This is a genomic window from Micromonospora sp. MH33, from assembly GCF_003013775.1.
Lineage (GTDB): Bacteria > Actinomycetota > Actinomycetes > Mycobacteriales > Micromonosporaceae > Micromonospora > Micromonospora fulviviridis.
Genome location: NZ_MUYZ01000001.1, coordinates 1 through 115,343, shown reverse-complemented (window position 1 = coordinate 115,343; position 115,343 = coordinate 1). Strand labels below are relative to the sequence as shown.

The following is a 115,343-nucleotide window of genomic DNA, read 5'->3' as shown; positions in this document are numbered from 1 at the left end:
AGATCGGCATCATGCTGCTTTCCGTTCACCGGGACGGGACGACTGGGCAGCCTCGGATGGAGTGGTTCGCGGCGCGGGTTGTCGCCGGTGTTCTTTCCGTGCCCGAGCGGGGGATCGAGCTGGCGCTGCCGGTGCAGGGCCAGGTGGTCTAGTGCTGCTGCAACGCCTCGTCGAACATGCGGACACCACTACGGATGTCATCCCGGCGTTCTACGCCCGCAAGCCTGTGCGATGGATGCTGGACATCGACAGCGACGGCGTGCCCCGCGGTGACCTGGTGAACACGGCCGACAAGGACGACCCGAATCGGCGGTTCGGTGCGCCCCGCCTGGTGCCGGCGGTGACCCGCACGGTCGGCATCTCACCGACCCTCGCGGTCGACAACGGCGAGTACGTCTTCGGCTGGCTGGCGGAGGACGCCAAGCCGGCCCGTGTCGCGAAGCAGCATGAGGCATTTCAGGCGCTGATCAAAGACTGGGCGGCGGCCGAGCCGGATGGCCCGGCAGGGGCGATCGACGCCTTCTACCGGAACGGGCATGCCGCAGCGCTTGCGCGTCCGGCTGACTGGGGCAGGGGAGACCTCATCGGTTTCTCCGTCCACGGCGTCTACGCCGCTGACACTCCCGAGGCGCGGAGGTTCTGGGCCGCGGTGGCGGGCGACCGGAAGGGCTCCGGCCGTACCGGGCTGTGTCTGGTCTGTGGGCAGGTGCAGCCCTTGCTGAAGACCGTCCCGCAACAAATCCCCCGGCGATGGCTGCCCGGCGCTACGCAAAACGCCTCCCTGGTCAGCATGAACGAAGCAGTGCACGGCTACGAGCTGCAGAAGTTTCTCACCAACACCCCGATCTGCACTGACTGTGGACTGAAGTTCATGACCGCCCTGACCGGTCTGCTCTCCGACCCGAAGCACAGCACTGCCCTGGCCGGACAGAACGCACGCCTTGCCTGGTGGGTTGTAGGTGGCTCGACCTTCGACCCGTGGGCGATGGTCGAGCAGTTGGACCCCACTCACCTCCAGGCTCTGGTCGCGAGCCCGGCCGCCGGTGTGCGAACGTTCGTCGAGGATGCGTCCAGGTACTGTTCGGTGACCGTCGGCGGCAACGTCGCCCGGGTGGTCGTGCGGGACTGGGTGGAGCAGCCGGTCCGTCAGGTCAAGGACAACGTGCGCGCCTGGTTCGACGACCACCGCATCGTCGACGCGTGGACTGGCGAGGTTGTCCAGATCAAGGTCTCCCAGTTGGCTCGGGCAGCCGGGCGGTTCGAAGCCGGACGCAACGGTGGCCCCGGCACGTGGACCAAGTTCGGCGCCTCCGGCGAACATCGGCCCCCGGACCTGTTCCACCGGCTACTCGGTGCCGCGCTACTCAAACGGCCCCTGCCGCCGAAGCTTCTCAACCATGTCATCAACCGCATCCGCATCGACGGTCGGCTCGATCCCGCACGTGCCGCGCTGATCCGGCTCGCGCTACGCCGCCACCCGACCCTGCCCACGCACGACCGAGAAAGGTTGACGCCGACCTTGAACGTGGACAACCCGACGCGCGCCTACGTGTCCGGCCGCATCTTCGCCGTGATGGACGACCTGCAACGGACCGTGTCCCGGGTCGCCGAGCAGAAGCTGAACACCACATTCGCCGAACGCTACTTCGGCCGGGCCATCGACAATCCCCAGGTCGTCATCGTCGCCGGTCGCCGCAACGTGCAGGCCTGGCTCAAACGCCTCCGCGGACCGCTGCGTCGACCGACGTGGTCGCAGGCGTACGAACGGCGGCTCGACGACCTGTTCGCCCAGCTCGACGCCATCCCGAGCCAGGCGGTCCTGACCGACAAGGCCTACTTCATCCTCGGCTACCACCAGCAGCGGGCCGACATGCGCGCCGAACGAATCGCGGCATCCGCGAACAAGAAGAACACTGACCTGCCCCCAGAGCCCGTCGACGTGGCATCGCCCACCAACCTGGAAGGAAACGACGCATGAGCGCCGCGCACCTGGACCCGAACCGACGCCACGACGCCGTCCTGCTGTTCGACGTCAGCGACGGCAACCCCAACGGGGACCCGGACGCCGGCAACCAACCGCGCACCGACGACGAGACGGGCCAGGGCCTCGTCACCGACGTGGCGATCAAGCGCAAGATCCGAGACACCGTGTCACTGATGCGGGGTGACGACCCGCGCTACGGCATTTTCGTCGAAGCTGGCTTCGCTCTGAACACGCGGATCGAGGAGGCCCTGAAGGCCAATCCCGGCAAAGCCGACCAGGCGCAACAGTGGATGTGTGAGCACTACTTCGACATCCGGATGTTCGGCGGCGTCCTCAGCACTGGCAAGGGAGGCGGCGCCGGCCAGGTTCGCGGCCCGCTCCAACTCACCTTCGCCCGCAGCATCGACCCGATCTTGCCCACTGACCACACCATCACCCGCGTTACCCAGACCCGCCAGGAAGACATCAACAAGGGGGAGAGCACAGAGATCGGCTCGAAGTGGACTGTCCCATACGGTCTGTACCGGGCTCACGCGTTCTACTCCGCCCCCCGCGCCGCGAAGACCGGCGTGACCAGCGACGACCTCGCCGCGCTCTGGCAGGCGATCACGGTCATGTTCGACCATGACCGGGCCGCCACGCGGGGCGAGATGAAACTGTGCGGGCTCTACGTCTTCAGCCACCCCGACGCCTTCGGCGTCGCCCCCTCCGCCGCCCTCACCCAGCGCATCACTCTCAAGCGCACGAACGACGACAAAGCGCCCCGCACCCACACCGACTACACCCGCAACATCAACGATGCGGAACTGCCGGACGGAGTCGAGTTGACCAAGCTCGTCGACCTCTGGCTGTGAATCACACCGACCTCCAGGACAGCGGTGCCACCCTCCGGGAGGTGCCGCTGTCCGCGCTCGAACACTACGACTACTGCCACCGTCAGACCGCCCTGATCCATGTGGAAGGTGTCTGGTCGGAAAGCGCCGACATCGTCCGCGGCGACCTCAGCCACCGCAACGCCGACCTACCCGGCCTGCACCGCCGAGCAGGCCGGACAATTGTGCAGGCGTTGCCCGTCGCCAGCGAGGTGCATGGACTGCGTGGCATCTGTGACGTGGTCGAGTTCATCCAGCCGCAGCCACAAGACGAAGGCCCCCGCCGGGCGACCCCGGTGGAGTACAAGGTCGGACGCTACCAACCCGGCGGCCCGGCCGAGCTGCAACTGGGTGGCCAGGCTCTCTGCTTGATCGAGGCCGGATTCGACGTGCCCGTCGGCTACATCTACTCGGTCGTCGAACGTCGTCGACACCCTGTCACCATCAGCACTGACCTGCTCGACCGAGTCGTCCAGGCAGCACACGAGATCCGGGCGCTGCTCGCCGCGCCCCGCCTTCCGGCAGCCCGCAACGATCGACGCTGCCGTAAGTGTTCACTACGTGACGACTGTCTACCCGAAATCACCGACGGACGCAGCCGCCCGAGCAACCTGTTCACTCCTCGACCTCTGGGACAGTGGCGTGACTGAGCTACTCAACACCCTCTACGTGCAGACACCTGGCACAAGCCTGCACCTCGACGGCGACACCATCCGCGTCTATCACCCCGAACAGACCGGCCGGCGGATACTACCCCTGTCCCGCCTCGACAACCTTGTCCTCTTCGGCGGTGTGACCATCACCGACGACCTGCTGCTGCGCTGCGCCGACGACCGCAGACCGGTCAGCTGGCTGACCGCCAACGGCCGGTTCCGCGCCCGCGTCACGGGCCCCACCAACGGCAATCCACTCTTACGGCGAGCACAACATCAGGCCGCGGAGACAACCACGCGACGCCACGACTTGGCCGTCACCATGGTCGCCGGAAAGATCCATAACTGCCGGCAAGTGCTCCTCCGGACCGCCCGCGACACCTCCGGACATCGGCAGACCGCACTTCGCGCCAGCGCCGAACTCATAGCACAACGCCTCGACCTACTGGCATCCACCACCACCATCGACGAGGTGCTGGGCGTCGAAGGCATCGCGGCACGTGACTACTTCGCTGCCCTGCCCTACCTCCTCAGCGGCAAGGAGTGGCAGCCCACAGGCCGGAACCGGCGCCCACCCACCGACCCCGTCAACTGCCTCCTCTCCTTCCTCTACGGCATGCTCCGAGTAGCCGTACACGGCGCCCTCGAACAGGTCGGGCTCGACCCATACATCGGATTCCTGCACGGCGTGCGCCCTGGCAAACCGGCGCTAGCACTCGATCTGATGGAGGAATTCCGGCCTCTGCTCGCCGATCGTCTCGCGTTGACTCTCCTCAACCGCAAGGAGCTGAACCGTAGCGACTTCGAAGAACTGCCCAACGGCGCCTACCGGCTGACCGACAACGGCCGCAAGGCTGTGCTCAACGCCTGGCAAACCAGCCGACGACGGGCCTGGCCCCATGCACAACTTCAACGCGAAGTACAAGCGGCAATCCTGCCGCTTGTACAGGCACGACTGCTCGCCCGACACCTGCGCGGCGACATCGAGAAATACCGCCCCTGGACGGTCAACTGAGATGGACCTGCTCATCACCTACGACGTCGAGACCGCCACACAAGCCGGCCAGCGACGCCTCCGAAAGGTCGCAAAGATCTGCGAAGCGTACGGCCACCGCGTCCAAAAATCCGTCTTCGAGGTCGTATGCCGCGACACCGACAAGATCAGACTAGTCGACGCGCTCGCCCGAGCCATCGACCCGACCCTCGACAGCGTCCGCATCTACCGACTACCCGCACAGGCACTGGACGACGTCGAACACCTCGGCCGAGCACGGCAGGTGGATCCCCGGGGCCCCTTAGTGATCTAGGAACCTCCAGTACCCGCGCTCAGCGCAGGGGATTCCGAAGCGCTGAACTCCTCAAATCATGACTAAACTGGCGCAAGATCGCTTCGGAGCTGTCGTCCGTTCCGCATTTCGGCTTTTCAAGAGCCCCTGCGCCCGCCCCCAGCGGCGGGCGAGGATCGCAACAGGAGGTAACCCAGGAGGGGCACGACCAGGAGCGGGACCCTGCGCCCGCCCCCAGCGGCGGGCGAGGATCGCAACGAGGACCACCCGGCGGTGGTCGACGCCCGGGCCCGGCTCCTGCGCCCGCCCCCAGCGGCGGGCGAGGATCGCAACACTACGGCCTGGTAGGCGTACCGGTATTCGCTGATGCGGCCTGCGCCCGCCCCCAGCGGCGGGCGAGGATCGCAACATCGACTACGTGGTCGATAACGGCCCGATGCTGATGGGCCTGCGCCCGCCCCCAGCGGCGGGCGAGGATCGCAACTACTGGACCGTCTCGGGCATGGTCTCGGACGTGGAACCTGCGCCCGCCCCCAGCGGCGGGCGAGGATCGCAACCGCGACGGCGTTCGGCATAGCGAGCAGGAGGTCATCCTCCTGCGCCCGCCCCCAGCGGCGGGCGAGGATCGCAACATCCAGTCCGCCGCCGGTCGCGCGGCGACCTTCATGGACCTGCGCCCGCCCCCAGCGGCGGGCGAGGATCGCAACCGGGTGCGGCCAGGCTCGCTGAACGCGGCGACCGATGACCTGCGCCCGCCCCCAGCGGCGGGCGAGGATCGCAACCCATCGGCCGGTGTCGGGCCGGGTGTATCCGACCGTCCACCCTGCGCCCGCCCCCAGCGGCGGGCGAGGATCGCAACCGCGGACGGCTTCCCCCACCACGCGCGCGCGAGCATCCCTGCGCCCGCCCCCAGCGGCGGGCGAGGATCGCAACCTCCGGCGCCTGCGACACGGCCTGGTCGAGCTTCGCCACCTGCGCCCGCCCCCAGCGGCGGGCGAGGATCGCAACGGCGTTGCACACCTTCGGGCATGCCCGGGTGGCGTCGGCCTGCGCCCGCCCCCAGCGGCGGGCGAGGATCGCAACAACTCCTCGTTCATCAGGGACGGTGGATGAACGGAGGCGCCTGCGCCCGCCCCCAGCGGCGGGCGAGGATCGCAACCCCCCCGCCGGAGGACTGGGCCGGCTACCTGCGACGCCTGCGCCCGCCCCCAGCGGCGGGCGAGGATCGCAACGACAGCCGCACCGTCACCTGCAGCCCTTCCGGGTGCGCCTGCGCCCGCCCCCAGCGGCGGGCGAGGATCGCAACGCAGACGCGACACCTCCGCCGCCACATGCCTGCCCGCGCCTGCGCCCGCCCCCAGCGGCGGGCGAGGATCGCAACATCTCCGCTGAGATCACCAACGACACGGGCGGGGCCAGGTCCTGCGCCCGCCCCCAGCGGCGGGCGAGGATCGCAACACCACCTGGCTGACCGACATCGCCCCGTACGGTGCCAAGCCTGCGCCCGCCCCCAGCGGCGGGCGAGGATCGCAACACCGTCTCCCACGTCGCGTACCGGCCCACCCCCGCTGCCTGCGCCCGCCCCCAGCGGCGGGCGAGGATCGCAACGCCGGCGCCGTCGGCGACACCATCACCATCCGCAAGCCTGCGCCCGCCCCCAGCGGCGGGCGAGGATCGCAACATCGCCTGGACCCGCCAGCCGTGACCCGCCCTGCATCCTGCGCCCGCCCCCAGCGGCGGGCGAGGATCGCAACTCCACCTGCACGCGGATCGTGTGCTCCACGTCCGAACCTGCGCCCGCCCCCAGCGGCGGGCGAGGATCGCAACGACCCGGGTCGGCGTACCCGACGACCGTCCTGCGCCCGCCCCCAGCGGCGGGCGAGGATCGCAACACCGCATTTCACGGGCGGCGCATGCGCGCGACGCGGGTCCTGCGCCCGCCCCCAGCGGCGGGCGAGGATCGCAACGCGCACAAGGCGTACCAACGGGAGGTCCAGCGCGCCGACCCTGCGCCCGCCCCCAGCGGCGGGCGAGGATCGCAACGGGTTAGACGACGCCGAGTGGTACCGGTGGGCAGACGTCCTGCGCCCGCCCCCAGCGGCGGGCGAGGATCGCAACCTCGAACTCGGCAACCAGGTCGCCCCGCAGGCAGATGCCTGCGCCCGCCCCCAGCGGCGGGCGAGGATCGCAACCCCGGCGCCGGCCAGTCCCTCGCCAGCCACTGGCACACCCCCTGCGCCCGCCCCCAGCGGCGGGCGAGGATCGCAACCCGAGGCAGCTGGTGCCGAACTCGCCGGGGATCTGGACCCTGCGCCCGCCCCCAGCGGCGGGCGAGGATCGCAACGCCAGCCTCGTCACCGACCTCGTCCGGGCGCTCGGCGACCTGCGCCCGCCCCCAGCGGCGGGCGAGGATCGCAACCGAGGTCAGGGCGGCCGGTCGGTGACCGGCCCGCACGGCCTGCGCCCGCCCCCAGCGGCGGGCGAGGATCGCAACAGGTGCTCGGCGATTCGACGGGCAACGACGGCGACGCCTGCGCCCGCCCCCAGCGGCGGGCGAGGATCGCAACATGCCCCCGGAGAACTACGTCACGACCAGCGTCACCTCCTGCGCCCGCCCCCAGCGGCGGGCGAGGATCGCAACCCGATCAGCGTCTCGGAGGTGGCGATGGTCTCCAGCGCCCTGCGCCCGCCCCCAGCGGCGGGCGAGGATCGCAACACCGCCGAGCGCGCCGATCAGGTCCCGCCGTGCGATCCCTGCGCCCGCCCCCAGCGGCGGGCGAGGATCGCAACCACCTGGAGGTCCAGGGCGGAGGCGAACCGGCGCACCGCCCTGCGCCCGCCCCCAGCGGCGGGCGAGGATCGCAACCTGCGCCTGTCCCGGAACGGCCGGACGCTCGCGGCGAACCTGCGCCCGCCCCCAGCGGCGGGCGAGGATCGCAACGGCGCGATCGTCAGCACGACGCCGACGACCACGCACGCCCTGCGCCCGCCCCCAGCGGCGGGCGAGGATCGCAACTTCGACCCCTGCGGGCCGGGCCGCCCGTAGACGCGCAGCCCTCCGCCCGCCCCCAGCGGCGGGCGAGGATCGCAACGGCTCCATGGTCGTCCAGTCGCTGGAAGAGCAGGTCGCCCTGCGCCCGCCCCCAGCGGCGGGCGAGGATCGCAACCTCCACAACGACACGACGCTGCACCTGCACCCCGCCAGCCTGCGCCCGCCCCCAGCGGCGGGCGAGGATCGCAACGGTCTCGGCATCCCGGGCTTCGCGATCCGCTACAACGACCTGCGCCCGCCCCCAGCGGCGGGCGAGGATCGCAACACCTACGAGATCGACGGGTCCGCTCGGCCGACGATCAAGGCCTGCGCCCGCCCCCAGCGGCGGGCGAGGATCGCAACGAGCGCAGGGCGTGCGCCTGGATGCCCTTGCGGGCGGCCCCTGCGCCCGCCCCCAGCGGCGGGCGAGGATCGCAACGGAGACCCGTTCACGCAACCCGCTGAGTGGGTTAGTCTCCCTGCGCCCGCCCCCAGCGGCGGGCGAGGATCGCAACGAGATGCGCCAGGCCGGCTGGATCGACGTGGACCTCAGCGACCTGCGCCCGCCCCCAGCGGCGGGCGAGGATCGCAACGCCGCCAGGCTCCTTGCGGAGCAGTGGCAGGCGCGGTGACCCTGCGCCCGCCCCCAGCGGCGGGCGAGGATCGCAACAAGGGCTGACAGGAGCGCCAGCACCATGACGAAGACCACCTGCGCCCGCCCCCAGCGGCGGGCGAGGATCGCAACAGGGTGTCCGGGCGGGCGGCTCGTACAACGGCCTGTCCGGCCCTGCGCCCGCCCCCAGCGGCGGGCGAGGATCGCAACAGGGTGTCCGGGCGGGCGGCTCGTACAACGGCCTGTCCGGCCCTGCGCCCGCCCCCAGCGGCGGGCGAGGATCGCAACCTGCGCCGCCAGCACCAGACGCTCAAGTACACCGACCCTGCGCCCGCCCCCAGCGGCGGGCGAGGATCGCAACTCCGGGCTGGGCTTCCTCGTCTACCTGATCGACTCGGCCTGCGCCCGCCCCCAGCGGCGGGCGAGGATCGCAACTACGGCTCAGCGGGCATCGGGGGTGCCTCCGGTGACCGCCTGCGCCCGCCCCCAGCGGCGGGCGAGGATCGCAACACCACGAGGTGCCACCGGTGACCGCGCGGAAGAAGAACCTGCGCCCGCCCCCAGCGGCGGGCGAGGATCGCAACCCCTGGTTGATGTCGGCGGCGACACTGGCCGGATGACCAACCTGCGCCCGCCCCCAGGGGCGGGCGAGGATCGCAACGCCGCGCAGCAGCTGATGGCGCTCGCCCCGGCGGCCCGGCCCCTGCGCCCGCCCCCAGCGGCGGGCGAGGATCGCAACCCGGGACGTGGACCGGGCGCTGCTCTGCGCCGTCTACGACCTGCGCCCGCCCCCAGCGGCGGGCGAGGATCGCAACTCCTGCTCGGTCAGCCCCTCGATCACCTCGCGGGCCGGCCCTGCGCCCGCCCCCAGCGGCGGGCGAGGATCGCAACGGCTACGGCGTCGGAGGACCCCTCGCGGTGCTGCCGTTCCTGCGCCCGCCCCCAGCGGCGGGCGAGGATCGCAACCGGCCGCCGCTGTCGCAGGTGGTGTTGGGGCAGATGGCCTGCGCCCGCCCCCAGCGGCGGGCGAGGATCGCAACGATGGCGCGCCGGTCCGGATGGTGAAGGTCTGCGTCTCCTGCGCCCGCCCCCAGCGGCGGGCGAGGATCGCAACTACTGCGCGGCCGAGGGCGACCACTGCTGCGAGCCGTGCCTGCGCCCGCCCCCGCCGGCGGCCGGGGCGCCTGCGCCCGCCCCCAGCGGCGGGCGAGGATCGCAACGCCGGCTGGCCCAGCCCGGTCGTCGGCACCTCGCCCCCTGCGCCCGCCCCCAGCGGCGGGCGAGGATCGCAACGCCCACCGCGGCGCGACGTGCACCCGCCAGTGGGACCCTGCGCCCGCCCCCAGCGGCGGGCGAGGATCGCAACAGTTGAATGCGGCGGCCAGGGCCGCGATCTCCGCCCCCTGCGCCCGCCCCCAGCGGCGGGCGAGGATCGCAACACGTTCCGCCCGGACTGCGAGCTCGCCGGCCGGTACGCCCTGCGCCCGCCCCCAGCGGCGGGCGAGGATCGCAACACGTACGCCACCGTCGCCGCCTCAGCAGCTCCACCCGCCTGCGCCCGCCCCCAGCGGCGGGCGAGGATCGCAACTTGACACACGAGGACGAACACCCGTTCGAAAGGCCGACCCTGCGCCCGCCCCCAGCGGCGGGCGAGGATCGCAACACCGGCTCCCAGCCGGTCACCACGCGCGTCGCGTCCGACCTGCGCCCGCCCCCAGCGGCGGGCGAGGATCGCAACATGTAGCGGGTGCCGAACTCGAGGGCCAGGCAGTACGGCCTGCGCCCGCCCCCAGCGGCGGGCGAGGATCGCAACTCGCACAGCACCACCCCCGCCCCCGGCGCGGCCGTCAGCCCTGCGCCCGCCCCCAGCGGCGGGCGAGGATCGCAACCCCGGCGGCCCGGACCGGCCGGACTCCGAGGGCCGCCCTGCGCCCGCCCCCAGCGGCGGGCGAGGATCGCAACACAGTGGTCGGCCCGCCGACCGTCATGCGCGCCGCCCCCCTGCGCCCGCCCCCAGCGGCGGGCGAGGATCGCAACGGGGTCATCGCCTGCCGCCGGCGCACGCCGAGCCACAGCCCTGCGCCCGCCCCCAGCGGCGGGCGAGGATCGCAACGCGTAGGCGACGATCGCCGTGACGCCGTTGACGGTGTCCTGCGCCCGCCCCCAGCGGCGGGCGAGGATCGCAACACAGTGGTCGGCCCGCCGACCGTCATGCGCGCCGCCCCCCTGCGCCCGCCCCCAGCGGCGGGCGAGGATCGCAACGCCGCGCTCATGCTCGCCGTGAGGATCCCGGCCACCTCCTGCGCCCGCCCCCAGCGGCGGGCGAGGATCGCAACTTCACGGCGTACTTGTAGACCTGCTCGTCCTGGGTGCGCCCTGCGCCCGCCCCCAGCGGCGGGCGAGGATCGCAACTCCCGGGAGGCGACGCCGGAGGAGCAGAAGCGCATCGACCCTGCGCCCGCCCCCAGCGGCGGGCGAGGATCGCAACACCTTGTTGGTGAGCACGGCGACGAAGTCGGTCAGCTCGGCGCCTGCGCCCGCCCCCAGCGGCGGGCGAGGATCGCAACTTGTGTCCCATGGCGCGAAACTATCCGTCAGTTGGTTCCTGCGCCCGCCCCCAGCGGCGGGCGAGGACCGCAACCGCTGGGCGTACCTGACGATGACCTCCGGGGTGTCCGCCTGCGCCCGCCCCCAGCGGCGGGCGAGGATCGCAACGCGGACGTGAGCCCGGCCGCGCCCACCTCGTGCACGACCTGCGCCCGCCCCCAGCGGCGGGCGAGGATCGCAACGGGTAGATCAGCCGCTCGGTGGTGAGCACCAGATCGTCCTGCGCCCGCCCCCAGCGGCGGGCGAGGATCGCAACTCACCAGCGAACCCGCCACCGACCCCAAGGGGAGCTGATGCCTGCGCCCGCCCCCAGCGGCGGGCGAGGATCGCAACCTGATCGCGAGCCCGGCCATTCGCTCGATCTTCCGCAAGCCTGCGCCCGCCCCCAGCGGCGGGCGAGGATCGCAACCGCGACCACACCCACATGCCCGTGTCCCCCAGGGCGCGCCTGCGCCCGCCCCCAGCGGCGGGCGAGGATCGCAACCGTACGCCTCGAGCAGGAAGGCCAGCACCGCGCGGGTGAGGCCTGCGCCCGCCCCCAGCGGCGGGCGAGGATCGCAACGCCAGCGGTGAGCAGCTGTACGCGCACACGTGCAGCAGCCCTGCGCCCGCCCCCAGCGGCGGGCGAGGATCGCAACGCCGAAGTCCACCGTTACCAGGCGATCATCGTGGAGAACCTGCGCCCGCCCCCAGCGGCGGGCGAGGATCGCAACGGGGTGCCGCAGTCCCGAGACCGGTACTACTGCGTTTTCCCTGCGCCCGCCCCCAGCGGCGGGCGAGGATCGCAACGTCGGGGTGAACATGCCGCCAGCACACGAACCCGTCGACCTGCGCCCGCCCCCAGCGGCGGGCGAGGATCGCAACAACTCGCGGAACAGGACACCGCCCGGTCCAACGATGGCCTGCGCCCGCCCCCAGCGGCGGGCGAGGATCGCAACGAGAAGTGCGTCAGGCGACCGGCGGTGTCGGTGGTGACCTGCGCCCGCCCCCAGCGGCGGGCGAGGATCGCAACGTTCGCTGCTGCACGGAGCACTGCGGCGGCCATTCCCTGCGCCCGCCCCCAGCGGCGGGCGAGGATCGCAACCTGGAGGTCGCGCACTCCATGGGCGTGTCCGCAGGCACCCCTGCGCCCGCCCCCAGCGGCGGGCGAGGATCGCAACGGGTGCGTCGCGAGGATCTCCGTGACCCGGGTGCCTGCCTGCGCCCGCCCCCAGCGGCGGGCGAGGATCGCAACAACGAGGTGTCGAGCGGTCAGTTCACCGTGCCGGCCTACCCCCTGCGCCCGCCCCCAGCGGCGGGCGAGGATCGCAACCTCCAGCGCATCGAGCAGCGCGTCGACGAGGTGGAGGCCTGCGCCCGCCCCCAGCGGCGGGCGAGGATCGCAACGACAGGTCGACGCCGGCCTCCGCCCGCTCCTGCCGGCTCCTGCGCCCGCCCCCAGCGGCGGGCGAGGATCGCAACATCAGCTGCACGCCGGTGAGCTGCCCGTCGCTCTTGGCCCCTGCGCCCGCCCCCAGCGGCGGGCGAGGATCGCAACCAGACGCCGTCGTCGGGGTTGGATGACACGGTGGTGCCCTGCGCCCGCCCCCAGCGGCGGGCGAGGATCGCAACACCCAGTCGTCGGGGAGTGTGCGGGCCAGTTCCCGGCCTGCGCCCGCCCCCAGCGGCGGGCGAGGATCGCAACTGCTGCCTGCCCGATCTGCCAGTCGCGCGGGTCGTCCGCCCTGCGCCCGCCCCCAGCGGCGGGCGAGGATCGCAACTTCGGGTCTCCGTCGTAGTGGATGCGCGGGTGCTCACCTGCGCCCGCCCCCAGCGGCGGGCGAGGATCGCAACGCGTTGATCGCAAGCGGAGAGTACGAGATCCGGTACACCCTGCGCCCGCCCCCAGCGGCGGGCGAGGATCGCAACCTCTACGTGTACCGGACGCGCCGGCACCTCGGGTGGGGCCCTGCGCCCGCCCCCAGCGGCGGGCGAGGATCGCAACGACAGGTGTACCAGGCCGGTGGTCAAGGCGACGGCGGCGCCTGCGCCCGCCCCCAGCGGCGGGCGAGGATCGCAACTGATCGTCCCCACCGCCCCCGGCCGACCGGCCGGGGGCCCTGCGCCCGCCCCCAGCGGCGGGCGAGGATCGCAACGGCGGCTGCTGGGGGACCACGTACACCGGCTGCGGTCCCTGCGCCCGCCCCCAGCGGCGGGCGAGGATCGCAACAACTTCCTCCCAGCCGGTGAAGCACCTAAGCACAGCACCCTGCGCCCGCCCCCAGCGGCGGGCGAGGATCGCAACACCGCGAGCAGCGCCGGCATCCCCACCTCCCGGGACCCCTGCGCCCGCCCCCAGCGGCGGGCGAGGATCGCAACGTGTCCGGCGACATGGCCACTCTGGGGCGGCTGGTCGCCCTGCGCCCGCCCCAGCGGCGGGCGAGGATCGCAACCGCAGACCCTCGGCGCGACGCAGGTCCGCAACCCGGGCCTGCGCCCGCCCCCAGCGGCGGGCGAGGATCGCAACGGGTCTGCTGGTGGTGCGGGTTGGTCACCAACACCCGGCCCTGCGCCCGCCCCCAGCGGCGGGCGAGGAGCGCAACCCCGTATCCCTCCGATGTGCCGCCCGTCCAGAGCCAGCCTGCGCCCGCCCCCAGCGGCGGGCGAGGATCGCAACCACAGTTCACGAGCAAGGCGCTCGCCGTCAGTCGGGGACCTGCGCCCGCCCCCAGCGGCGGGCGAGGATCGCAACAACATCTGGGGCGGTGTCGGCCTGGCCATCGCCGGCGCCTGCGCCCGCCCCCAGCGGCGGGCGAGGATCGCAACCTCGGCATCCCGATCGACGGGGAGATCAACCGCCGGAGCCTGCGCCCGCCCCCAGCGGCGGGCGAGGATCGCAACGGCGTGGTCGAGAACGCCTTCGTGCGCGTCATCGACGAGCCTGCGCCCGCCCCCAGCGGCGGGCGAGGATCGCAACGCTGAGTACGACGTCGCGGGCGGCGCGATCACCGCCGTCCTGCGCCCGCCCCCAGCGGCGGGCGAGGATCGCAACGGCATGTACGTCGTCGACGCGACCTCGCGCAGCCCGGCCCTGCGCCCGCCCCCAGCGGCGGGCGAGGATCGCAACTGCGTGCCGGACAGCCTCGACGTCGGCCGCGACGACGCCTGCGCCCGCCCCCAGCGGCGGGCGAGGATCGCAACGACGGTGACCGTCTGGTCGAGACCCACGACGACCCCGACCTGCGCCCGCCCCCAGCGGCGGGCGAGGATCGCAACATCCGCTCCTCTCCCACCTGGAAGATCAGGTCTCGGGTCCTGCGCCCGCCCCCAGCGGCGGGCGAGGATCGCAACACGGCCGTTGACCATGGGACGGAAGCCGAGCCGCGCGACCTGCGCCCGCCCCCAGCGGCGGGCGAGGATCGCAACCCCGTCGTCGGCCGGTCGGGCGTGCGGACCTGGTTCCTGCGCCCGCCCCCAGCGGCGGGCGAGGATCGCAACCCCGTCGTCGGCCGGTCGGGCGTGCGGACCTGGTTCCTGCGCCCGCCCCCAGCGGCGGGCGAGGATCGCAACCCCGTCGTCGGCCGGTCGGGCGTGCGGACCTGGTTCCTGCGCCCGCCCCCAGCGGCGGGCGAGGATCGCAACTGGTCGGTGGTGCCGCGACCCTGCAACGGGATCTGCTGCCTGCGCCCGCCCCCAGCGGCGGGCGAGGATCGCAACTGCGAGGCGAGCTGCCGCAGCCCGCGGGCGTTCAGCGCCCTGCGCCCGCCCCCAGCGGCGGGCGAGGATCGCAACCTGTCTAGGTGCCTGACTATGTGCATCGCTCTCCGGTGCCTACGCCCGCCCCCAGCGGCGGGCGAGGATCGCAACTATCCGTGCTCGGTCCGGTCATCGGCGCGCTGGTCGGCCCTGCGCCCGCCCCCAGCGGCGGGCGAGGATCGCAACGCTGGGCCGGGGTGCGGGAACCGGTCGCCGCCTTGAGCCCTGCGCCCGCCCCCAGCGGCGGGGAAGGATCGCAACGATTGCGGCACGCTCACGCTGGTCGAGGATGGCGACCTGCCTGCGCCCGCCCCCAGCGGCGGGCGAGGATCGCAACGCCGCTGGCAGAACGGGATGCGCTTCTCACGGAACTGCTCCCTGCGCCCGCCCCAGCGGCGGGCGAGGATCGCAACAAGGGGATCGCCGCCGTGATCACCACCGTGTGGAACCTGCGCCCGCCCCCAGCGGCGGACGAGGATCGCAACCAGTACGTCCCGGACCGGCTGTCCGACGCCTCCGTGGCCTGCGCCCGCCCTCAGCGGCGGGCGAGGATCGCAACTCCAGGATCGCGCCCGCGATCTCGGCCGGCGCGTACCCGAGCCTGCGCCCGCCCCCAGCGGCGGGCGAGGATCGCAACGCCGTCTCCGACGTGTCGTACCGGCCCACCCCGACCGGCCTGCGCCCGCCCCCAGCGGCGGGCGAGGATCGCAACTCCTTGGCGTCGCTGGGGGCCTTCCCGGCGGGCGCCGGGGGCTGCGCCCGCCCCAGCGGCGGGTGAGGATCGCAACTTCCGGGAGGCCGCCCCGCCGCCGCCCGACCCGGGCACGCTGCGCCCGCCCCCAGCGGCGGGCGAGGATCGCAACGTGGAGGTGGGCGTACGGGTCGGGTTCGATGGTGAACGCGCTGCGCCCGCCCCCAGCGGCGGGCGAGGATCGCAACAGCGACGGGCGGATCGAGCTGCGGGCCGCGCCGGTGGTGGCTGCGCCCGCCCCCAGCGGCGGGCGAGGATCGCAACCCCACCAGGCTCGGGGGCACTCTCTCCGATGTGCAACGGAGCTGCGCCCGCCCCCAGCGGCGGGCGAGGATCGCAACAACGGCTACCTCGCCGAGCACCGCACCCGGGGCCGCCGGGCTGCGCCCGCCCCCAGCGGCGGGCGAGGATCGCAACCACGTCGACTCGCTCTCCATCGGCGGCGGCTGGGCTGCGCCCGCACCCAGCGGCGGGCGAGGATCGCAACAGGAAGTGCGCCAGGACCGCGCGGGCGATCTGCTCGTCGCCTCGCCCGCTCCCAGCGGCGGGCGAGGATCGCAACGCCATGTCGGCGGCGTTGCCGTCCTCCACCGCCGCTGGCTGCGCCCGCCCCCGGGGAGGCGGGCGAGGATCGCAACGACGGCCACCCGATGCGCGACGAGATCTGGCTCCGCCGCTGCGCCCGCCCCCGGCGGCGGGCGAGGATCGCAACACGCGGACCGGGCCGGTCACGAGGAGGGCCGTCGAGAGGCTGCGTCCGCCCCCGGCGGCGGGCGAGGATCGCAACAGTGGCTACGGCACCCCGGCATCACCCGCCGCGCCCGCGCTGCGCCCGCCCCCCGGCGGCGGGGCGAGGATCGCAACCACGTGTACCGGCGCGAGTCCGACACCGACCGCCGGCCTCACCCAGCCCTGGAGCTCAGGCCCGGTCGAAGGCCATGTCATCCGCATCAAGACGATCAAGCGACAGATGTATGGCCGCGCGAACCTTGACCTCCTCCGCAAGCCCGATCCATGGGCTGATAGCTCTTTGCCTCGACGAACATCCGGATCGGCAGGGGGAGAACGGCGGTGTGAAAGGGAACTCGCCCAGCACGTCGGCTTGGTGGTGAGCGCCTCGTCCGCGCCCGGATGGGGTGCCTGGTGGGGCTGCGGACGTCGCGGCATGGTCGACGGTGCCCCCGTTTACCCCCCGAAAACCCCTGCCAAGGCTCGACTACCAGTGACGGGCGTTGGTGAGTCGGTGATGGCGTCTGTGCAGCTCAATGGTGCATATTGACGATCAATGACAAGTTCGGGGTCGTGACGTTCGGTAACCGTGTGTTGCAGGGTTCGAATCTCTTGAGGGTCATCGGGGCGGGTTTCCGGATTCCTGCGCCAGGCTCGCCGAACCGGTCTCGAGCCTGCGGGCGCAGTTTCTGCTGGCGTAAAAGTACCGTGGCGCTCCGACCCCCTCTGGGGCGATCGAACGAACGCGAGCTGAGATCCTGCACCTGCCCGTCTTCTACGGCTCCTGATCGGCTGGCCCCGCCATGCCAACCTGGCTGGAGTCGGCTGCCCGAGCGCGGGCGCGCGCTCGCCCTGCCGAACCGTCGTCAAGGACGCTCTCCGCTGCTGGTGTTGTTTTGGTGTGGGGCGATGGTATCGATCACCCCTCGGACACCAGTACGAACGACACAGGCTTTGGGCCGCTGACCTGGCAGAACTCAGGTTAGCGGCCTTGATCGTTTCTCGGGCTGTTTGCCGCCAGGGGATCACCACGGGATCACGGGCCCTGAACCGTGCCGTCCGCCGCAGCGGCCGGCGCGATCTTGTGTCCGGCGAGCGATCCGGTTACGGTCCCACCGTTACGCATATAGGTGCGCCGGCGGTGGATGGTTGAGCCCAAGCCGAAGACGAAGCAGGGCTACCGGGAGGTGCCGCTGACCGCCGCGGTGGCGCGGATGGTCGCTGAGCGGTGCGCGGCCGCCAGCCGCGAGCCGGGCCGGCAATTCGTGTTCGTGGCGCCGCGCGGCAACCACTGGCGGTACGAGGACTTCTACGAGGGACGGTGGGTGAAGATCCGCGACCTGGCCCGTGAGAAGGGCCTGCCGCGCCGGATGACGATGCACGGGCTGCGGCACTCGCTGCTGACGCTGCTGGCCACGGAGGGCGTGGACCTTGCGGCGCTGCGGACGATGGCCGGGCACGAGCGTGACCACGACGATGAACGTTTACGTGCACGCGACCCGCCGGCACCACGAACCGGTGCGGGAGATCGTCGGAGGCTTCCTCGGCGTCGACGAACTGACGGCCGCCGGGCGGTTAGGCCAGGGTCTGGCCGTCACAACCCGAGGCTGATCCGTCGCCTGCTGCCGGGCACGGCATGGACAGTGCCCGGCAGCGACGCTCGTTCGGCTGCTGAACTGGCGCTCAGGGCGAAAGCGGCGCGAAGGTGTCGGGATCGATTCCAGCAGCCCGTCCCTACCGAACATTGGCCCACTCGATTGGCGTATCGGCTTATATGGGTTCCATGGAGGTCACCAAGGACGGACGAAGCTGGCGGATCGGTACGGCTGGCGACGTCGCCTGGATTGCTGGTAAAACCACGGAAGGTATCTCGATCACCACGGCGATACCGCCGGTGTTCGACGCCTACGCCACCTTCTACCCACCCGACGGCGTGAGTGTCCAAGCCCATGAACGCGCTGTGATCGACGTACTCACCCAGCACACCCCTGACCAGCCCTGGTGGCTGGGCTATCTCGACACGGGCGCCCACGACATCGTCTTCCCCCTCGCTCCGAAGGTGTCCCTCTACTGGAACTGGCCCTACGTGCTGGTCGAAGCAGGACCCGAACAAGCCCTCGCCTGGCGGACCGGTCACATGCGCGGCGAAGGACCATTGCCCGATCTGTTCTTCCCTGCGGATCACTCCTGGCTCGTCTCCGCCCTCTGGGACGACTTATGGACCGACATCGGCGGCACGGCCGCCCTGATCACCGCCCTGCACCGCAATCCGCTGGTCAACGCTCGCAGGGTCGGGACCGACGAAGACGCCCTTCCGCCAGGACTCACGCGCGACTAGTCACACGCGCTCCACAGACTGGTGCAGCAGCTGTGACCTCGCTCGCTCCGGCACGCAGCAGGGGCAGCGGCGTTGGGGAGCGGTGCCTATCCTCTCGGCCATGGGAGCTCTCAAGCCGTGGCACCTGTTGGTCCTGACGCTCTTCTGTCTCTTGCCAACTGCTGCGGCGATTGTTGGCGGGGTCTGGGCAGTCCGCCGATCTCGTAACCGTCGCTGAGCCACTTCTGCCACTGACAGTCAAGGCTGCCGGGCCACCCCACGGGCCACAAGCGGGTGCCACCAGGGCCAAGTCAGGCCGTCCAGGACCAAACCGACCAGCGGCTACCCTTGCAGAACAAGGGACTACCAGCCCTCCCGGACGGGGCCAAGGTCGTTCCGGTAGGCGCTCCACCTTGTCCCCGTCGGGGGAGGCTGGACGGTCTGGCGACTGCCCGACGAGGAGATTCGCTTTACCCGGTACGGTTGTTGACCATGCAGCGGTTGGCGCTCTTCGATCTCGACAACACGCTCGTGGACCGTTCGGAGGCATTCCGGCGCTGGGCGCGGCGCCGGCTATGGGCAGCGCAGCGAGGAGCGGGTGAACTCCCGTAACGGCTATCGGGTGCGGGAGTGGGACACGCGGGCCGGGACGATCGATCTGGCGATTCCGAAGCTGAGGCAGGGTTCGTACTTCCCGGACTGGCTGCTGACCCACCGGCGGCGGGCAGAGCAGGCCCTGGTGTCGGTGGTGGCCACGTCCTATCTGCTCGGAGTGTCGACCCGGCGGGTGGAGAAGCTGGTCGAGCAGCTCGGGATCCGGCAGCTGTCCAAGTCGCTGGTCTCGGAAATGGCCGCCCACCTGGACGCCCAGGTCGAGGCGTTCCGCAACCGGCCCCTCGACGCTGGGCACTACACCTTCGTCTGGATGGACGCGCTGACGATGAAGGTCCGTGAGCACGGCCGCACTGTCAACGTCCACGCCCTGATCGCCGTCGGGGTCAACGCCGACGGCCAACGCGAGGTCCTCGGCCTCGACGTCGCCTCCGACGAAGACGGCGCCGGATGGCTGGCGTTCCTGCGGTCGCTGACCGCCCGCGGCCTGTCCGGCGTCCGCCTGGTCATCTCCGACGCCCACGCCGGCCTGGTGCAGGCCATCGGCGCTGCACTGCCAGGAGCCTCATGGCAGCGGTGCAGGACCCACTACCTGCGGAATCTGCTGACCAAGGTGCCGAAGTCGGCGCAGCCGTGGATCGCGACCCTGGTGCGGACGATCTTCGACCAGCCCGACGCTGACGCTGTTCGGGCGCAGTTCGACCGGGTCGTGACCGCGATCGAAGCCAAGTTCCCCGCCGCGGCCGAGCACCTCGACACCGCCCGCGACGACCTCCTGGCCTTCACCGGCTTCCCCCGCGAGATCTGGCACCAGATCTGGTCAAACAATCCGCAGGAACGGCTGAACAAGGAAATCCGCCGCCGCAGCGACGTCGTCGGGATCTTCCCCAACCGGCCCGCGATCATCCGCCTCGGCGGCGCCGTCCTGGCCGAACAAACCGACGAGTGGACCGAAGGCCGCCGCTACATGGGCTTGGAACTCCTCGCCAAAGCCCGCATGGTCACGATCGAGACCGGCAAACACGACACCGAGCAGCCCGACCCCACCCCGATCGCCGCATAACATCAGACCGGATCCCGCGATGGCCGTCTCCTACACCACCAGCGTCAGTGTCAGTCTTGTATCCGCCCGGCGGATTCGCTCCACCACCAGCTGCCCCGCTCCGGCGGTGGCCGCGTCCGCTTCTGCGGTCTGGCCGGGCCGACGGACCGGCCGGCGTGGCTTCATAGGAGCGTGGCCTCGCCCCAACTGACGCGTGCCCACCGACCGGTCCCGTTCACCCACTCACACCGAACGGGAGAACAGCACCGATGGTCGTCCTCGGCGTCGACGCTCACAAGCGCAATCACACCGTCGACGAACTTGGCCGCAAGCTCGGCCAGCACACCTGTGGCACCACCAGCGAAGACCATTTCAAGCTCATGCTCTGGGCCGAACAATTCGGACCAGACCGACAGTGGGCTGTCGAGGACTGCCGCCACCTGTCCCGCCGACTCGAACGCGACCTCCTGAGCGCCGGCGAACGCATCCTGCGAGTCCCACCCAAGCTCATGGCCCACGCCCGCGATGCCGCACGCAGCTACGGCAAATCGGACCCGATCGACGCCCTGGCCGTCGCCCGCGCCGCACTGCGAGAGCCGGATCTGCCCGCCGCGCAACTCGACGGCCCAGCACGCGAAGTCCGGCTGCTCACCGACCACCGCGACGATCTCGTCGCCGAACGAACCCGCACCATCAACCGGCCGCCATGGATCTCGTCACGCGCTGCCGGCTGCTCACCGAGCAGATCACCGCGCTGGAACGTGAGCTTGAGCCGCTCGTCGAGCAACTCGCGCCCGCGCTGCTCGCCATCAAAAGGCTGCGCCACCTTGACCGCGGCGAAGATCCTCGGCGAAACCGCTGACATCCGCCGTTTCCGCTCTCGCCACGCCTACGCCCGCCACAACGGCACCGCACCCCTGCCAGTCTGGTCAGCCAACCGCGAACGCCGCCGCCTGTCCCGCACCGGCAACCGGCAGCTCAATGCCGCCATCCACCGCATCGCCATCACCCAAGCCCACTACCACCCAGACGCCCGCGACTACCTCCAACGGCGCCGCACCAACGGCGACAGCACCACCGAATCCATCCGTGCCCTCAAACGCCGACTGTCAGACATCGTCTATCGAGCACTCCTCACCGACGCCAAAGACAGCAACATCAACATGGCTGCTTGACATAGGAGCAAGCGGACGTGACCAGGCGGCGGGTGGGCGAAAAGATCGGCAGGGTCTCGGTGGCCGTGGACGGCGACGAGTGGGTGGCGGTACGGCCAGAGGACTTCGCGCGCCTGGAAGCCTGCCGCCGTCAGGTCGGCGCGAGCGCTGCGCGGGCCACCCGGCTGGAGCATGAGGTGCGCCAGGCGCGGGCCCGCCTGGCGCGGATCGAGGCGATCCTCGCCCAGGCGGGCCCGGCCGACTGCGTGTGTGAACGTCTGACCGCGGCACTGCGGGTCTCAGGCGCGGCGCCCGCTGTCAGAAGTCGTCGTCGAAGCTGACGCTGCCGGTCACCCCCACCTGATAGGCCGACACCCGCCGCTCGAAGAAGTTCGACAACTCCTGCACGTCCTGCAGCTCCATGAAGGCGAACGGGTTGGCCGAGCCGTAGTGAGGGGCGATGCCGAGCTGGGCGAGCCGGCGGTCGGCCACGTGCTGCAGATACTGGCGCATGTCGGCCGGCGACAGCCCGGAGACGCCCTGTTCGAGCAGGTCCTCGGCGAACTGGACCTCACACTCGACGGCCTCGGCGAGCATCTCGATCACCTGCCGTTCCATCTCGGCGTCGAACAGCTCCGGCTCCTCACGCCGCACGGTGTCCACCACGTCGAAGGCGAACGCCATATGCATCGACTCGTCGCGGAACACCCAGTTCGTGCCGGAGGCCAGCCCGTTGAGCAGACCCCGCGAGCGTAGGAAGTAGACGTAGGCGAACGCGCCGTAGAAGAACAGCCCTTCGATGCACGCGGCGAAGCAGATGAGGTTGAGCAGGAAAGCCCGCCGGTCCTCGCGGGTCTTCAGCTCGCGTAGCTCGAAAACGGAATCGATCCAGCGGAAGCAGAACTCGGCCTTGCGCCGGATCGACGGGATGTTCTCGATGGCCGCGAACGAGGCGAACCGCTCCTTCTCGTCGGGTACGTAGGTGTCGAGCAGGTTCAGGTAGAACTGGACGTGCACGGCCTCCTCGAACAGCTGCCGGGACAGGTAGAGCCGGCCCTCCGGGGAGTTGACGTGCTGGTAGAGGTTGAGTACCAGGTTGTTGGCGACGATGGTGTCGCCGGTGGCGAAGAAGGCGACCAGTCGGGAGACCAGGTGCTGCTCGGCGGGCGAGAGCTTGGCCAGGTCGACGAGGTCCGAGTGCAGGTCGACCTCCTCCACCGTCCAGGTGTTCTTGATCGCGTCCTTGAACCGGTCGAAGAAGTGCGGGTAGCGCATCGGTCGCAGGGTCAGGTCCATGCCGGGGTCGAGCAGCATGTGCCCTTGGCTGGCGCCAGCCGTGCGGGATTCGGGGATCGTTGTCACTGGCAGGCCTCGCAGCTCTCGGGATTCTCCAGGGAACAGGCCAACGCTTCGTCGTCACTCACGGTGAGGACCGGCATGATCGCCGGCGCGACGGCGACGGTGGCCTGCTGGATACGCGTCGCGGGACGCGAGCGCAGGTAGTAGGTGGTCTTCAGCCCGGACTTCCAGGCGTAGAGGTACATTGACGACAGCTTCCCGATGGTCGGCGCGCTCAGGAACAGGTTCAGCGACTGTGACTGGTCGATGTAGGGAGCCCGGGCGGCGGCGAGGTCGATCAGTGCCCGTTGGGGCAGTTCCCACGCGGTGCGGAACAGCTCCCGCACGTCGGCGGGCAGCTCACCGATGCCCTGCACGGATCCCTCGGCGCGCTTGATCTGCTCCCGGACCGCCGGCGTCCACAGCCCGCGCGCCTTGAGCTCGCGTACGAGATAGGTGTTGATCTGCAGGAACTCGCCGGACATCGTCTCGCGCTTGAACAGGTTGGACACCTGAGGCTCGATGCACTCGTAGCACCCGGCGATCGAGGCGATGGTGGCGGTCGGAGCGATCGCGACCAGCAGCGAGTTGCGCAGCCCGTGAGCGGCGACCCGCTCCCGCAGGGCGGCCCACCGTTCGACCTGTGTGGGTTCGGCGCCCCACAGGTCGGGGTGCAGCTCGCCGCGAGCCGCCCTGGTCTCGGCGTACGCGGGATGCGGGCCGCACCGCTCGGCGAGCCCGGCCGAGGTCTCCAGGGCGGTCAGGAAGATCTCCTCCTGCACCCGGGTCGACAGCTCACGAGCCTCGGCCGAGTCGAACGGCAGGCGCAGGGTGAAGAACGCGTCCTGCAGGCCCATCAGCCCGAGCCCGACCGGCCGCCAGCGCGGGTTCGACGCCGCCGTCTGCTCGGCCGGGTAGTAGTTGATGTCGATCACCCGGTCCAGGAACACCACCGCGGTCCGTACGGTCGCCCGCAGCTTCTCCCAGTCGACCCCGTCGGCAGTGACGTGGGCGCCGAGGTTGACCGAGCCGAGGTTGCAGACGGCGGTCTCGGTGTCGCTGTTCACCTCCAGGATCTCGGTGCACAGGTTGGACAGGTGGATCGTGTTGCCCGGGGCGCCGGTCTGGTTGGACAGCCGGTTCGACGGGTCCTTGAACGTCATCCACCCGTTGCCGGTCTGCGCCAGCGTGCGCATCATCCGCCCGTACAGGTCGCGGGCCTTCACCGTCCGGACGGCCTTCTTCTCCGCGACCCGGTAGGCGGCGTCGAACTCCTCCCCGTACAGGTCCGGCAGTTCCGGCGCGTCGGAGGGGTCGATCAGCGACCAGTCACCGTCCGCCTCGACCCGGCGCATGAACTCGTCCGGGATCCAGTTGGCCAGGTTGAGGTTGTGCGTGCGGCGGGACTCCTCACCGGTGTTGTCCCGCAGCTCAAGGAACTCCTCAATGTCCGGGTGCCACGGTTCCAGGTAGACGCAGGCCGCGCCCTTGCGCCGGCCGCCCTGGTTGACCGCGGCCACGCCGGCATCGAGCGTCTTGAGGAACGGCACGATGCCGTTGGACCGGCCGTTCGTGCCGCGGATCAGCGCCCCCCGGCCACGGACCCGCGTCCAGGCGATGCCGATGCCGCCGGAAAATTTCGACAGCTTCGCGATCTGGTGGTACCGCTCGTAGATCGAGTCCAGTTCGTCCCGGGGCGAGTCGACCAGAAAGCACGACGACATCTGGGTGTGCCGGGTGCCCGAGTTGAACAGCGTCGGCGAACTCGGCAGGTACGCCAACGAGGACATCAGCCGGTAGAACGAAATCGCCTCGCCGGGCGTCCCGGACAAACCGCAGGCCACCCGCAGCAGCCAGTACTGCGGCGTCTCCACCACGAGCCGCGACTGGGGGTGGCGCAGCAGGTACCGGTCCGCGACCGTGCGCAGCCCGAAGTACTCGAACCGCAGGTCACCGTCCAGGTTCACGGCGTCGTCGAGCTTGCGGCCGTTACGAGACACGAAATCGGCCGTATCGTCACCGATCAGACCCAGGCTGTGCGCGTACCGGATGGACTGGCTGAAGCTCGCCACGCCCTGCCCGCGAACCTCCTTGTCCACGTACGCGGCGAGCAACCGGGCCGCCAGCTTCGAGTACTGCGGCTCCTCACCGATCAGCTCCGCCGCCGTCTGGATCGACAGCTTGTCCAACTCGGCGGTGCTCGCCCCGTCGTAGAGACCGCTGATCGTCTTCGTCGCGACCCGCAGCGGATCCACCTCGTCGAGGTCGGCCACCCACCGCTCCACCGCCCTGACGATCTTGTTGACGTCCACCGGCTCGGTGTCGCCGTTGCGCTTGCGGACCTGCATCGCATGCCGACGCTGCTCCGGCACCGCCTGATCGGCCGCAGCCTGCTCCTGCGTCGCCGTCATGTCCCCTCCTCACGCCTGCCGACGAGGCCGACGGACACGCAGGGGTGACGCCACTGATCGCCGGACGGCGCGCATACTGGGGCCGGCGGCGATGGCGTCGGCCGTCCCGCGCGGCCTCCGACCGCCGCACGCGGCGCGTGCGGCGCGCTGGCAGGTCTTCGGACTCGCGGGCGTGACCGTTCGGTCTCCTACTGGCCGTCGCTTCCCAGACCTTTCGGTCCAGTGCTTAATGACGGCGGTCGTTCCCACTCACCGCTGCGGGGCAGTCCCGGACTCGCACCGGGTTCCCTCTTGCCTCGACCACCCGCCAAGGCGGTCGAACCAGCTGCGTGGGCCACCATATATGGCCCTGCCGCTTCCCGGGAAACACCAGATGTCGTGTCGTCGTGTCGGTTTGATCTCAGTGGGCATGGTCGTCGATATGCCGACCCGCCGGTCGTGACGGCGCCCGGCGTTCGGACCTCGGGCGCGTCCGGTGCAGCGGGGAAAATCGACACCGGGCCGGTAGCGCTCGACGCGCTCCTCGCTCAGTTGGTGAGCGCGGCGCGCCACTGGGCACGACGGACGTCGGAGGGGGTGAGCACGCAGTCACCGCAGCTGCCGCCGCCCGGTATGCGGTAGAACAGGCAGCAGGAGCGGCGGACGAAGAACCGGCGGGGGAGTGCGGGATCGGGGCGCTCGAACCAGCCGGTGCCGTGCAACGGCGCCAGGTCGAGCACGGCCTCGGCTAGGGCCCCCGCCCGATCGCTCAGAGTGGGATCCGCCGCGGCCAACATGGTGGCGGCGCCGGCCAGGGCGGACGCGGCGTTGCCCCACAGTACCTTGAGCGACAGCCGATATCGATGCGCGAACTCGGCCAGGACCGGTGCGACGATCCCAGCGACGATCCGGTCGGCGAACATCGCCGCTGGATCGGCGGTGGGCATCGGCGGGTCGGTTGCGGAGGTTGCCATCGGCAGCGGTCCGGCGATGACAGGTCGCCACCACAGGTTCGCCACCGTCAGCGCCGGCACCGCGCCGGCGGCGACCGTGGCGGCAAATGCCGGGGACAACAGCCGGGCGAACAGGCCGAGCGACACGGTCGACGCGACGACCCGCTGGTCGAGCGCGTCGGCGGCGAGCCCGGCCCGGCTGGCCAGCATGCTCCCGGCGGTGACGATCCGATCCGCGAGCACCGCCGGGTCGCTGACGAACTCGTCCACGGGCCGCCAGCCCTCGTCGGGTCGCCACGGCTCGAGTGCGAAGAACGGACCGAACTGAGCCAGATTCACAACGCGTCTCCCCGCCGTCGATTCCGCACCTCGTCGCACCCGCTGCAGTGTCACGTGCCGCCCACCCGTTGACACACCGGGTGGGCGACCGTAGCTTCCCGGGAAGCAAATCGTGACGGTGTGCGGAAGCCGGTGCAAAGCCGGCGCGGTCGCGCCCCTGTAACCGCCACTCGCGGGAGCCAGATACGGGCGCCGTCAAACCGTCGTACAGCAGGATCGCGATGCGCGGCTCGCGACCGTTCGCCGTGGCTCCGCTGGGCGCCGCATCGGCCGGCGCCGCCAGGCCGGTCGCGGCCAGCCCCGTGCCCACTCCGCCAGCAACGGCTGCTCGCAGGATCGCGCGCCGTCCACGATCCACACTCATGACCCCGGTTCCTCCTTGAAAGGCAGTCCTCGGGTAGTCGAGCCAGCGCGCGGTCCGGTTCCCGGACAGCCGGCCTCCCGCCGGTTTGCGTGTTGGCCATGCACCGTGCCTGCGCCGACCGGCGGAGGCCGCCATCGGAGCGAGGGGCGTGGCCGTCGGATGACGACAACACTGGCACTGACCGCGCTGGTCGACGGCGGGCCCGGCTTCTGGCGCCGGATCTCCCCTGCGAGCTCTGCCTGGGTCAGGCAGGGCCCCTCAGTCTTGGATCGTTATTGCCAAAGCTTGGCAACTACGTAATGCTTGCAGCAGTGGGCGGGTGTCCCGGCTCGCGATGATCCGCACCTCGCCGGGACACCCGCCCGCTGCGCTGTCGCCCAAGAGGAAGGAGCCTGCTGGTGGGCGTCTACACGCTGCCCGACATGCCGTACGACTACGGTGCGCTGGAGCCGGCGATGTCCGGCGAGATCCTGGAGCTGCACCACAGCAAGCACCACGCGGCGTACGTGAAGGGCAGCAACGACGCCCTCGACCGGCTGGCCGAGGCGCGGGAGAAGGGTGACTTCGCGGCGCTGGTCGGGTTGGAGAAGGCCTTCGCGTTCAACCTGTCCGGGCACGTGCTGCACTCGATCTTCTGGAACAACCTGTCCCCGGACGGTGGTGACCGCCCGGACGGGGAGTTGGCCGCCGCGATCGACGAGCACTTCGGCTCGTTCGAGGGTTTCGCCGGGCAGCTGTCCGCCGCGACGACGGGCGTGCAGGGTTCCGGCTGGGGCGTGCTGGCCTGGGAGCCGCTGGGGCAGCGGCTGATCGTGGAGCAGGTGTACGACCACCACGGCAACGTCGGGCAGGGCGCCACTCCGCTGCTGGTCTTCGACGCCTGGGAGCACGCCTACTACCTGCAGTACCGCAACGTGCGTCCGGACTACGTGGATCGGCTGTGGGATCTGGTGAGCTGGGCTGACGTCACCGCCCGTTTCGACGCCGCCCGCGCGGTCACGTCCAAGCCGTGACTGGCGTGCCGCGACCGTTATCGGTCGCGGGCCTCGTTCAAGTGCCGCTTGAGTCGTGGCGGCCCGTAAACCTGACCGGTCACGTACTTGTCTCATCGGCTCGGCACGAGTGGCCGTCGCCTCGGCAACCACAGGAGCACATCAATGGGTAAGCCTCTGTCCACCCGAGTGATGGCGCTGGCCGCCGCCGTTCTGGTCGCGGCCGGCTGCTCGTCGCCGACGGCCTCGCCGGACACTGCGGGCGGTGCCGCAACGCTGGTCGTGGCGACCTCGGGTGAGCCGGACACCCTGAACCCCGTGCTGAACTATGGCGTCGACGGTGGTTCGTTGATCTTCGACGGGCTGGTGGCCCGCGACGCCCGCAACCAATTGGTGCCGGCACTGGCCCGGGAGCTGCCCACCGTGTCGGCCGACGGGAAAACGGCCACGGCGAAGCTGCGGGACGGGGTGCTGTTTCATGACGGCAGCCCGTTGACCGTCCAGGACGTCGTCTTCACCTACCGGGCGGTGCTGGACCCGAAGGTCGACTCGACGCTGCGCTCGGACCTGGACATGCTCGCCTCGGTCACCGCGCCGGACCCGTCGACCGTGGTGTTCACCCTGAAGTACGCATACGCGCCGTTCCTGCAGCGGTTGGCGCTGGGCATCGTGCCCGCGAAAGCCTTCGCCGGTAAGGACGTCAACACTGCCGAGTTCAACCACAAGCCGGTGGGAACCGGCCCGTACCGGGTGACGTCGTGGACGCCGGGGGATCGGCTCGTGCTCGTGGCCAACGAGAAGTACTGGGGCGGCAGGCCGGCCAACTCCGGTGTGGTGGTGGCGTTCGTCGCCGACGACAACGTGCGCGCGCAGCGGATGCGGGCGGGGGAGTTCGATGCGGCGGAGTTGGCGCCGAAGCTGGCTGCCGGGTTCGACAAGCAGGGTGGGTACTGGGTGCAGCGGGTGCCCACTGCCGACTATCGGAGCGTGATGCTGCCGATGGGGAACCCGGTCACGGGCGACGTGGCGGTGCGGCGGGCGCTCAACGCGGCAGTGGACCGGCAGGCGATGGTGACCGGTGTGCTCGGCGGGGCGGGGGAGCCGGCGTTCGGGCCGGTGCCGCCGTCGTCGGAGTTCGCCGAACCGTCCATTGCCGGCAAAGCAGTCGCCGACCTGGCCGCCGCGACCGCCGCTCTCGACGCTGCGGGCTGGCAGCCGGGCCCGGACGGCGTCCGGGTCAACGGCGGCCGGCAGGCCGCGTTCACGCTCATGTATCCCGCCACCGACAGCCTGCGCAAGGAGTTGGCGCTCGCGGTCACCGCCGACGCGAGAAAGGTCGGGATCAAGGTGACGCCGGAAGGGCTGACCTGGGACGCGATCACGCCGCGGATGAAGACCGACGCCCTGGTCATGGGATACGGCACCCCGTACGACCCGGACTTCGTCTCCTACAAGCTGTTCGGCTCCGCATTGGCCGGCCAGGGCTTCTTCAACCCCGGCTCCTACAAGTCCCCAGTGGTTGACCAGGCGCTGCAAGATGGCCGCGACCAGGCCGACCCCGCCGCCCGCAAGATCGCCTACGCCACGTTCCAGAAGCAGCTCGCCGCCGACGTGCCGTGGGTGTTCCTCACCTACCTGCAGCACACCTACGTCGTGAAGGACGCCGTCGCCGGGCTGATGCCGCGGGTCGAGCCGCACGAGCACGATGTCGCCAACAGCCTCTGGTGGAACATCCACACGTGGACGACGAAGCAGTGATCGCGCCGATCCCGGCCGGCGGATCGAACCCGCCGGCTTTGGCGAAGGCCCCGTCGGATACTTCGCCTGGCCGCCGACGTCGACTGGCCGGCGCCGGCACCGTGATCCGCCGCCGGGCGCTGGTCGCCGTGCCGGTCCTGGCTGCCACCAGCGTCGGCATGTTTGCCCTCGGCGCGGCCTCCCCGATCGACCCCGCCCAGCAGTATGCGGGCGCGGCCGCGTTCACGACCAGCGAGGAGAACCTGGCGCAGATCCGCGCGAACTGGGGAGTCGACGACCCGCTGCCGGTGCAGTACGCCCGCTGGGTCGGCAACCTGCTCCGCGGTGACCTGGGCTGGTCGACCAGCCGACACGAGCCGGTCACCTCGGTGCTGGCCGCCCGCGCCGGCTGGACCCTGCTGCTCGTCGCCGCCGCCCTCGCGTTGGTGCTGGTGACGAGCCTGCTGTTGGGCACTCTCGCCGCATACCGGAGGGGTGGCTGGTTCGACCGGGGCCTGCGCGCCACCGCGTACGCGGTGCAGTCGATGCCCGTGTTCTGGATCGGTCTGGCCGCGATCGCCGTGTTCGCCCTCAGCCTGGGTTGGCTGCCCGCCGGTGGACTCACCGACGTCACCGCCACCGGCACGGACGCCGCGGACGTGGCGCGGCACCTGATCCTGCCGGTGACCGTCCTGGCGATCTCCCAGGCGCCATGGTTCGTACTGTTCATCCGCGACGCGGTCGCCGACAGCCTCCGCGACGACCACGTCCTCGCCGCCCGCGCCCGGGGCCTGCCCGGCCGTACCGTCCTGTTCGGCCACGCGCTGCGCACCGCGCTGCTGCCGTTCCTCACCCTGGTCGGCACCCACCTGCCCGAACTCGTCGGCGGCGCGGTGCTGGTGGAGACGGTGTTCTCCCTGCCCGGCCTCGGCGCGATCACCGTGCAGGCCGCGCTGGGCGCCGACTTCCCGCTGCTCGCCGCGACCACGCTGGCCACCACCGTCGTGGTGCTGGCCGCGAACCTCGCCACCGACCTCGCCTACACCGCAGCCGACCCACGGGTACGCCTCGATGACTGATCTTGCCCTGCCCGCCCGGCCTCGGGGGCTGAAACCGCGTGCCGGACGTGCCGGCGTCACCGTCGCCACGGCTCTGCTCGTCGGCGCGGTCGCCGCCTGCCTGCTCGCCCCGGTCCTGTGGCCGCTCGACGAGAGCGCCGTGGACCTGGCCCGTACCCGGCTCGCGCCGTCCTGGCAGCACCTGGCCGGCACCGACGACCTGGGCCGCGACGTGGCGCTGCGCAGCCTCTACGGGCTGCGGGTCTCCCTGCTCGTCGGCGCGGTCGCCGCGCTCGTGGCCACCGTCATCGGCGGCCTCGTCGGCGCCGTCGCCGGCACCGTCGGCGGGCTGGTCGACCGGGTGCTGATGCGGATGGTCGACACCATCGCCGCGTTGCCGCACCTGCTGCTCGGCATCTTCATCGTGGCCATGCTGCGCCCCAGCCTCGGCGCGGTGATCCTGTCCATCGGGCTGACCCACTGGCTATCCACCGCCCGCATCGTCCGGTCCGAACTGCTCAGCCTGCGCACCCGACCGTTCATCGACGCCGCCGTTTCCGGCGGGGCCAGCCGTGTCCGGGTGCTCACCCGGCACCTGCTGCCGCACGTGCTGCCCCGGCTGGCGTTGGCGACCACGCTGATGGTGCCGCACGCCGTCTGGCACGAGACCGCCCTGTCCTTCCTCGGCCTCGGCCTGCCCCCGCACCTGGCGTCGATCGGCAACATGATCAACGACGGGCAGCGGTCGCTGCTCACCGGCGCCTGGTGGGCCAGCATCGTCCCCGGCCTCGTCCTCGCCGCCGTCACCCTGGCCCTGGCCACCCTCACCGGCCGGTGGCGCGACCGCCTCGACCCCCGCGTCCGAGCGGAGCTGAACCTGTGACCACCAGCGCCCCGGCCATCCCCGACACCGGCCAGCGGTCGGCTCTGCTGGAGGTCGACGGGCTGACCGTCCGTTTCCGGCTCCGCGACGTCGTGGTCCACGCCGTCACCGACCTGCGCCTGCAGGTGCACCCTGGGGAACTCCTCGCGGTCGTCGGCGAGTCCGGGTGCGGCAAGTCCGTGCTCGCCCACGCCCTGCTCGGACTGCTGCCCGGCAACGCCACTGTCACCGGCCACGCCCTCCTGCACCCACCCACCGGCGAGCCGATCGACCTGACCGGCTGCGGTGAACGGCAGCTGTCCCGGGCGGTGCGGGGACGCCAGCTCGGGCTGGTGCCGCAGAGTCCCGCCACCGCCCTCACTCCGGTCCGCACCGGACGGCGGCTGCTGGAGGAAACCTTGCGCGCCCACGGCCACACCCGACGCGACGCCACACCAGCCGCCGACCGCCTCGCCGCCGACGTCGGCCTCGACCCGGTCGACCTCGACCGCTATCCGCACGAATTGTCCGGCGGCATGGCCCAACGGCTGGCCACCGCGCTCGCCCTCGCCCCGGACCCGCCGCTGCTGCTGGCCGACGAACCCACCACCGGCCTGGACCGGCCGCTGGTCGACCACACCCTCGACCTGTTACGCCGCCGCTGCGACACCGGCGCGGCCGTCGTGCTCATCACCCACGACCTCACCGCTGCCCGCCGAGTCGCCGACACGATCGCTGTCATGTACGCCAGCCGCATCGTCGAACACCGCCGAACCGACGCCCTGTTCACCGCACCGGCCCACCCCTACACCGCCGGGCTGCTCGACGCACTACCGGAGCGGGCCTTTCGACCCGTTCCCGGCCACCCGCCCATGCTCACCGACCTGCCCATCGGCTGCGCGTTCGCTCCACGCTGCGACCGCACCACCGACGTGTGCCACGACCCGCCCGGCCCGAGCGGGGACGGCGCCGGCCGGGTCGCCTGCCACCACCCCCTGACCGACGGAGGGCGGGCATGACCGCCACCGCGCTTGCCGCGCATCAGGTCACCGTCTCCTACGGCCGACAACGGGTCCTCGACCGCGTCGACCTGCACATCTCTCCCGGGGAGACAGTCGGTCTCCGCGGCCCGTCCGGCAGTGGCAAGTCCACCCTCGCCCGGGTCCTCGCCCTCCTACACGCCCCCGACACCGGGCACGTCACCCTCGACGGCCAGCCCGTCGTCGGCGTCCGCCACCGGCTGCCCGCCGCACTGCGGACCCGGGTCGCGATCCTGTTCCAGAGCCCCCGCGCCGCCACCGACCCCCGGCTCACCCTCGCCGACATCATCGCCGAACCACTGCACGCCACCGGCACCCACAGGCAAGAGGCGGCCCGGCGCGCGGCGGAGCTTGCCGACCTCGTCGGCCTTACCCCGGACCTGCTCACCCGGCGTCCGCACGCCGTCAGCGATGGCCAACTGCAACGCGCCTGCCTGGCCCGCGCCCTCGTCCACCAGCCCGACTACCTCATCTGCGACGAAGCCACGGCCATGCTCGACGCCTCGACCCAGGCCCACCTCGCCGCCGTCATCACCGACTACCAACGCCAGCACACCGCAGGTGTCCTGCTCATCACCCACGACCCGGCCCTGATGGCCCGCTGGGCAACCCGGACCGTCGACCTACCCGTAAACCAGTAGACCCCGCCTCGGCGCCGCCCAACTGCCACGCGTGCCGGGCTGTGCCCTACCCGGCAACCAGTGGCGGCGGCTCGCGTAACGGCACATGATCGAAACCGGTGATGACCGCGGCCGCCGCCTGGCAGCGGGAGCGTAGGAGGATCCAGCGGATCAGCGGACATCGCCGAACCGAGCCAGTGGGCGTCCTCGTAACGCCACATCGGACGCCGAGAACACTCGCCGAAACCGCCTGGCCACTGCCGGCCTCGTCTCCGACCGCTGCCCCTCGCCGTAGCGGGTTGTCGTTGCGGAGACGGCCTCCGCCAGGTCAGCAAGAGCGGCGTTCCCGGCTGTCGGTGGTGTCGGCATCGACCATGGCGGTGATGAGGTCGTCGCGGGCGCGGGCGACCCTGGACCGGATCGTGCCGACGGGGCAGTCGCAGACCTCTGCGGCTTCGGCATACGAGAGGCCGAGCACTTGCGTGGCGACGAACGCTTCCCACCGCTCTGGTGGAAGGTGGTCCAGGAGCCGCCACAGGATGACCTTGTCCTCGACCGGGAAGGCGCGGGCGGCTTGCGAGTGTGTGCCGGTGTGCGAGTCTTCCAGCCGGGTCGGCTGGGGTCGGGCGGCTGCGGCGCGGTGGTGGTCGATGACGACCCGTCGGGCGATTACGAACAGCCAGGTTCGGGCGGAGGACGCGGCGGTGAACTTGGGCAGGCTGCGCAGTGCCCGCAGGTAGGTTTCCTGGGTCAGGTCGTCGGCCTCGTTAGGCCCGGCGAGGTGGGCGATGAGCCGCCATACCTGCTGCTGGGTGGCGCGGATGAACGCGGCCGCGGCGGCCTGATCGCCGTCGCCGGCCGCAAGGGCAAAGCGGGTCGTCCGTGTCTTGTCGTCCACGTCCGGTCCTCCACGCTGCGGATGTTTCGGGCTGCCGCTCCGCAGTGGGTTGGGCAGCGCGGTGTCCTGGCGGAGAAAGTTTCGTGCACCCTGCTCGTATGTTGGGTCGAGGCGGGCAGAACTTTTGCCATTTGCATAAAAAGTTGCCGATGCCTTGATTAAAGCTGCGGCCTCGCGACGATGCCCTGATGCGTCGTCTGCCTCCGGCTTTTGGACGCGCGGCCTCGTGCCTGCTCGCGTTCGTCCTCGTCTCAGCGGTCGCTGTCCTCGGGTTCTCTGCGCCCGCGGCAGCTCACGGCACCTTGGCGATGTCCACCCCCGGGGAGGGGGCCGCGGTGAACGAGCCGTTGGCGGCGGTGCAGCTCTACTTCACCGAGAGGGTCGCCGCCAACGCGTACTTCACGATCACCGCGCCGGGTGGCGGACGGGTCGACAATGGCTGGAACCACGGGTCGCCCAAGCAGTTGGACAAGCCGGTACGGGAGTACTTCCTCGACGGGGGGAAGTTCGAGCCGCGCGAGTACTCGATGGGGTTTCCGGCGGTGGTGACGCTGGCGCATCTGCCGGCGGTGGGGCAGTACTCGGTGAGCTACCTGTCGGTGGCCTCGGACGGTGAGCCGGTACGAGGCACGATGAGCTTCCGCTATACGGGGCGGGTGACGGCAGCGCCGCCGGGCTGGCGCCCGCCGACCAATCAGCCGGATCCGTCGCTGGTGGCGGCCGCCGAGCAGCACGCGACGTCCGGGCACGGATCGGGGTCTTCATCGGCTGCCCAGGCCGGGCTACCCGTGCCGTCGGGCCCGCCGGCCGCGCCACCGCTGTCAGCGTCCCCGCCCGCGGTGGCCGCTGTGTCGACGGCCCAGGATAACGATGGCGGCCTCGGGTGGGTGGCGTGGACCGGCTGGGCAGGGGCAGTCGCGGCGGCCGTGGCCGGCTTCGTGGGCTGGCGCCGCCGCCCGGCTCCCTTAGGCAAGGCGCCGGCCCCCGCTCCAGGGGCCGAACGGGCGCGGCCGGTCGCGCCGGCGCCAACCGCACGGCCGCCGCGTCGCGCTCCGGCAGCAAGGCACGACGGGCCGCCGTCCCGGCGACGCGGAAGAACGAGGCGGTTGGCACCGCCGTGACCGCGCCGTTGGCGGCCGGACAGGAGGGGACCTCGGCGAGTGACCTCGCCACGGCGCGGCCCGTGATCGCCGGCCGGGTGGTGGCTTCGGACATAGCCGACCCAGCCCTGACGCTCGGGCCCGAGTTGAGCAACACCCGTTTCGCCTTGCTCGTCGCCGGGATGGTGGTGGCCCTGCTGGCCGGGTTCGGGATCGGGCGGATCGGTACGGGCGACGCGCGGACCCCCACCGGCGAGCCGACGCTCACGGCACCCGCCGGCGGGCCACGTGCCACCCAGCGGGCGCTGGTGGCGGCGGACAGGCATCAGCATGCGCCGGGTACCGGGGCGCACTCGCATCCGGGTGACGGCAGCGCGGGCCAGACGCAGGCGACCGGGACGACGGTCAGCGCCGGTGGATTCACGCTGCAGCCGGCGCGCCGGTCCCAGCCTGCCGGTGTGAGCGTGGACTACCGGTTCCGGATCGTCGGATCTGACCGGCAGGCGGCGACGCGTTTCACGGTCGTACACGACAAGCCGTTGCACCTGGTCGTGGTGGGTCGCGACCTGAGCGGGTACCAACACCTGCATCCCACCATGGCGCCCGACGGCACTTGGAGCGTCCCGTTGAAGCTGGCCCGGGCCGGTGGATACCGCGTCTACGCCGATTTTTCCATGACCGGGGCCGACGGCGGCCCGCTGCCGCTGGTCCTGGGCGTCGACCACGACGTGCCGGGCGCGTACACCCCGGCCGCGTTGCCGCCGTCGCAGCCGCAGGCGGCGGCCGGGCCGTTCACGGTGTCGATGGACGGCACGCCGACAGTGGGGGTGGCGGCGCCGATGGTCTTCCGGGTCAGCCGCACCGGCACCCCCGGGCCGGTGCAGCTGCAGCGCTACCTGGGCGCGTATGGGCACCTGGTCGTGGTCCGCGAGGGCGACTTGGGCTATGTGCATGTCCACCCCGAGCCGGAACTGGTCGACGGGGCGGTCAAGGTCTGGCTGACCGCACCGAGCACCGGCCAGTACCGGGCGTTCTTCGACTTCCAGGTCGACGGGAAGGTGCACTCCGCGCAGTACACGATCAACCTGGCCTGAGCGGCGTGGCGCCTGCGGCAGCATGCCGTAGGCGTGTGCCAATGATCGGCGGGCAGCCGGTGCCGCTTGTCGCTCGATGTCGGTCAGTAGTGCTCGTCGTGTGAAAAGTCCTCAACCGTCGTCAATATGTCGAGGCGTTGCGGGAACCAGCGAGGGCCGGCGGACGACTCTATGACTGATCGAACCGGTGCCTGACCTTCCTCGGCGGTGCCGGTAAGGCCGATGCCGTCGCACCCTGAACGAGGAGTTCTGCCTAGACCGTGGACAGCGACACCACGATCGACCAGATATCCGACAAGCCGGTGCGGCCTGCGCGACCCCGCCACCCTGGCCGTCACCGACACCGTGCGCTTCTCCGACTACCCGTTCATGGCCAAGCTCGCCCGCTGGGGCGTCGACATCCACATGGGCGTGCTGTTCGGGCTGCCGAACCAGATCGCCCTCGCCGGCCTCGCCACGGGGCTGGTCGTCATGGTGGTCCTCGGCTACCGGATGTGGTGGCAGCGGCGTCCCACCACCGCCGCCCGGTGGCGTCCCGGCCCGGCCGTGCGGCGTGGTGGCCTGCGGGCGCTGCCGTGGCCCGGGTTGGCGGCGGTTGCCGTGGTCGCGATCAATCTTCAGGCGGTGGCGCTCCGATGTCGTGGAGCGGCCTGCCGCGACGTGGCCTCACGGGACAGGCCGGGACTCGGCTACAGCCGCTGTCTCCGGTGTTGGTCTTCGCCGGCCTGGCTGGCTGCGGTGAGGAAGGCGTTGTAGCGGGCGAGGTCGTCGTCTTCGCCGGTGGCTTCGGCGCGGTCGGCGGCGCGGTCGAGGCGGGCCTGTTCTCGCTGGTCGGCGCGGATCCACTGGCGGACGAGGAGGATCATGACGATGGCGGCGGGGATCTCGCCGAACGCCCAGGCGATGCCCGCGCCCAGCTTCTGGTCCACCAGTAGGGACGAGGCCCAGGCGGGGTGGACGGAGGTGTACCAGTCCGGGGCGATGACGGTGGTGGTCTGCATGAGCACCAGGCCGAAGAAGCCGTGCGCCATCATCGCCGCCAGGTGGATGAGCACGAGGACGGGGTGGGGGATCCTCGGCCGGCCTGGGTCGACGCCGATGAGCACCCAGAACAGCAGGTAGCCGGAGGCCACGAAGTGGACCAGCATGGCGAGGTGGCCGAGGTGGGAGCGCATCAACGCGCCGAGCAGGTCACTGAAATAGAGCCCGAAGAGGCTGCCGGCGTAGATGCCGAGCGCGACCAGCGGGTGGGTGAGCAGTTTCGTGGGCCGGCTGTGCAGGGCGAGCAGTAGCCAGTCCCGGGCGCCGCGGACCTGCGGGTCGGCCGGGCGGCGCAGGGCGCGCAGGGCGAGGGTGACCGGCGCGCCGCCGACGAGCAGGATCGGCACCAGCATGGACAGCACCATGTGCTGCGCCATGTGCGCGCTGAACAGCACGTACGCGTAGCGCGCCATACCGAGGCCGGTGGACGCGGCGAGGACCAGCAGACCGGCGAGCCAGCTGGCGGTTCGGGCGGCCGGCCAGGGGTGTCCGGCCCGGTGCAGCCGCCGCACGCCGGCCAGGTAGGCGCCGGCCCCGGCGACGGTCACGATCAGGAAGAACAGGTCCGGCAAGGGCTGGCCGAGCAGGTTGCCCGGGGTGGGGGCGGCGGGCATCGGGAAGCCGAGCAGCTCGGTCAGCGGGTCGGCGTCGGCGGGGTCGGTGGCCACCGGGGTGGGGCTGCGGGACAGCGCCACGGACAGCCCCAGGGTGGCGGCGAAGACGACCAGTTCCCCGGCAGCCAGCCGCCCGAATGCGTCAGGCTTGCCGGCGTGCAGGGCCGGCAGGGTCCGGGCCCGGTGCGCGACGCCGACAGCCCCGAGGATCACCAGCGCCATGAGCTTGCCGCCCACCAGCCATCCGTAGCGGGACTGCCAGAGCTGGTCCACTCCGCCGAGGCGCACGGCGGCGTTGATGAGACCGCTGACCGCCACGGCGGTGAAGCAGCCCAGGGCGAGGCGGCTGTACCGGCTGGCGGTGTCGGCGAGGTGCCGGCTGCGGCGGACCATCAACAGCGCGGCCAGACCGCCGATCCACAACGACGCCGCCAGCACGTGCACGACGAGGCTGCTGACCGCGATCTGGTGGTTGCCGGCCCCGGCGGCGTGTCCGGTGAACGCCGGCGGGGTCACCGCGATCAGCGCCAGCACCGCCGCCGCAGCGGATATGCGGCGCGACACGCCCACCCGGGCGAGCACCGCCACGGTCAGGGCCAGCCCGGCCTGCAGCAGCAGGGCCCGCCCTTGGGAGATCGAGGACGCGAAGCTGACCACCGCGGCGGTACTAAGCCGCTCTGGTGGGAGGCCGAGCAGGTCCGAGACCGTCAGCACGATCAGCGCCGCGGCGGCTGCCGCCCAGCCGATGGACAGCGCGCCGGCCCGCCGCAGCAGCAGCCAGCCGTGCGGTGACACGCTGGGCCCGTCGCCGGGCAGCAGGAACGCCGCCGTGACAAGCATTCCGACGGCCAGGGTGGCGAGCGCGTCCGCGAGCAGCCGGACCAGCGGCAACGACCAGGTGGTGACCGGTCCAGGATCCGGCAGACCGGGAATCGCCACCGCGAGCGCCCCGCCGGCCCGCAAGGCGAGCACGAGTGCCGCCCCCGCCGACACGACGGCTACGACCGCGACTGCGATCGAGCCCGTCCAGCCCGTGGTGCGGTTTCCGGGCACCCCCGGGGTCCGGCCGTCGCCGATGGTCGTCGTCCTCACCTGCGGCGAGCCGTCCGGGACACGGTGCGGGTGAGGTTGGCGCGAACGGGTGTCTGACACGTCGATGTCCCTGGCGGTTGCGGACGGGCGGGAACGTACGGAGCCGGTGGGCCTCGGTCAGGAGGCGGCGCGGCGTCGACGCCGCAGCACCACGACCCCGGCGACAATGGCAACGAGGGCGATCCCGCCAGCCACCAGCAGTATCGGGCCAGAGCTGTCGGCGCGGCGTAACGAGGCCGCCGGGCTGGGCGAGGCGGGGGAGTCGGCGCCGGTGTTGGCGGCAGCAGAGGCGGCCATGTCCGGGGCGGCACTGGCGGTCGAGCCGGCGGCATCGGCGGTCGGATCCGCCACCGTGAACGAGTAGGAGCCCTGCACGGGGTGCCCGTCGGAGGAGACGACCCGGTACGCGACGGTGTAGCTGCCGTTGGCCAGCGGCTCGCTGATCGTCACTGTCCCTGTGGTTCCGGTGACGGCGGGTTCGCTGGTGGGGACTTTCCGCTGGCCGGCGTCGCTGAGCACGATGGTGGTGAACGCGGGGTCCAGCTTCTGCAGGAACTTCAGGGTGATCTGCGCCGGTGACTTGGAGATACGCGCGTCCTGGGCGGGGCTTGCCGCTTGGAGGCTGTTGTGCGCGGCGGCGGGAGTGGCCGGCGCCAGCAGGACCGCCAGCGCGGCCAGCACGGCGGCGACCAGCCCGGCGGAGCTCGAGCGGCGGATTCGAATGGGCATGACTGGTTCTTTCGGTGGTTGGTGGTGGTCAGCCGAGCAGTTGCTGGCCGATCCAGACGCCCTCTGGGCAGCCGGGTGGGATCGCGAAGACGGCGGAGCCGATCGGGGTGGTCCATTCGTTGAGTAGGTCCTGTTCGGCCAGCCGTTGCTGGATGGGCAGGAACTGGCGGGTGATGTCGGCCTGGTAAGAGGTGAAGATCAGTCCGCTGTCGGCGTGGCCCTCTGGAGTGGGGGTGCCGTCGTAGTTGTAGGGGCGGCGCAGGATCCGCATCCGGTCGTCGGTGACGTGCGCGCGGGTGAGGTGGGAGAAGTCGGAAATGACGGTGAGTCCGTCGGGGCCTGCGGCGGCGAAGTCGGGCTGGTCATGTTCGGCGCTGCCGGTGAGCGGGGCGCCGGTGTCGAGGCGTCGGCCGACGGCGAGTTCCCGGTCGGCGCGACCGAGCAGGTCCCAGGTTTCCAGGTTCATGCTGATCCTGCGGACGACCAGGGTGGTGCTGTCCCGCGCCCAGGCCGGACCGTCGGGCACCCACACGGCGGTCTCCAGCGGCCCGCCCGGCTTGGGGTTGGCCGTGCCGTCCAGCTGGCCGAACAGGTTTCGCTGGGTGCGGCCGGGTTCGGTGCCTGCGGCGCGGCGGAAGCCCTGCTGCACCCAGCGGACGGTGGCGAACGGGCGGCTGTCCTTGACCAGCACCCGCTGGGCGTGGGCGACGGTGAGCGGGTCGTCGGCGCAGATCTGCAGCAGCAGATCGCCACCGGACCAGCGGGGCTGCAGCCGATCGATGCGGAACGACGGTAGGTCGGCCACCGACGGGGGCCGCCGGGCGTCGACGCCGGCGGCGGCATAGAGGCCGGGGCCGAAGCCGAAGGTGACGGTCAGCCGCGCGGGCAGCAGGCCGAGTTCAGGTTCGGTGTCGGCCAGCGCCGGGCGGCCCTGGGTGAGGCGGGCGGCGTCGTCGGACAGCAGCCGCAGCATCCGACCCAACGCCGCCCGGTCGGTGCCGGGGCGGAGAGTGAACGCGACGAACGCGGCGTGCGCCTGCGGGTCGGTGGCGACGCCGGACTGCCGTGCGCCGTGGAACGGCTCGACCGCGCTGCCGATCGCGGCGACCGGCACCGCGCCGGCGGGCCGTGCTGTCGGCTCGTCGGGGCGGGCGGCGGTGACGGCGGCGGCGCCGGCGAGCGCGCCTCCGGCTGCGAGGGCGCCGCCGGTGAGCAGGCCGCGCCTGCTCACCGGGCGGGCGACGGGGCGCTCGGTCATGCCGCCGGGCTTAGCGTCGGCTGGCCGTGGTCGGGGCCGTAACTTTCCTGTGCGCCGGTGAACGGCTTGGCCACCGCGGTGAACATCTGGGTCTTCCCGTCGGCGAAGGTGAGCGTGAAGGTCAGCTCGTCGCCGGCCTCCACCGGCTGCTTCAGGTCCATCAGCATCAGGTGCTCGCCACCGGGCTGCAGCGTCGTGCTGCTGTGCGCCTTGACCACGATGCCCTGCTTGGGCTGCATGACCATCTTCCCGTCCTTCATGGTCATCTCGTGCAGCTCCATGGGAGACACGGCGGTGGCGGCGGCGGTGACGGTCACGTCGGTATCGCTGTCGTTCACGAGGGTGCCGAAAGCGGCGGTCATGCCCTTGTCGGCGGCCTTCACCCACGGGTCCCGGATGCCGAGCACCCCGGTCGCGGCGCTCGCCGACACCGACGCTGACGGGCTCGGTTGCGCCGACGGCCGGTCCGACGAGTCGCAGCCGACGACGCCGACCGCGAGGGATGCCGCAGCGGCGGCAAGCAGGATGGCCGGGCGTCGACGCGCGCCGGCGACGGTGGTAAGGGGCATGGGCGGTCCCTTCGCTGAATCAGTCTGTCGGGTGGTTGGTCGACCGTGACAAACGGAAAGTTCCAGGACAAAGGTGATTGATCTCACCAGCCTTGGGCAGGGCCGCGGTTTCAGGCCACCCGGCGGTCGCGCGGGGTTTGTGCCGTACCCCGGTACGGCGGGACCAGCCGGAGCGGGGCCGGGGCGGGTTCTGGCGCCTCCTCGATGTTCAGGCGCCAGCCCGGACGGTCGCCCCGCCCACGCGACGACGGCCCGTCGGGCCGCAGGCGGGGCCATGACAGCGCCACCACGATCGCGTAACCAGCGAGGAGGAACCCGTGGCTGACCAGCCGGGGGGTTTCGACCCGCCCGGTCAGCAGGTCGTTGACCGACAGCAGCACCAGCGTGCCCACGAACGCGCTCAACATGGGCACCAGCCCGGTCGGCCGCGTGCGCCGCGCCGCCACGAACAGGAACCCGGCCCCGACCGCCACATTCCAGGCCGCCGACTCGTGCCATAGATGCCCGGTGGCTAGCACACCGCTGTGGTCGTGCTCGCCGGCCGGTCCCCGGCCGACCTGTGCTAGCCCGAGCACCAACTGCAATGCGCCGAGGAGTCCCAACAGGCCCCGCAGAGTGAGCACGACCCGCTCCCGCAGACCGCGGCGCGAGGGTGCGGGCGCGGGCAGCGCGGCGAGGACCGCGTCGGCCAGGTCCGGCCCCGGGGCGGTGACGGTCAGCCGGGCACGCCGCGTCACCGCCGCGGCCTGGTCCAACCAGGCGCGGCAGCCGGCGCACTCGTCAAGGTGCGCGTCGGCCCCGGCCTGCTCGGCGGCGGTCGCCTCACCGTCCAGTTGTGCCGACAGGACCTCACGCCACTGCTCACACCCCATGTACCGGTAGTCGCGGCGATCGCCGAATTGGTTCCCGCATGCTGTGCGTCCCCGGTCACGCCCGCAGCAGGGCGAGCCCGGTTCAGCCCGCGGCGTCGCCCGGTGTCCGCCGCCGCCTGACCGGCTGGGTGCTCATCGCGGCAACGAGGTCCTCACGCGCCCGGGCCACCCGGGAGCGGATCGTGCCGACCGGACAACCACACACCTCCGCCGCCTCGGCATACGACAGGCCCAGGACCTGCGTGGCCACGAACGCCTCCCGCCGGTCCGCAGGCAACGCCGCGATCAGGCGCTCCAAAACCACCTGCCGATCGAAACCACTACGCGAGGCATCGGGGATGTCGAAGGAGTCCGACATCGGCACCGTGCGGGGCCGGGCCGACGCCGTGCGGACATGGTCGACGGCGACCCGCCGCGCGATACCGAGCAGCCACGTCAACGCAGACGAGCGCGCGGCGAACGACGGCAGCGACCGCATCGCCCGCAGATACGTCTCCTGCGCCAGATCATCGGCCTCGGATGGAGAGATCATCGTGGCAAGGAAGCGACGCACAGGGTGCTGAGTCGCGCCGATGAACCGGGCCGCCGCGTCCCGGTCACCACGTCCCGCCGCGAGCGCCCACGCGGTGATATCCGCGTCGTCAGTCACCCTGAACCTCCGTGTCCGGATCGCCAGTGCCGCCCGCCTGCCAGAACGACGACCTGTAGTAGTCCCGTGCCAGAGTACGGCACCGGCAGGTATGGGCGACGCCGCCGCTGGGATCCGGCTAACGGCGGCGAGTTCTACGACCTGGCCGAGGACTGGCCGGCCGGCTGGAACCAGGGCTACTCGGACGGCCAGGCGGCCTCGGTGCCGGTCGGCGGAAGCGCGCCACGGCCCGACCTGATTTTGAATGACCCTCGACGTACTGCCGGGCGGTGCCGGTGCGCTGGAGCACCAGTACCAGGGCCTGCTTGATGCTCTCCAACACGTGCAGCAGCGGCCCAGGCTGATGGCGGATTTCGGGACACGTTGAAACGACGTGACGTGTGCGACCATGTATGAGTCGTCCAGGCGGGAGGGGCAGCTGATGGTTGATCCGTCTAGCATGCTGGCGGCGGGGCAGCGCCGGCGGCCAAAGACCGGCGGCGTCGACGCCGTGCTGGCCCTGCTCGACGGGTTGACGGCTGGCCAGGAGATCCCAGCGGATGTGTTGGACCGGTTGACTGAGGGTGGCACGGCGGCGCAGGGCGCCGAGTTGCGGCGCCGGGTCGGCGAGGTTCACGCCGCGGTCAGCCGATGGCGGCGCCGCGACCAGCAGCTGTCGGCGCTGTTCTCCAGCGCCCGGGAGCTTGCCGAGCTGCGCAGTGTCGGCCCGCTGCTGGATCGGCTGGTGCAACGCGCTCACGATCTGGTGGGCAGCGACGTGATGTACCTGTCGGAGTTCGACCAAGGAACTGGTGAGCTGCGGGTCAGCTCGACGCTGGGGGCGATCACCGACGCGTTTCGGCGGCTGCGTGTCCCGCCGGGCGCGGGCCTGGCCAGCGAGGTGGCGCAGACCCGGGCGCCGCGCTGGATCAGCGGCTACCCGACCGCTCAGGTCCGCCACGACCCGCAGATCGACGCCGCGGTGGCGGGCGAAGGACTGGTCTCGCTGCTCGGGGTGCCGCTGCTGGCCGGGAACGAGGTGCTCGGCGTGCTGTTCGCCGCCTACCGCAGCGACCACCGCTTCACCGCCGACGAGGTGGCGCTGCTGTCCGCCTTCGCCGATCACGCGGCGGTCGTGTTGCAGACCGTCGAGCTGTTGGAGATTGCCCATCGCTCGGCGCGGGAGGCCGAGAAGGCGTCGGCCGAGGCCGCGCGGCACGCGGCTGCGGTGGAGCGGGCCGCGCAGGTGCACGAGGAGCTCACCGCTGTGGTGCTCGGCGGCGGGGACGCCGGGGGCATCGCCGTAACCCTCAGCCGCGCCTTGCATCGCGCCGTGGTGATCACCGACCGTTCACTGATGGCGGTGGCCGCGACCGACGCGAACGGCAGCCCGGTCCCGCTGTCCTTCCAATCCACCACCGCGATCGCCGCAGCGCTCGACGAGAGCAGATGGTCGGGTCAGCTCGTCGAGGTGCCCTCGGCCGACGTGTACGGCGTGGCGGCGGCGGTGGCGGGGCGGTCGACGCTGGGCGCCATCATCGTCGGCTCGGGTGCGGAGCACTTCGGCGCGGTCGACAAGCGCACGGTCGAGCGTGCCGGGCTCATCCTGGCGCTGCAAACCCTGCAGCAGGACGCCGTCGTACGCGCCGAGGAGCAGGTCCGTGGTGAGCTGCTCGCCGACCTGCTGGATTCGTCACGGCCACACGATGCGCACCTGCGCCAACGGGCCCGCGCCCGCCATGTCGATCTGCAGGCCGCGCGCACGCCCATCGCCGTGTGGGTCCGCGACGACGACCGGTCGGCGGCTGTGCGGGCCCTGCAGGACCCGGCTGTCGCCCTGCTCGCCGGCGAGCAGGGCTCGCTGGTCGCCGTGTTGTCCCCCGACGAGAGCGGTGAGCGGGCCGGCGCGGCCGTGGCTCGGCGGGTGCGTACAGCGATCGGCCGGGAGGCCCTTGTCGTCGTCGGCCGTCCCGGCATGCTGAGTGATCTCGCCCACCGGTGGTCCCAGGCGGCCGACTGCGTGCGGCTGCTGGATCGTCTCGGCGTGGCGTCCGGCGTCACCAGCGTCGACGCCTACGCGCCCTACCTCGCGCTGTTCGGTGACAGCGCCGTGGATGTCAAGGCGTTCACCCGCCAACTGATCGGCCCGGTGCTCACCTGGGACGCCGAACGGCACACCGAGCTGCTGGAAACGCTGGCCCTGTACCTCGATCAGCAGGGCAGCCCGGCCCGGACCGCCCGCGCGCTTGGCGTCCACGTGAACACGGTGTTGCAGCGGCTGGATCGGGTCGACGAGCTCCTGGGCGCGGACTGGCGGACGCCGGAGCGGCGGTTCCGGGTCACCATCGCCGTGCGGCTGCACCGCTTGGTGGCCATCTGATGACCGCCTTTACATGGATGCAACATCTACCTGTAGCCGCTTGACACTGGATCTCTGATCTATGGTGGTGCAGATCACCTGCTTCTAGCGTGGGTCGGCAGGCGGAACCAGTTCGCTGTCGGCAAACCACAGGCGCGGCCTTCGCCGCGCGAGGAGGAACGATGACCACCACCTCCACCACCAGCAGGCTGGCCGGGTTGCGTGACCGTACGGTAGCGGAGCGGCGCCGGCTCATCGCAGAGAACACCGGCGTGGAACTGGCGCGTCTTGACGTGCTGGAACCCATGTCCGGGCTGCAGGTGGAACAGGCCAATCACCTCATCGAGAACGTCATCGGCGTGATGAGCCTCCCGGTCGGCGTGGCCACCAACTTCACGATCAATGGCCGTGACGTACTCGTGCCGATGGCCACCGAGGAGGCGTCGGTGGTCGCGGCGGCCAGCAACGCCGCCCGCATCGCCCGCGTGCGAGGAGGCTTCACGACCTCGAGCACTGCACCGCTGATGCAGGCCCAGGTGCAAGTGCTCGACGTCGTCGACCCTGAGGCCGCTCGCGCTCGGCTACTCGAGGCCGCAGACGAGATCCTCCGACTGGCCAACGATCAGGACCCGTTGCTGATTCGGCTCGGCGGCGGCGCGCGTGAGCTGCTCGTCCGATTGGTCCGTTCCCAGGTGCAGACCTACGTGGTCGCGCACCTCGTGGTCGATGTCCGCGACGCGATGGGAGCAAACGCGGTGAACACCATGGCGGAGGCCGTCGCCAGTCGCGTCGGTGAGATCGCCGGCGGACGGCCGCTGCTGCGCATCCTTACGAACAAGGCCGACCTCCGCGTCACACGGGCCCGTGCCGTCTTCGACGCTGAGAGCCTCGGTGGCCCCGAAATCGTCGACAACCTCGTGCACGCCGCCGCGCTCGCCGAGGCCGACCCCTACCGGGCTGCCACGCACAACAAGGGCATCATGAACGGCATCACCGCGGTCGTGCTGGCGACCGGCAACGACACACGCGCGGTGGAGGCCGGCGCGCACTCGCATGCCGTGGGCCCGGACGGCCGGTACACCTCGCTGTCGCACTACGAGAAGGACGCCGACGGCGACCTCGTCGGCGTCCTCGAACTGCCGATGCCGGTCGGTCTCGTCGGAGGCGCCACCAAAGCCCACCCGGTGGCGCAGGCCGCCCTGGCCATCCTCGGCGTCACCACCGCCCAGCAGTTGGCTGACGTCATCGTCGCCACCGGGCTGGCGCAGAACCTCGCCGCGATGCGGGCCCTCGCCACCGAGGGCATCCAGCGCGGCCACATGTCGCTGCACGCCCGCAACATCGCGGTGACCGCGGGCGCGAGCGGCGACGAGGTCGACAAGGTCGTTGCGCGGCTGATCAGCGACCGCGCCATTCGCAGCGAGCACGCCGAGAAGGTCCTCGCCGAGCTGCGCGCCGCTCAGTGACTCGACCGTCGGCTCCGCCAAGCACCGTTCCCGAAGGAGAGACATGACTCTGTACGTGGGTATCGACGTCGGCGGGACCTTCACGGACGCTGTCGCCGTCATCGACGGCCGTGCCGTGCGTGGCAAGGCCTTCTCGACCAAGGACGTCACCAGCGGTATCCTCGCTGCCCTGAGCGTTCTCCAGCAGCGCCTCGGCATGCAGGAGCGGGCCTTCTACACCTCCGTCGACCGGCTGGTGCTGGGCAACACGATCGTCACCAACGCCGTCGACGAGCAGAAGTACGCACCCGTGGGCCTGCTGACCACGCAGGGCTTCCGCGACACCCTGCGCATCGCCCGCTCGGCGCGCACTGATGAGCGCAATCCCCACGCCATGGCCCCGGCACCCGAGATCGTCGCACGTCGCCGGATCGTCGAGGTGGCCGAACGGGTCGACGCACGAGGGAACGTCCTGGTGCCGCTGGCCGAGGCGAGCATCGCCGCAGCGGTGGACAGGGTGTTCGCCGCGGGCGCTGAGTCGCTCGCCGTCTGCCTGCTGTGGTCCTTCCGCAACCCGACCCACGAGCAGGCCATCGCCCGATACCTCGATGCCCACCACCCCGGCGTGCCCTACACCCTGTCCAGCGAGCTGACACCGGTCTACCGCGAGTACGAGCGCATGGTCACCACCGCGCTGGATGCCGCGGTGAAGCCGCTGGTCGCCGAGCACTTCGACCAACTCGCCAAAGAGTTGGCCGCGCGTGGCCTGCAGCAGCGGATACAGATCATGCAGGTACACGGTGGTTTCCTGTCCGTCGAGGAGACCGGCAAGGCGCCGATCGCCATGTTCAACTCCGGGCCGGTCGGTGGTGTTACCGGCGCGCGGCTGCTCGGCCAGCGACTCGGCCGACGCAGCATTCTCACCGCCGACATGGGCGGCACCAGCCTCGACGCGGCGGCCATCATCGACGGCCAGTTGCGGGTCCTTCCCCGCGCGCAGATCGGTGGGCTGCAGACCAGCCTCACCGCCGTCGACATCGAGACCATCGGCGCCGGCGGCGGCAGCCTGGCCTGGGTCGACGGCCGCGGGGTCATGCGCGTGGGCCCGCACTCGGCAGGCAGCACACCCGGTCCCGCCTGCTACGGCAAGGGAGGCAACCGCCCGGCCGTCACCGACGCCGCGCTCGTCCTGGGCCTGATCAACGCCGGCTACTACCTCGGCGGGTCGGTGCCGCTCTACCCCGAGAAGGCCCGGGAGGCCCTGCGTGCCGAGGTTGCCGGACCGCTCGGCCTGACCGAGGAAGAGGCCGCGGCGGGCATCTACCGGCTGACCGCGTCGCAGCTGGCCAATGCACTGCGCAAGGTCACGGTCAATCGCGGTCACGACCCGCGAGAGTTCACGCTCGTCGGGTTCGGCGGCGCCTGCGGTTTGTTCGCGGCGGCCATCGCGGCCGAGACGGGCGTGAGCGAGATCGTGCTGCCGCGCAACGCGGCGGTCTTCTCCGCCTTCGGGCTGATGCACGCCGACTCGGTCTTCTCCGCCGTCCAAACCTCGCCGTGGACCTTCGACCAACCGGCCGAACTTCTCGAGGAGTCGTTCCAGACATTGGAGGAACGCACGCGATCGTGGTTTGAGTCCGAGGGCATCCCGCACGATCGGCGCGAGCTCTACCGGGAGGCGGACATGAAGTTCGCCGGTCAGATCTTCGAGGTCACCACCCGGCTGTCCGGTGACCGCTTCGGCGAGCACGACAAAGACGATCTGCGGCGCCGCTTCATCGCCGACTACGAGGCAGAGTTCGGTTCCGGCACCGCTTGGACCGAGGCGGAGATCCTCCTGGTCAACAGCCGGGTTCGCGGCATCGGCCGTACCGATTCCCAGCACATCCTGGATGACGCCGACGTCGAGGAACACCGCGTCGACCGCAGGCAGATCGTGGACCCGGCCACCGCGGAGCTGATGACCGTGGAGGTGCACCGCGGCTTCCGCACGGTCGGCAAGGCCAAGGGCCCTTGCCTGCTCGAAGAGCCCGACACGACCGTCTTCGTCCCCGCCCGAGCGACCGTCGAGGTGGTCGACGGAGGCCACTTCCTCATCCGCCTCGACAACGCCTGACCGCCCGAAGGAGAGACCGTGGCACCGATTAGCATCCCCGCCGGCTACGACCCCGTGACCCTCGAGGTCGTGCGCATGCGCCTCGACTCCATCGTCGAGGAGATGGGGATCGCCATGATCCGTTCTTCCGGATCACCAGTCATAACCGAGGCCGGGGACCTCAACACCGCCCTCTTCGACGCCCAGGGCCGGATTTGGTCCTACTCCGACTACGTCCAATTCCACATCGGGTCCGGCAGCGTGGCCGTCCAGAACCTGATCAAGGCTGTCGAGGGAGAGCCGCTGCACCCCGGCGACGCCTTCATCAGCAACGACCCGCACACCGCCGGCGCAAGCCACCCACCGGACACCAACGTCATCTCCCCGATCTTCTACGGAGAGGAATTGATCGGCTGGGCCCAATCCCAGGCCCACCTCGTCGACGTCGGCGGCATGACGCCCGGTGGATTCGCGCCCTCAGCACTGGACTGCTACGCCGAGGCGCTGCGACTGCCCCCCGGCGTGAAGATCTACGACCGGGGCCAGCCCGTGGAGTCGGTGCGCCGGCTGCTGCTCAACAACGTGCGCGTGCCGGTCCTCTACTGGAACGACGTGCGCAGCCTGGTCGCCAGCAACAACACCGGGATCAAGCGACTGCTGGCCACGGTGCAGGAGTTCGGCCTCGAGCGGTTCCGCGAGTACACCCGGCTGAGTTTCGAACTAGCCGAGCAGGTGGTGCGCGAACGCATCCGGCGGCTGCCCGACGGCGTATACACCGACGACGAATGGACCGAACACAACGGGCACGACGACGACTTGTTCCGCGTCCACTGCACGATGACGAAGCAGGACGACCACATCACCCTCGACTTCCGAGGCTCCAGCCCGCAGACCGGCGGCTTCATCAACTGCAGCTACGGCGCGCTGGTCGGCAGCATCGCCACCTCCGTCGTGCCGATCATCGCCTGGGACGTCCCCTTCAACGAAGGTGTCATGACCGCCTTCGACGTCCTGGTCGACGACAACTCCATCGTCAACCCGTCCCCGCCGGCCCCGATCAGCAACGGCCACCTCACGACCGGAGCTCGGGTCAGCCGCCTGGTGACCAAGCTGTTCAACCAGGCATGCCAGCACAGCAGCGACCCGCAGATGCGGCAGCGCAGCCAGGGCGTCTGGGCCGACAGCTGGACCGGCGGCATCTCAGCCGGCAACACCAACGCCGGCGACTTCTTCGTGCTGTTCAACATGGACGGCGGCGGCATCGGCGCCGGTGCCCAGCCAGAGCGGGACGGCCTCGACTGCGCCGGCATGATGACCCAGGTGAACAACGCCCTGCCGGACGTCGAGATGAATGAGATGCTCTACCCGGTGCTCTACCTGTGGAAGCGCCTCAACCTGGCCAGCCCCGGACACGGCGCATTCCGCGGTGGGTTGGGTCTCGACTTCGCCTGGACCTTGCACGGTGCCGAAACCGTCACCCAGACCGTCTTCTCCCCGAGCGCTCAGGTGCCACCGGACGGATTCGGTGGCGGACTGCCCGCCGGCGGCTGCGGGCACGAGATCTGGCGGGAGACCAACGTCGCCCAGCTGCTGGATCAGGCCGTCGTGCCGAGCCCGGGTGGTCTCAGGTCGAGGAGCCAGGACCTGCTGGCGATCAACCAGTCAGGCGTGACGATCCGGGCAGGAGACGTCTTCGTGCAGTGGATCGCCGGCGGCGGTGGATACGGCGATCCACTTCTGCGCGACCCCGCCCGCGTCGCCGCCGATCTCGACGACGCCTACATCACCGCCGCAGTGGCCCGAGACGTCTACGGGGTGATCATCGCCGACGGCAGGGTCGACGAGGCTCGCACCGCCGCCCGCCGGGCCGAGCTGCGAGCAGACCGGCTCGGCGGCGTTCAGCCGAGCGTGCCCGTACGCCCAGAAGCGATCGGCACCTCGGCGTCGGTGCCGCGACGGGACGCCGACGGGTGGTACTGCCCGGCCAGCGGATCACGCATCAGCGAGGCAGAGGACTGGCGTACCGACGCTGTCCAGCGGACGACCGGCGCCGCCGCGCGGCTGGGCGAGCTCGGCGTCCGGGTCCGCGATCGACGCGCCGCCCCTGCGGTCCTGATCGACGAGTACTATAGCCCCACCTGCGGAACGTTGCTCGAGGCGCGGATCCGCGTCGCCGACGAGCAGCCACTGCCGTCCACCTGACCGATCGCGTCGCGTGACCATGACCATCCTGCTCGCGCGAACCGTCGGACGGCTCCGGACACGGCAGCGGTCGGCCGCCTCCGCCGAGCCGGTCGGTGACCCTCGCACGGCCGTCAGATCCACCTCCCCGCGTACGACCAGACCGGGGCCCTGCAGAAGGAGAACTCCCATGACATCTCCGCTCGCCGGCCTGGACGGCTTGCTGGCAGGACGGAACGCGTCGGGCGCACTCGCGGGCGTGGTCGTCCTCGACATCACCCGCGTGGTCGCCGGCCCCTTCTGCTCGCAGATCCTGGCGGACCTCGGCGCGACGGTCGTCAAGATCGAACACCCCAAGGATCCGGACTACGCCCGCGGTTTCCCCCCGTTCTTCGGCGGTGACGAACACAGCGGCTTCAGCGCATTCTTCGCCCAGTTCAACCGCAACAAGCTCGGGCTTACGCTGGACCTGTCCCAGGAGCAGGGGAAGGAGGTGCTGCGCACGCTGGTCAAGCGGGCACACGTCCTGGTCGAGAACTTTCGCCCCGGCACGATGGACAAACTCGGTGTCGGCGCTGCGGAACTGCGCAAGATCAACCCGGCGCTCGTCTACACGGCGCTGTCCGGGTTCGGGCAGACAGGGCCGTACCGGCGCAGGCCGGCCTACGACAACTCCGCGCAGGCCACCGGCGGTCTGTGGTCCATGAACGGCTACCCCGATCGGCCACCGATCCGGGTCGGGACCATTATCGGAGACCTCGCCGCAACTATGTACGGCGTCATCGGTACGCTCGCGGCGCTCCGCCATGCGGAGGCGACCGGGCAAGGACAGCTCGTCGACGTCTCGCAGCAGGACTCCGTCCTGAGCCTCACCGAGAACGCAGTCGTCTCATACACGGTGGACGGCACGGTGCCGGCACCGCTGGGCAACAACCACCCGTTCGTCAAGCCCTACGAACTGTACGCGTGCAAGGACGGCTTTGTCTTCTTCGGCGGCTACACCGACAAGTTCTGGCGCCTGACCTGTGCGATGTTCGGGCGGCCGGAAATGGCCGACGATCCCGAGGCCGACACCATGGCGAAGCGGTTCAAGCCTGACGTCTACGAACGGAAGATCAAGCCCCAGCTGCTGGCCTGGTTCGCCGACCGGACGAAGGCCGAACTGGAGGCGCTCGCCGGCGACCAGGTCCCGCTCTCGGCGATCAAGACGATGGACGAGGTCGTGAACGACCCGCAGATCGCCGCCCGCGACATGATTGTTGACGTCGAGTACCCCGACTTCGGTCCGCTGCGGATGTTCGGGCAACCCATCAAGCTGGGCGTCACTCCCGCTCAGCCTCGGGGTCTGGCACCGCGTGTCGGCGAGCACACCGACGTCCTGCTCCGGGCGCTGGCCGACCTGACTGACGAATCCATCGCCGAACTTCGCGCGGCGGGAGTCGTCTGAATGACCATCACCCTCGAACGCCACGAAGCGGTCGCAGTCGTCACCATCGACCGGCCGGACAAGCTCAACTCCCTCACCCTGGCGATGTATCAGCAGCTGGGCGACGCCCTGATCGAGGTCCACGCCGACCCCGCGATCGCCGTCGCGGTGCTGACCGGGCGAGGTGGACGAGCCTTCTGCGTCGGCGCCGATTTGACCGAATCGATCCCGGCGCTGGCCGAGGGACGCTTCGACATCTCGGAGTGGGATCACGCCCACCAAAAGCATGTGCAGCAGCGCAAACCGATCATCGCCGCGATCAACGGCCTCTGCCTCGGCGGCGGGTTCGAGATCATGCTCTCGACCGACATCCGCATCGCCAGCACGACCGCCGAGTTCGGGTTGCCCGAGGTCGGCATCGGGGTCGTTCCGGCCGGCGGCACGCTGGTCCGGCTGACCCGCCAGATCCCATACGCCTGGGCGATGCAGCTGATGCTCGGCGGCGACCGCATCAGCGCGGACACGGCCCTGCGGTTCGGCCTGCTCAACGACGTCGTCCCCGCGGACGCGCTGCTCGACACGGCGATGACATGGGCGGTGCGGCTGACGCACAACAGCGGCACGGCGATGGCCATCGTCAAAGAAGCCGTCCAGTACCTAGCCGACCTGCCCAGTGATCAGGCCTTCCGATACGAGGCCCTGCTGGGGCAGAAGGCGTTCACCTCTGCCGACGCACGCGAAGGCATGTCGGCCTTCTACGCACGTCGTCGTCCGAACTTTCCCTCCCGCACGTACCCGGAGCCGAGCTCGTCATGAACCTGCCCAGCGTGGTCGCGCAGCCCGGCATGCCCGATGCCGTCCGCATCTATGAGGTCGGCCCGCGGGACGGCCTGCAGGCCGAGAAGCAGCTCGTCCCCACCGACGTGAAGCTCGAGTTCATCCGGCGTCTACTGGTGGCCGGCCTGCAAACCATCGAGCTGACCAGCTTCGTCTCACCGAAATGGGTACCGCAGCTGGCCGACGCCGCCGACGTCGTCGCTGGCGTCGACCTGGACTCGGCCCGGCACCCGGTCCTCGTGGCCAACGAGCGAGGGCTCGACCGCGCGCTAGCCAGCGGTGTCCGGGAGATCGCCGTCTTCACCAGCGCCACCGAATCCTTCGCCAAGAACAACCTGAACCGCTCGGTCGACGAAGCGCTCACCATGTTCGAGCTGGTGGTGCGGCGCAGCCGCGACGCGGGCGTCGCGGTCAGGGGCTACATCTCGATGTGCTTCGGCGACCCCTGGGAGGGACCGGTTGCGCTCGCCAAGGTCGTCCACGTAGCCCAACGGCTCATCGACATGGGCGCGACGAGCCTGTCCCTCGGCGACACGATCGGCGTCGGCACGCCCGGGCACGTGCTCGCGCTCGTTGAACGCCTGGAAGCAGCAGGCATCCCGCGTGGCGTCCTGGCCATGCACTTCCACGACACCTACGGACAGGCGTTGGCCAACGTACACGCCGCGCTGACCGCGGGAATCACGGAGTTCGACGCCTCGGCCGGCGGGATTGGCGGCTGTCCCTACGCACAGAGCGCCACCGGCAACCTCGCCACCGAAGACCTGGTCTGGATGCTCACCGGCCTGGGCTACCACACCGGCGTCAACCTTGAGCAACTCGTCGAGGCCAGTGTGTGGATGGCGAACCACCTGAGACGGCCGAGTTCCTCCCGCGTGGTGCGGGCCATGGCCTCGACCGACGACCGGGGCCAGGCCTGACGCCCACCAACCGCGGCTACCTCCACCGGCGCTCAACACCACCGAGGTGACGGCCTTGCTCGACCACTTGGGCACGCATCGCCGCCTTGGCCCGGAACCGTGAGCGTTGGACCTCTCGTTTCGAGTGCACGCCGAGTAGGGCCAGCAGCGACAGGTGAAGGTCGTTGCTGGCGGAACCGGTGGCCGTAGAAGGCTCGCTCGAACTCGCCCACGACCACCGCCTCGAACCCCCGGCCAGGGTCGGCGAGAGCTGCCAGCAGTCGCGCGGCTTGCGGACGACGTGGCCAGGGCACCTGGCGGGACTCGCCTACGTCGAAGAACTCGGCCACGATCACGCCTCGGCCGTCGATCACGTCCTCGGCGAAGTCACGCTGCCACCGCGCCGACGACAGCGGCTTCGGTGTCGTCGGGCGCCGCATCCGCACGCGGCCTCGCCGATTCGGCTGCCGAGGACCTCGACGCCGCCGACACCCTGGAACTGCTCGCGAAGGCTCCGGACCCGGCGAGCGCCGCCCGGTTGAGCCTGGCGCAGATCAGCGCGGCCCTCAAACGGGCCCGCCGACGCGACATACCCGCCAAGGCAGCCGCGATCCAGGCCGCGCTGTGCGCCGAGCACCTCGGCCAACCCGCAGTGGTCACCGCCGCGTGTGCCGCGTCGGTGCGGGCACCGGCCGCGCTGCTGATGACCCTCCACGATCAGGTCAAGGCCCTGCAAGGGCAGGTGGAGGCCCATTTTGGTCGGCACCCGGACGCTGAGATCATCCTGTCCCAGCCCGGACTGGGTGTCGTCCTCGGCGCCCGGGTGCTCGCCGAGTTCGGGTGACGACAACGCCCCCTACGCGTCGGCCAAGGCCCGCAAGAACTACGCCGCCACCAGCCCGATCACTTGGGAAGAAGAGGACCGTCGCGGCCCGGTTCGTGCACAACGACCGGCTCGTCGACCAGCGTTACCGTTGGTTCGGAGTCGACAACTACGCCTGGGGCGGGTAGCCGAAGTTTTGTGTCCACCAGGGGCCGCTGTCGAGGTGCAAGCCGACGCCAATAACGGAGAATCCGGGATTTAGTAGATTAGCGCGATGTCCAGGGCTGTTCAGCCAGGAATGAATCACCTCGTGCGGCTGCCGCTGACCCTTGGCAATATTTTCTGCGGCGGGCTGGGCGTACCCGTGTGACCGCATCCGGTCGAAGGGCGTAACGCCATCTGGGTCGTTGTGGGAGAAGAAGCCGCGCCGCGCCATGTCGGCGCTGTGGCTGCGCGCCGACTGGCGAAGCAGTTCATTGATTTTCAGTGGGGGCACGCCAGCCTTAGCTCTGGCTTGATTCGTCAAGCGCACCACCGTGTTCTCGAGGTGGGTCCGGTAGGTGTCAGGGCCAATGCTGACCGCAGGCTGAGCAGACCGAGTGTGCGCGGCCCCGCCGGAGCTCACCACGAAATAGTCGCCATCTTCGTCCACCTCATGAGACCGTCTCTGTGGCGGCACGCTCGTCGTCGTACTCGCGGCTCCCCGGAACTTCACGACCGAGCCGTCCCGACGTTTACGCTTTCTACTCCTCGGCATGTCTTGTCCTCTTCGACTGTTGCTGCTCACGGATCCGCTTGTAGATGATCCACTAATCTAACGGCGGCGAGTTCTACGACCTGGCCGAGGACTGGCCGGCCGGCTGGAACCAGGGCTACTCGGACGGCCAGGCGGCCTCGGTGCCGGTCGGCGGAAGCGCGCCACGGGTCGGCGAAGGCTCACCCTGCGACCTCCGTGGCCAACTCCTCCGCGGCCCAGCGGTCCGCCTCGGCCGCGGCCCGGCGGGCCAACACGGCCACGATCACAGCGAACACCACGAACGACGGCCACTGTGGCGACCGCCGCACCGGCCACAGGCGCTGCGTCGGCTGATGGCCTAACCGCAGGCGCCGGCGCCGCTGCCGGGCAGAAGCGGCGCTGGTTGAATTCTCCGCTCAACGCCAGATGACGGCTGCGGCGAGGGTGCCCCGGGAGGCGGTCCCGCTCCTTCATGGATGACACAGAGGGGTGCCAGAACCGTGTGCTCCCCGAGGGTCGAGATCATGACGGGCCGCGGGTCAGAATGGAGCGTGACGAGTCGTGTGGGAGCAGCCGACGTCCGGCTCCTCGAGCGCGCCATGGGCAGGTTCGGGGCGGTGCCGGGCGGCGGCCACGCGTTCCTGGCCAGGCCAGGCGCTCTGGCTTTCGTGGCGTCCGAGGATGAGGAGGTCGTGGGGTGGTGCTGGGGCTATCAACTGATCCGACCGGACACCTCTTCGATGCTCTACCTTCATCGACTGGAGGTGATGCGTGAGCACCGTCGGCGGGGCATCGGCGCGGCCCTGCTCCGGGCCTTCATGGCGGCCGGCGCGCGGGCCGGTGCCAGCAGGATGTTCTTGACGACGGGGAAAGCCAACGTCCCCGCTCGGGGACTGTACGAGTCGATGGGCGGCCGCGTGACCGCACCAGGCGCCACGGTCAGCTACTGGTTCCAGTTGGCGCCGAGAGCTGCGGAAACGTCTGGCTGTCGGGCCCTGCTGCTCAGCGGGGTGGCCGGGGCGGGAAAGTCGACCGTGGCGGACGCTGTCGGGCGGATGCTGACCGAAGCCGGGCACGTCACGGCCGTCGTTGACACAGACCTGTTGGCTCAGTTCGGGCCGCCCCCGACCGTCGGCCATACCAGCGCACGAGTGTATGACGAGCTCAAGTGCGTGAATCTGGCCTCGGTATGGGCGAACTTCAGGGCCGCCGGTGCGCGGTTCGTCGTCGCGGCAGCCGCCGTCGAGAGCGTGGCCCAGCGGCAACGGTACGTGGAAGGTCTGGCGGGCTGTGACCTCAGTGTGGTCAGGTTGATCGCTGACCTCGACACCGTTCGTAGCCGGCTGCACCAGCGAGACACGGGGCCAAAGCTCAAACGCCACTTGCAGGCGCTGACCCAATCTGAGCCCGCACCGGTCGCAACCGCCGTGGAGGACTTCACGATCACGAACGACCGCACCCCGGCCGAGGTCGCCGCGGACATTCTCGCTCGCCTGGGCTGGGCGGATGATCTCAGTGGATGCGTCGTCGATCCCGCATCGACTGTGTGATCACCTGCACGGGCTTCGCTCGGCCCTGTACAAAAGACGGGGTGATGCGTATCCATTTCACAGTCGCCGATGTCGCGAGGGTGCGGATGGTGGTCCTCGGACCACTGGCCGAGCTGCAGTTCAGCCTTCGGAAGTTGCAGCAGCCGGGAAACGAGGTTCTGTTCAACCCTTGGCGTGCCCGGGCGGTCTCCGGCGCTCGGCTACTGCCGCCTGATCTCCGGGACGCCGCCCGCTTCCTCGCCCCGCCTTCGGCCCCACTGGTCGACTTGTTCACCCTTGTGGGCGCGGCTGACAGCTACGCCGAAGGGGTTGACCGACTCTGCCAGGTCCCGGCCGGACCGTTGGATCGCGAGTTCGCGCTCGCGCCTACTGCCGCCTCGGCCCGGTCGCCTTGGCTCACTGGCTTCGCGCACGGCGACCGCACAGCCCGTCCCCGGTTGACAGGTGCTCTGGCCGACTACCACGCGCTGGCCATCGCACCGTACTGGTCGCGCATCCGCAGGTTGCTCGACAACGAGCGCGCGGCGCGGACCGCTGTCATGGTCGCCCAAGGGCTGGACGCGATGCTGGCCGGTCTGGCGCCGACTCTGCGCTGGAGCCCGCCGGTTCTTGAAGTTTCCACTTCCCCCCGGACGTGGACGCCTGGCGACCGCGCCCCTGCCGTCACCGAGATCCACCTGCGAGGCCGCGGTCTGCTGCTGGCCCCGTCGCTGTTCGCCGACGCTGACGATCTCGGCCTCTACACGCCGTGGAACGACGACCCGGCCCTGCTGATCTACCCGGTCGATCTCGACGCATCCACCAGCCTGAGGCTGTGGCACCATGCCGAGGAGGTCGGTGACGTCGCCCTCGCCCGACTGCTCGGCACGACGCGAGCCGCCGCGCTACGCGTGATCGCCGACGGCTGTACGACCACGGACCTCGCCCGGCGGCTCGGCATCACGCCCGGCGGGGCCAGTCAGCACGCGACGGTCCTGCGTGAGGCGGGACTGGTGGTCAGCCACCGCTACCGCAACACCGTCCGGCACGCCCTCACCGGCCTCGGCGTCGAACTGCTCAACGCGACCTGACCGGACCCGTCGGCGCGCTGTCGTGGGGTTGAGCGCAGCTGAAGCCCCCGACCTGCGTCGAGGGCCTCAGCGCGAGCGCGGTCAGATCGGGGTACCGGACCAGGTGAACGACTCCCACGGGCCGACCGAGCCGAGACGTGCGCGCAGCGACGAGTCCGGGTAGTCCAGTTGGGCCGAGACATACAGTCCGGCCGCCCAGGAGTAGAACCAGGTCGAGTTCCCCGCTCCCAGCGGACCATTGTTGGCGGGCTGTGCGATGGTCGAGAAGTTCTCCCACGGCCCGGGGGAGTAGTTGTAGTTCCGGGCCCGCAGCAGGCCGCGACGGACCCCCGTGTAGTCCCCGCCGAGTTCCGTGCTGACATAGGGCAAGCCGTCGTACTGGGAGAACATGACCGTCCGCCAGTCGGACCCGTCGCGGCAGGCGCCGAACTTCTCCCACTCGCCGATCGCGGACTGCGCGGTGGCCGCTCGCAGCAGGCCCTTGGCGCCCACCACGCCGAAGTCCGCCTTGACGTACCGGCCGTTGCCCGAGGACCGGATGGTCACGTCCACCCAGCAGTCCATTGTGCTTTCGAGGGTCTTCGCGAGTTTCGGGTCACCACCCGACAGCACCGCCGCTGCGCGTTGCCTCAGGTCGCCAGCCGGCGCAGGCGGCCCCGCCTGCGCAGTTCCGGTGACCATCGTCGTGCTCAGCACAACCGCCACCAACCCGACAGCACCGACCCTCCGCCACCGTCGGATACCTGCCACACGTCTGTGAACCATCGACACTCCCTCATCCCTTGAGCCATACCGACTTCCGAAACACGCCCTGCTGTGGTGCCTGGTGTCTGGTCTCGGAGAGGAGGAGAGCCGGCTCCCCGCCGCCCCGAGGCCATCGACCGCGTGCCACCAGCCTCTTCGCGTCACCGCCGCCCATCAATGAGGTTCTGCGGTGGCTAAAACACCGCCGCCCGCGAGCCGATGGACGCGCCGCCGGGCACGGTGCCACCGTCAGGGGCCACCCGGCCCCGGCTGGCCGCGACCAGACCACGTGCCAGTCCTGCCTGACGCGCACGGCCATCTCGCGAAAGCTGGTCAGCTCGCCGGAATTTAGGCGCGTCCGGGCTCCAACCCGTCGGCGACCCGGTCGGCCTGGTCGACGAGCAGCGTCTCGGGCGAACTGCCGGGCGGCCGGCCCGCCGAGCAACAGCCGCGGCAGTCGAAGCTGCACCGGGGGGTGAGTCGTCGTCGGCGCGGATCGCTCGGGAGCTGTAGCCCTGATCGGCGACGACGTGCTCTGGGCGGACGCGGGGCCGGCCAGGTCCCGACCGCCCAACTCGGATCGCGGCCATGACGTGGGGAAAGCGGCTGCAGTCGTTGACGTTGCCGCCCGGATAGCACGAACGCCAAGGTCCGCCCGACGCCGTCGCAGGCGAGGTGAACCTTGGTGGTCAGTCCACCTCGACTTCGACCGAGGGCGTGATCTTGTGGTTCATCCGTTTCGCAGGCACCCCTCCAGTGCCGGCGGCGTGCTGGTGGGCTCGCACGATGGTCGAGTCGACCGACACCAACCAGTCGATGTCCCCGGCTGCGTCCGCGTCGGCCTGGACCCCGGCGAGCATCCGCTCGAACGTCCCGTCCAACGCCCACCTGCGGAAACGCGTGTAGATCGACTGCCAAGACCCGTAGCGGGCCGGCACGTCCCGCCACGCTGCACCGGCCCGGATCTTCCATACGATCCCGTTGAGCACCCGCCGGTCATCGACCCGCGGTCGACCACCGGTCACCGCTGACGGCAGGTACCTCGACAAGGCTTCCCACTCGACGTCAGACATCTCGTAACGACGACCCACGCGCTACATCCCTGGGCGAACTCGTCGACACGCACGTAGCCGTCGGGCAGCAGTCCGGCGCCGAGCTGGGCAGCCAGGGGTGCGTGCTGGCGGGTGGGCGCCCGGTGGAAGACGACCTGCCGGTCCAGGGTGGTGCCGTCGGCGAGGTGCAGCTGCAGGGCGTCGAGGTCGCCGGTGAGCGCGGTGGCCGGCTGCTCGATCAGGGGAATGTTCAGCGCCTTGAGGTTGTCCAGGATCGGCTCGGGTAGCTGGTGCGGGCCGTGGGTGGCGACGACGACGTCGGGCTTCCCAGCCGTGGCAGAACGGGCAGTGGAAGACGCGGCGTCAGCACCGTCATGGCATCGCTGAACCAGCTGGACAGGATCGCCGTCGACAGCGTCAGACCGTCAGGTTGCCCACGGCCCCCGACCGGGTCCTGATGGACGGTCGGGGGCCGCGGGAATGGTTACGGTGTCAGCCGACCTGGATGGTGTAGCTGACGGTGGGGCTGGCGACCCCGGAGCCGCCCTGCGTGGTGGCCTTGAACGTCAGGGTGTAGGTGCCTAGTGCCGAAAACGCCCAGTTGCCGTGTGCGTGCGTGCCGGCGCTGATGTTGCCGGGCCAGGTGGAGATCGGGCAGCCGGTGGCGGTGTTGGAGTTGAGCCGGTAGGTGGGGGTGCCGAAGGCGTTGGTGGTGTAGAGGGTGAATCGACCGCCGGCGGGGACGGAGGAAACGCTGACCAGTTCCATCTTGATCGGTCCCTGGTCCGCGGGCACGTCCTCGGTGTTCCAGCCGGCCCACAGCAGGTTGGTGTTCTCGGCTTGTGGGGCGACATAGACGGTGGAGCCGGCCGTGCCGAGGCAGTTCCAGGCGGATCCGCTGGGCACCGTGATGGCAGAGCTCGACGGGAGCCGTAGGGTCGTGCCCGCCGGGGACAGGTCGTCGTTGGCGGGGCTGTACGTTCGGATGTCGAGGGTGAGCGCCCCGTTGGCGTAGTCGATGTCGAGGACGTCGAGGTGGCCGGCCTCGATGGTGGCGGCGGACGCCGGCGCGGCGGCCAGGCCGATGACGGTGGCGGTGACGGCGGCGGTGACCGCCAGCAGCCGCTTCGTGAGCCTCATGAATTGTTCTCCGTTCTACCGGCAGCAAGCCGGGCTGGGGTTACGGGTCAGCACTGGACCTGAAAGGTGAGCCACGCCGGTTCTGAGGTCACGCGGTTGCCGGTGGCGGCCAGGATCCCGGTTGCTTCGACCCTGATGCGGTAGGTGCCCGGCTTCTCGAACGCCCAGTTGGCGTGCAGGTGGCTGCCGACCGGCCTGGGGATCGCGTCGGGCAGGCCATCTTCGCTGTCGACGAGCACGTTCGGCGCGCCGACCGGGTCGGTGGTGAACAGGCTGAACCCGTCCGGACCCATGACCCTGGTAACCCTGACCTGGACGCTGTCGCTTGCGAAGACGCCCGCCTCCAGTTCCTCGGTGGCCAGGCCCGGCCACAGCAGGTTCTCGTCCTGGACCTCGGGGAGGATGTGGACGGTGGCGCCGGGAGCGCCGAGGAACGCGTACCTCGGGTCGTCCGGCACGGTCATGGCCGCCTCAGGCTTGACGACGAACACCACGTCGGCCGGGTCGTGCTCCACATCTGGGACGACGGTCTCGTCGTGGACCGAGATCTCGAGTGCGCCGTTCTCGAAGGCGACGTCAACCGCGTCGACGTGCCCCTGGGACAGCACCACGGTACTGGCCTGGGCGGGTGCGGCCCAGGCCAGTACGCCGGCTGTCATCGCCACCGTGACGGCGGTCAGTGCCGACATCCTGGCTCGCATGCAACTCCTCCTCACGCCCGCGACACGACGTCGCAGACAGCTGGAAACGATAACCGTTTCCATGTGACTGTCAATAGCGTGGTCCGGCCCACGGGTGGGGGCGGGGCGGCCGGCTGGTCCGTACAGACCTATGGGGAATGCCCGGGGTTGCATACCGCCGGTCCGCCATCTCGACAGGGAGGTGAGGGCGTGCTAGCTTCCCGGCGAACCTGACATTGATTTTCATTTTGAGGATGTGGAGGGAGGAGAATGAGGGCGAGAAGACTGAGGCGTTCTGCCGCTGCCGCTGGCACGCTCATTGCACTCGTGGGCGGCCTGGTGGCATCCGTCTCCGGCCCCGCTTCGGCGCGGGAGGGCGTGGCGCTGTCCGCGGGCCACGTCGATGCGGTCGATGTGCACTATGAGAACGGCCGGCTGGTGTTGAAGGTGCACGACGACACCGTGCAGCCGTCGGTCAGCCGGGACCCGGGGAACGTGGTGTTCCACGTGCTGCCGCAGGCCGCGGTCGAGGTGCCGGACCTGCCGGAGTACGCGTTTCTCGGGCCCGCGGGCTCGACGGTGTGGCTGCTGCCGATGACACAGGATCCGAACCTGTTGTGGCCGGGGTGGAACACCACCAGATTGCCGTCCGGGGTGTTCCGGGGGGAGAAGGTCAGCCTGAGCCTGGTGGACGTCTCCGGACCGGGCCGCGTCTCGGTGTTCATGACCGACCCGGTCGGGCAGCCGCTGATCAAGTTCCGTAACGATGACGGGCTGCCGGATGCGATCGACGTGCCGGTCGGCACGCACGCCCACGCCAACTGGGTGTTCGGGGCGCTGGGAAGCTACACGTTGACGTTCCGCGCCGACGCCGCGTTCGCCGACGGGCGGCAGGTGTCCACCGGTCCGGTGGCGTACCGGTTCGTGGTGGGTGACCTGCCGGATCCCGACCCGCAGGTGCAACTGTCGATCCAGGGCCTGCAGCCGGCGTACGCTCCCGGCGCGACGGTGACGCTGACCGCGGTCCAGACCCCGGCCAGCGACCTGGACCGGTACCGCTGGTTCAGCAAGTGCCCAGGTACGCAGGAGTTCACCGCAGTAGCGGGCGAGGCGTCGGCGGCGTACTCGTTCACCGCCACCGCCCAGCTGGACGACTGCCAGTACCTGGTCCGGCTGTACCGCGACGGTGAGGTCGTCGTGGCGGAGAGCGCACCGGTGACGCTGAACGTCGACGACACCGGCGCGCCGGTGCCATCGCAGACGATCACGGTCACCGTCGACGGGACGCAGGGGGCGTTGGTCGTCAGCGTGGACCCCGACAACCGGACGGTGACGCTGCCGGTGGCCGTGTTGTCCTCGGCCGGTGACCGGTGGCAGAGCAACGGTGACCTGCGTCCGGTCACGGTGACCGACACCCGACCGGGCGTGCCCGGCTGGAATGTCGCCGGCCAGTTGAGCGACTTCACCTCCCGGACCGCCCGGGTGGGCGGCAAGTACCTCGGCTGGGCGCCCTCCGTGCTGGCGCAGGCGGACGGCCAGGGTGTGGTGGCGGGCCCGGTGGTCGAGCCCGGCTTCGCCTCCGGCAACGGTCTGGCCGCCAGCAGCGTGCTCGGCTCCGCAAGGGCCGGTGCCGGACGGGGCACGGCCCGGCTCGGTGCCGGGCTGAGCCTGGAACTGCCCACCGAAACCGGCGCGGGGCACTACACCGCGACGTTGACCCTGACCGCCATCTAGATCCATTGCGCCGTCTCGGCGGCTTGGCCGAAGGTCGCGGCCGCCGAGACGGCGCAATGCCGGCTTCCGAAAGCGAAGCCGACAACCATACGAGGAGACCTGAGGCACTTCACCACCGAGGGCGAGACGGATGAAGGCCGCGACGGCGGGGGTGTTCGATCGCGGCGCGCGACCTGCGACCGAAGCGGCGCGGCGTTCTTCGGGCCGATGGGACGTGAGCTGGTACGCCGAGCCGACCTGCGCCCCCGGGCAGCACGTGCTCGACGTGGGCCGCGGACGCGGCGGCGTCCTGTTCCCGGCGGCGGAGGGGTCGGATTCACCACGTTCGCCGCCCACGACCCCCGGTTCACCGACACAGTGCGCGCTCTGGCGCAGTACCTGCCCGACGGAGAACATCAGTCGCCGATGGAGATCCGGGAGGGCCTCGTCGCCACGCCGGAGTCAACCGCCGCGATGTGGGAAACCGCCGGCTACCGCCGGGTCATGGTCGAGGAGGCAACCTTCCGCAGCCAGGTCGGCGACATCGAGCAGTGGATAAGGTGGGCCTGCTCGAATGGTGCCGTGCCCTGCGGGAACGGATTCCGACCGAGCGGCTTTCCGCCGTGCTCGCCGACGCCAGCCGGGTCCTGGCCCGCGCCGGCGTGACCGCGAGGCCCGGCGGGCCAACCGCAGGCCGGAGCGTCGGGGGGACCGGGTCGGACTCGCCTATGGGACACAGCCATGCATGGGCAGCTCCACGCACGGACACCGACCGTCTAGAGGCGAGCAGCTCGGGACGGATCAGCGCGTCGGCTAAATGTGTCCGGCCGGGACGGCCGGGCCGGTGACTGGTTCTGCCTCGCCGGATAGCGGCTGGATTCGCGTGCGGCGCCAGTGTTTGGCGAGCAGTCCATGGCGTGGGGCGAACAACCAGGCGGCGAGGAAAATGGCGGTGGCGACCAGGACGATGGTGCCGCCGACCGGTGTGTCGTAGCTCCATGACAGGTACAGGCCGACGAGCGCGGACGTGGCGCCGATCGTCGGAGCGAGCAGCATCATCACGCCGAGTCGGTCGGTGAGCAGGCGGGCCGCCGCGGCGGGGGTGATCAGCAGGGCCAGGACGAGGATGTTGCCGATGGTCTGCAGGGAGATCACCACGGCCAGGGTCACCAGGACGTAGAGGACGATGTCGAGCCAGAAGACGCGCAGGCCCATCGAGCGTGCCATCTCGCGGTCCAAACAGACCGCGACGAATTCCTTGTGCAGCGCGAGCACCAGGCCGAGGATGATCAGGCCGGTGATTCCCACCAGGTAGAGGTCGCTGTCCGGGATGCCGGTGATCGAGCCGAACAGGAACTGTTGCAGCGAGCCGGAGTATCCGGGCGCTTGCGAGATGATCACGATGCCGAGGGCGAACGCGGCGACCAGGAAAACGCCGATCAGGGAGTCTTCCTTGACTCGCCGGTTCTGGGAGAAGATCGCGATCAGCAGGGCGGTGGCGACGCCGGCGACGGCGCCGCCGAGTACCAGGCTGCCCTGGAGGACGAAGGCGATGGCGAGGCCGGGGAAGACGGCGTGTGCGACGGCATCGCCGATGAAGGCCATCCCGCGCAGGACGACGTAGCAGCCGACCACGCCGCAGACGATGCTGGACATCACCGCGATCGCCAGTGCCTTGGGCAGGAACGCGAGGTCGGGGTTGAGCAGGTCGGTGAGGAAATCGGTGATGGACACTAGCCGGCCTTTACGAGTTTGAGGAGCGGGGAGGTCTCACTGACCCCGAAGGTGCGCATCCACACCTCGACGTCCCGGAGCTGGTCGGGCCGTCCGTCGGCGATGACCTGGCCGTTGAGCAGGACCAGCCGGGTGCAGGATTCCATCGCCGCGACCAGGTCGTGGGTGGTCATCAGCACCGCATGACCCTCCCGGGCGAGGCTGGCGAACAGGTCGCCCAGCAGTTCCTGGGTGGGCATGTCCAGTCCGGTGAACGGCTCGTCGAGCAGCAGGATGCTCGGCGCCAGCGCGAGGGCCCGCGCGACCAGGACGCGCTGACGTTGCCCGCCGGAGAGTTCGGCGACGGGCCGGCCGCGCAGCGCGGACAGGCGCACCCGGTCCAGCGCGTCGCCAGCCGCCCGCCAGTCGGCCACGCCGGGCCGCCGGAGCAGGCCGATCCGACCGGTCCGGCCGCTCAGCACGACCTGCTCCACCGATATCGGGAAGTCCCAGGTGAACTCGTGGCGCTGCGGGACGTACCCGATCGCCGCGCGTCCGGGCCGGGACGGTTTGCCCTCCACCAGCACCCGGCCGCCCCTGGTACGAACCAGCGTCAGGATGGCGCGCAGCAGGGTGGTCTTCCCGGCTCCGTTGGGGCCGAGCAGCCCTACCAGTTCCCCGCGGTCGAGGTGCAGCCGCACGTCGCGCAGCACCGGCCGTCCGCCGAGGTCCACGTCCAGGTGTTCGATGTCCAGCGCTCTCACGGCTGAGCCTCCGACGGCGACGTGCTGCGCTCCCGTTCGGCTCGGCGCTTCGCGCCGCGCCCGCGCAGCAGGACCAGGACCAGGCCGGCGGTGAGCAGGAGCGCGGCACCCGCCAGCACGACGACCAGCGGCAACGGCGAGGTGTCGTCTGGTGGGCCAGCGGCGTCGCGGGACCCACCGGCCGCCGCCTCGCCAACCGGCATGGGGCCGCGGTCCACAGCAGCCGCGAAGGCTTCGTCGGTGCTGGTCGCGTCGCCGACCGCGAAGCGCAGCGTCCGGGTGGCGGAGACCTTCTCGCCGCTGATCAGGTCGGCCGAAACCTGCACGGTGACGAGGTAGACGCCGGGAGTGGAGAAGACCCAGTTGGCGTGGGTGTGGGTGTTGACCTCGACCCAGAACGGCTGGGCCGCCGGCTCGGCGGAGCGCCACAACACCTGCGGCGCCGCGAAGTTACCCGCCTGGAGGAACGTGGTCAGCGTGCCCGACCCGCGTACGCCGAGCAGGTTCAGCGTGGCGCCACGGTCGATGGTCTGCATCACCTGGGGGTCCTGGGTGTTCCAGCCGATCCAGACCACGTCCTGGTTCTGCACCTGCGGCACGACGTGGACTCGCTTGCCCGCGTCGATGCCGAGGAAGGCGTATGCGGGATCGTCGGGAACGGCCTGCAGCGCGGCGTCGGAGACGCGTAGCACGGTCTCGTCGGGGCTGCGCCACACCGGCCGCTGCTGTGTGCCGTCGTGGATGAGCAGGGTCCACTGGCCGTCGACGTAGCGGGGTCCGATGTCCACGTGCCCGGTGTCGAGCACGGCCCGGCCGGTGGCGATGGGCTGGTCCGCCGCGATCGACTGGCCCGGGCTCGGCGCTGGCTGCCCGGCCACGGCGGGCGTCTGTGTCGCCGCCACCGCGACCAGGGTCGTGACCGCCCATCGGGTGATCGCCGTCGCCGTCCGCACCGCGCGCGAACGCGCCCGTCGTGCCGTCACTTGTTTCTCCCTCGATCCGCCCCGGTCAGGCAGTCGCGCAGCGACTGGGCGTTGAACCGCATCATGTCCATGTAGTTGGTGACGTTTCCGTCGAAGGTGTCGCCGTAGATCGAGCAGACCCGCAGCCGCTCCTCCCGGGCCACCTCGCTCAGGGTGGTGGAGCGGGCCGCCAGGTTCGGTTCCAGGAACACGGCGGGGATGTCGAGGTTGCGGATCGTCTCGGTGAGCCGGCGCCGGTCGGCCAGGCTCGGTTCGGTGGCCGGGTTCGGGGTGACGAAACCCGAAATCTGAACCCCGTACGCCTGGCCGAGGTAGCCGAAGGCGTCGTGCGTGGTGACCAGGTGCCGCCGCGACGGGGGTATCTGAGCGATGGTGTCCCGGACGTAGCCGTCGAGCTTCTCGAGTTCCCGTATGTAGGCCGAGGCGTTGGCCCGGTACGTCGCCGCGCCCGGCGGGTCCACCCCGATCAGCGTGTCTCGGATCAGCTCCACGTAGGAGATCGCGTTGCGCACGTTCTGCCACAGGTGCGGGTCGGTCTCCCCGTGCACGTGCTTGCCGAGAACGGCCTGCGGCAACTGGTAGACCCGCGTGCCGGGCCGGCCGAGGAACCGGAATCTGCGGTCGCCGGGCACCTCCAGCAGCGCCTTGTTCGGCACCTCGATCACCGTGTGAGCCGGGTCGTACACCCGCTGGTTCGCCTCGCCGCTGCCCTCCGGATCGGCGAACAGGTACAGCCGCTCCTCGTCGATGTCCGCGGTGAGGTCGGCGTGTCCGGAGTTCAGCACCGCCGCGCCCGGCATGCCCGGCACCGAGTGCGGATCCACCCCGACGGCGAAGGTGAACGTTTGCTCGCCGAGCGGGACCGGTGCCGCCTGCGGGGTGACCGCGAGTTGCGCCCGCATGGTCAGGCGGTAAATGCCCGGCTTTGTGAACGCCCAGCTCATATGGGTGTGCGCGTCTGGAGGCAGGCGGGCCGTGTCGTCGCGGTAGCCGTTGGCGGGCTCGAACCCGTCGGCGGAGTCGACGTAGAACGACGGATTGCCGAACGACTCGGTCAGGTAGGCGACCATGTCACCCGGGCCGTGCGCGGCGGTGGCGCTGAGCAGAACGTCGGAGGAGCGGTTCGCGCCGTGCGCCGAGCCGGTGCCGCGGACCCGCATGCCCAGCCAGATGGTGTCCAACGAAACGTCCTCGACCAGGGGGATGATCTCCGCCGCGTACTTCACCGCCCCCTCTGCCAGAAAGATGTTCGGCACGCCGTCGCGCAGGTTCGCGTCCAGTGCCTTGATGACGGCCTGCTCCTCCAGCAGCAGGTAGTTGCTGAACGCGACATCGGCGTACACGACATTGCGCACGTCCCGTAGCGACGGCTCGTAACTGTGCGGATCGGCCCCGTCCGGCACCAGCGAGCTGACCCGGACCCGATCGCCGCCGACCCGGCTTGCCAGGTCCCGCAGAATCCCGGTGGTCGTGATTACCTGGACCCTCTCGTCGTGCGCGCCCAACGCCACCCCGGCGCGGCAACCGGCCAGCACCCCGATAAGCAGTGGCAACACCAAAAGCCGCGGCCACGGGCGGGTTCGCCGCGGACGGGCGCGGGGAGCAGCGGAACCGACAGCGGACACCTGCATCCTCATCTCGCCGCGCTAAGCGGTGGTCCGGCGGGTGCCGCCGCCGCGCCGCGGCGACGACGACCGGCGAACCGCAGCAGCGTTCCGACCAGCACGAGCAGGAGACCACCAGCGGTGACCGGGATGACCCAGGACTCTCCGGTACGGGGCAACCGGCCGGTGCCGCCGGAATCGCCGTCACCACCGGAGTTGCCGTCACCGCTGGTGCCCGATCCGCCGCCGAAGCCGGAGCCTGGGTCGGTGTTGTCGCCCACCGCGATGGTCAGCATCTTGCGGTCGGTGACCGTCCGGCCGGCGGTGGTCGTGGCGCTCATCTGCACGGCAAGGCGGTACAGGCCGGGCTTGCTGAAGGCCCAGTTGCCGTGGGCGTGGGTGTTCGGTGGGATGGCCAGCCGCTGCGGCAGGCTCTTGGCCGAGTCGAACAGGACGTCGGCGTTGCCGAACGATCCGGTCAGGAAGAGTGTGAAGCGTCCTGGACCGTCGACGCCGGCGAGGGTCCAGGTCACGTTGCCCCGGGTGCCGGTGACGACCGACTCGTGCTGGGTGTTCCAGCCCGGCCACACGATCCCGGCCTGCTGCGCCTGGGGCAGCAACCAGATCGTCTCTCCCGGCTTGCCGAGGAAGTCCGCCCCGGCCGGCACTGCGGTCTTGGCGTTGTCCTTGACGTGCAGGACCACGTCGGCGAGTTCTCGCCACACGGGGGGAGTGGCCGTGTCGTCCCGGACGCGGATCCGCAAGTCGCCACCGGACAGTTGGGGTCCCATGTCGACGTGCCCATCGGAGATCACTCGGCGCGAGCCGGTGGCCGCCGACCTGACCTCGGCTCCGGCAGCAGGTGGCGAGGTCGAGGGCGTCGCCGTCGGCGCGGCCCGAGGGGCGCCGGTGATCTTCTTGGCGAGCGCCTCCGGCATGGACGACGCTTCGACCGGAGCGGCTGGGGCGGGGGGCGGCGCCGCCGGCCCCGGCTGGATGGGCGGGACCGTGATTCGGTAGGTCGTCCCGGTGGTGACGATCCGCCCCGTCGTCAACGTCGCCGACGCTTCGAGGGTCAGCCGATAATCCCCGGCGGCGTCGAATGCCCACACCACGGGAGTGCGGGTCGCGGCTGGCAATGCGACGTCTCGCATACCCGTGCTGAGCAGCGGCTTCGGCGCACCCAGGCCGGACAGCGTGTAGGCGGTGAAGTTCCCGGGTCCCTGCGCCGAGGTCAGGGTCAGGGTCACCGCGTCCCCGCGAACCGCGCCCCGCCTCACCCCGGTGGTGTCGAGCGTGGGCAGGCCGGTATCCCCGGCCGTGAGTGACCAGATCTCCTTGCCTGGGGCGCCGAGGAACCGGAACGCCGCGTTCTCCGGTACCCGCACGGCCACTCCGCCGTCCGGGCCAAGTGTCACCTTGGCTGGGTCATGCCCTACTGCCTCTCGGACGACCTGGGCGGCGTCGCGAATGCGCAGCGTGAGCGCATTGTCGACAACCGACACGGACACCAGATCCGCTCCGGCGGCGTCGACCGACACCGGGGCGGCGCCCGCCGGTACAGCACCGGCGGTCAGCGTCAGTACGGCCAGGGCGAACCCGGCCCCACCGGCACGCACACGTGCTGTGCTCATCATTCTCCCTCCCTGAATTCGTCGTCGGTGGACGTTGCGGCCAACCGGCCCGCGCGGGCCGGTCTGGTCACGACTCGACCCCGGGTGTGGAGGCGGGCGCTGGTGGTGCGACGTCGGGACCCTGTCCGTTCCCGTGCGGCCCGGCCCCGGTGGTCGTTTCGCCTCGCGGTGGTGCGGTCGGTGAGGCTGTTGTCGTGGCCGCCTCGGCGCGACCTTGCTCGCGGGCGGCGGCGAGTGCTCGTTCCAGCTCCTGGGCCGCCCGCCGACGTCGGCGGCGGCGGACCGTCACGAAGGCGCAGATCGCACCGGCGACCAGGATCAGTAGCAGCAGCTGGGACCACGGCACGGCCCAGACGGTCACCCGGTGGGACACGGTGTCCGGGGGCGGGTCGAGCGCCTGACCGTCGACCGCGCTCGGTGTGACCGCAGTGGTGACGGTCAGCCGGAACAGCGGCGCGACCCGGGTGAGCCGCACGGTGGTCCGCACCGCGTCTCCGGGCAGGATCTCCGGCAGCGCCGTGCCGGACGCGGCCACGGCGTTCAAGCCGAACGGCCCGGCGGCTTCCACCGTCGGCCGGCCCGCGAGCCGGATGTTTCCGGTGTTGCGGACCGTGGCCGTGGCGGTGATCGCACCGCCGGCTAACGGGTTGCCTGAACCTTGGTGGTGCACCCGCACGTCTTCCAGGGCCAGCGCCGGCCGGAGTTCGCCGGTGACCCGCAGGTAGATGCGGGTGCCGACCCGGTGGTCGACCGCCACCTGGTTGCCCTGGGCGTCGGTTGCGGTCGCCGTGAGGGAGGCCACGACACCGCCGACGTGATCCCCGGGGGTGGCGTTGACCGGCACGGTCACGGTGAACGGCACGTCCACCCGGGAGGAAGACGGGATGGTCAGCGTCTGGGCGGTGAGGCTGACCCAGGAACCCACGTCGACCGGTTGCTGCGCTGCGGGCAACAGGTCGAAGCCACCTTGCTGGGTGGTGACGGCGTCGCTGGCGTAGACGCGCAGGGTGATTGGGCGCGCGGAGTGGTTCGTGACGGCGACGTAGTCGGTCAGCCCGGCACCGGGATCAAGCTTGTAGGTGAATACCGCACGCCCGTTGGGCCCCTTCGGGCTCGACGGACTCACCCCCCACGTCGCGGCCGCTGGCGCCCCTTGGGCAGGAGAGTCGCCAGCCGGTGGCGGTGTGGGCGACGGTCCTGGTGCGGCTGCCGGCGGGGCGATGCCGAGCAGGACGACGACGGGGACAGTAATGAGCGAACGCATAACGCAGTCAGCAGGTCCGTTTCAGGGTCGAGACGCGGCCGGAGCGGGGGAGACGGTCATCGGCGGCGAACTGACGTGAGCCCAGTCAGGTCCTCCGCCCGTCGGCCCACGTTCCACCATTTCCAGTCATCTGACCCGACCATGGCAATGGTTTTCATGTTTGTCGAATGTCGTCGCGGCCGCCGTTGAACCCCGGCTGCCGTGCATCAGGCCGTGGGGGTGGCCACCATGACGTCCATGTCCCCGGTCGTCACGGCGTAGCCGGCGGCGGCCAGCTCGCGCCGCAGTGGCTGTGCGGAGAGGACGTACCAGGTAGTCGGCCACGAGCTCCCGCTCAACGGCGCCGTCCTCATCAATCACTCGGTAGCGCATGGTCCAGATCACCGAGTCGGGGCCGGCGGGGCGGGCGCCGCCGCTGCCCTCGTAGCTGTGCCGGCCGATCGGCACCGACGCGAAGGTGGTTTCCGGCACCGTCATCGGTTCTGATGGCGGCTGGAGGGTGACCACCAGTGGCGCGGCCGGATCCAGGCGGGGGCGCAGGTCGGCCCGCCGTCGCGGGTCTTCATCGCCGACTACACGGGCGAGCAGCGCGGCGCGCAGGATCGGCGACGGCTCGACCGCGATCACCTCGGCGTCGGGTACCGCACGCGCGGCCACCAGGGTGCCGAGGCCGGTGCCGGCACCGATGTCCACGATCGGGCCCCGGTCGGGCCGGGCGTGGCGCAGTGCCTCGGTGACCGGGGTGCGTAGGGCTCGCCAGGCGTGGTGGCTGAGCACGTCGATGAACTCACCGGATTCCGCGTACGAGTCCGCGCTCATCCGTCCACTCCCTTCTCGCATTCACTAGGGCTTATGTGGCAGGGCTGGTGGGTCCGCCCAGCACCGTGTCGACCCGGCCGGGTTCGGCCGTCCGTCTGCCATCAAGGACCAGCAGGTCGCCGCCGAGCCGCCGCGGCACGGACAGGTCGTGGGTGACCACGAGCAGCGCCAGGTCGAGCGTGGTCCGGAGCTGGTGCCGCAGTCGGCCCATCGCGCGGAGCTAGCAATGAGCTCTCCTCCCGTCGGCCGTAGCCTTTCAGCAAATGAAAACCGTTGTCAAGACATCGGCCGGAGGTAAGTCGCCGGCCAGTCCCCGGGAGGTCAACGCGTTCCTGGATCGGCGGCGGCCGGACCATGGCCTATCCGGCGAGCCGGCCGCTGCGGTTACGTGGCGGCCTCGTCGCGGTGGCCCTGGCCGCACAGGAGGCGTTGACGATTGCCAGGCCTGGTGTGCTCCGACGCTGCAGGCGCACCAGTCAGCCGGCGATTGCACTGGCGCCTGCAGCGGCCACTCGACTCCGCGGCGCCTGCGCCGTCTCCTGCCGTAGAACCCGCGCTCGCTCGCGGGCGCCGTGCAGGCGTTTCCCAGGAGTTCCGACCCGCCGTGGAACGCCTAAACGAAAACCGTTATCGTTTGCGGATCTGTCGGGCTCGCTCTACAAGTGAAGGAGGCCTGCTGTGGCCGTACCGAAGCGGAAGACGTCGAGATCGAACACCCGGCACCGCCGGGCGCGGTGGAAGGCTCAGGTTCCGCAGCTGACCCCGTGCCCGTGCCCGCGCAAGGAGCTGGTGGTGCCGCACCGGGCCTGTGCGCACTGCGGCCTCTACAAGGGGCGCCAGGTGGTGGGGGAGCCGTGACCGGCCGCCTGCCGGTGACCGTCCTGTCCGGCTTCCTCGGGGCCGGCAAGACCAGCCTGCTCAACCACGTCCTCGCCAACCGGGACGGGCTGCGCGTCGCGGTGATTGTCAACGACATGAGCGAGGTCAACATCGACGCCGCATTGGTCCGCGACGGCGGGGCGCTGTCGCGCACCGAGGAGCGGCTGGTGGAGCTGACCAACGGCTGCATCTGCTGCACGCTGCGCGACGACCTGCTCGACGAGGTGGCCCGGCTTGCGCGGCTGGGTCGCTTCGACTACCTGCTGATCGAGTCCAGCGGGATCTCCGAGCCGATGCCGGTGGCGGCCACGTTCGCCTTCGGCGTGGAGGGCGGGCAGGTGCTCGACGACCTGGCCCGGCTGGACACGACCGTAACGGTGGTCGACGTGGCCGGCCTGCTGGCCCGCATCGAGGCGGGGGAGACTCTCGAGCAGCGCGGGTTGTCGGCGTACGAGGGTGACGACCGGAGCATCGCCGACCTGCTGGTCGACCAGATTGAGTTCGCCGACGTGCTGGTGATCAACAAGACCGACCTGGTCGCGCCCGAGGACCTGGCCGTGGTGGAGGCGCTGCTGACCCGCCTCAACCCTGCGGCTCGGCAGGTTCGGGCGGTGCACGGGCGGGTGGCGTCGGTGGAGATCCTGCACACGGGCCGGTTCGACCTCGAACGCGCGGAGACCGCGCCCGGTTGGGTTGCCGAGCTCAACGGCGAGCATGTGCCGGAGACCGAGGAGTACGGCATCTCCAGCATCGTGTTCCGCGACCACCGACCGTTCCACCCCCAGCGGCTGTGGGATCTGCTCACCGACGGGCTGGACCGCTTCGGCGTCGTGCGCTCCAAGGGGTTCCTCTGGCTGGCCGCCCGGCCGGACGTGCAGGCCCTGTGGTCGCAGGCCGGGCCGTCCGGCCGCTGCGATCCGGCCGGTGTGCCGGTCGCGGTCTCCGGGGAATGGCCGGAGGATCCCGCCGAGCGGGCCGAGCTGGAAGCCCGCTGGCATCCGGTCTTCGGCGACCGGCAGCAGGAACTGGTGCTCATCGGTGTCGGCCTGGACGCCGACGGCCTGCGCGCGGCGCTGGAGCAATGCCTGCTTACCGACGCCGAAATCACTGCCGGGGCGGACGCGTGGCGGGCACTGCCCGACCCGTTCCCCGAGTGGGATCTCGGCGACCTGCACGACCACGACCATGCCGAGCCGATCACGGTGCCGGTCTGACGATGCGGACCGTCCTCGCCCCACAGGACCTCACCCGGTGGCGGCGCGACTGGGGAGCCATGATGCGCCACTACCAGCCGGGCCGGAAGGAACTCGTCACGGCTGGGCTGGACGCGGTCGACGCGCTGCTCGGCCGGCCGCCACAGCGGGTGCTCGATGTCGGCGGCGGGCCGGGCACCACCGCCGACGTCATCCTTGCCCGCCGGTCCGACGTACAGGTCACCGTGCTCGACGTCGATCCGGTGCTGCTGGCACTGGCCGACGCGGCCCTGCCGACCGCTGCCCGCACGGTCTGCGCCGACATCGCCTCGCCGGGCTGGGGCGTCGCTCGCTGGTGGCCCGTTCGACCTGGTGCTGGCCATCATGACCGTGCACTACCTACCCGAGCAGCACCTACGAAACTGGTACGCCGAGGCGCAGCAGATGCTGCACGCGCACGGGCTGCTTCTGGTGGCCGACATCATCCCGGACGACCCACCACCTCCATCGCGACCGCGGCAGCAGGGCGGTGGTGAGGATCCGTGGACAGACTGGTGGCAGCAACTGGGCGGGCATCGCGCGCTGGAGCCGCTGCTGCGCCAACGCGCCACCGCTCTGGCCGGGCTGACCAGCGCGGAGTTCGTGGCGCCGGTCCGGTGGCACCGCAAGGCCGCGTCTCGAGCCGGTTTCAGTTCCGCGGTGGCAGTCTGGCGGCAAGGCCGCTTCTGGCCCTGCCGGCGTCCGAGGGCATGCCGTGACCGGCGACTCCTCGAACTCCACGGGCGTCACGGTCGTGTTCTGCGACGGCCACCGGTGCCGCGCCCTGCGGGCTGGTGCCGGAGCCAGGGCGGCGGACGTCGGTCACCCTGACCTCTTGGATGTTCTTCGCGATGTGGTACGTCGGAGCAGGAACGGCGTCCTCATCCGCGGGGAGTGTCTGGGTGTCGGTCACCGTCCACCGGTGCTTCTGTTGCTGCAGGACGAGGGCTCAAGCGATACGCCCGGCAGGCGGGGGTTGCTGGTCGGTCCGGTGGGGCCGCAGCAGGTGGACGAGGTCCTCAGCCTGATTCCGCAGCACGACCGGCACCCGGACTGACGGCGCCGTGCCGGCTCGTCGCCCGCGAGTCGGTCGCCGGGGGCGACCAGCTCGCGGGCGACGGCCTGGTACCAGGCCCGGTCGTCTGCGGTGGCGCCGACGAGGCGGTGCGCGTGCGCCGCCCGGCCGACGCGCGCCGTGCTTATCGTGGTTGCTGCGGTCCGCGGCGGGCGTACTTGGCGCGGAACTTCTCCACCCGGCCCTCGGTGTCGAGCAGGCGTTGCTTGCCGGTCCAGAAGGGGTGGCTGGCGGAGGAGATCTGCACGTCGATGACGGGGTAGGTGTTGCCGTCGGTCCAGTCGATCGTCTGGTCGCTGGTGGCGGTGGAGCGGGTGAGGAAGGCGAAGTCGGCGGCGCGGTCGCGGTAGACGACGGGCTTGTAGCTGGGGTGGATGTCGGGCTTCATGCGGGTTCTCCTTCGGTGTCGGTGTCGGTGTCGGTGTCGGTGTCGGTGTGGGTGTCGGTGTCGTTCGGCGCGAGGTCGGCGAGCGGGAAGCAGCCGGTGAACGGGTCGTCGTAGCTGCGCCAGACGTCTTCGCCGTCGGCGAGTTCGGCGTCGGTGAGCAGGCAGTCCTCGAGGGTGCGGTGCAGGGCTGCCGGGTCGAGGTCCAGGCCGATGAAAACCAGGTGCTGGTTGCGGTCGCCGTAGTAGGGGTCCCAGTCGAGGGCGGCGGCGAGCCGGCGGTGGTCGGAGGCCTCGTCCCAGTGCGAGTCGGGGAGGGCGGCCAGCCAGCGGCCGAGGGAGCCGAGGCTGAGGCCGCCGCCGGCGAAGTCCCAGGCGATCACCGTCTCAGGCTGGCTAGCGAGCCACACGTGTCCTCGGGAGCGGATGACCTCGGCGTTGACCTCCTCGAGGAGGTCGTGCAGCCGTCGAGGGTGGAATGGCCGGCGGGCGCGGAAGACCACGGAGACCACCCCGCAGTCGGGATGGGGCTCGTGCGCGCCGAGGAGGTAGCCCTCCAGGCCCCGGGTCAGGACGCCAGGGGTCTCGGGGCGGTGCCGGCGGGTGCCGCGTAGCTGGCGGGTCAGGGTGCCGGCGTCGATGACGTCGCCATTGACCCGGACGTGAGTCGCCCATGGCACCATGCGCTCCAGCAGCACCGACAGCCGGCTGGTGTCGTACGCGCCCTCCCGGGACCGTCCCCACAGCACGAGGGTGTCGGCGTACTCGATCTGACGGACGATGACGTCGGCGAGGCCGCGGTCGTCGTTGTCGGCGGCGTGGATGCCGAGGGTCTTGAGGTCGTCGGTGCTGGCCAGCCCGTCGAGCAGGTGCTCGGCGTCGACGACCGTGACGTACGAGTCGACGTGCAGCAGGTCGGTGATCGGCGCGCCGTCGACCAGGCAATGCGCGCAGACCGCGGCGACGGCTTCCGGCTCGACCACCTCCGGCAGCATCAGCACAAGATCCCGGTGCGGGTGGACACGCGCCAGCCGCGCGAGGGTCGGTAGGACGTCCTCGCGCAGGGTGCAGGAGACACAGCCGTGCGCGAGCGTGATGCGCTCGTCCTCGAGCACTCCTTCGCTGTCGCGCACGATCCGGTGCACGGTGCCGGTGCCGAGGCCGGCGAGGTCGTGCCGGATCAGCAGCAGCGACGGGTCCGCCGCGAGCAGGCTGCGGGCTACGGCGTATGTGGCGGACGGCCAGAAGCCACTGAGCACGGTCAACGACGGTCGGGCGTCGGACGCCGGAACTCCGGCGTTGGCCGGTGCGAGCGGGGACGTCGACATCACAGTCCTCTCGACTTAGTTGAAAACGATTGTCATTATAGGCACATGGTCGACCGCGAGTGGCAGGCGGTCTTCTCCCAGGAAGTGCCGGGGTGGCTCGGTGGCGCCGGTGGCTGTTGGTGATCTGCACGCGGCGCCGAGTATCGCCTCGGCTCGTCGGTGTCGGACGAGGTCGTTCGGGACCCGGGTGGAGGCTGTCCGATCGGTCACGTAATAATGAAAACGATTGTCGTTACGGAGAACCCTTTCCTGAAGGAGTACGTGTGTCCCGTCGCTGTGCTGTCACCGGCGCGAAGCCGAGCTTCGGCAACGCCGTGTCCCACTCCCACCGGCGCACCCGCCGCCGGTGGAACCCCAACCTGCAGAACCACCGCTACTGGCTGCCCTCGGAGCGACGCTGGGTCCGCCTGACGCTGACCGCCAAGGCGCTGAAGACCGTCGACCGTAAGGGCATCGAAAAGGTCGTCGCGGAGCTGCGCGCCCGGGGGGTGGCGGTCTGATGGCCCGGCAGACCGACGTCCGCCCGATCGTCCGGCTGCGCAGCACCGCCGGCACCGGCTACACGTACGTCACCCGCAAGAACCGCCGCAATGACCCCGACCGGCTGGTGCTGCGCAAGTACGACCCGGTCGTCCGCCGGCACGTCGAGTTCCGGGAGGCGCGCTGACATGGCACGAAAGAGCCTCGCCAACCAGCAGGCCCGCCGTGCCGACCTGGTCACTCGCTACGCACAGCGCCGCGCCGAGCTGAAGCGGACCATCGCCCACCCGGATACCGACCCGGCGGTGCGGGAAGAGGCCGTCCGCCAGCTGGCGCGGCTGCCCCGCGACTCCAGCCCGGTGCGGCTGCGCAACCGGGACGTCGTCGACGGCCGGCCGCGAGGCGTGCTGACCCGTTTCGGATTGTCGCGGGTGCGGTTCCGGGAGATGGCGCTGCGGGGTGAGTTGCCGGGGATCCGCAAGGCGTCCTGGTGATGACGCCAATCGCGGCGCTGACGTCCGAATCGACGACGTCGGCGCGTTTGATGCGGGTGCAGGACGAGGAATGACCAGGCCGTAGGGCGCGAGACACGGACGGATTTCATTGACTGGGAGGAGGGCCGCCGACGTGGTGTTCGCGCCGGCGGCAGTCTTGACCGCCGGAAGGATGGTGCTGTCGCCGGCCCTTGTGAACGCCCGCGCCGGTATCGGCGCGGGCCCTCGTCCTTGCGGCTGCCAACGCATCCGAAGCGTGTGGGTCAGCTGCAGGAGCGGTGAGTAAGCCGTGACCGGCCGCCACAGCGGAACTCCTCGATCGGGACGCGCGGATGGAGGCGCCGGTAGTCCCACGGCGACTCTGCATGGTCGAGACTCGTCCGGTGGGACAACCCGGACGGGGCGTGGCTCCTCGCCGGGCCAGGCGAGGAGCCACGCCCCGTCGACAGTCCCTCCGCGTCGAGCCCGTTGACGCCCGGCACGCTCACCTGTAGTGCTTGAGCACGGCCAGGACGAGAGAGACGGCGGGGACGCTGGTGAGCGCGTATTGCATCCGGCCCTGCTGGCGGTAGCGACGTACGAGGCGGGCGTGGCGCAGGTGCCGAAGCTGGTGCGACACGTGCGAGGCGGGTAGCTGCAGCGCGTCCGAGAGCTCGGTGACGCACGCGTCGGCTCGCGTGAGCTGCTGCAGGATGCGGATGCGCGCCGGGTGGGCGATGGTGCGTAGCAGCTCGCTGATCTCCTCAATCGAGGCGGGCGCTGCGGTCACGACGCGGTGAGGAAGATCGCGCGGAACCCGTCGCGCAGGCGGTACGCCGCCAGCGACACGAGCAGGACGGCAGCGGCGGTCAGCGAGATGCTGCCCCCGGCGGCGACATCCCACAGTCGGGAGAACCACAGCCCGGCGGCGGCGCTGCCGGCGCCGAGCATGGCGGCGAGAGCGGTCATGGGGGCGAGACGGCCGGTCCAGGCGCGGGCGGCCGCGGCGGGGGCGACGATGAGAGCCAGGGCGAGGATGGTGCCGACGGCGGGCACGATCGCGACGACGACGAGGTCGACCAGCAGCAGGAGAGCGAAATCGAACAGCCGGACGCGGTACCCGGCGGCGCGGGCGCCGGCGGGATCAAAACCGACGTACAGCAGGTGCCGGCCGCCGACGGCGAGCGCGGTCGCGGTGAGCGCCACCAGGGCGACGGTCACGACTAGGTTCTCGGTGGTGACGGTGAGGATCGAGCCGACGAGGAAGGCGGACAGGTCCCGGCTGAAACCGTTCTGCGTGGCGACCAGCGCGACGCCGAGCGCGAAGCCGGCGGAGAGGATCACTCCGGTTGCGGCGGTGGCCTCTTGGCCGCGGGTACGCGCCAGCGCGGCGACGGCGGCAGCGGTCAGCAGCCCGGCGACCACGCCGCCGAGGTAGATGTTGATTCCGAGGATGGCGGCGGCGACCACGCCGGGGAACGTGGCGTGGGCCATGGTCATGGTGAAGAACGACAGCCGGCGCAGCACGACGTGCACGCCGACCAGCCCGGTGAGCACCCCGACGGCGACCGCTTCGACCAGGGCGCGGCCGAAGGTGTCCTGCAGTAGCCAGCTCACCGGGTCACCGTCACAGCAGGTGGGTGCGGCCGGCGGCGGAGCTGGCCGGCGAGCAGGGCGAGCAGGTAGCAGACCATGAGGATGAGCACCACCGCGGCGGCGGAGGTGAGCCGGACGCCGTATCGGACGGAGGCGGTCCAGCTGGCCAGCAGGCCCAAGTACGCGGCGAGGCCGGTGACGGCGGTGGCGATCACGGCCATGGCGGCGAGCCGGTCGGTCAGCAGGCGCGCGGTGGCGGCGGGCACGATGAGCAGGGCGATCACCAGGATCGTGCCGACGGCCTGCACGGCGGCGACGACGACCAGCGCGACGGCCGTGTTGAGCCCGAGATCGAGCAGGGTGAGGCGGTACCCGGCGGTGGCGGCGGCGATGGGGTCGAAGGCCCGCAGGACCAGCGGCCGGGCGGTGACGGCGAGGCCGGTGAGCACGATCGCGGCCAGCACGGCGGTCTGCGTGAGCTGAGCGGGAGTGACGGTGAGCAGCCGGCCGAACAGGAACGCGGTCAGGTCGCTGGTGTAGGAGTGCTGACGGGACACGAGCACCACGCCGAGAGAGAACATGGCGGTCAGCAGCACAGCCACCGTGGTGTCGTCACTGAGCCGCCCCCAGCGGGTCAGCACGGTGAGCGCGACCGCGGTCAGCAGGGCGGCGACGAGCGCGCCGCCAGCGATGCCGGTCCAGCCGGCGACGAGGAATCCGATGACCAAGCCGGGGAAGACGGTGTGGGTCAGCGCGTCGGCGACGAAGGCCAGCCGGCGCAGGAAGACCAGCACGCTGACCGGCCCGCACACCACGGCGAGCAGGAGCAGCTCGGCGAGGGCGCGGCCCATGAACGGCACGCTGAACGGCGCGACGAGATCCCTCATGGCGTTACCGTCCGGGCCGCGCGGCGTGCAGGTCGGCGGCCTGGCTGCCGTAGCCGTAGGTGCCGGGCAGCTCCGCGAGGATCTGTTCGGTGGGGCCGGTGACGGCGCGGCCACCGTGGATGAGGGAGGCGGTGTCGGCGAGGTGGCGGGCCAGGCGCAGGTCGTGGGTGCTGAGAAGTATGGCGGTGCCGGCGGCGGCGAGGTCCCGCAGTTGCGTCACGATGACGTCCTGGCTGGTGACGTCGAGCCCGTTGAAGGGCTCGTCCATCAGCATCAGTCGGGCCTGGGCGGCGATGGCGCGGGCGAGCAGGACCCGCTGGCGTTGGCCTCCGGACAGCAGCCCGAAGCGGCTGCGTGCGCGGTCGGCCAGCCCGACTCGCTCCAGCGCGTCGGCGGCGACGGCGCGGTCGGTCGCACGGATTTGCCGTAGCCAGCGGGTGGGCCGGTAGCGGCCCATGAGCACGACGTCGGCGGCGGTGACGGGGAAGTCCGCGTCGAGGGTGTCGACCTGCGGCACGTAGGCGGCCGCGCCGCGCGCCTGCCGCGCCGACCGTCCGGCGACGGTGATCGTGCCGGCAAGGACGTCGGCGAGCCCGACGACGGCCTTGATGAGGGTGGACTTGCCGGCGCCGTTGGCGCCGACGAGGGCGACGATCTGACCGGGCGCCACCGTGAGATTCACGTCGGTGAGGACGGCGCGGCGCCGGTAGCCGACGTCCGCCTGCGCGAGGTGCAGGGCGAGATCGGCTACCGGCGCGCCGGTGGGCTCAGCCACCGAGGGCTGCCACGATGGTGTCGGTGTTGTGTTCCTCGGCGCCCAGGTAGGTGCCCTGGGGGGTGCCTTCGGGGCCGAGGCTGTCGCCGTAGAGGGCGTCCTCCCCGCCGACCACCTTCACGCCTGCCTGCCGGGCGATCGCCTCGGCGGCCTTGGGCGGCAGGGAACTCTCGCTGAAGATCGCCTTGGTGCCGGTGGCCTTGATCTTCGCCACCAGGCCGTTGATCTGGGTGGCGGACAGTTCGGCGCTGGTGTCCAGGCTGGGGATCACCGCGCCGATGAACTGCAGCTGGTACCGGTCGATGTAGTAGCCGAACGCGTCGTGGTTGGTGACCAGCTTGCGGGCGTCCGCCGGCAGGGCGGCGAACTTGCGCTCGTTGTCCGCGTCGAGCTTGTCCAGCTTCGCCGCGTACGCCTGGAAGTTCGCCCGGTAGGCGTCGGCGTGGCCGGGGTCGGCGGTGACGAGGGCCTTCTCGATGTTCTCCGCCATGATCTTGGCATTGCGGGGGTTGTGCCAGATGTGCGGGTCGCCGTCCTTCATCTCCTCGTCGCCGGGGTCGCCCTTGCGCAGGGCCACTCCCTGTGAGGTGTCGACGACGGTGCCCTTGAAGCCGGCCGAGGAGATGGTGTCGTCGAGCCATTCCTCGAGTCCGACGCCGTTCTTGATGACGAGCTTGGCGGCCCCGAAAGCCTGGAGGTCGGCGGGGGTGGGCTCGTAGTCGTGGGGGTCGACGTTCGGCTTGATGATCTGGGTGACGATGACGGCGTCGCCGCCGACGTTGCGCGTGAAGTCGGCGACCTCGGGCGTCGTGGCGACCACCGCGAGAGTGCCGTTCTTCGCAGCGGTCGCGGTGCCGGTGTCGGTGTCGGCGCCGCAGCCGGCGGCGGCGGCGATCGTCGCTATCGCCAGGACGGTGCCGAGCGTACGGATGGACAGGTTCACTACCGCTCCTTGCTCATTGGATGAGCGGAACGGTAGTCATTTCCAATAAGCGCGTCTAGCTGTCAGGTGCTCATATCAACACCCATGCAACCATCGCCGGTCCTACTCGTACGGTTCCGCGGGCGCGGTGATCTTCTCCCAGGTACTCACCTCGAAGTAGGGGACGTCGGCGTCGTTGATGGGGTCCTTGGTGGTGTGCGGGATCCACCGGCCGGTGGCCCGTACCCAGGTGTTCACCGGCGCCTGCGGCACCTGGCCGCGCAGGCCGATCTTGACGGGGACGCCGTCGGCGGCGCAGCAGGACAGCACGATGCGCGCGAGCATGGGCTGCCCGTCCGGCTCGGGAGCGAGGAAGCCGGTCAACTGGATGCGCCGGTCCTGCAGGGTCCGGCCGTGGTCATAGACCGCCCGGTAGCCGTAGTCGAGGAGGGTGAGGTCGGCCGGGTCGCCGGGCGGCAGGGGTGGGTAGGCGACGTCGCGGTTGTCGGTCAGGGCGGAGCCGGCGCGTGAGGCGGTGTCGGCGCCGAGTGCCGGCGGGACGATGAAGAGCAGGGCGAGCGCCGGCAGCAGCAACAACCAGCCGACCGTTGGGCCGGACCGGCCGTGCCCGTGCCCGTCGTCGTCCGGCCCGGCCGCGGGCCGGTTGAGATGTCGCAGCTCCTGCACGAGGGCAACCACTGCGGTGATGACCAGCAGTGTTCCGGCGGCGATGAGGAATGGTCGCAGTCCCTGTTTGACGTAGCGTAGGTACAGGTCGGTGATGCTGGCGCGCAGGATCGCGCCGCCGAGGAAGAACATCACCACCGCCTGCGAGGCCCGATTCACCAGATCACCGTCCCGACCGTGGCCGCAACGAGCACGGCGAGGGCGAAGGTGGCCGGTGCGAACCGGACGGCGAACCGCCGCCCGAAGATGCCGGCCTGCATGGACACGAGTTTCAGGTCGACCATCGGACCGACGACGAGGAAGGCCAGCCGGGCGGTCAGGGAGAACTGGGACAGCGACGCGGCGACGAACGCATCCGCCTCGGAGCAGATCGACAGCAGCACGGCCAGCGCCGCGAGCGCGAGCACCGACAGCACCGGCCGGGCGGCCAGGTCGTGCAGGATCCGCTGCGGTACGGCCACGTTGATGGTGGCCGCGGCCATGGCGCCGACGACGAGGAAGCCGCCGGCGTGGATGATGTCGTGCCGGCAGGCGGTCCAGAACGCCGTCATCCGGGGCAGCCCGTCGAGGTGGGCGTGGTGCGGCAGGCGGATCCAATCCGTGCGGCCCAGCCGCAGCCACAACCATCCCATCAACAGGGCGACCACCAGACTGGCGCCACCCCGAGCGGCGACCATCTCCGGGTTGCGCGGGAAGGCGACCGCGGTGGCGGTGAGCACGATTGGGTTGATCGCCGGCGCGGCGAGCAGGAACGCCAACGCGGCAGCCGGGGTAACCCCGCGCCGGATCAGCGACCCGGCGATCGGCACCGAGCCGCACTCGCAGCCGGGCAGCACCACCCCGGCGACGCCGGCGACCGGCACGGCGAGCGCCGGGTGGCGAGGCAGGGCCCGGGCCCAGAACGAGCGCGGTACGAACACCGCGATGACAGCCGACAACACCACCCCGAAGACGAGGAACGGCATCGCCTGCACCATCACCGACACGAACACCGTCAGCCACGTCTGCAGACGCGGGTCGGAAACCAGTGCGCCGACCTGCCGGTGCAGGATGCCGACCAGGATGAGCAGGGCGACCAACACCTCGACCGAGCCGATCGCCCGGTCCCTGCGATGGGGGACGGCGGGCGGGAGGCCTGGGGTCGCCGAAACGGTTGGCGTGACGTCGGCTGCGGGCTCGCTCGTGCTCAGGACGAATCACCTTCTCCGGTCAACGATCGCATCCTAATGTGATCACCCCGTCGCAGAGAGTTCAAAACGGGTGACGCGCATCGCTGGAGGGAGCCGGGGGCGGGCATCGCGAATGGCGATCTGTTCACGGCGCCGATTGCGCCGCGGGTCCTGCCGTGGCTCCATGCGCTGGACCACGCACACGCCGGCGAACACACGGGGAGTGAACATATGCGCAATGCATAATGGGTTCCGATGTCACGTGACCACCAGTGCCACGGGCAGAAAAGGAATCGGGCGCCGAGACAGGCGCCGTGACGAGTGGAGACGGCGGACGGTGACCGAGGCAATGCCCAGTGCGACCCGCAACACCCGGCAGCGCGCCGAGGTGCTGGCGCTGCTGCGCGAGGTGGAGGGCTTCCACAGCGCGCAGCAGCTGCACCAGATGCTCGTCGACCGCAAGGCGCGGGTCGGCCTGACCACCGTCTACCGAACGCTGCAGATGCTGGTCGACAGCGGCGAGATCGACTCGACGCGGCTGCCGGGTGGGGAATATCTGTACCGGCGGTGCAGTCAGAGCCGGCACCACCATCACCTGGTGTGCCGGGAGTGCGGCCGCGCGGTCGAGGTCGCCGGGCCCGCCGTGGAGCGGTGGGCCGACCAGGTTGCCAGCCAGCACGGCTTCACCGACGTCGGTCACACCCTGGAGATCTTCGGCACCTGCGGTAAGTGCGCCGCCTGACCGGCGCTGCTCTGAATCAGACGCCCACCACCGCAGGCTGGCTAACCGCCTGCGGTCCCATGCGAAACTCCGGATCGATCTGATCGGTGAGATCCGCCCCGGCGCGCTCGTTGGCCCACGCGGCGGCGTTGCGCCGGTGGAACTCATGCGCCCACCGCGTGAAGGCCGTCCAGTCCTGCACGGTGTCGTCCACCGCCTCCACGAGCTTGGCGAGGGCTGCCTGGTTGGCGGGCTCCAGCTCGGCCAGCGGGCCGACCGTGCCCCGCTCCGCCCGCCGCACGTAACCGGATCTGCTGAACCAGGTCAACAGGTCGCCGCCGACGTGCTCGCGGAGGAACTCCACGTCGCCGGCGTCCTCGACCCTGTTCCCGGCCACCGACAGGGCCACGCCGTAGTCACGGGCGTAGCCGGCGTACTGCCGGTAGACCCCGACGCTGCGCACCGTCGGCTCGCACACCAGTACCGTGCGGTCGAAGCGGGTGAACAGCCCGGAGGCGAACGAGCCCGCGCCCGCGGCCATGTCCACCACGACGTACTCGCCAGGCCCGTCGGGCATGTGATTGAGCAGCAGCTCCACCGCCCCCACCTTCGAGTGGTAGCAGGCCACGCCGAGATCTTCCGTGGCGAACTCGCCGGTGACCGCCAACCGCACCGCGGCAGTATCCACGGTGATCGTCGCTTCTTCGGACATCAGGTGCTGCTCGGTGATCAGGAGTTACACCGTTCGTCTTACAGCCCCGAATCAGGCCAGGACAAGCGCAAGGCTGCGCGTACTGCCCGGGCGGGCTCCCGACTGGACCCCCGACACGGTGGCCCTGGACGAGTTCGTCGAAATCACCCGAGCGGTACGCGCCCTGCTCGCCTCGGCCCGCCCGCTGGTCCCCGCGGACCTGCGTGGCGCCGACGTCGACCCCGCCGGGGTGCCGGACGTGGTGGTCGACCCCTCGCTGGCCACCCGCGCCGACACCGCGGCGGGGCTCCTCGACCAACTGGGGGCCGACCTGGCCTCGGCCGACCCGGCGGTGCTGCGCGCCGCGTTGACCCTCGCCGCCGGCATCGGCGTCGCCGGCGCATACGCCGGTCCGGCCGCCACCGATGAGACGGTGCTCGCGCGGACCCGCACCGTGAGGACCGAGGTCGCCAGTCGGCTGGCGGCGCTCAATGCCCTCACCACCGAGGCGGGGGCCGACCCCGAACAGATCCGCGATCACCACGTGGCCCGGCTGCGCGCGGTATTCGGCGCCAACTTCCGGGTGCTACCGAGGTTCACCCTGGGCCGGCCCGCCGAACTGAGCACCGCGCTGGCGGGCAGTACCGCCGTGCAGGGCGGCAACCGGCACGCGGTCGTCGACTGGCTCGCCGACGCCGCCCTGGTCCGGCCCGGCGTGCAGAGGCTGGACACGGTACGCCGGTACACCGGGGCGGTCCGCCCCGAGCAGGTGGCGACGCTGCGGGTCGCGCAGCTGCCGTACCAGAGCGACGACCGGTGGCTCGCGCTGAAGCTGGCCGGCAAACGCCCCGACACGTCGCGGCTGTCCGTGGTGGTCGACGCGCCCGCCGGGTTCGACCCGGCGATGCAGGTCTGCGGTCTGGTGGTCGACGAGTGGGTGGAGGTCCTGCCCGACGAGGTCCAGACCACCGGCCTGGCATTCCATGCGGAGTCACCCGGGCAGGCCGCTCCGCAGGCGATCCTGCTGGCGGTTCCCGCCGACAATGCGCCGACCTGGACCCGCGACGCACTGGAACGGACCCTGGTCGAGACGCTCGAACTCGCCCCGATGCGGGCGGTGGACGTGGCCACCCTTGGCGAGGTCGGCCAGTTCCTTCCCGCGCTGTACTTCCCGATGAACGTCGACGGCGCGACCGGCGCGACCGACTTCACCCGCACCGTCTCGGCCGGCTGAGGAGCTGCCCATGTCCTCCGTAACCTCGTGGACCCGACTCGAACCGGGCGCCCGCAGCGACGATCTGGCTCCCGGCCTGCAGGCCCGGGTATACGACCCGCTCTGGCTGCTGGCCCGTCAGTGGCAGCTCGGCGAGTTCACCGGCGAGGACGCCGGCTCCCCGGCGTCCGTGCGGATCCGGGCGCAGAGCGCCCCGGTGACCTCCTACCGGCCCGCCGGCGGCTCCCCGCAGCCGTTCCCACAGGGACGCCCCCTGGAAACCGTCGTCGAGGCCGGGGCGGTCGGGCGACTGACCGAGCTGCCGCACGCCGCCCGCACCGGCGAGCACTTCCTGCGGCTGCTCGCCGACCAGGACAGGCTGGCGGGGTACGCGTCGCTGTTTGTCGAGGCGTACCCGCTGTCCGTGGACGGCCCGGCGGCGGCCAACCTGGACGCGGCCGCCCGGCGCTGGCTGTCGGTGCTCTCTCGGCGCGTCGCCAGCGGCGCGCTGCTCCTGCCGGCGATGCGTAACCTGGTGCAGAATGGCACCCCGCCGCCCGGGGTGCTGGTACCGCCGGCGCTGCTGCCGGCGCTGATCAGCTGCGCGAGCACGTGGTTGGCCTGGTTGGACACGCTCGGGCTCGACCTGTCCGGGATCGGCAGCGGCACCGGCGACGGGCTGCCCGAAGCGTTCACCCCAGGCCTGGCCGCCAGCGCCGTCACCACCGCACCGGCCGCCTGGCAGCCGGCCCGGATGGAGTACCGCTTCGACGTCTCGGCCCGCTTCGGCGACAACGACACTGTGCTCTCCGCCAGCGAATACGACGGCGGCCGGCTGGACTGGTACTCCTTCAGCGTCGACACGGCTACCCGGCTGCCGGCAGTGAACCAGATCGGCGACATCGTGCAGACCGTCCTGCCCACCCCGGCTGCCTATCCCGGCATGCCTGCTCCCCGCTGGTGGGAGTTCGAAGACGCCCGGGTGGACTTCGGCCAGGTCGAGGCGGAACCCAGCGACCTGGCGCGCCTGCTGCTGGTCGACTACGCCACCGTATACAGCAACGACTGGTATCTCGCGCCCCTGACGGCGCCGGTCGGCTCCGTTCTCAAGATCCGGTCGGTGGTGGTCACCGACACGTTCGGCTTCCGCACTCTCGTCCGCGTCGCCGGGGCGCTGCCCGGCGACGGCCAGGACTGGTCGCTCTTCCGGCACACCGTCACCGGGCCTCAGGCCACCCTCACCAACGGCCGCTCGGACTGCCTGCTGGTCGCACCGGCACTCGCCGACACCCAGGAGGCCGACCCGGTCGAGGAGGTGCGGATGTTCCGCGACGAGATGGCCAACGTCGCCTGGGCGGTGGAAACCATCGTGGCAGGAGGTGGCCGTGGCTGCTGATCCCGCTACGGTGGCCGCAGCCCGGCAGGTCCTGGCCCACCCGGGCGTCACCGTGGCCGATCTGAAGTCCGACGTCGGCGTGTTGGTGTCGCTGCCGATGGTCGCGGATCGTGCGGTGCTGGGTGTTGAGGTCTCTCTTCCACCGGCAGATCGCTGCCGTAGACGGGTTTGCGGTTACGGGATGATCACCTCGGAGTTGCCGTGGTGGGCGCCGTCAGCCAGGGTGGGCCGCCCGGCTCTGGTCGATGCCGGAGGTGCGGTAGACCGACCGTGTCGTGGCGGTTGCCGGGTTGCGGGTCGCCGACAGCGATGACCAGGCGGGTGCTGGCGTCGATACGTAGCGACCCTGCGGGTTCGTCGAGTACCGGTAGTTCTTGCTCTTCGTGGCCAGCCGTTGGTCCCGCATGATGGGGCAGTAGCTCGTCAAACGTGCCGCTGTGGGAGGCCGGCGTGCGACCATTAATCGCCAATAGGTCATTTAACGCGGATCGGGTCGCAAATAGATTGTGATCGGTGTTTTCGCACCCGGGCGGGGTGGATCCGCGCTGGCGATCTGAGAGAGGTAGAACGGTGGCTGAGCAAGGGCAGGGGGGCTCCCATCTGGCGCATGTCGCCCTAACCAGCTTCATTGGTACCACGATCGAGTGGTACGACTTCATCCTCTTCGGGGTGGCGGCCGCCACGGTATTCGATAAGTTGTTCTTCCCTGCTCTCAGTCCGAACGCCGGTACGTTGGCCTCCTTCGCGACCTTCGGGGTCGCGTTCGTCGCCAGGCCGTTCGGCGCAGCGCTGTTCGGGCATTTCGGAGACCGGATCGGGCGAAAACCTATATTCATTCTGACGCTGCTGATCACGTGTGTCGGCACGTTGGGTATCGGGCTGCTTCCCACGTACGCGGCCATCGGCCTCTGGGCGCCGGCGCTACTTTTGATGACCCGGTTGATGCAGGGTGTGGCTGTGGGTGGGGAATGGGGCGGCGCGGTGTTGATGGTGGTCGAACATGCGCCGCCGTCGAAGCGGGGATTTTACGGCGCCTGGCCGCAGGCTGGGGCTTACCTGGCCCTGGCCCTGTCCAACGGGGCGTTTTATCTGGTCGGTCTGCTTCCGGAGGAGCAATTCCTGAGCTGGGGATGGCGGATCCCGTTTCTCGCCAGCGTCGTGTTGTTCTTCGTCGGGCTCTACGCCAGGCGGCACGTGCTGGAGTCCCCGGCTTTTCGGGACGTCAGGGAGTCGGGACGGCGCCCCGTCGTACCGCTGATCCAGCTTTTCCGTACGCAGAAAAGGGGTCTGATCATCGGGTGCGCGAGCCTGGGCGCGGCGAACATATCGTTCTACGTCGCGACAGTGTTCATCTTGTCGTACGGCCCCGAGACAGTGGGCATCTCCCAGAAAGCGGTGCTGTCCTCAATCGTCGTCGCCGCGCTCGTGGCCGTGCCACTGAACCTGCTCGGGGCGGCGATCTCGGATCGGGTGGGCCGAAAGCGTCTCATCATCGGCGGCGCGATCTTCACGGCCGTCCTCGCTTTTCCGTTCTTCTGGCTCTTCGACACCGGGAATCCGTTCCTGGTCGGCGTGGCGCTCGTGCTGATGGTGGCGGTCAGCAGCGCGGTCACCTACGCCCCGTTGTCGAGTTTTATCGCCGAACTGTTCGACGCCCGCGTGCGGTACACCGGCGCCGCGCTCTCGTACCAACTGGCCGGGACGGTGCTGGCGGGACCGTCACCGTTCATCGCGACGGCGTTGTACTCGAAGGCGGGTAGTCCTTGGGTGACCGCGGTGTACATCATGGCCGGCTGCGGGATCACGGTCGTCGCCCTACTGCCTCGCTGGCAGAAGCCGGAGCGCCTTGGCGATGTGGATCATCGCGGCGCTAGCAGGCGTTAGCCCGATGTCGCGCTCGCGTGGCCCCACCGTCCCGGGATGCTACGCAGCTCGATCCGGCCGATGCCGCTGGGCACTGCCGGTTCGACCAGCAGCCGGTCCCCGTCCGGCTCCAGGCCGAGGATGACGCGCAGTAGCAGCAGCGGAGTACCGGTCGACCAGGACTGTGGGCTACAGGCGGTCGGGTACTCGACGGGATACCGGGTCAGTTCCCGGTCGTAGCCGGCGAATACCTCAGGCAGCCGGCCGTGGAAGAACTCCGCGGCGTCGATCAAGCCCGCGGCGATGCGTCCCGCCTCGGCCCGGAAGCCGTAGCGCCACAGCCCCCAGGCGATGAACGAGTTGTCGAACGGCCAGACGGTGCCCACGTGGTAGCCGATGGGGTTGTAGCGCCCCTCATCCACGGCCAGCGTCCGCACCCCCCAGCCGGAGAACAGCCGGGGCCCGAGCAAATGCCGCGCGACGGCCTCCGCCCTCGACGGATCGACGATTCCGCTCCAGAGGAGGTGCCCCATGTTCGACGACAGTGAGTCGACCGGCCTGCCGTCGGAATCCAGGGCCAGGGCGTAGAATTCCCCGTCCTCGACCCAGAAGTCGCGGTTGAACCGCGCCCGGAGATCGGCGGCCTCCCGCTCCAGCCGGTCCGCGTATTCCGGGTCGCCCCAGAAGTCACGTGCCAACCGGGCGCCCCGCACCTTCGCGTCGTACGCGTACCCCTGGAGTTCGCAGGTCGCGCGGGGAAAGTCCGGCAGGCGCCCGTCGTGGTAGGAAATCGAATCCCAGGAGTCCTTCCAGCACTGGTTCACGAGGCCGGTCCGCTCGTTCCGGGTCTGGTACCGGATGTAGCCGTCGCCGAGCAGATCGCCGTACTCGTCGATCCAGTCGAGTGCGGCCCGGGCCTCCGGCTCCAACAGCCCGACCAGGCGGCTGTCGCCGCTCCAGCGCTCGTACTCGTCCAGCAGGATCACGAACAGCGGCGTGGCGTCGGCGGTGCCGAAGTACGAGGTGTGCGGCTGCTCCTCGAACGCCGCCGACTCCCCGTACCGCCACTCGTGCATGATCTTGCCTGGTTCCTCGTCCCGGAAGTCATCCAGCTTGTTGCCCTGCATGCTCGCCATCAGCGTCAGCGTGTTGGCGGCAAGTTCCGGCGTGAACGGCAGCGTCTGCAGGCTGGTGAGGATGCTGTCGCGCCCGAAGATGGTCATGAACCACGGCAGGCCGGCCGCAGGTACGTTGCTCGCACCGAGGATGAGCGGCGAGAGCTGGAGCGCGGCGAGGTCGACCAGGCTGCGCCGGTACGACTGTTGAAGCGGCTCGTGCTGGCACGTGAGCTCAGGCGCCCGCGCCAGCCAACTCTCCAACTCCCGGCGCATCTGCCGTTTGGTGGTACCGGGCTGGCCGTGCATGCTACGGCGGATCTCGCTTCCGCGCGTTCCCAGCGTCGCCACGCGCAGCCAGGTCACCCACTTGCCGTGCGGTTGGATGCGGACATCGAAGGTCACCCCGCTTTCGTCGAACGTGCCGGGTGCGGTCGACGAGACCAATGTCTCCCGCCGGAAGGTCTCCCGTTCGTAGCCCAGCCGCAGGCGCCCGTGCTCGGGCCGGACGTACACGTTGCCCTTCTTCTTCCTCACATCCTTGATCTCGAACAGGTCGGCGAAGTCGCTCTCGATCTCTAGCCGGATGATGAGGTTCACCGGCTCACGGCTGTGGTTGAGCACCGTCAGTTGCTCGTCGAAGCTACCGCCGACCGAGCGCTGGCGGATGACCGACACCTTGGCGTCGACGTAGTGGGTCGGTTTGCCCGGGACCAGGAAGAAACGTGTCTCGAAATACTGCAGATCGTCGACTGACAGCGCCTGGAGGCGCTCGCCGTTGACGCTCAACTCCCACTTCGACAGGAATCGGGTGTCGAACGAGAACAGACCGGTCGGAAACTCCGGAGACGCGATGATGTCGCCGCACCTGTCGCTGACCACGAAGGTGTTGCCGTTCAGGATCCTGACCGTGTCCTCGCTCATCGCCGCAGCTCTCCGCGTCGCGCGACCGGTCGGGGATCCCCGGCTTCAGGTGGCCCGGGAAGGACCCGCTGGAAGAGGTCGAGCATGTACAGCCGGCCCACGACCTTTATCTCGTTACGCAGCCAGGCCGCGTAGACGTTCGCCTCGCCGCGTACGATGCGCGCGAACAACGCCTCGTCGAGCCGGACGGTGCAGTCGGCGCGGCGGTTTTCCCGGGACATTCTGACGTCCCCCTTCTCGATCGTCATGAGCCAGTGGGTGGTGTGATGATCTCGTACGAGGTCGAAGCGGATCGTGCCCGTGACCTGCTTGAGCCGGTCGTACCTGCGGCGTACGACCCCGGCGAAAAACTCTGCGATGGGATCCGCCATCAGGTCTTCCCCTCTCGACCCGCCCCGACTAGGGCCGTTTGGCGCCGGCGGCTAGCCGGCATCCGAGACGTCGAATCCAGGACTGTGGCAGCATCGCCCCGACCAGGGTGGGTGCGCATCACCCGGGTTGGGTGATATCGGCCGGGGCAGGGTCGAGGACGTTCCTTCGCCTCGGCCGGGCTGACACAGAGCGGGGAGCCCACCCGGGCGATTGATGCATCGATGCCGGTGGCCAGGTCGTCGACCGACGTCAGGCCCGCGAGAATCAGCGAAGAATCAGGGTCAGGTCATCCGTTGGAGTGGTGCATACCAAACCCTGGTAGTATGCATGGAGCTATGCAGCTTGCTTGGCGGGTCGGCTGTCGCGTATCGCTTGCTTGAGAAGGCAGGCCTTCCTTGCTGGCGAGGCGCCCCGCCCGCCTGCTCGTGTTTCATCTGCGCTAGGAGATGCTTGAAATGACCGCCACTGCGGCCGCGGTGTCGGCCGACGTCTATGAGCGGTTGACCAACGCCCGGCTATCGCCTGCGCAACGACGAATCGCGCGCTATGTGATCGATCATCGTGATGCAGCGGCGTTCCTTACCAGCGAGAGCATTGCGCGGCAGGTCGGCGTCAGCCAGCCTTCGGTCTCGCGGTTCGCGGCCGCGCTCGGTTACGCCAGGTTCTCGGACTTCAAGCGAGCGCTCCAGAAGTGGGCCCGCTCTGAGATGTCGGCACTATCGCCCGCAGGCGACAGCGCGAGTCCTTTGGCCGAGGCGATCGGGGCCGAGGTGGCCAATCTTCAGTGGCTCGGCCAGTCGGCCACCCTCGAAGAGCAGATTTCTCGGGTCGGGTCCGCCCTCATGTCCTCGCAGCGGCTGCCGGTCATCGGGCTGCGAATCTCGCGTTCGTTCGCCCAGCACTTTGCCTACCTCGGTGCCAAGGTGCACCCGAACATCTCTGTGATCGACCGCGGCGACACAGAGGCCAAGGAGAGCCTTGCTCGTGCGGCGGCGGAGGGGGGCACTTGGTGCCTGGCGTTCATCCTCCCGCGCTACCCGAGAGAGGCCTGTGACCTGATGCGTTACGCGAGACAGATCGGGCTCAAGGTTGCGGTTCTCAGTGACGAGTCGTTTGCGACCGTCGGGCACGAGACCGATGAGCTCATCACCGTCAGGTTCGGGAGTGGGTTGCTCTTCGACACGTCCGCAACGATGAACATCGCCTCGTCCGCGCTCCTTCACGCCATGGCAGACTCCAACCCCGGAGCCTCACAGGACGGGCTCGAGCGCTTTGAACGACACGCCACCGACCTCGTGGTCTTCGAGGAGTGACCGAGGCCGGCGGCCAGCCCATCACGGCACGGGCGGTGCGGGGCGCGTGGGGTCGTCGGCGACCTTGACGATGAGCTTCCCGAAGTTCTTCCCCCTCAGGAGACCGAAAAACGCGTCAGGGGCGTTCTCGAGCCCGTCGACGAAATCCTCTCGGTACTTGATCCGACCGTCCGAAAGCCAGGCCGACATGTCGCGCTGGAAGTCGGCGTAGTGGGTCGAGATGAAGTCTCGCTGCGTGAAGCCGCGGACGACAAGTCGCTTGATGTTGATCGCGCTCATTAGCTGCGGGAGCCGGTCGGGTCCCGTCGGCGCGGACGTCTCGTTGTACTGAGAGATCAGGCCGCAGACGGGAACCCGTGCGAAATCGTTGAGGTGATCGAAGACGGCGTCCCACACGGCGCCGCCGACATTCTCGAAGTAGATGTCGATTCCGTCCGGAACGGCCTCGCCCAGCTCGTTCTCGAAGGTGGGCGATCGATGGTCGAGGGCGAGGTCGAATCCCAGCTCGCGCAGCCATGCCACCTTGCTGGCGCCGCCCGCGATGCCGACGGTACGGGCACCCTGGATCTTGGCGATCTGGCCGACGACGGACCCGACGGCCCCCGTAGCGGCCGCCACCACGAGCGTCTCGCCCGCGCGGACGCGCCCGATCTCGGTGAGTCCGACGTACGCCGCGAAACCTGGCATGCCGAGCACCCCGAGCGCGGTTGAGATGGGTGCCTTGGCCGGGTCGACCTTGCGCAGGGACTGACCGTCCTGCACCGCATGGGTCTGCCAGCCGGAGTGCGCGAGGACGATGTCTCCCGGGCTGAAGGAAGACGACGCCGACTCGAGGACCTCGCAGACGGTACCGCCTTCCATTACCTCGCCGACCTCCACCGGCTTGGCGTAGGAGCGCGATGCGTTCATCCGGCCACGCATGTACGGGTCCAGCGAGAGATAGATCGTCCTCAGCAGCACTTGGCCGTCGCCGACGGCCGGGAGCTCGCGCGTCTCGAGACGAAGGTTCGAGCGGACGGGCTCGCCGACGGGTCGCGAGGCGAGGACGACGGCACGGGACTGGGTCTGGGTCACGCGGGCCAACATAACTGGAGGTTGCCCGCACTGTATAGAGCAGGATACGGTGCCCGAGGCAAGTGAATGCTTTTCTGCAACCAGGGCAGGGTCCTCGCTCGACGTCGAGGGCGCCAGTCGCCGGGCGACCCGTCGCTGCCGTCGCTCCCGTCGCTGGGTCGACCGTCGAATGTGAGCCTCAAGAGATCAGCTAACAGGAGGATTGATCATCGTGAGCACCATCACGATCACCGGCGAGCATTTGAGCCTTGAGACGCTTCGTCCCGTATTCCGGGGTCCTGTCCAGGTAGCGTTCGCTCCTCAGGCAGTGGAGAACCTGCGACGTGCGCACCAGGTGATCCTGGACGCGATCAGCCGAGGAGATGTGGTCTATGGGGTGAACACCGGCTTTGGAAAGCTGGCGGACCGACGGATCTCACCTTCGGACCTCGTGGAGCTGCAACGCCGGTCGGTGCTGTCGCACATGGTCGGGGTGGGTGACCCGCTTCCCGACGAGACGGTCCGCGCCATCATGGTCATCAAGCTCATCGGTCTTGCTCGCGGGCACTCCGGCATCCGCGTCGAGACCGCGGAGATGCTCATGAACCTGATCAACGCGGACGTGCTGCCTGTCATCCCAACGCAGGGCTCCGTTGGAGCGTCAGGAGACCTGGCACCGCTGGCGCACCTCGCCGGCGCACTGATGGGAGAGGGCCGTGTCCGGATCGACGGCGTCACCTACAACGCTGTAGAGGGTCTCGCGAAGGTCGGACTGACTCCCGTCGAACTGGGCCCCAAGGAGGCGGTGGCACTCCTCAACGGAGTCCAGGCGTCCACCGCCATCGCCCTGCGCGGACTATTCGGCGTCGAGGCCGTGTTCAACGCCGGCCTGGCCGCAGGTGCGCTGACGCTGGAGGCGACGGCGGGCCGACAGGTCGTTCTCGACGACCGCATCCAGCAGATCCGCGGGCACGCTGGCCAGATCCGGGTCGCAGGGCTCCTGCGGCGTCTGGTCGCCGACAGTTCGGTCCTCGACGTGGAGTTCGAGGGACGTCGGCTCCAGGACCCCTACTGCCTACGCTGCCAGCCACAGGTAATGGGGGCAGCGCTGGACCTCCTGACGTTCGCCGCGCGCACGATCGAGCAGGAGGTTAACGCGGTCTCCGACAACCCACTGATGTTCCCCGACGATGGTGTCGTCTTGTCGGGCGGGAACTTCCACGGCCAGCCCATCGCTTACGCGGCGGACATCATCGCCATGGCGATCTGCGAGATCGGGTCGATCTCCGAACGCCGCCAGGCAATGCTGATGGATGCCTCCATGAGCGGGTTGGCGCCGTTCCTGGTGGGCAACGCGGGTCTGAACTCCGGGTTCATCATGGCTCAGGTCACCAGTGCCGCGCTCGTCGCAGAGAATCGCGCCAAGGCGACTCCGAACAGCGTCGACAGCATTCCGACCTCCGCCGGCCAAGAGGATCACGTCAGCATGGCGACGCATGCTTCCGTGCGGCTTGGGCCCATGGTGCGCAACGCGGCGTACATCATCGCGATCGAACTGCTGTGTGCTGCCCAGGGCCTGGACCTGAGGAACGGCGGGACTGCGGCGCCGGCGAATCGCCCCACTTATGACCTTGTCCGCTCCAAGGCCGAGTTCCTCGAGGACGACCGAATCATGGCGGGGGAGATGGAGGCCGTTGCCGCGGAGGTCCTCGACGGGGTGTTCATCGAGATTGTCGGTGGCCGACTGGAAGCTATCGCCTGACCCGACAGCTCTCCACCCCTGCCGCATGGTGGGCCTCGCCAGGGGGTGGGCACGCGTGGCGCGCCCACCCCCCTCGCGTCGTTTCTGCGATGCTCGTGGGCTCTGGTCGCCCGCAGAGGCCATCGGGTAACTGGATGACTACGCCACGATAAGCCGTTCGGCGTTGCTGCGTCGGGCGGCTTCGCATTCGGCGGCGTTGCTCCAGCGAATGTTCTGGCCGGCGAGTATCGCCATGAGTCGAACATCGCGGTTTTGATCATGGCTTCGGAGTTGGCGGTGAGCCGAGTAGTTCTGGGCCAGACGCCTACCGTCGCGGTCGATTCCGGCTCTCGGCCGGCCGCCGCCACGGACGGTTCGACCCGTCCCACCGTCACGCGCCGCGCCTGGCCGGTCACCCAAAGGTCGCTCAGAAGGACGACTTGAAGACGGCTGTGTTGCGCCTGCGAACCATCCTCAGATCGCCTGCGCGAGGGGGGTTGCCGTGCTGCATGGAAGAGGATACCGTTCCGCCAGCGCTGAATGATTTCTTTCATGTTCAGCCCTGAGCAGCCCACCAGGAGCCAACGATGCCGAGAAGCCGTGTAGTGACCGCCACCCTCTCCCTGCTTGCCGCCACCGTGCTCCTCGTGAGCGGTTGCGGGGCGGAGGCCGACACGTCGAAGGACAGCGCCCTGCTCGTCCCGAAGCTGAATGAGCTGCTGCCGCAGAAGGTGCGCGACTCGCGCATCCTCACCGTGGCCACCGATCCCCAGTACCCGCCGTGCGACTTCACCAACGAGTCCGGAAAGATCGATGGCTTCAACCACGACATCCTGATGGCGATGGCGCCGCGACTTGGCGTCGAGATCCGCCAGCCGGCGATCGCCTTCGACGGCCTGCTGCCCGGAGTTCAGAGCGGTCGGTTCGATGCCGCGATGGAGTGCATCACCGACAACCGGGAGCGTCAGAAGACGGTAAAGTTCGTCGACTATGCCTACGCCACCAAGAGCGTCATCACGACGTCGGAGAACAAGCACGGCATCACGAAGAACCCCCTGACCACGTGTGGGCTGAAGGCGGGCGTTCAGACCGGAACCGAGTTCGTCGAAGACGCCGAGCTGTTCTCGAAAAACTGCGAGTCGGAGGGCAAGGGCGCGCTGCAGATCACCAACTTCCCGACCGCCGGCGACCAGAACACCGCACTGCAGTCCGGCAGGATCGACTTCGCCTTCACCAACACCGCGACTGGAGTGTGGCAGGCGAAGGCCAGCGGCGGCCACTTCGAGATCATCCCGAGCCCGCTTCTGTCGCGCACCTACGTCGGCATCGTGGTAGGCCCTGAGGCCGACGGAACCGCCAAGGCCCTGCTCGGTGCGCTCGAGGCGATCATCGAGGACGGCACCTACGGCAAGATCATGTCGAAGTGGGACCTCAACGACATCGCGTTGGACAAGCCCGGCATCAACCTGGCGACCGAGCGTCCCCTCGAGCTGCCGAAGGTCTGCGGGGCGTGCGGCTCCTGACCTAGCGCCGATGTGGGCGTCGCCCCGAGCGTATCGATGACCTTTTGATGCGTTGTCGTGAACTCGCGGGACGCGGGTCTGACGCGGCGCGGACATCGCGCCGCGTCAGACCGGCGGCCAGACTGGCTCTAGCGCAAACCCGACCGTTCAGGCCGGCCGTCTGTCGCGAGCACACGAGAAGCATCGACCTCGGACATCAACCACGCCTCTCGGATCATCGCTAACGAGAAACAAAAGAAGGTGAACCGTGACACACGTGACACACCCGGCAGCTGATGTCGAAGTGCGAGATCCTTTCGCGAAACCCCGGCCACGCAGACACCCGAGCTACTGGATCAGTGGGCTTGTCGCGGTTGTGATCCTGGGTTTTCTCGTCTACGGGTTCGTGACCAATGAGAAGCTGGAATGGGATGTCGTAGGAGATTACCTCTTCGCCGATCCCATCATGGAGGGCTTGTGGATGACGATCAAGCTCTCATTGCTATCCCAGCTCATCGCAGTGCTGATCGGATGCATGCTCGCCCTTCTCGGTGAGTCCCGGAACCCCGTCTTCCGCACCTTCGTCAAGGCATATGTTGGGTTGTTCCGAGGGCTGCCGCTCCTTGTTCTCCTTCTGATCTGCTTCAACGCGGCACTCTTCATCCCGCGAGTCGGGTTCGGTGCAGCCAGTTGGGATACGAACACCCTCATCACCGGTTTCACGGCCGCCATCATCGGCCTTTCCTTGCACGAGGGCGCCTTCATGGTCGAGATCATCCGTGCGGGCTTCATGTCGGTGCCTCCCGGTCAGCGTGAGGCGGCCCAGGTCCTGGGAATGAGCCGTGGCCTCACCATGCGGACCATCGTCATCCCACAGGCGATCAGGGTCATTATTCCCCCGACGGGCAACCAGTTCATCAGCCTCCTCAAGGCGAGCTCGCTCGTCGCAGTCATCGGTGGAGGTGACCTCCTCACCCGTGCCCAGCAGATCTATGGCTCCAACTTCAAGGTCATCCCGCTCCTCTTGGTGGTCAGCTTCTGGTACCTGACGATCGTCATGCTGGCGACCCTGGGTCAGCACTTCCTCGAGAAGAAGTACTCCCTGTCCGCAGGACCGCAGCGGAAATTTATGAAATCTCGAGTCGGGGAGGCGTCGAAGTGAAGCAGCAGCCACTTGTGACCATCCGGGACGTGCGGAAGTGCTACGGCGAAATCGAAGTCCTCAAAGGCATCGACCTCGACGTCATGCCCGGAGAGGTGTTGTGTCTGATCGGACCGTCAGGCTCAGGAAAGAGTACGCTGCTTCGTTGCGTGAACGTCCTCGAACAGATCAATGGCGGCTACATCCAGGTAGAGAACGAATTCGCGGGCGCGACGGTCAAGAACGGGGAGCTTCACGAGCCCAGCGAGGCCGAGATCGCGAGGTACCGCCAGCGCATCGGCATGGTCTTCCAGCACTTCAACCTCTTTTCCCATCTGACAGCGCTCGAGAACGTGGCCATCGGCCTTGTCAAGGTCCGGGGATTCGCAAGAAGCGAGGCGTTCGCCCGCGCGCGGGCGTGCTTGTCTGACGTCGGACTGGCGCACCTGCAGAACTCGTACCCGCGCCATCTCTCCGGTGGGCAGCAGCAACGTGTCGCCATCGCCCGCGCGCTGGCCATGGAGCCGAAGCTCATGCTGTTCGACGAGCCGACGAGCGCCCTGGATCCCGAACTCGTCGGGGAGGTGCTGTCGGTGATGCGTCGCGTGGCTGAGCGGGGGATGACAATGATCGTGGTGACCCACGAGATGCGGTTCGCGAGGGACGTCGCCGATCGGGTTGCCTTCATGGACCAGGGACGGATCGTCGAGATCGACGAGGCCAAGAAGCTGATCGATTCGCCGACATCCGAGCGCACGAAGAACTTCCTGAACCACGTGAAGTGAGGGTCGGTATGATCAACCTGCAGATCACGCTCGGTGAGCCACACGGCGCCACGGATGCTCCGTGCCTGGTCCTCGGCCACTCCTTGGGTACGTCATCCGCCCTCTGGGCCGACGCGGCCGCGTTGCTCGCAAGACACTTCCGTGTCATCACCTGGGACCTGCCCGGACACGGCGCCTCGCCTGCCGCAGACGGTGCGTTCACCATCAGCGACCTGTCCGGCGCAGTGGTCGGTCAGCTTGGCGCACGAGGGGTCTCCAAGTTCCTGTACGCGGGTGTCTCCATCGGTGGCACCGTGGGGATGGACGTGGCCCTCCGGCATGCCGAGCGCGTCGACGCGGTTGCGGTCATCTCTGCCGGCGCCAACGTCGACGCACCAGCGGCCTGGGCTGAGCGGGCTGCCCTGGTGCGCTCGGAAGGGACTGAAGCGCTGGCGGCGGGATCGCTGCAGCGCTGGTTCGCGCCGGCGACGCGAGAGCACCGCGGCGAGCGAGCGGCGTTGATGATCGAGGAACTTCGTCGCGCCGACGACCGTAGTTATGCGTGGGCGTGCGAGGCTCTCGCCGCCTACGACGTCTCCCCCGACCTGCCGCGGATGGACATCCGTGCTCTCGCGCTGTGGGGCGAGCACGATCAGCTCGTCCCCGAGCGCAAGTCGGCCGAGCTCGCTCGAGGGCTGCCGCGCGGGGCTCTCCAGTGCGTTTCTGGTGCGGCACATGCTGCACCCCTCGAGCAGCCCACGACCGTCTCGGATCTTCTGGTCGACTTCTTCCTAGGCCCGTGAGCGTTGTCCGCGAGTGACGTCACGGTCGAATGTGGAAGACGGCACCGCCGTTACCGCCTGCGCCTCTGCGGGCATGTCCTGGTGCTCGAGGAGGCAACATGTAGAACGCGCCTGCTGACGAACTCAAGATGCCGGTGAAGACCTGTGTCCCCGATAGAAACGACGTTGACAGAGCTTATGCCCAGTACAGCTTTCCATGACCACATCGCTGTCGGCCGACGGCGACCAATGATGCACGTCGACGCAAGGAGCGGGCGCCGTGTCGGTTCGTGACAGATTGGCGGAGATCAGCGCGATCGGCCGAGACAACGTCCGCGGTGGCTACTCGCGTCACCTGCTGGAGCCGGCGGAGGTGGCGCTTCGCAGCTGGTTCGGAAGCTCAGCGGAGGCACTGGGTCTTTCCGTCGAGGTGGACGGGAACGGGAACCTGTGGGCGTGGTGGGGCGAGTCCCGACAGGGAGCCGTCGCGACAGGCAGTCACCTTGACTCCGTCCCCGGTGGAGGCGCGTTCGACGGACCTCTCGGTGTGGTAAGTGCACTCGAGGCGGTCGCGATCCTCAAGGCTGAAGGCTGGCGTCCCACGCGGCCGATTGCCGTCTGTGCATTCGCGGAGGAAGAAGGATCCCGCTTCGGCATGCCGTGCCTGGGCTCTCGACTGATGGTCGGTGAGATCGCGCCGGAGCACGCGCTCGCCCGGGTCGACCGCACTGGCGTCACCCTCGAAGAGGCCTGGCGGCAGGCGGGCCTGGAGGTCTCCACCATCGGCCCGGACCCCGACCGACTCGCCGGCATCGACATGTTCCTCGAACTTCATGTCGAGCAGGGCCTCGATCTGGAGGACCGTGACCTCCCCCTCGCAGTCGGTTCGGCGATCATGGCGCACGGCAGGTGGCGGCTCTCGATCGTCGGGGAGGGTAACCATGCCGGGACCACGCCGATGCAGGGACGCCGCGACCCGGTGGTCGCGCTCTCGTCGGCGGCCCTTGCGGTCCGCGAGATCGCCTTGGAGCGACCGGCCGCTCGTGGCACCATCGGCCGCATCTCGGTCACCCCGAACGGAACGAATGTCATCGCCTCGCGTGTTGACGCCTGGCTCGACATCCGGGCTCACTCGGACTCGGAGGTACGCGCGCAGTTGGACGCGACGGTTGCGCTCATCGAGAAGCGGGTCGGGGCCGAGGGCTGTGCTCTTCAGGTCCACGAGGAGTCGTTCTCGCCGTTGGTCCTTTTCGATGAGCCACTCACGGCGAGGATCGCCGGTCTTCTCGGCGGCGTGCCGGCGATACCGACAGGCGCCGGCCACGACGCAGGTGTCCTCTCCGCGTACGTCCCAGCCGCGATGATCTTCGTCCGGAATCCGACCGGCGTCTCGCACGCTCCGGAGGAGACCGCCCGCGAGGAGGACTGCGAGGCCGGAGCGCAAGGGCTTGCCGCCGTTCTCCGAGACCTCACCGGCGGGGCCTCCCGATGAGCGGCGAACGGCAGCGCTTCCACTGCCAGGTCGCGCTCGCGGAGGGACGCCTGGCCGAGAGGGTGCGGGTGGAGGCGGTGGACGGTGTGGTCGTCGAGGTCGCCGCAGGCGTGCCGCCGCAGCCCGGCGATGTCGTGCTCGGAACGGTCGTGCCGGGATTCGCGAACGCCCATTCCCATGCGTTTCATCGAGAGCTGCGCGGTCGTACGCACGCCAACGGAGGTGACTTCTGGCAGTGGCGGCACCGGATGTACGACGTCGCCAACCGACTCACACCGGACAGCTACCACGTCGTCGCGGAGCGGGTCTTCAAGGAGATGCGCGACGCCGGTTACACGGCAGTCGGTGAGTTTCACTACCTGCACCACCAGCCTGGCGGAACGCCGTACGGCGGTCACGAGATGGAGCTGGCGCTGGTGGCGGCGGCGACCTCCGCCGGCGTTCGGCTGGTACTTCTGGACACCTGCTACTTGTGGGGTGGCGTCAACGCGCCACTGGGCGTGGAGCAGCAGCGGTTCAGCGACGGAGACGCCCATCGCTGGTTGGACCGCTGGCATCGGCTGCGCGACGCGCTTTCAAAACAGGGTGGCGGACTCGTCACCCTGGGTGCCGCCATTCACTCGGTCCGAGCGGTATCGCGATCCGACCTCTCCGTGATCGCCGAGGGCCTCCCTCAGGACGTGCCACTGCATGCCCACGTGTCCGAGCAGCCCGCGGAGAACAAGGCCTGCCTCGAGGCGCACGGCCTGACTCCGGTCGGGCTGCTCGCGGATCACGGGCTGGTGTCGTCGCGGTTCTCCGCAGTTCACGCGACGCACCTGACCACTGGCGACATCGGCCTGCTCGGAGACGCCGGCGCGACGATCGTGATGTGTCCCACGACCGAAGCTGATCTCGGCGACGGGATCGGCCCTGCCCCCGAGATCCGGGGCGCGGGGGCACGCCTCGCCATCGGTTCGGACCAGCACGTGGTGATCGATCCGTTCGAGGAGCTCAGCCGTTTGGAGCTCGACCAGCGCTTGCGGCTACAGCGACGTGGGGTTTTCCCGCCGGACACGCTCTGGGCGGCGGGAACCGTCAGGGGGTACGAATCCCTTGGCCTGTCGCGGAATCCTGGACTTCCGCCGGGACTACGCGTGGGCGAGCACTGGGACGCGGTCGAGATCGACGCGACGTCGACGAGAGTCCGCGGTGCTGACCCGTGGCAGTTGCCACTCGTGGCGCGTGCCTGCGATGTGCGGGCAACCATCGTCGGCGGTCGGCTGACACGTCCCGGCCGCTAAGAGAGACCGTCGACAGGGCGTTGGCCGCCCGGGTAACCGTTCGCGGGCAGCAGACAGGCACGGGGCTTGTCGATCACGTGAGTTCTCTACGCTCCGTGACCGACAAGGACCCCTGTGCCTGCGCTGCCCTTCGCTGTTGGAACCCGGCTGGGTTCAGTTCGCCGCACCGCTGCCCGGCCGGGGCGAGTTCCGCCCCGGTCACCCGCTGGGCTGTCACCGACGTCGGATCCCCGGACCGGGTCGTGTTCGCGCACGTCATCGCGGCTTTGGCGCACGGCTCGTGCTACGAGCGGGTGGTGTCCGCCCAGTGCCCGGACGCCACGATCCGCCGTCGGACAGGTCACGGTCCACCTGCACCGCGGCTACGACAACAAGCCCAGCCGCAAGGCACCGGCCGACCACGGCCTCGACGCCAAGATCGTCAGACGAGGCGGGCGCGCCCCGATGCAGGCCAGCAACCGCTGGCCGGTCGAACGCACCCGCCGCCTCAGCCAATGCCTGCTGACGGTCTCTCCAAGGTCACCGAACCGCGAGCCACTGCCGAACCCCTAGCCCGTCGAGGGCGGCCGACGGTCGCCAGACGTCGAACCTGCTGATCCCACGGCCACCGGTGAGGGCGATCACGACGGCGGCCGTCGGGAACTCCAGCCCCGGGAACCGGCAGGGCAGGAGTTCAGCCGGGTCGGGGTCGTCGGCCTTGACCATGAGGTTGACGGCACGGCACGGCGCCGCCAGCCGGACCAGCGTCGTCTCGGAGTCGCCGGCGAACGAGAACGGCGTGGCAGCGGCGATGCGGTGGGTCTCACCATCCACCCGCAGCTCGACGGGGCTGTCAATCGGAACGAAGGTGCGTGTGATCCCCGGCAGGCGTGAGAACGGGCCTGGTCCGGTCAGGTCGGCGATGCTCAGTCGCCAGGGCGGCCGGCCGGTGGCCAGCCTCCGGCTCTCGTGGTAGGACACCACTTCGCGGGTCACACCTGCACCCGTCGCCCAAGGAGTCGGCCGAAGCTGGCAGAACCGGCGCAGCGGTGCCGGCACCCCTCCGTCACCAGGTGGCCCGCTCGTTGGGGCGGCGCCGGTCCCCTGGCCGAGAGCCCCGCGAACGCGACTGGCTCCGTGAGGCAGCGCCGGCTTCCGCGTCACCGATTCGTCCCGGGCGCGGTATGGTCTTGCGTCGCGGCGCCACTCTCGAGCTCTCCTAGGATCGTGAGGAGGAGAGCCGCCGTCGTCTCGGGGTCACTGATGTTGGGTGAGTGCCTCGCATCGATCCCGTAGACCTTGCAGCTGGGGGCATGCTCGGCGATCCTGTGCGCCCAGTCCGGCTCGACGAGGTCGTCCTGTCGTCCGCTCACCAGCGCTAGTGGCGTCCGGACCGTTCGGAGGCTCCGCGGGTAGTCGTCGTAACGCTTCGGCGCGCCCTCGAACGGGGTGGCGAGTCCGGCGGCAGCGACGGCTCGGTAGTGACCTGGGTTGCACGCGTCACGTAGCCGAACCTCGACGTGGTCGTCGATCGCCGGGAAATGACCGGTGAGCAGGCGCACGACCCGCAGCATGTCCGCGTGGGAGCCGTCGAAGTGCGACAGCGCGGCCAGCCCCTCCTTGGTGCGGTACGGGCCACCCGTTCCTGAGATCGACACGGCCGTGCTGACGCGCCATGAGAACCAGGGCAGGGTCGCTGCCCGCAGCGCCATGGCGCCGCCGAAGGAGTTGCCGACGAGGTGGGCGGGGTGGTCTTCCAGATTGAGCGCGTCGAGCAGCGCCGCTACCTGGCGGAGTCGGAACTCGTACGGCGCCACGTCGAGCTGCACCATCTTGCTGGAGGCGCCGTAGCCGTAGAGGTCTGGTGCGATCACCCGGTAGCGCTCCGCCAGGGTGGGGATCACGTTGATCCAGCTGGCCTCGGCCGAACCACCCCATGCCCCGTCGTGCAGCAGCACCAGAGGGTGTGCGGACGGGGATCCTGCCGACAGGAAGTTCGTCACAAGCCCGCCGACGTTGATCTGGTCTCGTTTGATTGCCGACATGTCGGTGTCTCCTGTGGGGGGATGCGTAGTGCCAGGGGTCATCAGGGATCTGGTGGTCTAGTCGAGGAACTCGTGGTCCGACTCGATGACCGACTCGGTGGTCTTCCAGTACTCCACATTGGTGTACGGCCAGATCTGGGACACCCGTCCGTGCCGGTTCTGATACCAGGTGCTCACATACGGCTGGCCCCAGGCCATCCTCCGGTTGCCCTGGTCGACCCACGCGACGAAGCGGTCAAGCGCCTCCCTGCGTACGTCGATCGCGGCCGCCCCCCGGCGAAGCACCTCGTGAATCGCCTTGAGTGAGTACTCGACGGCGCGCTCCAGCATGAAGTGCAAGCTGCCCGCGACAACTCCACCCACGTTGGGGCCGTAGATCAGAAAGAAGTTGGGGAAACCCGGGACCATGACGCCGTTGTGGGCGCGTGCGTCACCGTCCCAGAACTCGTGGATCTCCACACCGTCTCGTCCCAGGACCTCGACCTCGTCGAGATAGTCGGACGGCTTGAAGCCGGTCGCGTACACGATGACGTCCACCTCGTGCAGGAGACCGTCGTTGTCGACGATCCCGTCCTCGGTGAACCGCTCGATCCCGGAGGTCACGAGCGTCGTCTTCTCGGAGAGCAGCGCAGAGGCCCACACCTCGTTGTCCCGCAGCATGCGCTTCGCGCCGGGCGGGTACGTGGGGACGATGTGCTGGAGGAGTTCCGGGGCGTCCTGGAACTGGGCCTCGAGTCGGGCGACGAGGTACTCCCGCAGCTCCTGGTTCTTGGCCGAGACGCTGAGCGGCGCACCGGGCCAGTCCTCTTCCGCTGTGACGGTATGGGTCCGTCCGGGGATGCCCGTGAGGATCACCCAGAGGCGGTACCACTGCGCGTAGTGCGGCACCTTCCGCACGAGCCAGCTGAACGCGTCCGTCACGGGGTGGTGATAGTTCGGCGCCGGCAGCATCCACGGCGCACTGCGCTGGAAGACGGTGAGGGCATCCACATCCCCGACGATGGCGGGCACGATCTGGTAGGCGCTCGCGCCGGTGCCGATGACGGCAACCCGCTTGCCTTTCAGGTCGGTTGCGTGATCCCACTCCTGCGAGTGCATCGTCGTTCCGCGGAACAGGCTCTGGCCCTCGAACTCCGGGATGTTCGGCCTGTCGAGCTGGCCCAGCGCGCTGACCACCGCCGAGAACCGGCGGACCTGCTCGCCGCCGTTCGGTCCGCGGGTGGTCGCCTCCCAGAACCTGCCGTCGTCGTCCCAGCGCAGGCGAAGGAGTCTGGTCGAGAACTCGATCCTGTCGGTGATTCGGGCCCGCTCGGCCACGTCACGGAGGTAGTCGAGGATCTCGCCGCCCTGCGCGAACTGGTGCGGCCAGTCGCCGCGCTGGGCGAACGAGTAGGAGTATCCGAAGGTGGGAGTGTCGAGACGGACCCCGGGATAGGTGTTCTTCGCCCACGTACCTCCCACGGACGTGTTGGCCTCGATCAGGGTGAACGGCACTTCCGCTTGGGCGAACCGGTGAGCGGCGGCGATCCCCGCGACACCCGCGCCGATGATGAGGGTGGGGAACGGTCGCCCCTTCGCGACCTCCTCGAACTTCCAGGACGGCCGGCCGCCCTTGTCGGTTGCGAGGTCGAGCTCATGGGTCAGCATCCGATACCACTGCTCTCGGCCGCCGCTGAGGTAGTGGAGGATCTCTCGAACTGTCTCGTCGGGCAGCACGTCGACCGTGGTGATCCCCTTGTCGCGCAGGACGGTCAGCGCAGAGAGGGCGACGGCGACAGCCTTCTCCTTCTGATCCTCCGACATCCCCCCGTGCGGGTGCGGCTGGGTGTCCATCGGCGTCAGCGGCGGTTGGAGGTCCGCGTGCAGGATCGACGTGTCGCCGAGAGCTGCCGCAAGCGCAGCGAGCAGGACGGGCAGCTCCGAGCCGGCCGACACGTGCTTGAGGAAGTCGTCGTCCTCGACGATGGTTTCGGACCGAGAGACCTGGTAGAGGTCGTCGAACCGATGCATCTCGTCGGCATCAGGTTCGCGAGTCGGTGTCATTCGGGTTGCTACCTCCTTCTGGCGAGACGGACGTCCGTGCGGGATGCGCAGTGTCGGAGCTGGCCGTTTCTCGCCCGCATAATACTATGCTAGCGGCGGCATCTCGCATAGAGTTGTGCCGGGCCGGGTGGACGGCCGGCCGCGACGCCGGCCGCACCGTGGCCGATGCGGTTCCGCCCCCAACGAGAGCGAGGAAGATCAAGTGAGCGTTTCGGCTGACGTCGTCAAGGCATGGCTGGAGGAGTTCGGGCGGGTGTGGCGCGAAGGCGACGTGGAGGGGGCGGCGGCCATCATGACCGAGGACGCCAGCTACCGGAACAGTCCCTTCCTGGAGCAGCCGTTCGTCGGTCACGACGCCATCGCGGGGTTTTGGGAGTCCGCGCTCGTTGGCGTCTCTGATGTCGACTTCCGCTACGGGACGCCGGTGATCGAGGGAGACCGGGTGGGCGTCGAATGGTGGGCCACCCTCCGCTCGGGCGGGGAGGACTACACCCTGGCGGGCAACTTCCTGCTGACCTTCGCCGGGAACAGGGTTGCGGACCTGCGCGAGTCGTTCGTCAAGCAGAAGGGTGCTCTTCAGCCTCACGCCGGCTGGGGTCTCTGAGTCTCCGCCGTTGACGATCGTTGAGCGCCGCGTTGATCCAGACTGTGAGGGAACATGGGTACCGAGGTAGAGAACCGCGCTGACGTGCTGATCGTCGGGGCGGGGGTGATCGGCGCCAGTGCCGCCTTCGCGCTGGCGAAGGCGGGCCACGACGTGCTCGTGGTCGACCGCAACAGCGGGGTCGGAGACGGTTCGACCGGATCGTCGGCAGGCATCATCCGCGTCCACGCGAGCGACGCGCAGAGCTCAGCGCTCGCTGCCGACGCCCTGGCGGTGTGGAACAACTGGCGTGACTTCCTCGGTGCCGACAGCACCGAGGAGGTCGCGCGTTTCGTGCGGTGTGGCTCGCTGATCCTTGATGCTGGGACCGGGTTCGTCGACCGAGCCGCAGCGGCGATGAGGGCCGCCGAGGTCTCGTTCGAGGAGTGGTCGCTGGACGAGATGAGTGGCCACTTCCCGTACTTCGACTTCCACCGGTTCGGACCGCCCCGGCCCGTGGACGACGACGAGTTCTGGTCGGAGCCGACAGAGTTGCTGCCTGGCGCTCTCTACACCGCCCAGTCGGGGTACGTCGGTGACCCGACCCTCGCGGCAGTCAATCTGATGCACGCGGCCCAGAGGGAAGGTGCCCGCTTGCGGCGATCGGCCCCTGTCGTGCGGATCGATCTCGAGGGTGCCCGCGCCGTGGGAGCGACCCTGGCCGATGGGAGCAGGTTGCGGGCGGAGGCGGTTCTCGTCGCTGCCGGACCCCACACCGATTCACTCGTCACGGCAATCGGCGGAACCTCCGACTTTCGGGTCCGAACCCGGCGGATCCGGGAGGAACTGGTCCACGTGCCGGCGCCTGCTGGGCTGGACCTCGCGCTTCAAGGGGTACACCTCGTGGACGGCGACCTCAACATCAACTTTCGTCCAGAGCTAGGCAACGCGTTCCTCGGTGGCAGTAACGGTGATCTCGTCGAGGAGCAGACAGTCATCGAGGACCCCGATGAGTTCAACCCGCTGGTGACGGCCGACGTCTGGGAACGCACGACTCTGCGGCTGGCTCGGCGCATCCCGGCACTGGGCGTCCCGCGTGCTCGAACAGGCGTCGTCGGGCTGTACGACGCGGCGGAGGACTGGCTGCCGATCTACGACCGGACGTGCTTCGACGGGCTGTTCGTCGCGATGGCGACCTCAGGTACACAGTTCAAGACGGCGCCGATCGTGGGTGAGCTACTTCGCCATGTCATCGAGACCGAGCTGGACGGCCGCGACCACACCGCGGAACCGTTCCTCGCCCCGACCAGCGGGCGCAGCTATTCGACTGCGCAGTTCTCCCGGCTGCGTGATCCGCGCAAGGGCCAGCTTCGGGGATGAGGGGCCTGCAGACATGTGGGATAACCAGAGGCACCAGGACGTGAACGAGCCACAGGAAGCCGTCGTCATCGACGGCATCTCAGAGTTGACCACGAACGACGAGGCCAATGGCGGGCGGGTAGCCGATGCGGCGCTGGTCGTCGAAGGAGATCGGATCGCGTGGGTCGGGCCATCTCGTGCGGCGCCCCCCGCCGACCGGAGGGTGGACCTGGCCGGACGAGCTGTGCTCCCGGGTTGGGTCGATTCCCACACCCACCTGGTCTTCGCCGGGGACCGCACTGCGGAGTTCGAGGCGCGGATGGCCGGTGAGCCTTACACGGCGGGCGGTATCAACGTGACGGTCCAGGCCACGCGGGCGGCGAGCGACGCGGATCTCGAAGGAAATGTCGAGCGGCTGGTAGCTGAGGCGCGCCGTGGCGGGACGACGACGATCGAGACGAAGACCGGGTACGGCCTGACAGTGACCGACGAGGTACGGGCAGCTCGCCTGGCCGGTCGGCACGCGGACGCGGTGACGTTCCTCGGCGCACACGTCGTGCCTGCAGGCGCCGACCCGGACGAGTACGTCGCGCTCGTCGCTGGTCCGATGCTCGACGCCATCGCTCCCTTCGTGACCGCGGTGGACGTCTTCTGCGAGGTCGGCGCCTTCGACGAGGCGGCGACGCGCAGGATCCTCGACGTAGCCAGGGCGCGGGGGATGGCGCGTCGCCTGCACGGCAACCAGCTCGGGCACGGGCCAGGGGCGCAGCTCGCTGTCGAGTACGGCGCCCTCAGCGTGGATCACCTCGGCTTCCTGACCGACGACGATGTCGTGGCCCTGGCCTCCTCCTGGGCGGGCGCGAGGCGAGGTACGGTCGCGACGGTTCTTCCGGCCTGCGACCTCTCCACTCGAATGCCGCTCGCGCCTGCCCGGCGTCTCCTGGACGCCGGCGCGGTCGTCGCGATCGCCTCGAACTGCAACCCCGGGACGTCCTTCACCACCTCCATGGCGTTCTCCGTCGCCACCGCCGTGCTGCAGATGGGTCTCACCGTGCAGGAGGCGGTCCGCGCGGCGACGCTGGGAGGGGCGATCGCGTTGGGAATGGACGAGGAGGGATGGCTCGATCCCCGCGGCGCGGCGCAGCCGGCCGTCGGGGTGATTGGTCCTGGCCGGCGGGCGGATTTTCAGGTGCTGGACGCCCCCTCGGTCACCCACCTTGCCTACCGTCCCGGGGTCCCGCTCACGAGCGCCGTGTGGCGGGCCGGCATCCGCCAAGTCTGACTTACGTCCGCCGAGACACTTCTGCCTTTCGCCTGCGGCCCGTCGCCGTGGCGGGGGACACCCCGAGAATTCATTCCCCTCACTCTGACTATCTGGAGACATCATGAGTTCATCTATCGTCGGCCGGACGGTTCTCATCACCGGCGCGGCCGAACGTGCGGGCCGCGTGTTCGCGCGCAGGTTCGGAGCGGCCGGGGCGGCCGTGGTGGTGAACCACTGGAAGCAGGCGGAGCTCGCCGAGAAGACCGTCAAGCTCATCCGCTCCGAGGGCGGCGAGGCGATCGCCGTGGAGGCGGACGTGTCGAACACCGCGGACGCCCGCCGGCTCGTGGACCAGGCGGCGGCCTGGCGCGGCGATCTCTCCGTGCTGATCCATAATGCGAGCTCCCTTCGCGCGAAGGAGTTCGAAGATGTGACCGAGGACGACTTCGACGCCTCATTCGGGGTCAACATCCGGGGACCGTTCTTCCTCAGCCAAGCCGCGGCGACGGTCATGAAGGCGCAGGGGCACGGCAGGATCATCGCGCTGGTGGGGAACTCGACCAACGAGGCATGGCCGAACCTCATTCCGCATGGCCTGTCCAAGACGGCCCTGATTCGGCTCATGGAGCAGCTCGCCGTCGCGCTGTCTCCGACGGTGCAGTGCAACGCGGTGGCACCGACGCAGTTCTTCCGTTCGGACGACGGCACCAATGACGCGCTGCGTCGTTATCGCGGCGAACCGCTCGTCGATGGCGACACCTACCGTGTCGGGACGCGGTACGAGTTCCGCAACGGGGACGCGGACGATGTCGCGGAGACGCTGCTCTTCCTCTCGACGTGCTCGCCCTACCTGAATGGCACGGTCATCCGCCTCGATGGCGGGAAGGCGCTCTACTAGCGGTCTCTCCCGACCAGCAAGAGGTGAATCCATTCGCGACGCCGGCGTCGACCTCTACGAAGTCCGGGCGTTCGCGCGGGGGACAACGGCATCCTGCCGTGACCGTCCCGTGGCCCGGGATCGCACCGGTCGCCCGTCGGCCACGGCAGGGTCTCGCGGCTCGCCGTCGCCCGGCGCTCCCTTGGCTGCCCGGACAGGGTGGACCCGGTGGAAACGAGAGAAGGAGGGTATCGATGCTCATCGGCATCCCGAGCGAGTCGAAACAGGGCGCCTTGGTTGCGGCGACCGCCAAGACCGTTTCCCAACTGACCAACCTCGGCTACGACGTGATCGTCGAGTCGGGCGCCGGCGACCTCGCCGACCAGCCCGACAGCGCGTTCACCGCCGCTGGTGTCCGGGTCGGTACGACGGAGGAGGTGTGGGCCGCCGACGTCGTCGTGAAGGTCAACGCCCCCACCCACGAGGAGATCGGCCGGCTCCGGCAGGGCGCCACGATCATCTCGATGATGGCGCCGGGCCGTAGCCCCGAGCTGCTGGAGGAGCTGCAAGCGCAGGGCGTGACCGCGCTCGCGATGGACGCGGTGCCGCGGATCTCGCGCGCGCAGCCGATGGACGTGCTGTCCTCGATGGCGAACGTCGCGGGCTACCGCGCCGTGGTCGAGGCCGCGCACGAGTTCGGCCGGATGTTCACCGGCCAGGTGACCGCCGCAGGCAAGATCCCTCCGGCCCGGGTGTTCGTGGTGGGCGCCGGTGTCGCGGGTCTGGCCGCGATCGGTGCCGCCTCGGCGATGGGTGCGGTTGTGCGCGCGTTCGACGTGCGTCCCGAGGTGGCCGAGCAGGTCGAGTCGATGGGCGCGCAGTTTGTTGAGCTGGACCGGTCCGTGTTCAAGGCGGAGAAGTCTTCCGACGGCTATGCCAGGGAGATGACCGAGGAGCAGCAGGCCGCGACTGCCGCGATGTACGACGAGGAGGCGCGCGGCGCCGACATCGTCATCACCACCGCGCTGATACCCGGACGCCCAGCGCCGCGCCTGCTCACCGCCGAGACCGTGGCCGGCATGAAGAACGGCTCCGTGATCGTCGACATGGCCGCGGCCAACGGTGGAAACGTCGCGGGCACCGTGGCGGATCAGAAGGTCGTCACCCAGAACGGCGTGACGATCCTGGGTTACACCGACCTCGCCGGCCGCCTGGCCGCGCAGACGTCGCAGCTGTACGGCACCAACGTCGTCAACCTGCTCAAGCTGCTGACCCCGGAGAAGGACGGCAACCTGACGTTGAACTTCGACGACGTCGTCCAGCGTGGCATCACCGTCGTCAAGGATGGCGAGTCCACCTGGCCGCCGCCGGCCGTGCAGGTCTCGGCCATCCCCGCGGCCGCGACTCCCACGGTTGCTGCTCCGGTCAAGGAGGAGAAGGCGCGGCTGTCCGCAGGTGCGAAGGTCGGCCTGGTGTTGGGCGGCATCGCCCTGTTCTGGCTGGTCAACGCGACCGCGCCGGACCCGATCCCGCGGCACTTCACGACGCTGATGCTCTCGATCGTGATCGGTTATTACGTCATCGGCAAGGTGGCGCACGCGCTGCACACGCCGCTGATGTCGGTCACCAACGCCATCTCCGGCGTGGTCGTGGTCGGCGCGCTGATCCAGGTCGCGTCGGAGGACACCACCGTACGGATCCTTTCGGCCGCGGCGACCCTGCTTGCCTCGATCAACATCTTCGGTGGCTTCGCGGTCACGCGGCGCATGCTCGGCATGTTCAACAAGGGGGTCTGAGCGATGGACATCAACTCGACCACTGGCGCGGTGTACATCGTTGCCTCGCTGTTGTTCATCCTCTCGCTCGGGGGCCTGTCGAAGCACGAGTCCGCCAAGAACGGCCTGACCTACGGGATCGTCGGCATGGCGATGGCGCTCGTCGCGACCGTTGCCCTGGTCATCGACGTCACCACCGACCTCGACGGCGGCATGGTCTCGATCCTACTCATGCTGGCCGCGATCACGGTCGGTGCCGTGATCGGCCTGTGGCGGGCCAGGATCGTCGAGATGACCGGAATGCCCGAGCTCATCGCGCTGCTGCACAGCTTCGTCGGTCTCGCCGCCGTCGCGATCGGGTGGAACGGCCACCTCGAGGGCTCGCACTACGCTCTGGACAGCCTCAACAACATCCACGAGGCCGAGGTCTCGATCGGTATCTTCATCGGCGCGGTCACCTTCACCGGCTCGATCGTCGCCAACCTGAAGCTCTCGGCGAAGATGAAGTCCGCCCCGCTCATGCTGCCGGGCAAGAACTTCATCAACGTCGGTTCGCTGGTCCTCTTCACGATTCTCACAATCGTCTACGCCGTCATTGACGCCGGCGGCACCGGACAGGATGTCGTCCTCGTCGTGCTGACGGTGCTCGCTCTGGCCCTGGGCTGGCACCTGGTCGCCTCCATCGGTGGCGGCGACATGCCGGTCGTGGTCTCGATGCTCAACAGCTACTCGGGTTGGGCCGCGGCCGCCTCGGGGTTCCTGCTCAGCAACGACTTGCTGATTGTGACCGGTGCGCTGGTCGGCTCATCCGGTGCCTACCTCTCCTACATCATGTGCAAGGCGATGAACCGCTCCTTCATCTCCGTCATCGCCGGTGGCTTCGGCGTCGAGTCCGGCCCCGGGGGCGACAAGGACTACGGCGAGCACCGCGAGATCCAGGCCGACGCCGTCGCCGAGCTCCTGGCCGGCGCGTCCTCGGTCGTCATCACCCCCGGCTACGGCATGGCGGTGGCGCAGGCGCAGTACCCCGTTGCCGACCTGACCGCGAAGCTTCGGGCCAGGGGCGTCAACGTAAGGTTCGGCATCCACCCCGTGGCGGGCCGCCTTCCCGGCCACATGAACGTGCTGCTGGCCGAGGCCAAGGTGCCCTACGACATTGTGCTCGAGATGGACGAGATCAACGACGACTTCGACGCCACCGACGTGGTCCTGGTCATCGGTGCCAACGACACGGTCAACCCGGCCGCGTCGGAAGACCCGTCCTCGCCGATCGCCGGCATGCCGGTCTTGAAGGTCTGGAACGCCCACGACGTGATTGTCTTCAAGCGGTCGATGGCTACAGGCTACGCCGGCGTGCAGAACCCGTTGTTCTTCCGCGACAACAGCCAGATGCTCTTTGGCGACGCCAAGGAGCGGGTCGAGGACATCGTCCGAGCCCTGGACCGTGTTTCAGCAGTTCGCGGGGCAGACATCTACCGTCCGGCGCTGGCCTGATCCATCGGGTATCAGGGCCGAAGAAAGCTCATTCAACTGAGCCGTGTGTCGCGTCGCGGCCCGGCGTGGCGAACAACGTAGAGAGGATGTCGAAGCGCGATGAATATCGTCGTACTCGTCAAGCAGGTGCCTGATTCGGGCGCGGACCGCAACCTGCGTCCTGAC

At 69.9% G+C, this 115,343-nt stretch carries 95 protein-coding genes, 4 pseudogenes, 1 CRISPR repeat array and 2 riboswitches (1 of these 102 running past the window's edge); of the genes and pseudogenes, 59 read left to right on the top strand and 40 right to left on the bottom strand.

What is annotated here, in order from left to right:
- From cas5c to B0E53_RS36765, 11 genes and pseudogenes are all read left to right on the top strand, one after another.
- Positions 1–152: the final stretch of a type I-C CRISPR-associated protein Cas5c gene (gene cas5c, locus B0E53_RS00480; protein WP_107074092.1), read on the top strand. The gene continues 538 nt to the left of window position 1, outside the view; the window shows 152 of its 690 coding nt (coding positions 539–690); its start codon lies off the left edge, out of view; it ends in the stop codon at positions 150–152.
- Positions 152–1,978, top strand: coding sequence for a type I-C CRISPR-associated protein Cas8c/Csd1 (cas8c, locus tag B0E53_RS00475; protein WP_107074083.1), 1,827 nt, complete (start codon positions 152–154; stop codon positions 1,976–1,978). The genes cas5c and cas8c overlap by 1 nt, the downstream gene beginning before the upstream one ends.
- Positions 1,975–2,838, top strand: coding sequence for a type I-C CRISPR-associated protein Cas7/Csd2 (gene cas7c / locus B0E53_RS00470; RefSeq protein ID WP_107074082.1), 864 nt, complete (start codon positions 1,975–1,977; stop codon positions 2,836–2,838). The genes cas8c and cas7c overlap by 4 nt, the downstream gene beginning before the upstream one ends.
- Positions 2,835–3,506 (top strand): CRISPR-associated protein Cas4, encoded by a 672-nt coding sequence (gene cas4, locus B0E53_RS00465; RefSeq protein WP_107074081.1) that lies wholly within the window; start codon positions 2,835–2,837, stop codon positions 3,504–3,506. Before cas7c ends, cas4 begins: the two co-directional genes overlap by 4 nt.
- On the top strand, positions 3,499–4,524 hold the full coding sequence (cas1c, locus tag B0E53_RS00460) for a type I-C CRISPR-associated endonuclease Cas1c (protein WP_107074080.1): 1,026 nt from the start codon (positions 3,499–3,501) through the stop codon (positions 4,522–4,524). The genes cas4 and cas1c overlap by 8 nt, the downstream gene beginning before the upstream one ends.
- Position 4,525: 1 nt before the next feature.
- Positions 4,526–4,816: a CRISPR-associated endonuclease Cas2 gene (cas2, locus tag B0E53_RS00455; RefSeq protein WP_107074079.1), complete on the top strand. Its 291-nt coding sequence runs from the start codon at positions 4,526–4,528 to the stop codon at positions 4,814–4,816.
- Between the two features lie 125 nt (positions 4,817–4,941).
- Positions 4,942–16,396: direct repeats of the CRISPR family, unit length 37 nt; unit sequence CCTGCGCCCGCCCCCAGCGGCGGGCGAGGATCGCAAC.
- A 1,329-nt stretch (positions 16,397–17,725) separates the two neighbouring features.
- Positions 17,726–17,872: a hypothetical protein gene (locus B0E53_RS38360; RefSeq protein WP_210405837.1), complete on the top strand. Its 147-nt coding sequence runs from the start codon at positions 17,726–17,728 to the stop codon at positions 17,870–17,872.
- A 172-nt stretch (positions 17,873–18,044) separates the two neighbouring features.
- A complete protein-coding gene (locus B0E53_RS38355; RefSeq protein ID WP_210405833.1) occupies positions 18,045–18,599 on the top strand; it encodes a hypothetical protein in 555 nt (184 codons plus the stop codon).
- Positions 18,600–19,061: 462 nt separating this feature from the next.
- Positions 19,062–20,253: pseudogene (locus B0E53_RS00435) on the top strand (IS256 family transposase).
- 248 nt (positions 20,254–20,501) lie between these two features.
- Positions 20,502–21,407: a transposase gene (locus tag B0E53_RS00430; RefSeq protein ID WP_107074076.1), complete on the top strand. Its 906-nt coding sequence runs from the start codon at positions 20,502–20,504 to the stop codon at positions 21,405–21,407.
- A 32-nt stretch (positions 21,408–21,439) separates the two neighbouring features.
- Entirely contained in the window at positions 21,440–21,727 is a 288-nt protein-coding gene (locus tag B0E53_RS36765) for a hypothetical protein (protein WP_146167524.1), read from the top strand.
- Here the strand turns inward: B0E53_RS36765 and B0E53_RS00425 are convergent.
- From B0E53_RS00425 to B0E53_RS00415, 3 genes are all read right to left on the bottom strand, one after another.
- Positions 21,705–22,748: a ribonucleotide-diphosphate reductase subunit beta gene (locus tag B0E53_RS00425; RefSeq protein ID WP_107074075.1), complete on the bottom strand. Its 1,044-nt coding sequence runs from the start codon at positions 22,746–22,748 to the stop codon at positions 21,705–21,707. The genes B0E53_RS36765 and B0E53_RS00425 overlap by 23 nt on opposite strands.
- Complete coding sequence (locus tag B0E53_RS00420) at positions 22,745–25,135, bottom strand: ribonucleoside-diphosphate reductase subunit alpha (RefSeq protein WP_107074074.1); 2,391 nt, start codon at positions 25,133–25,135, stop codon at positions 22,745–22,747. The genes B0E53_RS00425 and B0E53_RS00420 overlap by 4 nt, the downstream gene beginning before the upstream one ends.
- Positions 25,136–25,281: 146 nt before the next feature.
- A riboswitch (cobalamin riboswitch) is annotated at positions 25,282–25,461 on the bottom strand.
- A 201-nt stretch (positions 25,462–25,662) separates the two neighbouring features.
- Complete coding sequence (locus B0E53_RS00415; protein ID WP_107074073.1) at positions 25,663–26,406, bottom strand: (2Fe-2S)-binding protein; 744 nt, start codon at positions 26,404–26,406, stop codon at positions 25,663–25,665.
- A 124-nt stretch (positions 26,407–26,530) separates the two neighbouring features.
- Positions 26,531–26,593: riboswitch (cobalamin riboswitch) on the top strand.
- A 575-nt stretch (positions 26,594–27,168) separates the two neighbouring features.
- Here B0E53_RS00415 and B0E53_RS00410 point away from each other — a divergent pair.
- The 6 genes from B0E53_RS00410 (at position 27,169) to B0E53_RS00385 (ending at position 33,100) form a co-directional block, all read left to right on the top strand.
- Positions 27,169–27,783 (top strand): superoxide dismutase, encoded by a 615-nt coding sequence (locus B0E53_RS00410; protein WP_107074072.1) that lies wholly within the window; start codon positions 27,169–27,171, stop codon positions 27,781–27,783.
- Positions 27,784–27,927: 144 nt separating this feature from the next.
- The gene (locus B0E53_RS00405) at positions 27,928–29,520 is read left to right on the top strand and encodes an ABC transporter substrate-binding protein (protein WP_107074071.1); all 1,593 of its coding nucleotides are present in this window, start codon (positions 27,928–27,930) and stop codon (positions 29,518–29,520) included.
- Positions 29,502–30,578 carry an ABC transporter permease gene (locus B0E53_RS00400; RefSeq protein ID WP_246835130.1) on the top strand — a complete coding sequence of 359 codons (1,077 nt, stop codon included), beginning with the start codon at positions 29,502–29,504 and terminating at the stop codon, positions 30,576–30,578. Before B0E53_RS00405 ends, B0E53_RS00400 begins: the two co-directional genes overlap by 19 nt.
- Entirely contained in the window at positions 30,571–31,440 is an 870-nt protein-coding gene (locus tag B0E53_RS00395) for an ABC transporter permease (RefSeq protein WP_107074070.1), read from the top strand. Before B0E53_RS00400 ends, B0E53_RS00395 begins: the two co-directional genes overlap by 8 nt.
- Positions 31,437–32,438, top strand: coding sequence for an ABC transporter ATP-binding protein (locus B0E53_RS00390; protein ID WP_246835129.1), 1,002 nt, complete (start codon positions 31,437–31,439; stop codon positions 32,436–32,438). Before B0E53_RS00395 ends, B0E53_RS00390 begins: the two co-directional genes overlap by 4 nt.
- The gene (locus B0E53_RS00385) at positions 32,435–33,100 is read left to right on the top strand and encodes a dipeptide/oligopeptide/nickel ABC transporter ATP-binding protein (protein WP_107074069.1); all 666 of its coding nucleotides are present in this window, start codon (positions 32,435–32,437) and stop codon (positions 33,098–33,100) included. The genes B0E53_RS00390 and B0E53_RS00385 overlap by 4 nt, the downstream gene beginning before the upstream one ends.
- Positions 33,101–33,407: 307 nt before the next feature.
- Here B0E53_RS00385 and B0E53_RS00380 read toward each other — a convergent pair whose 3' ends face one another.
- Entirely contained in the window at positions 33,408–33,977 is a 570-nt protein-coding gene (locus B0E53_RS00380; protein WP_210405832.1) for a sigma-70 family RNA polymerase sigma factor, read from the bottom strand.
- A gap of 335 nt (positions 33,978–34,312) precedes the next feature.
- On the opposite strand from B0E53_RS00380, the gene B0E53_RS00375 reads away from it, so the two are divergent.
- From B0E53_RS00375 to B0E53_RS00365, 3 genes are all read left to right on the top strand, one after another.
- Positions 34,313–35,098, top strand: coding sequence for a copper resistance protein CopC (locus B0E53_RS00375; RefSeq protein WP_246835128.1), 786 nt, complete (start codon positions 34,313–34,315; stop codon positions 35,096–35,098).
- A gap of 125 nt (positions 35,099–35,223) precedes the next feature.
- Positions 35,224–36,171, top strand: a complete 948-nt coding sequence (locus B0E53_RS00370) for a FixH family protein (RefSeq protein WP_246835127.1) — start codon at positions 35,224–35,226, stop codon at positions 36,169–36,171.
- A 222-nt stretch (positions 36,172–36,393) separates the two neighbouring features.
- Entirely contained in the window at positions 36,394–36,927 is a 534-nt protein-coding gene (locus B0E53_RS00365) for a PepSY domain-containing protein (RefSeq protein WP_107074066.1), read from the top strand.
- Here B0E53_RS00365 and B0E53_RS00360 read toward each other — a convergent pair.
- The 6 genes from B0E53_RS00360 to B0E53_RS00335 form a co-directional block, all read right to left on the bottom strand.
- The gene (locus B0E53_RS00360) at positions 36,861–38,918 is read right to left on the bottom strand and encodes a cytochrome c oxidase assembly protein (RefSeq protein ID WP_107074065.1); all 2,058 of its coding nucleotides are present in this window, start codon (positions 38,916–38,918) and stop codon (positions 36,861–36,863) included. The two genes, B0E53_RS00365 and B0E53_RS00360, sit on opposite strands and share 67 nt — an antisense overlap.
- Before the next feature lie 117 nt (positions 38,919–39,035).
- Entirely contained in the window at positions 39,036–39,647 is a 612-nt protein-coding gene (locus B0E53_RS00355; protein WP_107074064.1) for a copper resistance CopC family protein, read from the bottom strand.
- A 28-nt stretch (positions 39,648–39,675) separates the two neighbouring features.
- Positions 39,676–40,905: a Dyp-type peroxidase gene (locus B0E53_RS00350; RefSeq protein WP_107074063.1), complete on the bottom strand. Its 1,230-nt coding sequence runs from the start codon at positions 40,903–40,905 to the stop codon at positions 39,676–39,678.
- A complete protein-coding gene (locus B0E53_RS00345) occupies positions 40,902–41,474 on the bottom strand; it encodes a copper chaperone PCu(A)C (protein WP_107074062.1) in 573 nt (190 codons plus the stop codon). The genes B0E53_RS00350 and B0E53_RS00345 overlap by 4 nt, the downstream gene beginning before the upstream one ends.
- 110 nt (positions 41,475–41,584) lie before the next feature.
- Positions 41,585–42,346, bottom strand: a complete 762-nt coding sequence (locus tag B0E53_RS00340) for a zf-HC2 domain-containing protein (RefSeq protein WP_107074061.1) — start codon at positions 42,344–42,346, stop codon at positions 41,585–41,587.
- A gap of 82 nt (positions 42,347–42,428) precedes the next feature.
- Positions 42,429–42,995, bottom strand: a complete 567-nt coding sequence (locus B0E53_RS00335) for a sigma-70 family RNA polymerase sigma factor (RefSeq protein ID WP_107074060.1) — start codon at positions 42,993–42,995, stop codon at positions 42,429–42,431.
- A 421-nt stretch (positions 42,996–43,416) separates the two neighbouring features.
- Here B0E53_RS00335 and B0E53_RS00330 point away from each other — a divergent pair, with 421 nt between their 5' ends.
- From B0E53_RS00330 to B0E53_RS38880, 8 genes are all read left to right on the top strand, one after another.
- Positions 43,417–45,354 (top strand): helix-turn-helix domain-containing protein, encoded by a 1,938-nt coding sequence (locus B0E53_RS00330; protein ID WP_168215153.1) that lies wholly within the window; start codon positions 43,417–43,419, stop codon positions 45,352–45,354.
- 161 nt (positions 45,355–45,515) lie between these two features.
- Entirely contained in the window at positions 45,516–46,799 is a 1,284-nt protein-coding gene (locus B0E53_RS00325) for a hydroxymethylglutaryl-CoA reductase, degradative (protein ID WP_107074058.1), read from the top strand.
- Positions 46,800–46,854: 55 nt separating this feature from the next.
- Complete coding sequence (locus tag B0E53_RS00320; RefSeq protein WP_210405831.1) at positions 46,855–48,894, top strand: hydantoinase/oxoprolinase family protein; 2,040 nt, start codon at positions 46,855–46,857, stop codon at positions 48,892–48,894.
- 18 nt (positions 48,895–48,912) lie between these two features.
- Positions 48,913–51,075, top strand: coding sequence for a hydantoinase B/oxoprolinase family protein (locus B0E53_RS00315; RefSeq protein ID WP_210405830.1), 2,163 nt, complete (start codon positions 48,913–48,915; stop codon positions 51,073–51,075).
- A 169-nt stretch (positions 51,076–51,244) separates the two neighbouring features.
- On the top strand, positions 51,245–52,501 hold the full coding sequence (locus B0E53_RS00310) for a CoA transferase (protein ID WP_107074056.1): 1,257 nt from the start codon (positions 51,245–51,247) through the stop codon (positions 52,499–52,501).
- The gene (locus B0E53_RS00305; RefSeq protein WP_107074055.1) at positions 52,502–53,296 is read left to right on the top strand and encodes an enoyl-CoA hydratase/isomerase family protein; all 795 of its coding nucleotides are present in this window, start codon (positions 52,502–52,504) and stop codon (positions 53,294–53,296) included. It begins immediately after the preceding gene.
- The gene (locus B0E53_RS00300; protein WP_107074054.1) at positions 53,293–54,237 is read left to right on the top strand and encodes a hydroxymethylglutaryl-CoA lyase; all 945 of its coding nucleotides are present in this window, start codon (positions 53,293–53,295) and stop codon (positions 54,235–54,237) included. The genes B0E53_RS00305 and B0E53_RS00300 overlap by 4 nt, the downstream gene beginning before the upstream one ends.
- Before the next feature lie 400 nt (positions 54,238–54,637).
- Positions 54,638–55,060: a hypothetical protein gene (locus B0E53_RS38880; RefSeq protein WP_246835125.1), complete on the top strand. Its 423-nt coding sequence runs from the start codon at positions 54,638–54,640 to the stop codon at positions 55,058–55,060.
- A gap of 148 nt (positions 55,061–55,208) precedes the next feature.
- On the opposite strand, the gene B0E53_RS00290 is transcribed toward B0E53_RS38880, so the two are convergent.
- Positions 55,209–55,691 (bottom strand): CAP domain-containing protein, encoded by a 483-nt coding sequence (locus B0E53_RS00290; RefSeq protein ID WP_210405829.1) that lies wholly within the window; start codon positions 55,689–55,691, stop codon positions 55,209–55,211.
- 635 nt (positions 55,692–56,326) lie between these two features.
- Here B0E53_RS00290 and B0E53_RS00285 point away from each other — a divergent pair.
- Positions 56,327–57,325: a GNAT family N-acetyltransferase gene (locus B0E53_RS00285; RefSeq protein ID WP_146167523.1), complete on the top strand. Its 999-nt coding sequence runs from the start codon at positions 56,327–56,329 to the stop codon at positions 57,323–57,325.
- A gap of 41 nt (positions 57,326–57,366) precedes the next feature.
- Complete coding sequence (locus tag B0E53_RS00280) at positions 57,367–58,395, top strand: winged helix-turn-helix domain-containing protein (protein ID WP_168215152.1); 1,029 nt, start codon at positions 57,367–57,369, stop codon at positions 58,393–58,395.
- Between the two features lie 81 nt (positions 58,396–58,476).
- On the opposite strand, the gene B0E53_RS00275 is transcribed toward B0E53_RS00280, so the two are convergent.
- Both B0E53_RS00275 and B0E53_RS00270 read right to left on the bottom strand, forming a co-directional pair.
- On the bottom strand, positions 58,477–58,947 hold the full coding sequence (locus B0E53_RS00275; RefSeq protein ID WP_146167522.1) for a hypothetical protein: 471 nt from the start codon (positions 58,945–58,947) through the stop codon (positions 58,477–58,479).
- A gap of 683 nt (positions 58,948–59,630) precedes the next feature.
- Positions 59,631–60,212, bottom strand: a pseudogene (locus B0E53_RS00270) (IS5 family transposase); the annotation flags it as partial.
- 122 nt (positions 60,213–60,334) lie between these two features.
- Between B0E53_RS00270 and B0E53_RS37220 the strand changes: the two are divergent.
- The gene (locus B0E53_RS37220) at positions 60,335–60,478 is read left to right on the top strand and encodes a hypothetical protein (RefSeq protein ID WP_168215151.1); all 144 of its coding nucleotides are present in this window, start codon (positions 60,335–60,337) and stop codon (positions 60,476–60,478) included.
- A 205-nt stretch (positions 60,479–60,683) separates the two neighbouring features.
- Here B0E53_RS37220 and B0E53_RS00265 read toward each other — a convergent pair whose 3' ends face one another.
- Positions 60,684–61,331 (bottom strand): choice-of-anchor M domain-containing protein, encoded by a 648-nt coding sequence (locus B0E53_RS00265; RefSeq protein WP_107074048.1) that lies wholly within the window; start codon positions 61,329–61,331, stop codon positions 60,684–60,686.
- A 47-nt stretch (positions 61,332–61,378) separates the two neighbouring features.
- Complete coding sequence (locus B0E53_RS00260; protein WP_107074047.1) at positions 61,379–62,032, bottom strand: choice-of-anchor M domain-containing protein; 654 nt, start codon at positions 62,030–62,032, stop codon at positions 61,379–61,381.
- 249 nt (positions 62,033–62,281) lie between these two features.
- Between B0E53_RS00260 and B0E53_RS00255 the strand changes: the two genes are divergently transcribed.
- Both B0E53_RS00255 and B0E53_RS00250 read left to right on the top strand, forming a co-directional pair.
- The gene (locus tag B0E53_RS00255; protein WP_107074046.1) at positions 62,282–63,745 is read left to right on the top strand and encodes a choice-of-anchor M domain-containing protein; all 1,464 of its coding nucleotides are present in this window, start codon (positions 62,282–62,284) and stop codon (positions 63,743–63,745) included.
- Between the two features lie 405 nt (positions 63,746–64,150).
- The gene (locus B0E53_RS00250; RefSeq protein WP_146167521.1) at positions 64,151–64,390 is read left to right on the top strand and encodes a hypothetical protein; all 240 of its coding nucleotides are present in this window, start codon (positions 64,151–64,153) and stop codon (positions 64,388–64,390) included.
- Positions 64,391–64,537: 147 nt separating this feature from the next.
- Here the strand turns inward: B0E53_RS00250 and B0E53_RS00245 are convergent, their stop codons facing one another.
- From B0E53_RS00245 to B0E53_RS00210, 8 genes are all read right to left on the bottom strand, one after another.
- The gene (locus tag B0E53_RS00245; protein ID WP_107074044.1) at positions 64,538–65,458 is read right to left on the bottom strand and encodes an anchored repeat-type ABC transporter permease subunit; all 921 of its coding nucleotides are present in this window, start codon (positions 65,456–65,458) and stop codon (positions 64,538–64,540) included.
- Positions 65,458–66,201 carry an anchored repeat-type ABC transporter ATP-binding subunit gene (locus B0E53_RS00240; RefSeq protein WP_107074043.1) on the bottom strand — a complete coding sequence of 248 codons (744 nt, stop codon included), beginning with the start codon at positions 66,199–66,201 and terminating at the stop codon, positions 65,458–65,460. Before B0E53_RS00240 ends, B0E53_RS00245 begins: the two co-directional genes overlap by 1 nt.
- Positions 66,198–67,103 carry a choice-of-anchor M domain-containing protein gene (locus B0E53_RS00235; protein ID WP_246835132.1) on the bottom strand — a complete coding sequence of 302 codons (906 nt, stop codon included), beginning with the start codon at positions 67,101–67,103 and terminating at the stop codon, positions 66,198–66,200. The genes B0E53_RS00240 and B0E53_RS00235 overlap by 4 nt, the downstream gene beginning before the upstream one ends.
- A 77-nt stretch (positions 67,104–67,180) precedes the next feature.
- Positions 67,181–68,815 carry an anchored repeat ABC transporter, substrate-binding protein gene (locus tag B0E53_RS00230; RefSeq protein ID WP_107074041.1) on the bottom strand — a complete coding sequence of 545 codons (1,635 nt, stop codon included), beginning with the start codon at positions 68,813–68,815 and terminating at the stop codon, positions 67,181–67,183.
- Positions 68,816–68,817: 2 nt separating this feature from the next.
- The gene (locus B0E53_RS00225) at positions 68,818–70,422 is read right to left on the bottom strand and encodes a TIGR03773 family transporter-associated surface protein (protein ID WP_210405828.1); all 1,605 of its coding nucleotides are present in this window, start codon (positions 70,420–70,422) and stop codon (positions 68,818–68,820) included.
- Between the two features lie 67 nt (positions 70,423–70,489).
- A complete protein-coding gene (locus tag B0E53_RS00220) occupies positions 70,490–71,686 on the bottom strand; it encodes a DUF916 domain-containing protein (RefSeq protein WP_107074039.1) in 1,197 nt (398 codons plus the stop codon).
- Between the two features lie 126 nt (positions 71,687–71,812).
- Positions 71,813–72,379 carry a hypothetical protein gene (locus tag B0E53_RS00215; RefSeq protein WP_146167520.1) on the bottom strand — a complete coding sequence of 189 codons (567 nt, stop codon included), beginning with the start codon at positions 72,377–72,379 and terminating at the stop codon, positions 71,813–71,815.
- Between the two features lie 157 nt (positions 72,380–72,536).
- Positions 72,537–72,716, bottom strand: a complete 180-nt coding sequence (locus B0E53_RS00210; protein ID WP_107074037.1) for a hypothetical protein — start codon at positions 72,714–72,716, stop codon at positions 72,537–72,539.
- A gap of 467 nt (positions 72,717–73,183) precedes the next feature.
- Here B0E53_RS00210 and rpmF point away from each other — a divergent pair, with 467 nt between their 5' ends.
- The 4 genes from rpmF to B0E53_RS39970 all read left to right on the top strand — a co-directional run bounded on the left by rpmF (position 73,184) and on the right by B0E53_RS39970 (position 75,673).
- Positions 73,184–73,363: a 50S ribosomal protein L32 gene (rpmF, locus tag B0E53_RS00205; RefSeq protein WP_107074036.1), complete on the top strand. Its 180-nt coding sequence runs from the start codon at positions 73,184–73,186 to the stop codon at positions 73,361–73,363.
- Positions 73,360–74,598: a GTP-binding protein gene (locus B0E53_RS00200; protein WP_107074035.1), complete on the top strand. Its 1,239-nt coding sequence runs from the start codon at positions 73,360–73,362 to the stop codon at positions 74,596–74,598. Before rpmF ends, B0E53_RS00200 begins: the two co-directional genes overlap by 4 nt.
- A gap of 2 nt (positions 74,599–74,600) precedes the next feature.
- Positions 74,601–75,113: a hypothetical protein gene (locus tag B0E53_RS00195; RefSeq protein ID WP_210405827.1), complete on the top strand. Its 513-nt coding sequence runs from the start codon at positions 74,601–74,603 to the stop codon at positions 75,111–75,113.
- A gap of 425 nt (positions 75,114–75,538) precedes the next feature.
- Positions 75,539–75,673: a hypothetical protein gene (locus B0E53_RS39970; protein ID WP_281492815.1), complete on the top strand. Its 135-nt coding sequence runs from the start codon at positions 75,539–75,541 to the stop codon at positions 75,671–75,673.
- A gap of 142 nt (positions 75,674–75,815) precedes the next feature.
- Here the strand turns inward: B0E53_RS39970 and B0E53_RS00190 are convergent, their stop codons facing one another.
- Together B0E53_RS00190 and B0E53_RS00185 are read right to left on the bottom strand one after the other, a co-directional pair.
- Positions 75,816–76,079, bottom strand: coding sequence for a type B 50S ribosomal protein L31 (locus B0E53_RS00190; RefSeq protein ID WP_107074034.1), 264 nt, complete (start codon positions 76,077–76,079; stop codon positions 75,816–75,818).
- Entirely contained in the window at positions 76,076–77,407 is a 1,332-nt protein-coding gene (locus tag B0E53_RS00185) for a GTP-binding protein (RefSeq protein ID WP_107074033.1), read from the bottom strand. Before B0E53_RS00185 ends, B0E53_RS00190 begins: the two co-directional genes overlap by 4 nt.
- 260 nt (positions 77,408–77,667) lie before the next feature.
- Between B0E53_RS00185 and rpmB the strand changes: the two genes are divergently transcribed.
- From rpmB to rpsN, 3 genes are read left to right on the top strand one after another with little or no spacing between them, the layout of a single operon-like run.
- A complete protein-coding gene (rpmB, locus tag B0E53_RS00180) occupies positions 77,668–77,904 on the top strand; it encodes a 50S ribosomal protein L28 (RefSeq protein WP_107074032.1) in 237 nt (78 codons plus the stop codon).
- Positions 77,904–78,071, top strand: coding sequence for a 50S ribosomal protein L33 (gene rpmG, locus B0E53_RS00175; RefSeq protein WP_013287204.1), 168 nt, complete (start codon positions 77,904–77,906; stop codon positions 78,069–78,071). Before rpmB ends, rpmG begins: the two co-directional genes overlap by 1 nt.
- A 1-nt stretch (position 78,072) precedes the next feature.
- Entirely contained in the window at positions 78,073–78,378 is a 306-nt protein-coding gene (rpsN, locus tag B0E53_RS00170; RefSeq protein ID WP_107074031.1) for a 30S ribosomal protein S14, read from the top strand.
- 484 nt (positions 78,379–78,862) lie between these two features.
- On the opposite strand, the gene B0E53_RS00165 is transcribed toward rpsN, so the two are convergent.
- The 7 genes from B0E53_RS00165 to B0E53_RS00135 all read right to left on the bottom strand — a co-directional run bounded on the left by B0E53_RS00165 (position 78,863) and on the right by B0E53_RS00135 (position 84,321).
- Positions 78,863–79,147 carry a metalloregulator ArsR/SmtB family transcription factor gene (locus B0E53_RS00165; RefSeq protein WP_168215150.1) on the bottom strand — a complete coding sequence of 95 codons (285 nt, stop codon included), beginning with the start codon at positions 79,145–79,147 and terminating at the stop codon, positions 78,863–78,865.
- Positions 79,144–79,974 (bottom strand): metal ABC transporter permease, encoded by an 831-nt coding sequence (locus tag B0E53_RS00160; RefSeq protein WP_246835124.1) that lies wholly within the window; start codon positions 79,972–79,974, stop codon positions 79,144–79,146. The genes B0E53_RS00165 and B0E53_RS00160 overlap by 4 nt, the downstream gene beginning before the upstream one ends.
- Positions 79,971–80,840 carry a metal ABC transporter permease gene (locus B0E53_RS00155; protein ID WP_107074029.1) on the bottom strand — a complete coding sequence of 290 codons (870 nt, stop codon included), beginning with the start codon at positions 80,838–80,840 and terminating at the stop codon, positions 79,971–79,973. The genes B0E53_RS00160 and B0E53_RS00155 overlap by 4 nt, the downstream gene beginning before the upstream one ends.
- Positions 80,841–80,844: 4 nt before the next feature.
- Positions 80,845–81,615, bottom strand: a complete 771-nt coding sequence (locus B0E53_RS00150) for a metal ABC transporter ATP-binding protein (protein ID WP_107074028.1) — start codon at positions 81,613–81,615, stop codon at positions 80,845–80,847.
- Positions 81,608–82,558: a metal ABC transporter substrate-binding protein gene (locus B0E53_RS00145; protein ID WP_107074027.1), complete on the bottom strand. Its 951-nt coding sequence runs from the start codon at positions 82,556–82,558 to the stop codon at positions 81,608–81,610. Before B0E53_RS00145 ends, B0E53_RS00150 begins: the two co-directional genes overlap by 8 nt.
- A 102-nt stretch (positions 82,559–82,660) precedes the next feature.
- Positions 82,661–83,383, bottom strand: a complete 723-nt coding sequence (locus B0E53_RS00140) for a TIGR03943 family protein (protein ID WP_107074026.1) — start codon at positions 83,381–83,383, stop codon at positions 82,661–82,663.
- Positions 83,380–84,321: a permease gene (locus B0E53_RS00135; protein WP_246835131.1), complete on the bottom strand. Its 942-nt coding sequence runs from the start codon at positions 84,319–84,321 to the stop codon at positions 83,380–83,382. The genes B0E53_RS00140 and B0E53_RS00135 overlap by 4 nt, the downstream gene beginning before the upstream one ends.
- A gap of 421 nt (positions 84,322–84,742) precedes the next feature.
- Here B0E53_RS00135 and B0E53_RS00130 point away from each other — a divergent pair, with 421 nt between their 5' ends.
- Positions 84,743–85,135: a transcriptional repressor gene (locus tag B0E53_RS00130; protein WP_210405826.1), complete on the top strand. Its 393-nt coding sequence runs from the start codon at positions 84,743–84,745 to the stop codon at positions 85,133–85,135.
- Positions 85,136–85,151: 16 nt separating this feature from the next.
- On the opposite strand, the gene B0E53_RS00125 is transcribed toward B0E53_RS00130, so the two are convergent.
- Complete coding sequence (locus tag B0E53_RS00125; protein WP_246835123.1) at positions 85,152–85,826, bottom strand: hypothetical protein; 675 nt, start codon at positions 85,824–85,826, stop codon at positions 85,152–85,154.
- Between the two features lie 118 nt (positions 85,827–85,944).
- Between B0E53_RS00125 and B0E53_RS00120 the strand changes: the two genes are divergently transcribed.
- Both B0E53_RS00120 and B0E53_RS00115 read left to right on the top strand, forming a co-directional pair.
- The gene (locus tag B0E53_RS00120) at positions 85,945–87,039 is read left to right on the top strand and encodes a hypothetical protein (RefSeq protein WP_107074023.1); all 1,095 of its coding nucleotides are present in this window, start codon (positions 85,945–85,947) and stop codon (positions 87,037–87,039) included.
- A gap of 10 nt (positions 87,040–87,049) precedes the next feature.
- Positions 87,050–88,414 (top strand): hypothetical protein, encoded by a 1,365-nt coding sequence (locus B0E53_RS00115; RefSeq protein WP_107074022.1) that lies wholly within the window; start codon positions 87,050–87,052, stop codon positions 88,412–88,414.
- 106 nt (positions 88,415–88,520) lie between these two features.
- On the opposite strand, the pseudogene B0E53_RS00110 reads toward B0E53_RS00115, so the two are convergent.
- Positions 88,521–88,817, bottom strand: a pseudogene (locus B0E53_RS00110) (IS5/IS1182 family transposase); the annotation flags it as partial.
- A gap of 167 nt (positions 88,818–88,984) precedes the next feature.
- Here B0E53_RS00110 and B0E53_RS00105 point away from each other — a divergent pair.
- Positions 88,985–90,298, top strand: a complete 1,314-nt coding sequence (locus tag B0E53_RS00105) for an MFS transporter (RefSeq protein ID WP_107074021.1) — start codon at positions 88,985–88,987, stop codon at positions 90,296–90,298.
- On the opposite strand, the gene B0E53_RS00100 is transcribed toward B0E53_RS00105, so the two are convergent.
- Together B0E53_RS00100 and B0E53_RS00095 are read right to left on the bottom strand one after the other, a co-directional pair.
- Positions 90,295–92,316, bottom strand: a complete 2,022-nt coding sequence (locus tag B0E53_RS00100) for a glycogen debranching N-terminal domain-containing protein (RefSeq protein ID WP_107074020.1) — start codon at positions 92,314–92,316, stop codon at positions 90,295–90,297. The genes B0E53_RS00105 and B0E53_RS00100 overlap by 4 nt on opposite strands.
- Entirely contained in the window at positions 92,313–92,687 is a 375-nt protein-coding gene (locus tag B0E53_RS00095) for an SCP2 sterol-binding domain-containing protein (RefSeq protein WP_107074019.1), read from the bottom strand. Before B0E53_RS00095 ends, B0E53_RS00100 begins: the two co-directional genes overlap by 4 nt.
- Positions 92,688–93,143: 456 nt before the next feature.
- On the opposite strand from B0E53_RS00095, the gene B0E53_RS00090 reads away from it, so the two are divergent.
- Positions 93,144–94,001 carry a MurR/RpiR family transcriptional regulator gene (locus tag B0E53_RS00090; protein WP_168215149.1) on the top strand — a complete coding sequence of 286 codons (858 nt, stop codon included), beginning with the start codon at positions 93,144–93,146 and terminating at the stop codon, positions 93,999–94,001.
- A 21-nt stretch (positions 94,002–94,022) separates the two neighbouring features.
- On the opposite strand, the gene B0E53_RS00085 is transcribed toward B0E53_RS00090, so the two are convergent.
- The gene (locus B0E53_RS00085; RefSeq protein WP_246835122.1) at positions 94,023–95,075 is read right to left on the bottom strand and encodes an NADP-dependent oxidoreductase; all 1,053 of its coding nucleotides are present in this window, start codon (positions 95,073–95,075) and stop codon (positions 94,023–94,025) included.
- A 211-nt stretch (positions 95,076–95,286) separates the two neighbouring features.
- Between B0E53_RS00085 and hutH the strand changes: the two genes are divergently transcribed.
- The 8 genes and pseudogenes from hutH to B0E53_RS38875 form a co-directional block, all read left to right on the top strand.
- Positions 95,287–96,816 (top strand): histidine ammonia-lyase, encoded by a 1,530-nt coding sequence (gene hutH, locus B0E53_RS00080; protein WP_107074017.1) that lies wholly within the window; start codon positions 95,287–95,289, stop codon positions 96,814–96,816.
- Between the two features lie 584 nt (positions 96,817–97,400).
- Positions 97,401–98,318 (top strand): ABC transporter substrate-binding protein, encoded by a 918-nt coding sequence (locus tag B0E53_RS00075; protein WP_168215148.1) that lies wholly within the window; start codon positions 97,401–97,403, stop codon positions 98,316–98,318.
- Between the two features lie 247 nt (positions 98,319–98,565).
- The gene (locus B0E53_RS00070) at positions 98,566–99,459 is read left to right on the top strand and encodes an amino acid ABC transporter permease (RefSeq protein WP_210405825.1); all 894 of its coding nucleotides are present in this window, start codon (positions 98,566–98,568) and stop codon (positions 99,457–99,459) included.
- Entirely contained in the window at positions 99,456–100,223 is a 768-nt protein-coding gene (locus B0E53_RS00065; RefSeq protein ID WP_107074014.1) for an amino acid ABC transporter ATP-binding protein, read from the top strand. Before B0E53_RS00070 ends, B0E53_RS00065 begins: the two co-directional genes overlap by 4 nt.
- An 8-nt stretch (positions 100,224–100,231) precedes the next feature.
- Positions 100,232–101,005, top strand: coding sequence for an alpha/beta fold hydrolase (locus tag B0E53_RS00060; RefSeq protein ID WP_146167518.1), 774 nt, complete (start codon positions 100,232–100,234; stop codon positions 101,003–101,005).
- A gap of 259 nt (positions 101,006–101,264) precedes the next feature.
- A complete protein-coding gene (locus B0E53_RS00055; RefSeq protein ID WP_107074012.1) occupies positions 101,265–102,476 on the top strand; it encodes an allantoate amidohydrolase in 1,212 nt (403 codons plus the stop codon).
- Complete coding sequence (locus B0E53_RS00050; protein ID WP_107074011.1) at positions 102,473–103,759, top strand: formimidoylglutamate deiminase; 1,287 nt, start codon at positions 102,473–102,475, stop codon at positions 103,757–103,759. The genes B0E53_RS00055 and B0E53_RS00050 overlap by 4 nt, the downstream gene beginning before the upstream one ends.
- A 112-nt stretch (positions 103,760–103,871) precedes the next feature.
- Positions 103,872–104,094: pseudogene (locus B0E53_RS38875) on the top strand (IS5/IS1182 family transposase); the annotation flags it as partial.
- A 184-nt stretch (positions 104,095–104,278) separates the two neighbouring features.
- On the opposite strand, the gene B0E53_RS00045 reads toward B0E53_RS38875, so the two are convergent.
- The 3 genes from B0E53_RS00045 to B0E53_RS00035 form a co-directional block, all read right to left on the bottom strand.
- On the bottom strand, positions 104,279–104,797 hold the full coding sequence (locus B0E53_RS00045) for a HutD family protein (protein WP_281492814.1): 519 nt from the start codon (positions 104,795–104,797) through the stop codon (positions 104,279–104,281).
- A gap of 101 nt (positions 104,798–104,898) precedes the next feature.
- Positions 104,899–105,783: an alpha/beta hydrolase gene (locus B0E53_RS00040; RefSeq protein ID WP_168215146.1), complete on the bottom strand. Its 885-nt coding sequence runs from the start codon at positions 105,781–105,783 to the stop codon at positions 104,899–104,901.
- Positions 105,784–105,840: 57 nt separating this feature from the next.
- A complete protein-coding gene (locus tag B0E53_RS00035) occupies positions 105,841–107,718 on the bottom strand; it encodes an NAD(P)/FAD-dependent oxidoreductase (protein ID WP_168215145.1) in 1,878 nt (625 codons plus the stop codon).
- 310 nt (positions 107,719–108,028) lie between these two features.
- Between B0E53_RS00035 and B0E53_RS00030 the strand changes: the two genes are divergently transcribed.
- From B0E53_RS00030 to pntB, 6 genes are all read left to right on the top strand, one after another.
- Positions 108,029–108,430 (top strand): nuclear transport factor 2 family protein, encoded by a 402-nt coding sequence (locus B0E53_RS00030; RefSeq protein ID WP_168215144.1) that lies wholly within the window; start codon positions 108,029–108,031, stop codon positions 108,428–108,430.
- 54 nt (positions 108,431–108,484) lie between these two features.
- On the top strand, positions 108,485–109,789 hold the full coding sequence (locus B0E53_RS00025; RefSeq protein WP_107074006.1) for an FAD-dependent oxidoreductase: 1,305 nt from the start codon (positions 108,485–108,487) through the stop codon (positions 109,787–109,789).
- A gap of 40 nt (positions 109,790–109,829) precedes the next feature.
- Entirely contained in the window at positions 109,830–111,050 is a 1,221-nt protein-coding gene (hutI, locus tag B0E53_RS00020; RefSeq protein WP_246835121.1) for an imidazolonepropionase, read from the top strand.
- A gap of 103 nt (positions 111,051–111,153) precedes the next feature.
- On the top strand, positions 111,154–111,930 hold the full coding sequence (locus tag B0E53_RS00015; RefSeq protein ID WP_107074004.1) for an SDR family NAD(P)-dependent oxidoreductase: 777 nt from the start codon (positions 111,154–111,156) through the stop codon (positions 111,928–111,930).
- Between the two features lie 233 nt (positions 111,931–112,163).
- Positions 112,164–113,705 carry a Re/Si-specific NAD(P)(+) transhydrogenase subunit alpha gene (locus B0E53_RS00010; RefSeq protein WP_107074003.1) on the top strand — a complete coding sequence of 514 codons (1,542 nt, stop codon included), beginning with the start codon at positions 112,164–112,166 and terminating at the stop codon, positions 113,703–113,705.
- Positions 113,706–113,708: 3 nt separating this feature from the next.
- Positions 113,709–115,178 carry a Re/Si-specific NAD(P)(+) transhydrogenase subunit beta gene (pntB, locus tag B0E53_RS00005; RefSeq protein ID WP_107074002.1) on the top strand — a complete coding sequence of 490 codons (1,470 nt, stop codon included), beginning with the start codon at positions 113,709–113,711 and terminating at the stop codon, positions 115,176–115,178.
- Positions 115,179–115,343 lie beyond the last annotated feature (165 nt).

Coding starts and splice junctions, on each gene's coding strand:
- B0E53_RS00405 (WP_107074071.1), top strand. CDS start 27,928: ATGGGTAAGCCTCTGTCCACCCGAGTGATGGCGCTGGCCGCCGCCGTT.
- B0E53_RS00250 (WP_146167521.1), top strand. CDS start 64,151: ATGGAGATCCGGGAGGGCCTCGTCGCCACGCCGGAGTCAACCGCCGCG.
- B0E53_RS00015 (WP_107074004.1), top strand. CDS start 111,154: ATGAGTTCATCTATCGTCGGCCGGACGGTTCTCATCACCGGCGCGGCC.
- B0E53_RS00060 (WP_146167518.1), top strand. CDS start 100,232: ATGATCAACCTGCAGATCACGCTCGGTGAGCCACACGGCGCCACGGAT.
- B0E53_RS00330 (WP_168215153.1), top strand. CDS start 43,417: ATGGTTGATCCGTCTAGCATGCTGGCGGCGGGGCAGCGCCGGCGGCCA.
- B0E53_RS00155 (WP_107074029.1), bottom strand. CDS start 80,840: ATGAGGGATCTCGTCGCGCCGTTCAGCGTGCCGTTCATGGGCCGCGCC.
- B0E53_RS00260 (WP_107074047.1), bottom strand. CDS start 62,032: ATGCGAGCCAGGATGTCGGCACTGACCGCCGTCACGGTGGCGATGACA.
- B0E53_RS38355 (WP_210405833.1), top strand. CDS start 18,045: ATGGAGGTCACCAAGGACGGACGAAGCTGGCGGATCGGTACGGCTGGC.
- B0E53_RS00255 (WP_107074046.1), top strand. CDS start 62,282: ATGAGGGCGAGAAGACTGAGGCGTTCTGCCGCTGCCGCTGGCACGCTC.
- B0E53_RS00130 (WP_210405826.1), top strand. CDS start 84,743: ATGCCCAGTGCGACCCGCAACACCCGGCAGCGCGCCGAGGTGCTGGCG.
- B0E53_RS00305 (WP_107074055.1), top strand. CDS start 52,502: ATGACCATCACCCTCGAACGCCACGAAGCGGTCGCAGTCGTCACCATC.
- B0E53_RS00355 (WP_107074064.1), bottom strand. CDS start 39,647: ATGCCCATTCGAATCCGCCGCTCGAGCTCCGCCGGGCTGGTCGCCGCC.
- B0E53_RS00195 (WP_210405827.1), top strand. CDS start 74,601: ATGCGGACCGTCCTCGCCCCACAGGACCTCACCCGGTGGCGGCGCGAC.
- B0E53_RS00420 (WP_107074074.1), bottom strand. CDS start 25,135: ATGACGGCGACGCAGGAGCAGGCTGCGGCCGATCAGGCGGTGCCGGAG.
- B0E53_RS00310 (WP_107074056.1), top strand. CDS start 51,245: ATGACATCTCCGCTCGCCGGCCTGGACGGCTTGCTGGCAGGACGGAAC.
- B0E53_RS00265 (WP_107074048.1), bottom strand. CDS start 61,331: ATGAGGCTCACGAAGCGGCTGCTGGCGGTCACCGCCGCCGTCACCGCC.
- B0E53_RS00095 (WP_107074019.1), bottom strand. CDS start 92,687: ATGGCGGATCCCATCGCAGAGTTTTTCGCCGGGGTCGTACGCCGCAGG.
- B0E53_RS00325 (WP_107074058.1), top strand. CDS start 45,516: ATGACCACCACCTCCACCACCAGCAGGCTGGCCGGGTTGCGTGACCGT.
- B0E53_RS00010 (WP_107074003.1), top strand. CDS start 112,164: ATGCTCATCGGCATCCCGAGCGAGTCGAAACAGGGCGCCTTGGTTGCG.
- cas7c (WP_107074082.1), top strand. CDS start 1,975: ATGAGCGCCGCGCACCTGGACCCGAACCGACGCCACGACGCCGTCCTG.
- B0E53_RS00225 (WP_210405828.1), bottom strand. CDS start 70,422: ATGAGCACAGCACGTGTGCGTGCCGGTGGGGCCGGGTTCGCCCTGGCC.
- B0E53_RS00430 (WP_107074076.1), top strand. CDS start 20,502: ATGGTCGTCCTCGGCGTCGACGCTCACAAGCGCAATCACACCGTCGAC.
- rpmG (WP_013287204.1), top strand. CDS start 77,904: ATGGCCCGGCAGACCGACGTCCGCCCGATCGTCCGGCTGCGCAGCACC.
- B0E53_RS00210 (WP_107074037.1), bottom strand. CDS start 72,716: ATGGGCCGACTGCGGCACCAGCTCCGGACCACGCTCGACCTGGCGCTG.
- B0E53_RS00090 (WP_168215149.1), top strand. CDS start 93,144: ATGACCGCCACTGCGGCCGCGGTGTCGGCCGACGTCTATGAGCGGTTG.
- B0E53_RS00350 (WP_107074063.1), bottom strand. CDS start 40,905: ATGACCGAGCGCCCCGTCGCCCGCCCGGTGAGCAGGCGCGGCCTGCTC.
- B0E53_RS00040 (WP_168215146.1), bottom strand. CDS start 105,783: ATGTCGGCAATCAAACGAGACCAGATCAACGTCGGCGGGCTTGTGACG.
- B0E53_RS00230 (WP_107074041.1), bottom strand. CDS start 68,815: ATGCAGGTGTCCGCTGTCGGTTCCGCTGCTCCCCGCGCCCGTCCGCGG.
- pntB (WP_107074002.1), top strand. CDS start 113,709: ATGGACATCAACTCGACCACTGGCGCGGTGTACATCGTTGCCTCGCTG.
- B0E53_RS00340 (WP_107074061.1), bottom strand. CDS start 42,346: ATGGGGTGTGAGCAGTGGCGTGAGGTCCTGTCGGCACAACTGGACGGT.
- B0E53_RS00115 (WP_107074022.1), top strand. CDS start 87,050: ATGTCCTCCGTAACCTCGTGGACCCGACTCGAACCGGGCGCCCGCAGC.
- cas2 (WP_107074079.1), top strand. CDS start 4,526: ATGGACCTGCTCATCACCTACGACGTCGAGACCGCCACACAAGCCGGC.
- B0E53_RS00345 (WP_107074062.1), bottom strand. CDS start 41,474: ATGCCCCTTACCACCGTCGCCGGCGCGCGTCGACGCCCGGCCATCCTG.
- B0E53_RS00300 (WP_107074054.1), top strand. CDS start 53,293: ATGAACCTGCCCAGCGTGGTCGCGCAGCCCGGCATGCCCGATGCCGTC.
- B0E53_RS00395 (WP_107074070.1), top strand. CDS start 30,571: ATGACTGATCTTGCCCTGCCCGCCCGGCCTCGGGGGCTGAAACCGCGT.
- B0E53_RS00100 (WP_107074020.1), bottom strand. CDS start 92,316: ATGAGCGAGGACACGGTCAGGATCCTGAACGGCAACACCTTCGTGGTC.
- B0E53_RS00025 (WP_107074006.1), top strand. CDS start 108,485: ATGGGTACCGAGGTAGAGAACCGCGCTGACGTGCTGATCGTCGGGGCG.
- B0E53_RS00050 (WP_107074011.1), top strand. CDS start 102,473: ATGAGCGGCGAACGGCAGCGCTTCCACTGCCAGGTCGCGCTCGCGGAG.
- B0E53_RS00220 (WP_107074039.1), bottom strand. CDS start 71,686: ATGCGTTCGCTCATTACTGTCCCCGTCGTCGTCCTGCTCGGCATCGCC.
- B0E53_RS00365 (WP_107074066.1), top strand. CDS start 36,394: ATGCCGTCGCACCCTGAACGAGGAGTTCTGCCTAGACCGTGGACAGCG.
- rpsN (WP_107074031.1), top strand. CDS start 78,073: ATGGCACGAAAGAGCCTCGCCAACCAGCAGGCCCGCCGTGCCGACCTG.
- B0E53_RS00125 (WP_246835123.1), bottom strand. CDS start 85,826: ATGTCCGAAGAAGCGACGATCACCGTGGATACTGCCGCGGTGCGGTTG.
- B0E53_RS00385 (WP_107074069.1), top strand. CDS start 32,435: ATGACCGCCACCGCGCTTGCCGCGCATCAGGTCACCGTCTCCTACGGC.
- B0E53_RS00190 (WP_107074034.1), bottom strand. CDS start 76,079: ATGAAGCCCGACATCCACCCCAGCTACAAGCCCGTCGTCTACCGCGAC.